The following is a 115,343-nucleotide window of genomic DNA, read 5'->3' as shown; positions in this document are numbered from 1 at the left end:
CGGCATTGTGGGACGAAGTAAAAGACCGTCTACACGACAGTGCATTTGGTCTCTCTGGAGGTCAGCAGCAGCGTTTAGTGATTGCTCGCTCTATCGCCATCGAACCCGAAGTGTTATTGCTGGATGAACCAACTTCGGCGCTGGATCCCATTTCAACGCTGGTTATTGAAGAGTTGATCAGTGAGCTCAAAAACAAGTTCACCGTGGTGATTGTAACGCACAACATGCAACAGGCGGCGCGGGTATCTGATCAAACGGCATTTATGTATATGGGTGAGCTTATTGAGTATGCCGATACTAATACTCTGTTCACCACCCCTAGTAAGAAGAAAACCGAAGACTACATTACCGGTCGTTACGGTTAATCTCGCGGCATGTTGCAACGCTTGTTGCTATGATTACTAGAGTAGAATTTTGAGAAGGCGATTATGGAACACAATATAAACAAACACATTTCCGGCAAGTTTAATGAAGAGCTAGAGAGTGTACGTAACCATGTTCTGAGCATGGGTGGGTTAGTTGAGCAGCAACTAAACAGTGCCCTTGATGCAGTCAGTAAAAACGATGCTGAGTTGGCAAAAAAGGTCAAAGCTAATGACTACCGCGTCAATGCCATGGAAGTGAACATTGACGAGGAGTGCACGCGCATCATCGCTAAACGCCAACCAGCGGCCAGTGATTTACGTTTAGTTGTTGCCATTGCCAAAACTATTGCTGATTTAGAGCGTATTGGTGATGAGGCTGAGCGCATTGCCAAAGTTGCATTAGACTCTTTCACTAAAGATCAGCAAGGGTTGCTCAATAACATTGAAAATATGGGTCGCTTAGTGTCAATCATGTTACATGACGTATTGGATGCGTTTGCCCGAATGGACGCGCAGAAGGCCTTTGAAGTGCACAAAGCGGATGAAAAAGTGGACCGTGAGTATGAAGCACTCACCCGCCAAATCATGACTTATATGATGGAGGATCCGCGTTCAATTCCCAAAGTAATGGACTTAATTTGGTCGGTACGTTCTTTGGAGCGCATTGGCGACCGTTGTCAGAATATTTCCGAATATGTGATTTATTTCGTCAACGGCAAGGATATTCGCCATATCTCCCAAGAAGATATCGCTAAGACACTGTAATTATTTTAGAAAATAAAGATGGGCAAATACGGACATTTGCCCTTTTTTTATGATGTTAAATAATCATTGCCAGTTGAGTGTAAAAGCTTACTGAATAAGGGATGAAATTCGATGCGTTTGAGCTGCACATAGGGTAAAATTGCGCTCGAAAGCATAGTTAAACTAAGTCGTGGAAAATAGCAAAGAAACGAGCCTACAAAACCAATGTAGTCTATGTTTATGACCTATTTATGACGGTTTTATTGCAAACTTAGATTCAAAGGGTCAGTTATGCCTAGTAATGCGTTTTTAGGGGTTTTTGCAAAATCACCTATTAAACCAATTGAAGATCATATTAAAAAAGTGCACAAAGCAAGTGCGCTACTCATTCCCTTTTTTGAGCATGTATTTGAGTCTCAATGGCAAGAAGCGGAAGAGTTACGTCTTAAAATACGCTCCATAGAGCGTGAGGCCGATGATCTTAAACGTGAGATTAGACTTAATCTTCCACGTGGACTGTTCCTTCCAGTTGAGCGCACCGATTTGCTCGAACTGATCACCCACCAAGACAAGATAGCCAATAAAGCTAAAGACATCGCTGGACGCGTTATTGGCCGTGAGATGGCAATCCCAAAAACCATCCAAAGCGACTTCTTACAGTATCTATCACGCTGTGTGGACGCCACCAAGCAAGCATCAAAAGCTATTAATGAGCTAGATGAATTACTTGAAACAGGCTTCCGTGGTCGTGAAGTAACCCTGGTTGAGAAAATGCTCGCCGAACTTGATGCGATTGAGCAAGACACAGACGATATGCAAATTAAGCTACGTCAAGAATTGCGTCGCATTGAAGATACACTAAACCCTGTTGATGTCATGTTCTTGTACAAGATCATCGAGTGGGTGGGCGATTTAGCCGATATTGCTGAGCGCGTTGGTTCGCGTTTAGAAGTATTGCTAGCTCGTTAACATTGCCAAGATCCAGCAAAGACAATATGAACACACTGCTGGCTCAAACAAAGTTAAGACAATAAGGTTATTCTGATGGATATTATTTCGTCCTACGGTACCGTGCTGGTGTTGGTTGCCGCTGCGGTAGGTTTCTTCATGGCTTATGGCATCGGTGCCAATGACGTAGCCAATGCAATGGGTACGTCAGTGGGCTCTAAAGCACTGACCATTAAACAAGCGATTATCATTGCGATGATCTTCGAATTCGCTGGCGCATACTTAGCCGGTGGTGAGGTTACATCGACCATACGTAAAGGCATTATTGACGCCGCTCCGTTTGCTGATATCCCCGAACTGATGGTGTTGGGTATGATTTCAGCGTTATTCGCGGCCGGTAGCTGGTTATTAATTGCGTCCTTTTTAGGTTGGCCAGTTTCCACAACACACTCTATTATCGGCGCTATTATTGGTTTTGCTCTCGTTGCTGTAGGTAGCGAAGCGATTCAATGGACCAAGGTTGCGGGGATTGTGGGTAGCTGGGTGGTGACGCCTGCGCTATCAGGCTTCATTGCTTACCTTATCTTTATGAGCGCGCAAAAGCTTATTTTCGATACCAATAACCCACTGGATAATGCTAAACGCTACGTACCTATCTATATGGGTTTGGCTGGTTTTGTCATGTCCTTGGTGACTATCAAAAAAGGCCTAAAGCACATAGGTATCAACCTAGGAACGGTTGAAGGTTATGCCTTGTCGGTAGCTATTGCTGTGCTTATCGGCATTATTGGTATGCTTGCCATTAAACGCTTAAAAATGGACCCTAAAGCCGATAAGGCGATGCAGTTTAACAACGTTGAGAAAGTGTTTGCCGTACTGATGGTACTGACCGCTTGTTGTATGGCTTTTGCACACGGTTCGAACGATGTTGCCAACGCCATAGGCCCACTTGCTGCCGTTGTAAATATCGTTGAAAATAACGGTGAGCTTGCGAAAAAAGCTGCACTTGCATGGTGGATTCTTCCTTTAGGTGGCCTAGGTATCGTAATGGGTCTTGCTATCTTAGGTAAGAAAGTGATTAAAACCATTGGTGAAGGAATTACGCACTTAACGCCAAGCCGAGGCTTTGCAGCCGAGCTTGCAGCCGCATCAACTGTAGTTATTGCCTCTGGTACTGGCTTGCCAATTTCGACCACTCAAACACTAGTCGGTGCCGTTTTGGGTGTGGGTATGGCACGCGGCATTGCCGCACTGAATATGAGTGTGATTAGAAACATTGTGGTTTCTTGGGTAATAACATTGCCTGTTGGTGCTGCTCTTGCTATTGTAATCTTCTACATATTAAGAACAGTATTCGGCGTATAACGTCGTTGTGGGAGTTATCTCCCACAACACATGACAGAACCGTCTTTTAGCTTGAAAAGATCTCAGCGCCCTCGGTGTTGGGGTCTTTTTATTTGTGAGCAATAAACATGACCAACCTGCCTAGTATCAAGCAACTACAATATTTAATCGCAGTTCATCAGCATCAACATTTTGGTCGCGCAGCTAGCGCCTGTTATATCGGCCAGTCGACTTTGAGTAGCGCGATTCAAAACCTTGAAGAAAATCTCGGCGTGCAACTTATTGAGCGTGAAAACCGCAGTTTAATGTTCACCAGCATTGGCGAAGAAGTGGTGGCGAAGGCCAAGCAAATTATTAACGACACCATGAGTGTGAAAGAGCTGACCCGCAGCCATCTGCACCCGCTTAGCGGTACGCTAACGCTTGGCGTTATTCCGACTATTGCTAGCTTTGTCGCTGCGCCACTTTATTGCTACTGCAAAGAAACGTTTAAAGACTTAGATTTAGTGCTGGTAGAAGACACCAGTGATAACCTACTCGATAAGTTAGAGCATGGCCATATCGATATCGCGCTGCTAGCACTGCCTTATGAAACTGGGCGCTTTCACACGCAGATATTGGCAAAAGACAAGTTCTACCTCGTGAAACATAAAGACTACCCCATTGATGAGTCGGTGGATTACAACGCGCTTCCAGAGCATAGCGTATTCCTCCTTGAACGTGAGCACTGTATGACTGGGCATGCGCTCAGTGCGTGTAATTTGGAGCGAGCGAGTTGCATCAACCCATTCGAAGCCGCGAATTTACACACCTTGCTGTCGATGGTGGAATATAAGTTGGGCGTTACATTTTTACCACAAATGGCGATTAACGCGGGCATACTTGATGCCAAGCCGCTGGTTGCTACCAGTTCCGGCGCTGATGCACATCGCGATGTTGGTTTAATTTGGCGCAAGACCACAGGAAGAATCGGTGACTTCCGGCTGTTCAGCGATAAAGTCGGCGAGTTCCTGCGTACTTGTAGCACCGTGGGCAGTGAAGAGCCTTAATGAACCTAACTATCTAAGGTGTTGATTTTGGTTTAAACAGGGGCTTTTCTAGTGCCGGTAAAAACAACAAATAGACCCAGACCACAAGATTAAAATACGGAATAACACCCAGTGCTAAAAACAGCCGTACCGGATACCCCTTGCGCTTGGCGTGAAGGTAGCACTGGCTGGCGATGAGCATGTTTATAATCAGCAGTAATGTTACTAAAGCAGTCATGTTGATTTTCCTTAATGAGCCTTGTTGATGTCATTGATAGACAATGTCTTCTAAGCCGATATAACCTCTCCGGCTATGCCACATTCCATTGTTGGGCTTTATGATTTATTTAGTATTTTCAGCAGGTTAATAATTAACTGTACGTGCTTAACCTGCTTCTCTCACAGCGCACTGAATAATTTGAGTATAGCTAAATGAGCGCTCAGAAAAAGCGCTAAATTGTTAAATTTCGTTCGTTATTACTTAGCTAGATGTTTTTGCAGAGATTATTTTTTGATTGTTTTGCAGTGACGCTATCGGGGCGGGTTTGGCGATAAAGTAGCCTTGAGCGTAATCGACACCAATTTCTTTAAGTAGGTTATAAATTTCTTTATTTTCAACGTATTCCGCTACTGAATGCTTTTTCAGCGAGCGTGAAATATCGTTGATGGCCTTAACCAACGCATAGTCTATAGGGTCATGTTGCATATCGCGCACGAATGAGCCGTCAATTTTGACATGCTGCGCTGGCAAGCGCTTGAGATAGTCAAAGGTACTAAATCCAGTACCAAAATCATCAATGGAAAAGTCACAGCCAAGCTCGTTAAGCGCGCAGATCATGTCTCGGGTTGCACTCAGGTTATCAATGCTGGCACTTTCCGTAATTTCAAAAATAACGCGCTTGGGATCGACGTGATAGTCATTGAGCATGGCGCGGATATGTGGCAATAAACGCTCATCTAAAAACGATTGCGCCGAGAGGTTGATGGCAACACGCTGTAACTGCGGGTTTTCACTGAGATCGCTAATCGCTCGGCGAACTACACATTGGTCCATCAAGTAGCTGTCATTGAGCATTTCAAGGGCTGGGATAAATTGGTTCGGGTAGATAAGCTCGTCATCAACAACCAGCCTTAATAGGGCCTCATAATAAGCAATACGCGAGCGCTTAATGTCCCACACGGCCTGATAGTGTAACTCGATGTTGTTTTGCTGCAGTGCCGAGCGCACATTGTGACCCCATTCCAAGCCACTTTGCATCGCATTACTTTGCGAGTCACGAGCATCATAGCAATGCACTAAATTACGGCCCTGACTTTTGGCAATATACAGTGCGATATCAGCCTGCTTAAGGCATTCGCTAGCATCGTTGTTCTGTGCCGATATTTGTGTGATGCCGATTGAGCAACTAATAGAGTAGAGCTGCTCTTGGCAATGGAACTGGTAGCTATCAATGGCCATACATACCCCTTCAGCCACCATATGAGCGTCTAAAAATGGGGTGTCTTTAAGTAAAATGGCGAACTCATCGCCGCCGATGCGAAAGACTAAATGGCTATCGCCGATATGCTCTTGGAATAAGTTGGCGACCTCTTTAAGAACAACGTCACCTTCTTGGTGTCCCTTGCTGTCGTTAATAATTTTGAAGTGGTCAAGGTCGATATAAATCAGTGCGTGCTCATCATTAGCACGGGTTTGGCGACACAACTGAGAGAGTTGTTGGTCAAAATAATAGCGGTTGTGAAGCCCTGTAAGGGTATCGTGTAATGCTAAGTGTTGTAACTGTAACTCCGCCTGCTTGCGCTCTTCAATATTGTCGATGGAAGCGGTGATCACCGCGCCAGCATTGGCTTCATTAACATGCTGGAAACGGCATTCAAACCAAGCGCTATTGCCCTGTTGTGTAACCAGTTGCACTTCTATCTTACGCCGTTGTTGCTCACCCTGAGCAACAGCGCTCAATACTTGCTGAAGCCTTGCTTGGTCATGCGCTAACGCGTAGTTGGTAAGCGGCTTGCCAATACTTTGCTTTAAACCATACCCGGTATTTGCTTCCCAGGCTGGGTTAATAAAGCGGATGCAGCCTTGCTCGTCGAGCTCCATAACGATGGTATTAAGATGCATAAGAATGCGTTGGTGCGCTGAATAGAGCTCTTTATAGCGTGATTGACTTTGGCTTAGCTGCGCCACTTTCTTCTCAAACTCGCTGTAGCTGGCTATAAAGTCTTCACGACGCGCGGCGTGGTCACACACTTTCATTAGTAGTGCGTCATTGTAAGGGCGACGAATAAAGTCGGTGACGCCGCTCAACAATAAACGCTCGGCATAGTCAGCGTCGTGGCTATCTATAATAGTGACAATCGCTTGGCTGGCATTATGAGAGAGAATACTTTGAACCAACTCGTTAGCAGTCTCGGCATTGGCAATACTGGCATCTAGCAATACGATGGCGTAACGCCCTTGCAAATACGTGCTTAAGGCTTGGCGCACAGAGCTGCATACTTCAACGGCAAAGTTTAACGCTAAAGCCTCACTCATCGCTTTTGCTTTGGTGCTATCGGCTTCGAGTAACAGCAGACCTAAACGACTGCTTTTATCGAGTTGCGTGGACAGAACATTGGCCAGTGTTTGCGGTAGTAAATCTTGGCGCTCAATGGGCACAACCGCATCAATACCATAGCTGCGAGCTGTGGTTTCGGCGATACGTTCACAATAAAAAGGGGGAGTCAGTACAATCGGGGTGTGTTTAGGGGTTTTCAGCAATCCGGAGCGAATCATTCGTGAAAAGCGCCAGCCATCGATGGTGCCTACATCCAGTCCGGTAATTACTAAGCTTACCGCGCGTTCTTTCAGCACCTGCAATGCTTCTTGGGAGTCTGCGAACTCAAGCACAGAGAAAATATCGAGACGCCCCAAAGTACGTTTAATGATGCTGCGCTCAACTGCACTGGCATTGACTATCATGAGGCTCAACGGCGTAGCCATGGTATCGCAACCCAACTGTTTAAGACCTAAATTGAATCCGCTAGATTATAGGTAATTGTCACCCGAGACAAGCGCTATGCGCTTGATTTCAGTCAAGGGGGGAACTAGAATTGGCGCGATTTTCAGCACCCCGGAGAAAACCCATGCGCGTGGCCGATTTTAGTTTTGAGCTACCTGAAGAATTGATTGCTCGATTTCCGCAAAAGGAACGTAGCCAAAGTCGCCTGTTAAAAGTAGAGGGTAACAGCGGTAATACCACCCACCATATTTTCAAGGACATCATTGACTTCATCGAACCTGGTGATCTGTTGGTGTTTAATAACACCAAAGTGATCCCTGCCCGTATGCATGGACAAAAGCGCTCTGGTGGCAAGGTGGAAGTGCTTGTAGAAAGAGTGCTTGATGACAAGCGTGTGCTTGCTCACGTGAGAGCCAATAAGTCACCTAAACCGGGAACGGTGATGGTTCTTGAAGAACAAGCGCAGATGGAAATGATTGGCCGTCAAGGCGAGCTGTTCGAGCTTGAGCTCAAAGGTGATACGTCAGTGTTAGACACCCTTGAGCAGATTGGCCATATGCCTTTGCCTCCATATATTGACCGCCCTGATACTGATGAAGATAAGCAGCGCTATCAAACAGTGTATGGTGAAAAACCCGGTGCAGTTGCCGCACCAACAGCCGGATTACATTTTGATGAGCCGCTAATGGCAGCGTTAAAGGACAAAGGCGTGGCCATGGCGTTTGTGACCCTACACGTTGGTGCAGGGACGTTTCAGCCGGTGCGGGTAGACAGCGTTCAAGAGCATCATATGCACTCAGAATACATTGATGTACCACAAGATGTTGTTGATGCCATTGCGAAAACTAAAGCCCAAGGCGGGCGCGTTATTGCTGTGGGCACAACCTCGGTGCGTTCTTTGGAATCGGCAGCGAAAATCGGTGGCGGTGAGCTCATTAGTTATGTCGGCGATACCGATATCTTTATCTACCCTGGGTATCAGTTCAATGTCGTCGATGCCATGATCACAAACTTTCACTTACCGGAGTCCACATTAATTATGCTGGTCAGCGCATTCTCTGGGCAGGAGCATATTATGTCGGCCTATCAAGAGGCTATCAAAGAGCGTTATCGTTTCTTTAGTTATGGCGATGCGATGTTTTTAACCCGCCAAGATAAAGACTAAGAAAAAGCCGCAAGAAGCGGCTTTTTTTATTTGTTGCTTTTATTTCTTCGATTCGCCCCAATTCATAGTATTGCTGCGACAAAACAGGTAAAATCGGGCGGTTAATCTGCGCATTTTGCGCTCGAGTTGGACTGTTTTTCCGACCTATTGAGGACCACATGAAATTTGAACTAGATACAACCGACGGCAAAGCACGCCGTGGGCGCTTAATTTTCGAACGCGGTGTCGTTGAAACCCCCGCATTTATGCCGGTAGGTACCTATGGCACAGTAAAGGGGATGACCCCAGACGAGCTTAAAGATACGGGGGCGCACATTTGCTTGGGAAATACTTTCCACCTCATGCTACGTCCGGGCACCGAGATTATTAAACAACACGGTGACCTCCATGACTTCATGGCATGGGACAAGCCGATTTTGACAGACTCCGGTGGTTTTCAGGTCTTCAGTCTCGGCGCTATGCGTAAAATAACGGAAGAAGGCGTCATGTTCCGCTCTCCCGTTAACGGTGAGAAAATAATGCTGAGCCCTGAAAAAGCGATGCAAGTGCAGTGTGATCTAGGCTCTGACATTGTCATGATTTTTGACGAATGTACGCCTTACCCAGCAACAGAGAAGCAAGCTAAAGACTCTATGGAATTATCACTGCGCTGGGCAAAACGTTCAAAACAAGCGCACGGTGATAACCCGTCAGCGCTGTTTGGTATTATTCAAGGTGGTATGTACCCAGAGCTGCGAGCACAATCGCAAGCAGGGCTGGAGGAAATTGATTTTGATGGCTATGCCCTCGGTGGACTCTCCGTAGGGGAGCCTAAAGAAGACATGATCAATATTCTCGACCATTGCGCTTACAAAATGCCAGAGCAAAAACCGCGTTATCTAATGGGCGTCGGCAAGCCCGAAGATATCGTTGAAGCGGTACGTCGTGGTATTGATATGTTTGACTGCGTGATGCCGACACGAAACGCACGTAATGGTCATTTATTTGTTACCGGTGGGGTGGTTAAAATCCGTAACGCCGTGCACAAGACCGACACCGCGCCGCTGGATAGTGAATGTGATTGCCACACCTGTAAGAACTATTCACGCGCTTATTTGCATCACTTGGATAAGTGTAATGAGATTCTCGGTGCGCGTTTGAACACCATTCATAACTTGCGCTACTACCAACGTTTAATGGAAGGGTTGCGTGAGGCAATTGCCAGCGGCAAGCTTGACGCTTTCGTAGCAGACTTTTATGCTCGCCGTAATACTGCGGTTCCAGAGCTCGCAGAAACAGAATAATTGCGGCCCGCCTTGTGCGGGCTTGCCTGTAATTTACAACACTAAAATTAATAGTTAAGTACTTAAGGGGACTACCTGATGAGTTTATTTATTGCAAACGCACATGCAAGCACAGCGGGCGCCGCACCAGCTGGTGGTGGCTATGAAATGCTAATTATGCTGGCCATTTTCGGTTTGGTTTTTTACTTTCTTATCTACCGCCCGCAAGCTAAGCGAGTAAAAGAGCACAAAAACCTAATGAGCGCTTTAGCCAAAGGTGATGAAGTGCTTACTCAAGGCGGCATGGTTGGTAAGATCACTAAGGTGTCTGAAGATAAAGACTTTGTGCTTATCTCGCTGAACGACCAAACCGAAGTAACAGTGCAGAAGTCTGCGATTAGCGCAGTACTACCCAAAGGCACAATGAAGTCGCTATAAACCAAAAAGGAAAGATACGTGTTAAATAAGTTTCCCTTATGGAAATATTTACTCGTACTTGTTGTATTGGCAGTCGGGGTGCTTTATGCCACCCCGAATATCTATGGCCGCGATCCGGCCATTCAGGTTACCGGAACAAAGGGAACCGACGCCGATCTCAGTGCGCTAGATACAGTAAATAAAATCCTGACTGATAATAAAATTGAAACCAAGTCGAGCAAACTCGCCGATGGCCAGATCCTGGTCCGCTTCAAAAATGTCGAACAACAACTTAAAGCTCAGGACATTTTGCGCGACAACTTAAGTGAAGATTACATCTCAGCCATCAACATGGCGCCAGCTCAACCACAATGGTTAAAATCCATTGGTGGTAACCCAATGAAGCTCGGTCTTGACTTAAGTGGTGGTGTGCATTTCACCATGGAAGTTGACATGGTGACGGCGATGGATAACGCCCTGAACCAGATGGAGCAGGATTTCCGCTCAGACTTACGCGAAGAAAAACTGCGTTATCGCACTATCCGCCGCGTAGCGGGGAGCGATGGCGTGCAAGTGGTGATGCGCAGTGAGCAAGACAAAGACGCTGCAGAGCGCTTCTTACAAGACCGCTACCCGGGTTACTTGTTTGTTGATGACAGCAACAACGACAACGGCTTTATTGCCTCTATGAGCGAGCAGCGTATTAAAGAGCTGCGCGATTATGCGATCAAGCAAAATGAAACCATTATTCGTAACCGGATTAACCAAATCGGTGTTGCTGAACCTAATGTTCAACGTCAAGGCGCAGAGCGCATTATCGTGCAATTACCCGGTGTACAAGACACCGCGCGTGCAAAAGAAATCTTAGGTGCTACGGCAACCCTAGAGTTTCGTGAGGTTGACCAAGATGCTGACCCAGGGTTGGCGATGCAAGGGCGCACACCGCCTGGTACTGAAATGATCATGAGCCGCGAAGGCCGTCCTGTGGTACTGAAGAAGCGGGTCATTCTGGAAGGTAGCCATATTACCGGTGCACAATCTGGCATGGATGAATATCAGCGTCCGCAGGTTAATATTAAGCTGGATTCTAAAGGCGGTGCCAAGATGGATGCCTTTACCAAGCGCGCCATAGGTAAACCGATGGCGACCGTGTTTATTGAATACAAGCCTTCCGGCGAAGTAGACGAAAACGGAAAGCCGCTTCCGCCTATCAAAGTGGAAGAAGTAATTAACGTGGCGACGATTCAAGCACGATTAGGGCGTAGTTTCCGCATTACCGGTTTAGATAACCCAGCTGAAGCACATAACTTGAGCTTACTGCTGCGTGCAGGTGCCCTTGTTGCACCGATCCAAATCGTGGAAGAGCGCACCGTGGGTCCAAGCTTAGGCCAAGAAAATATTGAAGCGGGTATGACCGCCGTGGTGCTTGGCTTCGCGTTTGTTTTAGCCTTTATGCTGCTTTATTACAAAGGTTTCGGCTTGGTTGCTAACCTAGCCTTGGGTGCTAACTTGGTGATGATTGTCGGAGTGATGTCGATGATCCCAGGTGCTGCGCTGACCTTACCTGGTATTGCTGGTATCGTCTTAACAGTTGGTATGGCAGTGGATGCAAACGTACTTATTTTCGAGCGTATCCGCGAAGAATTGGCTGATGGACGCAGTCCACAGCAGGCTATCCATTTCGGTTACGACAGTGCTTTCAGTACGATTTTTGATGCCAATATTACCACCTTAATCGCAGCGATTATTCTGTTTGCAGTGGGAACCGGACCAATAGCTGGCTTCGCGGTAACCCTGGCAATAGGTATCTTAACTTCAATGTTTACCGCCATTGTTGGTACCCGTGCGGTTATCAACTTAGTTGTTGGTGGTAAGCGCATTGAAAAGCTATCGATATAGGAGCGAAGCATGCAATTATTAAAAGTGAAAGGTACTTTACCATTCATGAAAGCACGCAAAGTAGCGATGGGCTTTTCAATTTTATTGATTATTGCCGCGCTGGCGTCTTTCGTGGTTAAAGGCCTTAATTTTGGGTTAGATTTTACCGGTGGTACAGCTGTAGAAGTGGGCTTTTCACAGCCTGCTGAGCTCTCCCAAGTACGAAAAGTACTCGCAGAGAATGGCTTCGCTGATGCCTCTGTACAACTGTTTGGCTCCAGTAAAGACGTACTTGTGCGTCTTCCTCCACAAGGAGAGGGAGTGAAAGCTGAGGTCATTGGTAACCAAGTTATGGCAGCCTTAAAACAGGCCGATGCACAGGCGCAGATGCGCCGTATCGAGTTTGTTGGTCCCAGCGTAGGTGAAGATTTGAAAGAGCAGGGTGGCTTAGCGATGCTGACTGCTTTGATCTGTATTTTGCTCTATGTTGCCTTACGTTTTGAGTGGCGTTTTGCCCTAGGTGCGGTATTTGCCTTGTTCCACGATGTTATTTTGACTATGGGCCTGTTTTCACTATTGGGCTTGGAGTTTGATTTAACTATTTTGGCGGCGATTCTTGCGGTCATCGGTTATTCACTTAACGATACTATCGTTGTTTCAGACCGTATCCGTGAGAACTTCCGTAAAGTGCGTATTGACGACACCTTGGAAATTATCGATCTTTCCCTTACACAGACATTGAATCGAACCTTGGTTACTTCAATTACCACTATTTTGGTATTGATAGCCTTGTTCGTGTGGGGTGGCCAAACTATCCATGGCTTCGCTACGGCATTACTCTTTGGTGTATTCATCGGTACTTACTCGTCGGTCTATGTCGCCAGCTCTGTGGCGGTATTCCTTGGGGTTAGTAAAGAGGACTTGATCCCCGTAGAAGTAGAGAAAGAGGGCGCAGATCTCGATCCTATGCCTTAGAGAATAAAGGTAAAAACGTTGAAAATGCCGCTTTAATGCGGCATTTTTTATATATCCAGTTCCCCGGTTGTGACAATGAATGTAGCTCGCTGTCTCAGCTGTTATACAGGCCCAGTCTTATGAAGTTGTTTTTACTGGTCTTAGCTTTGCTAACAATAAGTGCTTGCGGTGATAGCGTTGGCGAGCCACAGCCAACTGCTGATTCGAACTCAGCAGCCCAAGTGTACCTAGGCATGAGTGAGCGACTCCTCAGTGAGTTACGCTTGCAAGGACGAGCACCAGAGCTCGAGCATATAAGTACAGCCCTAGCCGTTGCTATGTATGCGCAAATCCCAGATCTAAGACTGCGCTTTCCCGAGTGTGACGCATACCTACAGAGCTTATATCAAGGCTTTGATAGCTCCGTGCAATTAACGCATGCAGAGCTGAGTGAGCAATACCGCAATGGCGATGCTTTACCCAACTTTGAGGCACCGATTTGCTATCATATTAAGGAGGCGACAGTTCTTCCGCTGCTAATTAGAGCTAGAGTGAGAGAGTCGCAAACTGGCGCAGTTAATACTGTGTCGGCGCGTCGACATGCACTCAAAGCGCAAGCCCATTTCAATATCATTCAGCAGCAATTGCAGATAAAGTAGTCAATTCATGACGCTGTCATAATCCCTTGCTAGGCTTTGCCACCATTTTAATATTGGGTGTACAAAGCTGTGAGTGCCGAATTAATAGCAGAATTAGCCGAAATTATTGAAAAGCGCCAAGTTACCTGCGTTTTTCAACCTATTTTTGACTTCTATCAGGAAGCGATAATTGGCTATGAAGCACTCAGCAGGGTGCCTGAAGATAGCTTTTTGCACAGACCCGACGCACTATTTAGCTGTGCTGTAGCGCACCATCGTCTTTCCGAATTAGAGTTACTGTGTCGAGAAACGGCAATAGCCTCATTCGCCGAGCAGCAATTAGCTGGCAAGTTGTTTCTCAATGTCAGCCCCAACACGTTATCGGATCCGGCTCACCCTAAAGGGCTAACCCTGCAGCTACTGCGCGATTACGGCCTCGGTGCGCAGCAAGTAGTCATCGAGCTCACCGAGCAAGATAAAGTGGATAATACCGAGCAGTTACGCAAAGCGGTTGCACATTACCGCCAGCTTGGTTTTCTCATCGCCATTGATGATTTAGGGGCGGGGTATTCAGGGCTTAAACAGTGGTCAGAAATACAACCCGATATTGTCAAAATAGACCGCTACTTTATTGATCATTGCGATCAAAGTCCGGTGAAAAAAGAGTTTTTAAAGTCTATAACGGAGCTAGCAAAAGCCACACATACTCGGGTAGTCGCCGAGGGAATAGAGCGAGAAGAAGAGTTTCAATTGTTACGAACACTCGAGCTACATACGGTACAGGGGTATTTATTCGAACGCCCGAGTGCAGAGCCTAGCCAGCAATTTGAGACACAACGCTTTCAAAGTTTAGGGCACACTCACCATCAGCACTTTGTCGAGCCATCGCTGGCGGTGGGATGGTTAGCGATAGAGCAACAAGCTATCTGCCAACACACTTTGTGTCGAGAGGCGCAGCGTATTTTTGATAACGATAAGGCGCTGTTTTCACTGGTTGTTATTGATCAGTATCACCAGCCCGTTGGCTTGCTATACAAAGAGCAGTTAACAGAAGTGTTTGCTTCACCTTATGGTCATGCTTTATATGACAAAAAGCCGATAGCGTCGCTGATGGACGCCGAGCCACTCGTGGTTGATGAAAATGAACAGCTTGATAGAGTGAGCCGGCAAATTACCGACAATGATTTTGATATCCGTCGCTATATCATCGTAACTCGAGGCGGTAAGTATTTAGGTGTTGTGCATCTGCGGCAAATTCTCAAGCACATGACCGAAGAAAAAGTGCGTCATGCCCAGCATGCTAACCCACTGACCATGTTACCCGGCAATATCGCCATTAATGATGCGATTGAACACCGTTTGCGCAGCAACCGTGCCTTTTCCATTGCTTATTTTGATTTGAATCATTTCAAACAATTCAATGATTTATACGGCTATGCCAGCGGCGATAGCGTGATTAAATTATTGGCCGATATCATCCGCAGTCATTGCCAAGCCGTTCCCTGCTTTATTGGCCATATTGGCGGTGATGACTTTATGGTTGTATTTGATGGTGAGGATGCCAGTGCTACCTGCCAGGCTGTGATTGCTGATTTTGATACTCAGGTTCGGCGATTTTTTAGCCCTGAGCATATCGCAGCGCAAGGTTATTGGAGCTGTAATCGTGAAGGGCAGCGTCAGTTCGTGCCATTATTGGCTTTGGCCGTGGGGTTAGTCACACCAGATACACGTAGCTGCGATAATAGTCACCAAGTTGCGACATTAGCGACCGATGCAAAAAAAGAGGCTAAGCGTCACAAGGGGAGCCACCTCTTTTGCTGCCAGCGACGCGGGCCCGCCGCACCGTTATTTCGTTTACACCCTGAGCCACTGGACTCGCTTTCACCGTTGTCATTACATGAATAAAATCACATTAGTTCTGTGTTGCACTGTGTCAGTATGGACGGTGGTTTGAGCGCAGAGCTGAAGAGGTGAATGATGGTTGAGGGATTATTAACAAGGGCACTGTTGTTTTCACTTATGCTGTGTGTCCCTGCTTACGCTCAGCAAACAGTTCGTGTTGCCCAAGAGATGCGGCCTCTGTATCCCCGTGATTATTACTTACAAGAGCTATTGCAAAGCGCATTAGCAATCAGTGATAAGCCATATACTATCAGTTATGTTGATGTGCATCCGCATCAACAGCGTATTTTGTATATGCTTGATGGTGAGCGCGTCGATGTGCACTGGAGTATGACTAGCCCAGCACGAGAAAAGTTAGCTATTGCGGTTAAGGTACCGCTATTTAAAGGGCTCATTGGTCAGCGAGTACTGCTTGCGCACCCGAAACTGGCAAGGGAACTCAGCACCGTAGAGTCAGTATCGCAGCTACGCCATTTCAGCGCTGTGCAAGGTCATGATTGGCCAGATACCAACATACTCGCCGCTAACAATTTACCGGTGAAACCGGTAGCAAATTATCAAACGATGTTTCGCTTAACAGCGCAGCAGCGGGTCGATTATTTTCCTCGTTCCGTGATTGAAGTGGTTGATGAACTACAAGCCCATCAGCAGATGCAGCTACAAATTGTTGATCACGTTGTGCTTAATTACCCGAGTGCATTTTACTTCTTTGTCTCTAAGAACCGGCCTGAGTTAGCGGCACACCTTCGACAGGGGTTGGATGTGCTTATCCAGCGCGGTGAGTTTGATGCGCTATTTACACGCTACTTCTCAGCCAACCTAGAGACGCTGTCGCTAGCGTCACGCCGACACATTATGCTGGCCAACCCTTTTTACATTGAGTCACCTTAACATGTTGAACAAGCGGTAGTTCCTCGCTGTTTTACTTATGAAGCGCAGGGCTAACAAAAAATTTGCCTATTTGCTTCATGGTCACTCTTTGATAATCTTAGCGCAGCTTATTTGGGAGTTGCTATGTCACTGCGTTGGTTGGGTCTGTCTGTCATGTTATCCATAGTGGGTGTACACAACGTACATGCCCAGACTCATTGTGACGTGGAACTAACCCACGGGCTTATCATCACTGATGACATTATTCGCATCGTTGATAACAACCAAACCCGTGTGCAAATAAACCAAGACCAGCAGTTGGTTGTTCGCGGGCAGTGGATTGAACTGAACGAGCAAGAGACAGCGGTGCTGCATCAATATAGCATGATGATCCGCGATACTGTTCCAGAGTTAGTAGACCTCGCCACCGATGGCGTTAACATTGGGCTGAGTGCCATTGAGGATGTGGTCACGGGCCTATCTGACAAAGAGCCGGAAATTCTTAAAACACAGTTACAGTATGTAGAACGGGCGTTACGCGACAAATTTAAGCGTGGAGACGACTTTTTCTTTATTGCGCCGCAATCGTTATCCAAACTAGATGACTTTTTTGCCCAAGAAGTATCGAAGAAAATTCACACCGCAATCCAAGGCTCTTTAGGAGCTATACTGGTGTCACTGGGCGACGCATTCCAATCTCGAGAAGGAAATATCGAAGAGCGCATTAACGATATGGGTCAGCGCATGGAGATCATCACAGCGGAAATCGATAAGTCGTTACAGAAAAAAGCGCAGCAGCTTGAACAAAAATCTGTTGAATATTGCAGATGTCTGAATGCGCTTGATAAAACAGAATCAAAACTCCAGCAGATTGTACCTGAATTGGCTGATTTTGACTTGGTGAATATTAAAACCTCGAGCTAACCCAGCCGTTAGTCTTTAAAAAACGAATCATCATTTTGCGCTAGCATAGCTTCAATTTCTTCTATGAATTCAGCCTTATCGACGCCTTCGCTGTCATCATTCATTGCAGTAGAGATTTTGTTGTTTTCACTAGACCACTCGCCCAGATCAATCAGCTGACAACGTTTACTACAAAACGGGCGATAGGGGCTTTGTGCGGACCAGGTCACCTGCTTTTCGCAAGTTGGGCATTTTACAATGGTAGGCATAGTATTTTGGGCTGTGAAACTTTCATGGCGGCAGTGTAACTGAGAGTAGGGCGCTTTAAAAGGCCTATAAGTACAACCTATAGCCGCGTAACACGATTAACCTCAGATAGTGAGGTAATGCCCTCTGCAGCTTTACGTAGCCCCGATTGACGCAATGTCGCACAGCCTGCTTCTTTTGATGCTTTGGCAATATCAAGTGAGTTTCCACCATCCATAATCGTTTGTGCTATGTGGGGAGTTACTTCCATCACCTCGTATATTCCCACCCGACCTTTGTAACCATCGGTACATTGATCACACCCTGTCGCTTTGAATAGACTTATGTGAGTTAAGTCAGATTCGGTGTAGCCTTGTTTGAGCAACTCATCACGAGGGAGTTGCTCAGGTTCTTTACAGTGTTTGCACAGTCGCCGAGCTAAACGTTGGGCGATGACTAGTGAAACAGAGCTAGCCACGTTGTACGCCGGTACGCCCATATTTAAAAGTCGCGTGATAGTCTCAGGTGCGGAGTTGGTATGCAGGGTGGAAAGCACCAAGTGCCCGGTTTGCGCAGCTTTAATGGCGATTTCGGCGGTTTCTAAATCGCGTATCTCGCCCACCATTACTACATCTGGGTCTTGGCGTAGAAAAGCTCTAAGAGCGCTAGAAAAAGTGAGCTCTGCCCTGGGGTTAATCTGTACTTGATTTATGCCCTTAACGTTTATTTCGACCGGATCTTCGGCTGTAGAAATATTGCGCTCAGGGGTGTTAAGAATACTGAGTCCAGTGTATAGAGAGACGGTCTTTCCGGAACCTGTGGGGCCGGTGACAAGAATCATGCCTTGAGGTTGTTGCAATGCATCTAGATAAAGCTGCTTTTGCTCCTCCTCGTAGCCAAGCGCATCAATGCCTAGGGTCGTGTTGGAGGAATCAAGCACCCGCATAACAATTTTTTCCCCCCACATAGTTGGCAACGTACTGACCCGAAAATCAATGCTATTACGCGGCGAAATCGTAAGCTTAATGCGGCCATCTTGGGGTTTGCGCTTTTCCGAAATATCTAGTTTAGACATTACTTTGATGCGGGCTGCAAGGCGAGTGGACAGCGCATAAGGTGGATTGGCCATCTCATGTAACACACCATCAATTCGAAAGCGTATGCGGTAGTCGCCATCATAGGGCTCAAAGTGTAAATCAGAAGCACCTCGGCGTATGGCATCACGGAGAATCTTATTGATATAGACAATGATTGGGGCGTCGTCATCCTCATTGCCCTGTTCCGGATGATGATTATCATAGTCTTGTTTGGCGAGGTGGCTGAGTTCGTCGCTATCCTCTTGCGATAGCTTCAGTGTGTGGGTGGCATCGAACAGCTGCTCGATGAGGTTATCTATTTGCCGATAATCAGCCAGCACTACTTCACATTGAAGCCCGGTACTAAACTCGTAATTTTCAAAAGCACCGTAGTCAGTAGGATCTGAGGCGGCGAGAAATAGCTTGTTACCCTTGGCAGAAATGGGCAGCATATGATGACGACGAATCAACTGCTCATTTAGCAAGTGCTTGTCTATGCTTCTGGGGTCAAAGGAGCTTAAATCAATATACGGAGTGCGAAAGAGTTCAACACATTGTGCCAACAGTTCTTGATTACTCATGTTGCTGCTGCGGATTATGGTCTCTGCTGCGCAGCGGCTTTGCTCTTGGTGCGTCTTTACCGTGTCGCTATCGATACGTCCTAAGGTAATAAATTTACGAATCAAAGGTGAGTTAATATTCATAGGTCCCGCAACCAAGTTAATAACAATAATGTATAGCAAGCTCAATGATTTAAGCTATTACAAGCTGTAACATTAAGTGTTATCGATCTTAGCGGGAATGCAAATTGGCGAGGTGCAAATAGTTTTGGTGGTACAGAGATACCTTGGCGCTGAGGTCAGCGATTACCCCAGCATTAGAGATAATATCGTTGGCCTTTGCGACTTTATCTCGGCGTGACATTTGTGCCTTTAAGATAGCGTTTGCCTGCTGCTCAGTGATATTGTCTCGAGCGCAAGTACGACTTATTTGCACAGTTTCAGGCACATCGATCAATAAGGTGCGCTGACAATACTTATCAAGGCTGTTTTCAAAAAGTAGTGGCGCCTCAAGGATTGCATAGGCACTTTGTGCCTGTTCCAGTTGGGTGAGCATCTCAGTGCGGATAAGTGGATGCAAAAGCGCATTTAACCACTGCTTTTCGCTTTCGTCTGCAAAAATGATGTCACGTAGCTTAGCGCGATTAAGGCTACCATCATCCAACAACAGCGAACGGCCATGACGGCTAACGATGGCGGCTAATCCGTTAGTGCCTGGCTGTACGACCTGGCGAGCGACAACATCGGCATCGACAACCGTGATGCCGAGCTGCTGAAACAAGGCGCTAACGGTTGATTTACCAGAGCCTATCCCCCCGGTTAGACCAAGCGTCCACATCGTTGTTTTAACCCAAAATAGCGCCGAAATAAGCGCCTTGGATTTGTTCTCCCCAAAGCATGGCTATCCAGCCAGCAATGGCAATATAAGGGCCAAACGGAATCGGGGTTGCCTTATCTTTGCCTTGAATAGAGAGTAAGGTAATCCCAATTACGGCACCCACAATGCTGGACAGTAGTATGATCATCAGTAATGCTTGCCAACCTAATAAGGCACCAAATACCGCCAATAGTTTAAAGTCACCATAGCCCATCCCTTCTTTACCGGTCAGCAATTTGAACAGCCAATAAACGCTCCATAAGCTAAGGTAGCCTGCGGCAGCGCCAATTAGTGCTGCACTCGGTTCTATGGTGATCCCTGCAACACTTGCTAATAAAGCCAGCCATAACAGCGGTAACGTCAGCTGATCTGGCAACAGCATATGGTCTATGTCTATGAATGTCAGTGCCACCAATACCCAGGTGATAATGATGTAAAGCACGGTTAGTTGAGTGGGGCCAAAGGTAAGCGCGACAACTAAACTTAAAACCGCAGTGATGAGCTCTATAGCTGGATAGCGAATAGAGATAGGCGCCTGGCAGTATGCGCATTGGCCTTTTAAAAATAGCCAACTGAGCAGGGGGATATTGTGCCAAGGCTTGATTTTGTTATTACATTTCGGGCAAGTCGAAGCTGGCGTTAGAAGGTTAAAAGGAGCGGATGCTGATTGGCTTTGTTCACTTTTTGATGCCAATTCATCGGCAAGTAGTAAGCGACACTCTGACTGCCATTGATTTTGCATCATCTTTGGAATGCGGTAAATAACCACATTGAGGAAGCTACCTACAGCTAAGGATACAAAAAGAACCGTGGTTATAAAAAACCACGGCTCGCTTTTCATTAATTCGAGTACTTCTGAAAACATCTAAATAACAGAACCGAGTTGGAAAATAGGTAAATACATAGCAACAATTAGGCCACCGATTAGCACCCCTAGCACTGCCATAATGAGTGGCTCTAATAGACTTGAGAGGCCGTCCACGGCATCATCTACTTCTTGTTCATAAATAGTTGCCACCTTAGCAAGCATATCATCCAGTGAACCAGACTCTTCGCCGATAGCGACCATTTGAATCACCATATCAGGGAATATATTTGAGTTACGCATTGCCCAGTTCATCGGGTTACCAGAGCTGACCTCAGCTTTGATATCTAAAATTGCATCGCGATAAACCGCATTACCAGAGGCTCCTGCTGCTGAATCTAGTGCATCCACTAAAGGGACACCTGCGGCAAAAGTGGTCGATAATGTTCGGGCATAACGTGCTACTGCAGCCTTATTTAAGATCATACCTACGATTGGGGTTTTTAGGATGAGCTTATCAACATTGTCTCGCAAATCTTTATTCTTTCGGTGTGCCTGCTTAAACAAATAACCACCAACAACCATGGTTAGCACTGCAACCCACCAATACTCCTGCATAAACTCAGAAATTCCGATTACGAATAAGGTAAATGCAGGTAGTTCTGCGCCAAAGCCATTAAAAATATCTTGGAATTGAGGTACTACGAAGATAAGCAAAATGGATGTAACTATTATGGCAACGGCTATAACTGCCACCGGATAAAACATCGCCTTTTTAATTTTTGATTTGAGGGCTTCTGCTTTTTCTTTGTATAAAGCGACACGGTCAAATATTCTATCTAACGCGCCTGACTGCTCACCTGATGCAACCAAGTCACAGTAGAGGTCATCAAAGTACTTGGGGTGTTTTTTCAGTGCAGCACTCAGAGGTTGACCCGCTTTTACTTCTTCACCAATTGTTCTTAATAGGTTCTTTAGGCTTTTGTTTTCAGAGCCTTCGGCAATCATGTCTATAGCTTGAACCAAGGAAACACCAGCAAGCAGCATGGTTGCTATCTGGCGGGTCAGCATGGCTATGTCTTTCGCTGTTATACGCTTCTCACCAGAAAAGCCCAGTAAAGGTTTGGCTTTTCTTTTCACCTTTGATGGCGTAATACCTTGTTTGCGCAGTTGAGCCTTTACGAGTGCAATACTGGTACCAGTAAGCTCACCTTCAAGTTTTTTGCCTCGAGTACTCACACCCACCCATTGGAACGTGTCCAATTGGTTTGCTTGTTTTTGTTTTGCCATTATTTTCTCACAAGCTCTGTTGATTACTTAATATTAACACAGGGTTTCAGCAAAGGTTACTGCTGTTTGCCTAGGTGTTTTACATGTTGGTTACGCGATTGACTTCTACCAGGCTAGTCACGCCCTGAGCAACCTTTTGTAGCCCTGACTTTCTTAGGTTATTGACACCTTCTTGAGCCGCGACTTCTGCTATTTCTAACGAGTTACCGCCGCGCATTATAATTTCGGCTATTTTAGGGGTGATGGGCATTACCTCATAAATACCAACTCGGCCTTTATAGCCTTCGGTGCAATCATCACAGCCTACTGGTTTGTAGACAGTTAAATCACTTAGCTGCTCGTGCGTAAACCCTTGCTTTAGTAGCTCTTCTTGAGGTAGCTGTTCAGGCTCTTTGCAATGCTTACATAACCGACGGGCTAGCCGCTGGGCGATAATCAAACTCACTGAACTGGCAATGTTGTATGAAGGCACACCCATATTCATTAAACGAGTCAGAGTTTCCGGCGCTGAGTTGGTGTGTAGCGTCGATAGTACTAAGTGGCCTGTTTGCGCTGCTTTTATCGATATTTCCGCTGTTTCTAAGTCTCGAATCTCACCCACCATGACAATATCAGGGTCTTGACGTAAAAACGCGCGTAAAGCATTGGCGAAGGTCATATCAGATTTAGCGCTGATTTGAACCTGGTTAATCCCCTCTAGGTTTATTTCAACGGGGTCCTCGGCAGTACTAATATTACGCTCAGTGGTATTAAGAATATTGAGACCGGTATAAAGTGATACGGTTTTACCTGAACCTGTAGGACCGGTAACCAGAATCATCCCCTGGGGTTGTGCAAGTGCGTCCAAATAAAGCTGTTTTTGCTCAGGCTCATAGCCAAGCACATCAATGCCGAGCATCGCACTGGAACTATCAAGAATACGCATTACGATTTTCTCACCCCAAAGGGTGGGAAGGGTACTCACACGGAAGTCGATACTTTTTTTGGCGTTTATTTTTAGTTTTATACGGCCATCTTGGGGTTTGCGCTTCTCCGCCAAGTCCATATGCGACATAACTTTGATACGTGCAGCGATACGGCTCTCTAGGTTAACAGGAGGAGAGGCAATTTCATGGAGCACGCCATCAACACGAAAACGAATGCGGTAGCGTTTTTCATAAGGTTCAAAGTGTAAATCGGAAGCTCCGCGCTTAATCGCATCCATTAAAATTTTATTGATATAAACAATAATGGGGGCGTCGTCTTCTTTAGAGTTTACATCTGTTGCTAAATCTTTCTTATTACCATCACCAGAGTCAACACCTTCGAGCTCTTCCATATCATTGTCGGTGAGACCGAGCCCCGACGTACTATCGAATAAGCCATCGATCGCTTTTTCTAGATGGTCATAACGAACAATCACCGCCTCTGTTTGCATTCCCGTGTTGAATTCGTAATCTTCGAAAGCGCTAAAATCGGTAGGGTCAGCCGTTGCAATGAATAATGTTTTTCCTTTCGCACCTATTGGCAGCAACTTGTGCTTTTTAATCAGCTTTTCATTTAGCATTCCCTGTTCGGGCAGCATGCTCAAATCAAAGGTGGAAATGTCGTATTGGGAAACATGAAAGATATGGCTGGCTTTTTGCTGCAATTGCTCCGGGGAAATTTTTGCAACGTTGCATATCATCTCTGCGATAGAACCATATTGGTTTTTGGCTTGTGAGGATATTTGGTCTGGTGATAATAAACCGAGGGCAGATAGCCTTCTAACAAGAGGAGAATTTATATTCATACAATCACTGCAGTAAAAAACACTCCCACAAGGGGAGTGTTTACAAATCTAGTTATAGAGACTTAGCTTCGGCATTCTAAAGGAAGTAGCTCTTTTTCTGTAGCGTCTGAACTACAAGTCCATTCACCAGAAGTGTCGTTGCGAGTCAGAGTTAACTTCTTGCCATCAATGTCAGGAGAACCCTTCATTGTTCCAACAATAGTTGTCCCTGTAACTTCATGCAGTGAACACGCCTTCGCTGTACCTAACTGAAGCTGTTCTAGGGTCGGCGCTGCTGAGGTACCTTTTTCAAGCTTCATAATTTCGAATTGCGTTTTACCAGGAACAATTTCTTGATAACACGCTGTTGCTTGACCTTTAGCTGTATAGCCTTGATAAGCTGGAAGCGCTACTGCTGCCAAAATACCGATGATCGCAACAACGATCATTAATTCAATCAGGGTGAAACCCTGTTGTTTGTTTTGAGTCATTTTTTCCATGTTCCTCTCCTAAAGGATTGTTGGGCAAAGTTAAGGTAACCAGTGTTGCTAAATCGTTGATTCGGCAATTGGTCGACTAGTTGCTTGTACTACGTGGGGCAACAAGCGCCTAGCAATGTCAAAACCTACAGGTTCAGATATCTTAGGAAGTATAGTCCAATTGTTGAATTCAACTAACTGAGACACCGTTCCTTGAGTGTAGATTTCTTTTATTACAGTTTCGTTGATTTATAACAAAGTATTACTACCTAAGTATAAATCTCATTCTTTAAAACTAGATGCTATCACGGCATTTTGGCTTTGTGTAGCACTTTTTTTAACAACTGCTAACATCTATACCGAATTCAGCTATTCTACTTGAATATTTTGCAAAGTCACTATAGTTGTTGAAAACGCATTGATAAATCAACAGCTTCAATGTGTTTAGTCAAGGCGCCACTGGATACGTAGTCTACGCCAACGTTAGCGTACTGTTGCAAAGTTGCCAAAGTGATATTGCCCGACACTTCTAGCTTGGCTGATTTGTTAGTTAGTTTAACGGCTGTATTTACATCCGCTAAAGAAAAGTTATCAAGCATGATAATGTCCGCGCCAGCACTGAGCGCTTGTTGCAACTCATCGAGACTCTCAACTTCAACTTCTACAGGCTTATCCGCGTGATTGTGCTTGGCTTGGGAAACCGCCGCAGCAATACTGCCACAGGCCGCGATATGGTTCTCTTTAATTAAGAATGCATCAAATAAACCGATACGGTGGTTCACTCCGCCGCCACATTTGACTGCGTATTTTTGCAGTGCACGTAAACCTGGAATAGTTTTACGAGTATCTAGTAATTTAGTATTGGAATTGGCCAAGACTTGGCTATAAGTATAAGCTGCTGTGGCCGTTGCACTTAACGTTTGTACGAAGTTAAGTGCCGTGCGCTCGGCGGTCAAAATAGCCCGGGCGCTGCCTTTGGCGTTAAATAGGCGCTGCTCGGGTAGCACTTTATCCCCATCGGCAACAAAAAAAGTAAGTTCGACACTGGGGTCTACTTGAGCAAAAACTTCTTTTACCAACTCTTGGCCACAAAAAATGGCTTCCTCTCGGGTGATAACATCGGCATTAGCCTGCTGCTGCTCAGGGATCAGCTGTGCGGTAATATCTCCTTCACTTGGGCTGAGACCATTTAAGTCTTCATCAAGGGCTTGTTGAACGAGTTGGCGAATCAGTGCTTGGCTTGGTGTCATAATATCTAGTTCTTATATAGCTGGTTAGAGAATGTAGCATCGGTGCGTTTAGCAGGCGCCCTCAAAGTCGAGTTGGCGCCAGGATTCATAAACAAATACCGCGACAGCATTCGATAGGTTCATACTACGGCTGTTTGCTTGCATGGGAATACGTACCCGTTGCTCTGCTGGTAAAGAGGCGATAACTTCGCTAGGCAGCCCGCGTGTTTCGGGGCCAAACAACAGCGCGTCACCTGGTTGATAGGCGACTTCATGATGAAAGCGCGTACCTTTGGTGGTACATGCGTAAATACGTTTTGGGGCAAAGGCGTCGATATAAGCTTCTAAGCTCGGATGGCGCTGAACATTAGAGAACTCGTGATAATCCAAGCCTGCTCGTTTAATGCGTTTGTCATCCCACTCAAACCCTAATGGTTCTATTAAGTGTAAGCGGTAGCCGGTGTTGGCACACAAGCGGATAATATTACCAGTATTAGGGGGGATTTCGGGTTGAAATAAAACAATGTCTAACATAAGTCTTCTGAGCTGAGCGCGATACAGTGGCGTGAGTATACCAAAGATGGTTAAAATGACGCATAGATTCGATAACTCTAGGTGCATTTTATGAACAACCAAGGCGCGTCAACCCCAGCAAGAGGTTACAACTTTTGGGTGCGCTTCGCTAACTTGATTACGTTGGCTATGGTTAGTTTGATGATTGCAACTAAGGCGTGGGCGTGGTTAGCATCAGGCTCTGCCGCTATGCTAGGGTCATTGACCGACTCACTGCTTGATATAAGCGCCACCTTAATGAACTTCTTTGTTCTGAGTTATGCCTTAAAACCGGCTGACGACGACCATCGTTTTGGTCATGGTAAAGCGGAAGCCTTGGCTGGTCTCGGTCAAGCCGCTTTTATCAGTGGCAGTGGCTGCTTATTGGCCTTTCATGCCATCGAGCGCTTTATTAACCCTGTCACTGTCAATCATACATTGTTGGGTGTGTGGGTGAGTATTTTTGCTATTTTTTGCACCTTAATCGTTGTCTATGTGCAATACCAATCTATTAAGCGTACTGAGTCGGTGGCGATAAAAGCCGATTCACTGCACTATAAGGGTGATCTATTACTGAACTTAGCAGTATTGCTTGCTCTGATGTTGGCCTACTACGGTATTGTCGGTGCCGATCCATTTTTTGCCATCTTAGTTGCTGCCTACTTGCTTTACAATGCTTGGCAAATAGGCACCGAGAGTGCGGCGCATTTAATGGACAAAGAACTGCCTGATGAAGAAAAAACGCAGATAGTGGCAGTTGCCAAAAGCCACGAGCAAGTTTTAGGTGTGCACGATTTGCGTACTCGCCAAGGCGGCAAAGTACGCTTTGTGCAACTTCATTTAGAACTGGATGACAACATGCCTTTGATCAGGGCACACCAAGTCGCGGACGAGGTAGCGCTACTTATTCAAGAGGCGTTTAGCGAACAAAAGCACCCTGAGTTCGGTGGTGAAGTTGATGTGCTGATTCACCAAGATCCAATTTCAGTGGTCAATAAATCAAGTTGTTAGTGTTGTTTCAGGTTATTCATCAACCAGTTGCTCGCAACGATAAAACCCGTCTTGCTCGCTGAGCACCTTCACTAACTCCGGTAGTACCTGTTGCATCGTTGCTTTTAGCGTGTAAGGCGGGTTGATGGCAATGATCCCTGAGGCGGTCATGCCACGTTCTTCACTATCGCCTTGAGTGGCAAGCTCGAACAATTGAATGTTTCGAATACCAGAGTCAATAAAACGTTGTTCAAGGCGGTCTATGCGGGAGCGCTCAACCACGGGGTACCACAACAAATAAGTGCCGGTACTAAAGCGTTGATGTGCTTTTATAAAGGTATCGACCGCTTTGTCGTAGTCACTCTTTACTTCATACGGCGGGTCCATTAACACGCATGCCCGGCGCGAAAGAGGCGGCACCAGTGCCAGCAAGCCTTTAAAGCCGTTTTCATCTTTTACTCGTAACGAGCGCTTACCTGCCATATTTTTTTGCAGTAATTTTAAGTCTTGAGGGTGCAGCTCAAAAAACCAGCCTTTGTCTTGCTTACGTAAGTAGTGTTCAGCCACCTTAGGTGAACCCGGGTAATGACGTAACTGAGCGGACTCGTTCATACCCTTAATCAGGGCTACATAATCCGCAAGCGCATCTACATCACCTTGATACTGCCACAGCTTAGCAATGCCATCATTAAACTCTTGGGTTTTCTGCATATCGGCATTGTCGATGGCGAAAAAACCGGCTCCCGAGTGGGTATCAATATAATCAAAGGGCTTCTCTTTTTTGACCATGTGTTGCAGTGTTTGTGCTAACACTAGGTGCTTCACCACATCGGCGGGGTTGCCAGCATGAAAAGAATGGCGATAACTGAGCATAACGGCTCCTAAAACTGAACTTATAGCCATTTTACTGTATTTGCACCAGATAAACAGAGCTAGATGGGTACTTTGGATGATTGATTAATAAGCAGCTACTATAAACCGTTGCTGAATATTGGGTGATTTAAATGAACCCGCTGTTAATACTGGCAAAATTTACAGGAAATACGCTACACCCCCTAGCATCGCTGGGCAGATTGCTTTACATTTGCAGATTCTAATCAACAGTTTAAAGAGCGCCTTTATGAACCAAGAAACCCTTTCCCAACTCGAACAACTGGTCGATAAATTGATTCAGCGTAATAGTGAATTACAGCAAGAAGTGACCACCTTACGTGAAAACAATACTAAGCTAATGGACGAAAACGAAACCTTGCAGCTAGAAGTGTTAGAAAGCGAAGAAAAGCAGAAAGAAACCAGTAGTACATTAACGAGCCTACTGGAAAAACTGCAGTCGGCTAGCGCGGCGGGTTAATGAGTAACGACGGACACAGCGTCAAGGTCAATTTGCTCGGTAGGGAGCATCAGTTTGCTTGTCCCCCTGGGCAAGAGCAGGCGTTACTTGATGCGGCACAGCACCTCAATGAGAGCGTTGAACATATGCGTCAGCGCTCAGCGGTGCGCAATGATGACAAAGCGTTACTTATGGCAGCACTCAACCTGTGCCATGAGTTATTAGAAGCGAAGTCGCAGCTCACTGAGCAGCAACAAATGCAGAGCCAACTGTGCTCCAAACTGACATCAGCCTTAGAAACAACATCATAAGGCGCATAGTCGCGCCCAAGGGAAGCCTATGCGCCAATTTCTGTTTTTATTATTAGCCCTCACCAGCACCGTAAGCCATGCCCAGCAATGGCACAGTATCAGTGCTCATGTCGACTTTATCCAACAACATGAAAAGCTAAAATATTATGATTCAAATCAGGTGCTTATCCAAGGCGATGAATGCGCCTTATTAATCGATGCGCCAGGGGAGTTTTCGCAAACTGAGCGCTTCATTAGCAAGTTAGACAAGCAGCTAAAAGTGCCACTGTGCTACTTGTTAGTTTCTCACCCGCATGATGACCATTTATTGGGGATGGCACTGTTACAAAGCCATTACCCGGACGCTAAACTTATCGTCCACCAACATCTCAATGATCAGTTTCATCTCGCTCATGCCCAGCTCAACGAGCGCTTAGATGGTTTTGCCAAGAGTATTGCTCTAAGCGAGCACCGCATGAATAACTTGCCCGAGCAAGAACAGCTTCCTTGGCAGCAAAAAATAGCAGCAGCCAAAGCGCGTTTAGATAAATGGCAGCATTTAGAGCTGCAATCACCCCAGCTGGCAATAAACAAAAAGACCACATTGGACTTAGGTAATTACGAGCTCAACATATTGCCCTACGCGGCGCATACTGATGCCGACCTGATGGTATATATTGAGCAAGAGGGGCTTCTCGCCGGTGCGGATATGGTCGACATAAAGCCCTACCCTGGGGACGCAAATTTCTCGCAGTGGTTGCGCGCTTTCGATGATTTGGCGGCTCTGGATATCACTCAAGTCCTACCAGGACATGGTGATGCATATAGCAAAGCGAGCTTGAGTATCCCAAAAGCGTGGTTAATAGCCATTGTTGAGCACGTAAATAAACACCCTGAGCAAAATGTAGAAGAGCTAGTCGCAAGCTTTCCAACACACTTTTCACCTAGCGAGCCTGGGTTAGAGCAGCGCGCTTACCGCGTCTTTTTAACCGCAGGGTTGCAGCGCGTCAAAGCCACACAAGGGCAATAGCACACATAAAAAAAGCCAACCCGCTTGGGTTGGCTTATAACGCAAATGTATTGCTGTGTTATAGCGTTAATTATTCCTCAATAAAAGGGACACCTTGCGTCATCCACTGTGGCGCTGGTTCACCTTTTAGGTGATGATTAAAGTACTGCATCATGCGAATAGAAAAGTCCACTTGGTTGGGGAACTGTTTCAGGTGATGTGGCTCGCCATCATATTCAAGGAAAATCACCTCTTTCCCGGCGCGGCGCAATGCTAAATAGTACTGAATCCCTTCTTGCCAAGGCACGGCGCCATCCTCATTGCCAAACATAATCATAATTGGAGTGTTTATTTTATCGGCAAAAAACACCGGTGAGTTGTCAATGTAGGCATCGACATCTTCATACAGTGCCTTACCAATACGGCTTTGACCCGTTTCATATTGGAATTGACGCGCTAATCCTGATTTTAGGCGGATACCGCTGTATGCCGAGGTCATATTCGATACCGGCGCTCCTGAGACAACTGCTTTAAACATATCGGTTTGCGTTACCATAAAGGCACTTTGGTAGCCGGCCCATGAGTGTCCTTGCAAGCCTATGGCATCTTTTTTGGCAACGCCCATATCAATCAGCTTTTGCGCGGCATTGATCATGGTTTGAGTGGACGAGGGGCCAGGTTTACCAATCTCAAAGCGAATATCAGGCAAGAACACCGCGTAACCGTTCGATGTAAACATCGGGAAGTTAGGGCGATGGTTAAGCTCCATTTTTGGGAAGTCGTAACGTCGCTGGCTCATATAGCGGTAAAAGTAGATAACCACAGGCACTTGCTCACCTTCTACGTAGTCCGCAGGTTTTATCAGCACGCCTTGTAAGTCCTCGCCATCGTAGCCTTTGTAACTAACTAGTTCTGGCTTTTGCCCCCATTTAAACTGACTGATTTGTGGGTTTAAGTCAGTCACCTTACGAGTATTACTGAGCTGGGCATCAGCCTGCCAAAAGTCAGGAAACTGGTGATAACTCTGCTTGGTAAAAATGTATTTATCAGCGTGTTTGGCCTTCATTTTTACATCAAAGCGCGCTTCACCAGCCAAAAGTGTACGCACAGTGTTATTTGCTAAATCCAGTGCACCTATGTGGGTCTGCTTATTATTCACATTAAATGCGCGTAGCAGCAGCTGCTCTTGGTCATCAAAACCAAGCTTATCATCGTCAAGGTTAACCACCCGATACTGAACCTGCTTAGCTTGCCCTTGCGTTAAAACTTGGGCTTCGCCACTTTCAACATCAAAGGCCCAAATATCGTATTTAGAATTAATGAGTACCTTCGAGCCGTCTTTATACCAGCCAGCAACACCATAGCCGTCTACCTCGGAGGGGTAATCATGCTTATCATCGGCAAATACTGCATTCACTGCTCTGCTAAGGGGAGTCACTTTATTAGTGGCTAAATCTTTTAGCTGCCACCCTTGGTCACTAAAGTACACCGCATGTTGCCCTGTTGGTGACAAACTCGGGCGATGTGGATGGGCTTTGACGATGACTTGTTTACTGCCGTTGAGAACATCAATGGCATAATAGTCATTATAAAAGCCTTTGTAGGTCATCTCGTGCAAATAGGGCAGGTTAGAGTAACCGATAAGGTGATCTGCTTTTTTGTTTAACCGCACCTGTGGCACTTGCTCATCGGCCAGTTGTACCACCTTCTTGCCATTAAGGTGATATACCGCCTGGTAATGGCGATATTTGTTTTCTTTCTGCCATTGCTGTTTTTCGCGCGGTTTAATTTCTGGGTCTTGGTGGTGCCATACCTCAATATTCGCCTGAGCCACTATGGTGTCGAAGTCGCGCAACGACTGCGCGTCTTGGTACTTTTTCTTGGTCACTTTGGCGTCAAGCTCTGGTCGTGTTGTAAAGTATAGGCGAGCGCCATCTTCCGACCAACTCAGTGTGCCTTTCTTGCCCGCTTGCCATTGACTTGGCAGCGTTTCTAAGGTGTTTTGCTGACCATGCCACAACATCGTACGGTAGTCGCGGCGGCGCGTATCATCATCGACATAATTGCCGACATTAAAGGCCACAAGGTTTTGTACTGGGTGCCATTCGATGGTGCTAACGGTTACCCCTGGCTCATCTATCAGTGAGTCCGTGCGTTGTGAGGCAAAGTCAAAAAAGCTGACTTGGTTATTACTGCCATCACTGCTGTGTTGATTGAAGACGATACCTGCACTGGTATGGCTGATGGCATAAGTGAACACTGAGTCAAGGCGTGTCTGCTCGTTGCTGGTTAGATCAACAATGACTAAGTCATAGGTTTTATCTTTTTTATCAGCGCTAATATGCAGCTCATCGCCAGTATCGGCTTTTTCTTTTTCGTTATCAGCATCATGATCGCCGCTGCTGTGGAGGCGATAGGCGAGCCAGCGACCATCATCAGAGAGTTGATAGTCTTTCACCTGCTCAAAACTTTGCTGGGCACCCGTTTGGGTATTAACCAAGACGAGGTTGTTTTTTAATTTCTTGCGCGCTTTTTTGTCAGCGGTTTCTTTATTCAAGAGAGTGGGGACTTGGGTGAATGCCACCCATTGGCTGTTTTTATTAATCTGTGCCGCTGTACCGCGTGCTACCGTGGCAATAAGTTCATTGTTATCTAGGTTATACACCTGACCTTGAGCGTCGCCGCGATAAGGTTCGGCACTAAAGGCTAGGTACTGACCTTGCTCGCCCAAAACGGTGTGTTGCGGATACTTGAAATCGAAGACATCGTTAAATTGCAACGCCTGCTTAGCGGCCACTGGCGTCGCCAATGCACCTGCCAGCATAGCAGTTAGAAAAGTAAGTTGAGGTTTCATGACCACGTCCTGTTTGCTTTTTTAGCTATTGTAACGGTAACAGGCGAAGATTCGAGCAAACGCGATAAAGTGGATAGTTTTTGAGATAGGCGCTGCACTAAGCAGCGCCATAGTGTTTTATCTTGGGTCGATAGTAAGTGGTTCCAGGGTGACCCTTGCGTTGTTGCTGGCGCCCGCATAGTTACGGTACGTTTGCCCCTCACGTAGGGTGTAATACACGTCAACATAGTCGTCATCATTAGTGAACCATGCATCAGGCATAGCTTGTAAAATCTCATTTGTTAGCTGAGGAATAATGGCATAGCCCTGAGCGTCAGGATTCGGAATTGCGCGCAGTACCGCTGTGGCGACTTCCAATAGCTTACTCGCCAGAGTTTTATAATTGGTATTGTCGTCTTGCTCCATCAATAAGATATCCGCAGCTTGCCAACGGTAGCGATTCCAGTGAATTAACACTTGGTTTGGGTAGTAGTTTTCGCCGTCGTGATCTAAGTAGGGCATATCAACAATGTCTAGCACTGGCTCATCGCGGGACGGGCTCACACCCGTGACAATGGCGTACACTTCAGCGGCACCTGAAATCCAAGGCTCTTCATCATCATTAAGACGGATTTGTTTAAGCACTGTGGTGGATAACGGTTGTTCGTCTTGGATGCTGTATTTACTTTGCAGCGTCGGTTGTTGGGTTGATGTCAGCACCGAGCGCATTATCGCAAGCCCCTCAGTGAGGGTCTTTTTGGCGTCAAGCTCGACGATGAAAACCGGTGTATCAGGAAGTGTGTAGGCATCGAGTAAATGCAGCTGTCCTTGTTGGTCATACGCCTCTACCACATCCCAGTGTTTGTCATCGCCCTTGGGGGCAAAAGCAACCAGCGCCGGTTCGCCTTGCTGCCAGTCATTAAGCATGTTGCGATGCGCTAGGCGCAGTTGTAATAGGTTGTCGCCCTGTTCAGGTAGGCCCTTTAGCGAACGAATTTGGGCATTATGCTGTTGCAGATCAAACTCGCTTTGAGCGTCTTTAGGCACTAACTTATCGGCACTCACTGCCAACGAGTAGGCACTTAGTTGTTGTTGTAAGGTCGGTTGTAGCTGTTTTAAATTCTTGGCAATGTTTTTGGCAAGGGCTTTTTTGCTTTGGAATACACTGTGGGCCGCCTGTGCCTGTTGGGCGGCAGCGGTTGTTTGTGAGGCAACACTTAGGTGACTGGTGAGGCTCAGCGTAGAGGCGAGTGCCAAGCTCAGTAGTGATAGTTTTTTCATTTTATGCTCCATGTGTGATCAAGTTTCAAAAAGTACACCTGAGGTAGGGTGTTAACCTTTTTTTAACCTTTTACCTTTTGCAGGGTCAACACATCGGAGCAGTGAAATGCATCCTGCGTGTAAACGGACGTAAATAGTGCGGGGAAAACGCTTCCTTTTTCATCCTTTATACTTATTCTTGCATCACTTCATACCTCCACTGACAAACTTGATATACTGCACACCTACTTAATTAGGAAGAAACGCCATGACTATTTGGGTTGACGCCGATGCGTGTCCCGTCGCTATCCGCGAAATTATCTGCCGCGCTGCGGTACGCACGAAAACCACAGCGGTCTTTGTTGCCAACCAATACCTGCGTTTGCCAGCATCAGATTTCTTGCGTATGCAGCAAGTCATGCCGGGTTTTGATGTGGCGGATAATGAAATCGTACAGCAAGTTCAGGCTGGCGAGTTGGTGATCACCAGCGACATCCCATTAGCGTCGGAAGTAATTGATAAAGGCGCACTAGCATTGAATACACGGGGTGAGCTGTACACCAAAGAGAATATCAAGTCGCGCCTTAATATGCGTGATTTTATGGATACCCTAAGAAGCAGCGGCATCCAAACCGGTGGCCAAGCCCCTTTGAGTGCCCAAGACAAACAACAATTTGCCAATCATCTTGACCGCTGGCTTGCGCAACAATGAGTTTGTAAGCTAGACTGCTGGCGAATACTTGTCGGAGTGCCCTAACTGAAGGGCTGAGATCGCAAATGCGGGATCCGTTAACCTGATCAGGCTCACACCTGCGTAGGGAACAAGCTTGCCTCGGCACGCTTGTGCCGTAATGGCACAAACCATGCCCAGCCAAAGCAGCGCTTATGCGCGCGGACCACAGGCTCTATCGCCTCCAGACAAGACCAATACTCAGTAAAATAGTGAGGTGCGTCATGTCACAAAAAACCAAACCAAGCCGTCGTCAAAGCCGTGAAGCGGCGTCTGAATATATCCACAACCTTACGGGGCAGCCTTTCCCCAACTCCAAAAAAGTCTATGTTGAGGGCTCGCAGCCTGGAGTGCGAGTAGGTATGCGGGAAATCGCATTAAGCGATACCTTTGTTGGCGGCAGTGAAGAAGATCCCATCTACGAAAAAAACGACCCTATTCGTGTTTATGACACCTCAGGGCCATACACCGATCCAGATTTTGAGCTCAATGTGCGCAAAGGCCTGCCTAAATTCCGCCAGGCTTGGATTACAGGGCGCGGTGACACCGAGCTATTAGATCATAAAAGCTCGCAGTTTGCTCAGCAGCGTATGGCTGACGAAGGGCTTGACCATATTCGCTTTGAGCATCTACCGCAGGTGCGCCGCGCTAAGGCGGGTAAAAATGTCACGCAAATGCATTACGCTCGCCAAGGGATCGTTACCCCAGAAATGGAGTACATTGCCATTCGCGAGAATATGGGCCGTGCAGAGGTGCGCAAAGAGTTATTAGCTCAGCAGCACCCTGGGCAATCTTTTGGTGCCAGTATCCCCGAATTTATTACCCCTGAGTTTGTCCGAGATGAGGTTGCACGAGGGCGAGCAGTGATCCCTAATAATATCAATCATCCCGAATCTGAGCCGATGATCATCGGGCGTAACTTCTTGGTGAAAGTGAATGCTAACATCGGTAACTCGTCGGTTAGCTCATCCATCGAAGAAGAAGTAGAAAAAACCGTGTGGTCCACCCGCTGGGGGGCCGACACCATTATGGATTTATCAACCGGGCGCTATATTCACGAAACCAGAGAATGGGTGATCCGTAATTCGCCGGTGCCAGTGGGCACAGTGCCGATTTATCAGGCGCTTGAGAAAGTCAATGGCGTAGCCGAAGATCTTACCTGGGAAATCTTCCGTGATACGCTGATTGAACAAGCCGAGCAAGGCATCGATTATTTTACCATCCATGCTGGGGTACTATTACGTTATGTGCCTATGACCGCAAAGCGGGTCACGGGTATTGTCTCCCGAGGGGGGTCTATTATGGCGAAATGGTGCTTAGCGCATCACCAAGAGAATTTCCTGTACACCCACTTTGAAGACATTTGCGAAATTTTAAAGCAGTACGATATTTGTTTCTCGTTGGGCGATGGGCTGCGTCCAGGGTCGATTGCCGATGCCAATGACGAAGCACAATTCAGTGAACTACGCACCTTAGGCGAGCTTACCAAAATAGCATGGCAGCATGATGTGCAAGTGTTTATCGAAGGGCCGGGTCACGTGCCGATGCATTTAATCAAAGACAATATGGACGAGCAGTTAGCCCATTGCGGCGAGGCGCCGTTTTATACTTTAGGCCCGTTAACCACGGATATTGCCCCAGGCTATGACCACTTCACTTCAGGCATTGGCGCGGCGCAAATCGCTTGGTATGGCTGCGCGATGTTGTGCTATGTCACGCCGAAAGAGCACTTAGGGCTGCCTAACAAAGAAGATGTTAAAGAAGGCTTAATCACCTATAAGATTGCCGCCCACGCAGCCGATTTGGCCAAAGGGCACCCAGGGGCGCAGGAACGCGACAACGCCTTATCAAAAGCGCGTTTCGAGTTTCGTTGGCTCGATCAATTCAACTTGGGTCTCGACCCAGATCGAGCGCGCGAGTATCACGATGAAACCTTGCCGCAAGAGTCAGGAAAAGTCGCGCATTTTTGCTCGATGTGTGGGCCCAAATTCTGCTCTATGAAAATCACTCAGGAAGTACGTGATTACGCCAAAGATCTGGAGTCTAAAGGCATCGACCCCAATAATCTTGGCGAGGAAATCAGTATTCGCATGGTTGATGTTGAGTCGCAAATGCAGGCGAAATCAGAAGAGTTTAAAGCCTCAGGCAGCGAGCTCTACCATAAGGTATATTAATGGCCCAAAAAATAGCCATTGTTGGCTTTGGTGTGTGCGGCCGGGTGGCCGCACTGCTGCTTGCCCAGCACTATGATATTGAAGTGTTTGAACGCGGTGATGAGCACGGCCACAGTAGTGCTGGGCACGTGGCAGCTGCGATGCTTGCACCAATGGCCGAATCGGTACTGTGTGAACAAGACCTCGCTGAGGATGGCCTTGCTGCTTTGGCATTATGGCCAAAACTCTTGGCCTTGCTCGATGAACCGGTTCAGTTTCAGCAAGCTGGCAGTATTATTGTTGCCTACCCCCAGGATCAGGGCGCCATGGCGCATTTCCGCAAACAGTTAAAGCCATTGGCGGGCTTTGTCGGGCAAGATATTGACGGTGCCCAGTTGCAGACGCTGGAGCCTGAGCTGGCAGGGCGCTTTGGCAAAGGGCTATACCTGCCATGCGAGGGACAGCTCGACAATCAAGGCTTTTATCAGCACAGCTACCTCAGCCTAAAACGTCGTGGCGTGCGCTTTACCTTTAACGCCGATGTGGACGTTGACGCGCTCGCAGCGCAAGACTATCAAGCCGTCATCGATTGTCGCGGCATCGGAGCGAAAACTGCGCACACCCCGTTGCGGGGTGTGCGTGGCGAGGTCGCTAGAGTGCATGCACCGGAAGTATGCTTGAGCCGGCCGGTGCGGCTCATGCATCCGCGTTATCCGATTTATATCGCTCCGAAGCCAGAGCATCGCTATGTCATCGGCGCCACCGAAATTGAATCACAAGATACCCGAGCTATCACGGTGCGCTCTACCTTAGAGCTGTTATCCGCAGCTTACAGTGTCCATAGTGGCTTTGCTGAAGCCACCGTTGAGTCCTTGCGTGCTGGGCTGCGCCCTGCCTATAACGATAACCGTCCACATATTGAGCAAAGGGGCAAGGTGATTAGCATTAATGGCTTATATCGCCATGGCTATATGCTTGCGCCCATTGTCGTTAAGCGGGCATTGGCGCAGTTTAATACCGCCGTATAAAACCAAGGTGAAGATATGCAGATTTATATAAACGAAACGCCTGTTACCGTGCCAGAGCAGGCTGCATTGAGTGAGGCAATCACTGCGTTTGCGGCTAAACCGCCGTTCGCCGCCGCTGTTAATGGCCACTTTGTCGCGCAGCAAGACTATGGGCACACCGCCCTGAAAGAAGGCGATAAAGTGGATATCCTTGCACCCATTCAAGGAGGTTAGATGAGCGACGCTTTTACTATCTATGGTCAGTCTTTCAGCAGCCGGCTGCTGATTGGCTCTGCCTTATACCCATCGCCGCAATGCATGGAACAAGCGATTGCCGCCAGTGGCAGTGAAATCGTCACGGTGTCTCTGCGTCGGCAGAACTCTCACGCTGGAGGAGATGACTTTTGGCAGCTGATCAAAGATACCGGGTTAACGGTGCTGCCCAACACCGCAGGTTGCCACAGTGTGCAAGAGGTGATGACCTTGGCACAAATGTGTCGTGAGGTTTTCGCCACCGACTGGATAAAGCTCGAACTCATTGGCGATGACTACAATTTGCAGCCAGACCCTATCGCCCTAGTTACTGCTGCTGAGCAATTATTGGCACAGGGTTTTAAGGTGCTTCCTTATTGCACCGATGATCTGGTAGTGTGCCAGCGTTTAGTGAGCGCTGGCTGTGAGGTGATTATGCCTTGGGCTGCGCCCATCGGTACTGGCAAAGGCATATTAAACCCCTATGCATTGCATACTATTCGCGAGCGCTTACCCGATGTTACGCTGATTGTCGATGCCGGGTTAGGGTTGCCTTCTCACGCCTGCCAAGCCATGGAAATGGGCGTGGATGCCGTACTACTAAACTCGGCCATAGCAGGAGCCAACGACCCTGTGTTGATGGCACAAGCCTTTGCCAATGCCACCGTGGCTGGCAGACAAAGTTATTTAGCAGGGCCCATGGTGGAAAAGTCGACCGCCGTGCCGTCCACGCCGACGTTGGGCATGCCCGCATGGCACACAATGAGTGAGGATATATGAGTGAAGTAGTATGGACTATTGCCGGCTCTGATAGCGGCGGTGGCGCAGGCATTCAAGCCGACTTAAAAGCGATGCACAGCTTTTGTGTGCATGGATGTAGCGCCATTACCGCACTGACAGCACAAAACAGCCTGGGCGTGGAGGCACTAAATCCAGTGACACAGGCGGTGCTGGAGTCACAATTGCAAGCCTTAGCCAATGACCTTCGTCCTCAAGCGATCAAGATAGGGATGCTCGCGAATGTGCAGCAAATCCAACTGGTAGCCGAACATTTACGTTATTATCGCGACAACTGGTCATGCCCTCCTTATGTGGTTTATGACCCGGTGGCCATTGCCACAAGTGGTGATAGTCTGATTGAGGAAGACGCTCAAGACGATATTGCCGATGCCATTAAAACCCATTTATTGCCCTTGGTTGATGTAATCACTCCCAACGTCCACGAAACACAAATGCTCACCGGCGTATACCTTATTGGCCCCGATGCGTTGCGTGAAGCGGCGAAACGATTGCAGCAGTGGGGGGCAAAAAGTGTGGTGATTAAAGGCGGACATTGGGACTACCCACAAGGGTATTGTGTTGATTATTGCCGTGAAGGTGAACAAGAATATTGGCTTGGCAACGCCACCATCACCACTCCCCACAGCCATGGCACGGGGTGTACGTTGTCGTCCGTTATTGCTAGTTGCTTGGCTAAGGGGTATCCGCTTAAAGATGCCTTTATTCTTGGCAAAGCCTATATTAATGCCGGGTTGAAAAGCGCGCAGCGCTACGGCGAAGGCATTGGCCCGGTAGCGCAAACGAATTGGCCTAGTGAACTTGCTGATTTTCCGCAAGTGATCGAGCCCGGTAGTTGGCTTGGCGACGAGCTTGATTTTCCATGTGCTGCCGATTTTAACTATGCCGCCGGATTCGCGCCTTGCCCACAGCAACTTGGGCTTTACGCTGTGGTCGACAGTGTTGATTGGTTGCAGCTGTGCTTGGAGCACGGCGTCAAAACCGTGCAACTGCGCATGAAAGACTGCCATGGCGAGCAGTTAGAAGAAGCTATCAAGCAAGCCATTGCCTTGGGGCGTGCCCACGATGCTCAGGTGTTTATCAATGATCACTGGCAGTTAGCGTTAAAGCATGGCGCTTACGGTGTGCATCTGGGGCAACAGGACTTACATAATGCCAATCTGCGCGCGATTCAAGACGCTGGCCTGCGCTTAGGGCTCTCTACTCATGGCTTTTATGAAATGCTGCTAGCGCACAATTACCGGCCCAGCTATATCGCCTTGGGCGCGATTTACCCAACCACCACCAAGGATATGACCGGGCAAATTCAGGGCCTGCAGAAGCTGCGCCACTTTGTACCATTGATGCACGCTCATTACCCCACGGTGGCCATTGGTGGCATAGATTTGACGCGTATCGCTGAGGTGGTCAATACCGGTGTTGGCAGTGTCGCCGTGGTTCGGGCGATAACCGAAGCAGCGCATCCTGCACAGGCGATTGCGCAGTTACAGCAAGCAATCAAGGACGGGCGCAGTGAACAGTGACGCGCTCAGTAACAAAGAGCGTATCCGTTACGCCCGGCAGATATTGCTTGATGATGTGGGTGAGGCGGGGCAGTTGCGCCTAAAGCAAGCCACCGTGCTGGTGGTCGGTTGCGGTGGCTTAGGAAGCCCTGCGCTGCTTTACCTTGCCGCCAGCGGCGTGGGTAAAGTGCGGTTTATGGACGATGATGAGGTCGAGCTATCTAACCTCCAGCGGCAAATTTTGTTCAAGCTTAATCATCTTGGGCAAGCTAAAACGAAGGCGGCGAATAAAGTGTTAGCCAGCTTAAATAGCGACATAACCCTCGAGCCGCTGTGCCAACGGGCGAGCGCACATACTTTAAGCACGGCGTTGTCGGGGTGTGATTTAGTGCTTGATTGCAGTGATAACTTTGAAACCCGTTATCTGCTCAATAAAACCTGCAAAGAGGCGCAGGTGCCGCTGCTCAGCGGCGCTGCGGTGGGACACCAAGGACACCTTGCGTTGTTCGACTTTGGTAATAGCACTTCTCCCTGTTATGCCTGTCTGTTTCCGCCGCACAGCGATAACCCCACCGCTAATTGTGCCACACTCGGGGTGATTTCGCCCTTACTGGGCATTGTTGGTGCACAACAGGCCATGCTCGCCATAAACTATTTGCTTAAGGGCAATGGAGCGGCAGTGTTGCACTGTGTTGATGGCGAGACTTTGCGCCATAGGACGATACAATTACAGAAAAACCCGCAGTGCCCCTGTTGCGGGCAATAAAAAAGCCAGCGAGGTTGCTGGCTTAACATACTAAAAGCGGGGATTAACCTGCAAATGCGTCTTGCAGCGGTGGCACTACCTGCTTTTTGCGACTAAGTACGCCGTCTAACCATACCTGAGAGTCAGCGACTTGTTCGCCGTAAGCTCTTTCGATGATGCCTTCGTCAGCGGAAGCGATGAGCATTTGCGAGCCTTCGTTCATGATGTCGGTGAGCAACAACAGCACACTGTGGCGACTGCCCTCTTCTTTAAGCTTAGCAAGATCAGCATGTAGTTCGGCTTTTATGTTGTCAAATACCGCCAGGTCGATAACCTCTAACTGACCGATGCCCACTAGGTTGCCATTCATATTGAAGTCTTTAAAGTCACGCATGACCAAATCACGCACTGGCGTGCCTTCAACGGCTGATTTAACCTTAAACATTTCCATGCCGAGCTCTTTGGCATCGTCAACACCAGCGATCTCTGCAAGGGCCTCAACACACTTGATATCGGCGGTGGTGCAAGTCGGCGACTTGAAAATCACCGTGTCACTTAAAATAGCGCACATCATCAAACCAGCGATATCTTTTGGAATATCGACGCCGTAGAAGTCATACATCATTTTAATGATGGTGTTTGAGCAGCCGACCGGGCGAATCCAACATTCAAGCGGTGTGGATGTGGTTAAATCGCCTAGTTTGTGGTGATCGACCACGCCGACTACAGTCGCCTGGTCAATATCATCAGGGGCTTGAGTTTTCTCGGTGTGGTCAACAATATACACCTCTTCCCCAGCGTAGCTCATTTTCAGTTCTGGCGCTTCGAAGCCAAAACGGTCAAGGATGAACTGGGTTTCCGGTGATACCTCGCCTAAACGCGTAGGGATAGCTTCTTCACCAATTTGATTTTTTAAGTACGCCAGTGCAATTGCACCGCAGATCGAATCAGAATCAGGGATCTTGTGTCCCACTACATACATTGCCATATCGACTCTCCTAAATATTTTGCCGTTATTGTAGCAATAATTTTTAGCTCTGCGGTAGCGGCAAATGGGCTGCTTGGGCACGACTTTTTGGTTACACTGGGAGGATTAATTTCTATAGGGCATAAACCATGGCTGCAATTAAACTTTCGCGCAAAGGGTGGAATAACTTAATTATTTTCGCCATGTTGATTATGATCTTTGTGTTCAATGGCTTACATCATAGGCTTGGTGGCGATGATGAACCGAAAGGGCCGCAACCTTTGTTACCAGCGCAGAGTTATATTCTTACTTTAGAATATCCCGGCATAAAAATTGAACGTATCGGCACCAGCTGGCGTATGCAACAGGACAGCGATGCGGCGCAACCAAGCGCTGACATTCAAACGCTAGAAGCCAATGTTCGCGCTTGGCAACAACAAAGAGCGCCGTTAGCTGAGCCGCTTGGCGGAGCGCCTCTTTTAGCCGCAACCTTAACGCTTGCAGGAGAGCCAACCCCCTATGTTTATGTGCTCTATAAAGACCAGCAGCACTATCGATTATTTAACAAGCAACAGCAGCGCTGGTATAGCTTAACGACACATCAAGCGCAGCAGCTGTTTATACAATTAGCGAGTAACTAACTTATGCCTGAGCTTCCCGAAGTCGAAGTAAGCCGTTTAGGCATTGCCCCTCACATTGAGGGGCAAACCATTACCCAAGTAAATGTTCATCAACCGCAACTGCGTTGGCCGGTGAGCGAACAGGTCTATGCCCTAGCAGGTAACGTCATTACTCAGGTAAGCCGTCGTGCAAAATATTTGCTACTGCACTGCGATGAGGGAGCGGTGATTTTACACCTAGGTATGTCCGGGCATTTGCGGGTAGTTGATAGCAACACGGCGTTGAAAAAGCACGACCATATTGAGCTTCAGTTTGCGAACGGCCTGAGTTTGCGCCTTAATGACTCGCGCCGCTTTGGCGCATGTCTGTGGCAGCCTCTGGACAGTGTGCACTCGGTATTCCAAAAATTAGGGCCAGAGCCACTAACCGCTGATTTTGATGCGCAGTGGCTGTTTGCGCGCTCTCGTAACAAAAAGCAGCCCATTAAGCAGTTTATTATGGATAACCAGGTGGTGGTTGGGGTCGGTAATATCTATGCCAATGAATCTTTATTCAAAGCCGGGATTCACCCTAAACGCGAAGCTGGGAAAGTCAGCCTTGCACGCTATCAAAAACTCACACCGTTAATAAAGGCGACCCTCGCGGCGGCGATTGAGCAGGGGGGCACGACATTAAAAGATTTCTCCCAAAGCGATGGTAAACCCGGTTACTTTGCGCAGCAATTATTGGTCTATGGCCGTAAAGGGGAGCCTTGTACAAGTTGTGCGACTACGCTGACGGAAATACGTTTAGGCGGGCGCTCAACGGTTTACTGTAAAAAGTGTCAGCGCTGAGGTGGGCGGCCAAGGGATGTCCTTGGCCAACTGATTTTACTATAGCTCGAACGGGGCAACACCGACGCCAGCTATTTTGTAGCCGGTTTTTGCGATTTCACCGCTCCAGCTATCAGCCTGCATGACCCCGGTCACCACTATCGCGTCATAGAGGCTATCGATCGGCACACCATTTTTCATGGTCACATGCACAATCTGGTTCGGTGGTGGTGGCGGCACATGGATACACGCGCCAAAATAGGGCACTAAGAGAAACTCAGTTATGGACTCGTTGTCTCCCTCCAAAGGCACCACAAAGCCGGGAAGACTTACGGTTTTGCCATTGTATTTTTGTACCACTGGGGCATCTAAATTTGGCTGCACCCAGTTTTGCTCACTGCCTTCGTGGCTTGATGAATTATTGCGTGTATCGACCGCAACATGACCTTCTGGCACCAGGTCTTCCCAAAAAATCTCCAGGGGCTCATTGGCCATTGCCGAGCCTGTCAACGCGGTGCTCAAAAGCACCAAACTTGCGTAAATAAACTTCATAAATATCCTAGGTTTTAATGCTCATACCATCGTTTAGCGAGTAGAAATAAGCGCGTGCTGCCGGCAGTATACCGACAATCCAGCCAGCGATAATGATACCTGCGACTAAGCTCAGTTCATAGCCTGACAAAGGAGTGATACTCACGCTAATGCCCCCATGAGCTTGCAGTAAAGACTGACTGGCCCACATGGCCGCGTAAAATAAGCCACACCCCAAGGCGGTACCAATAACGCTGATCAGCACGGCTTCTATACTCATTAAGGAAAAAATATGCCACGGCTTGGCGCCCACAGAACGTAAAATAGCGAGCTCCCGGCGCCGTTGCGACAGGTTTGCCAGCAAGGTGGTGAGCATCCCTAGCAGGCTGACACTGACCACCACCAAGGAAAACAACAGCAAGATTTTTTCCACTATGGCAAGCATTTCCCAGAGTTGACTCAGGGTTACGGTAGGCATAATCGCCATCAATGGCTCAGCCTGATATTGGTTGATATTGTGACGTACTTGTAAGCTGTATAGTGGGCTGTCGAAGCCAAGTAAAAAGGCACTAATCTGTTTTGGTGTACCGACTAAATCTTGGTGCGGTGCGTGTTTTTGCGCATGGTGCTGGTCATGTTCATGACGTTCGCTTGGGTGAGTTGTATGCTCATCGTGCTCGTGCTCGTGCTCGTGCTCGTGCGAGTCGGCTTGAGCGCTGCCATGCATCAGCTCAATTGCTTTTAACGGCACATGCACCGACTTATCGACTGGGGTGCCGGTCGGCGCCAGTATACCAACGATGGTCAGGGGGTTATCATCATGTTGGTGGAAGCTGGTGTTGCCCATGCCATGAGCAACAACAATGTTGTCGCCAAGTTGATAGTCCAATGAGCGAGCAACGTCAGCGCCAAGGACAACATCGTTTACGCCGGCAAAAGCGTGGCCTTGGGCAAAGCGCAAGGGCTGCTTCTTAGCATAGCGAAAGTGCTCAAAATAACTTAAGTCGGTGCCGATTACTGCAAAGCCCTTGTGGGCATCACCGAGCGACAGTGGAATACTCCAAGCAACGCCGCGCTTACTACTAATGGCTTGATAGCTTTGCCAGCTAACGCCATTGTTCATATGGCCAATGCGAAACACTGAAGCTAGCAATAGTTGGATATCGCCGGTACGCGCGCCAACAATCAAGTCGGTGCCCGAGATGGTATTGGCGAAGCTTGATTTGGCATCCATACGCACTCGTTCAATACTTAACAGCATCATAACGCTAATGGCAATGGTCAAGACACTGAGTAACACGCTGGCCTTACGGTTAAATAGGCTTTTGCTGGCGAGTTTTAGCAAAATCATGACGCCACTCCTGCAAGCTGATTAACTTCACTTAGGCTCACCACCTTGGAGAACAGCGGCGCGAGGGACTTTTCATGGCTCACAAACACCACCGTGGCGCCGGTCTTGTCGGTTTGCTGAAACAGCAACTCGATAAACGCCTTGCGGTTGTCCTCATCAAGGGCGGAGGTGGGTTCATCGGCGATGATCACTTCGGGCTCACCAATGACCGCTCGCGCTGCGCCTACGCGTTGCTGCTGACCGATACTCAAGGTATTAACCGCTTGATGATGGTGGCTAGCATCTAAACCGAGCTGAGTAAGCAAGGTGGCTGCCAGTTCGTTCATTGCCATACCGGCGCGTTGCGCTCGTTGGCGGCGAACAGCGGAAAAAGCCAGGGCTAAGGTGACATTGTCGATAGGGCTAAGGTAGGGCAGCAAATTAAAGTTTTGAAAAATATAGCCAAGGTGATCGGCACGAAACTGATCGCGTTTGGCGCTGCTCAGGGCGCTGAGATTGGTATCGGCAATGCGAATGTGCCCGCGTTGCGGGGTTTGGATCCCCGCCAGTAACGACAGTAGTGTTGATTTACCGGTGCCGCTGGGGCCGTGTAAAAAAACATGCTCACCTTTTTTTATGTGCAATGAGTCTATTGCTAGAGTGGGCGTGTGCTTTTCACCGTGCCAAGAAAACCATAGCTTTTCTATTTCAATCATCACGTTCAATACCGCTGACTTGCAATTGTTGTTACTGTATCACAGTCATGTTTTAGGGCCAGCGCAATGCGATCAATGGCCCGTTACCAACGCCAATATGCCAATTTTTTACGCATCTTAAACTGGCGCAGCAAGTTAAGGGGCTTGGCCTTTAGCTCAGCGCCGTCACTGATAATTAAATCATTGGTTGCCGCCAATACGCGCTCACTTGAGCGACCATCTTGATAGGGATGCAGTTGCTGGCAGAAAGACTCGATATTAGCCATTAACTCAGGCGGTCGGGTCAGCGCTTGGTCTATTGCCGCTTCAACCTGCGTCGCATCGGTTACATTGAGAAGGTGCGCTGCAGGGGCTTGATTATTAAAAGTAACCACCGGACGACGCAGTAATAAAAACATCAGTAGAATCGAAGAAGTATCACAGAGCATCACATCCGCTGCTTGCAACAGGGGAATGACATTGTCGGTTTCAACAAAGCTGAGACTGTCATTTTGCATGGCTTTATATTGCGCCACGATATCGGCACTCATCTTCGGGTGGAACTGCACTAAAATACGGTATTTACCGCTATCGCGAAGCTCCTTAATGTGCTCAACCAACACCGGGGCCAGTGACAAGCGCTTGGAAAAGGTTGAACAAATCAACAAAGTTGGGCGCGAGTCAGTGCTGCTATAGGGGTTATTTGGTGTGGGACTAAACAGTGGGTCGAGCATTGACCAACCCGTTTCACGCACACGAAAGAAACCATGTTGCTGGGCTAACTGTTGAAAGCGTATTGTGGTGCTAGGCCCTTGTGTACAATAAAGATCAAAGCAGCCTCGAATATTAAAGTGATCCAAATGTCCTCTACGATTCCGTTTGCCTGAATCGAAACCGTGAAACACAGCTACTTTTCTTCCAGGCACAAAACTGGGAATGACATTGCCAGGGACAAAACTTGCGTGGGGTTGCCAGGCAATGACATCTTTAATATCAAATACCTGCTGTTCATCCCCAGCAAGGAAGTCTGGGTTGACCTCATCGCCTTCTAAAAACCACTTTACTTCGCCGCCATGAGCGCGAATAACTTGTTGTAAAGGGCGTAAAATCGCATAGGAGTAATTTTGCGAAATATACATAAGGTATCGCTTGCCCTGAGTGCTGCCCGCTAAGTCCACCGTCGTGCCCCTATAGCAAAAAGATGTTGTTTAGTTTACCGCAATATTAACTTTAAATGACAGGTACAAGGGCTAACCAGTGTCGAGAATAAAAAAGATAGGACAAAAGTCCGCTTTGTTGCGGCGATTATCTTTATCTTCGCTGCCAGCTGAACTATCATAGCGCGCTCACAGCCTCGGTCGGTGTATCGAAATTAGCCCTTGTTTGGAGTAACCATGAGCAACTACAAAGTCTTAGATGTAAACGATGATCTACCTATTCGCACTCAAGGTCCGGTGCACAGCGGCAAAGTGCGTTCCGTTTACTGGTTAACCGAGCAAGACAGTGCTCGCTTAATTGCAGAGAAAGGGTATGCGGTGCCACAGGGGACCGAGTTGGCAATTATGGTTATCTCCGATCGGATCTCGGCGTTTGATTGTATTTGGCAAGGTGAGCAGGGCTTAAACGGCATTCCAGGCAAGGGCATTGCACTGAATGCAGTGGCTGCGCACTGGTTTAAACAATTTGATGCCGCCGGACTTGCTGGCAACCATATTGTGGATATTCCACACCCATACGTATGGATTGTGCGTAAAGCCAAAACAGTAAAAGTGGAAGCCATTGCTCGTCAATATATCACCGGCAGTATGTGGCGTGATTACGCCAAAGGTATCCGCTCTTTCTGCGGCATCGACCTACCTGAGGGGCTAACCGCGAATCAAAAGTTAGATGAAGTGCTGATCACACCATCGACCAAGGGCATTATTGAAGGGTTAGATGACGTGCCAGCCGTGGATGATGTAAACATCACGCGCAAAAACATCACCGATAACCTAGATGCATTCAACTTTAGCTCAGCAGCTGATGTGGCAAAATATGAGCACTTATTGGTGCAAGGATTTAATGTTATCAGCGCTGAGCTGGCGAAGTTAGATCAAATCTTTGTCGATACCAAATTCGAATTCGGTTACGTCGAAGACATGCAGGGCAATGAGCAGTTAATCTACATTGATGAGGTGGGTACGCCAGACTCTTCACGTATTTGGGATGGTCCCGCATACCGCGATGGTAAAATCATTGAAAACTCCAAAGAGGGGTTTCGCCAGCTGCTTATCAATAATGTACCCGACAGCGATGTGCTGCTAAATAAAGAGCGCATGGCTGAGCGTGAGCAACTCGCCCAAGACTATAAGTTGCCGGTTGAAGTAATGATGCACGTGTCTGACACTTACGTTGGCATTGCTAGTAAAATCATTGGCGAGCCACTGCAAATTCCTACCGACCCGCGCAGTGAAATTATAGCGGTGCTCAAGGAGCAATATCAGCTTATTGATTAGTCCTATTCGGGTCACGAAGTATGCCGCCACAATGATATTGGCGGCATTTTTATAGGTAGTCAGGGTACAATTAGGCAAACAATTCGGTTTTTTAGTATGATGGGCGAATGTTTTTTCCGCTTTGCACCGTTGTATGAAGGTTTTTTTCGACGTTTTACACCTGTACTACTTGCCTCAATACTTACCTGTTATCGATGAGCTTAATCAACGTGGTGCACAGACCGTGGTGGTGCTTTATAAGCAAGAAGATGCGGTGCTCAATGCGGCTGCAGAATATGCAATAAAGGCTCATAACTTAAATGCGCATTGGCTGCAAAGTGAATCACAAGCGGTCGCGTTCTATCGTCAATGCGGCGCTGATTGGGTTATATTTGGTAAGGCTTTCGCGGCTATTGCAGAGTTAAATAGCATAGTAAAAACGGCGTTGATGCAGCACGGTATTGGCCCTAAGGCGTGTTACTATGATGCCTCGAATAATGCAACTTCAGTGCGCTTTGTTGAAGGTCAGCACCGTTTGACCCGCTTACACACACTTTATCCAGACTCGACGTTTGTTGACACTGGATACGCCAAGTTAGACCCATTATTGAGTCAACCGCAGTATCCGTTACCAAGCCATGAAGACTTTGGCCTTGATGCCAGCAAGCCGACGGTGCTTTACGCTCCGACTTTTTATCCAAGCTCGCTGGAGCGACTGCCTAAAAACTGGCTGGCAAACCTGACACACTGCAATGTAATTATTAAGCCGCATTATTTTTCGCAAACAAAAGACAAATATCAAAAGCACCAACGCTTATTACAGCGATGGCAGCAGTATGAGCATGTGTATGTGAGTCAACTTGAAGAGTTTAATTTAGTCCCTTTTATGGCGCTCGCTGATGTCTTGGTGTCGGATGCGTCGTCGGCTATTTTTGAATTCTTTGCGTTGGGTAAGCCGGTAGTGTGGTGCAACTTCTACAAGCTCAGATGGTCTTACCGAGGGCCTTTTGCGTACCGCTTTAAAGCGCGTTTAGACGATGATATCTCCTACTTTGAGCCGCTGTGCTTTAAAGCAGATAGCCCTTCTGATGTGATTAGTGCCATTGAAGAGGCATTACATCAGCCACAAAAATTTCATAACCAACAAAACCAAACCACGATAGAACGCCTAGCAGGGAGGCTTGACGGCAACAGTGCGAAGAGAATAGTAAGCTACCTATATGACAACTAAAATAATAACGTTCGGTACTTTTGATGTATTCCATGTCGGCCATGTCAATATCCTAGAACGTGCCGCAGCGCTTGGCGATGAGCTGATAGTGGGGGTATCTTCCGATGCCCTCAATGTACGGAAAAAAGGCCGCGCTCCGGTCTATGCGCAAGCAGATCGTATGAATATCATTGCCGCGTTAAAGTGTGTATCCGATGTGTTCTTAGAGCAGTCTTTAGAACTCAAGCGCCATTATATTGAAACCTACAATGCGGACATGCTAGTGATGGGCGATGATTGGCAAGGTAAGTTCGATGACCTCAAAGAGGTATGTGAGGTCGTCTACTTACCCCGTACTCCCTCAATTTCTACCACAGAGATAATTGAGGTGGTGCGCCAGCCAGAGTTCTGCTAACGTCAAAGTCCACTTGCAAGCGCAAAAGGTGCTATCGACATGGAACAACAGATATCAGTGGCTGAATTGGCATCAAAGCTAGATGAGCCCAAGTTGATAATTTTCGATGCCGGCATGCTGTTACCGGGCAAGTCGGGTGGTTACTCGCCAGCGGCGGTGATCCGAGGTGCTCGACGATTTGATATAAAATCGGCGTTGGCGGATCACAACAGCCCTTGGCCAAATATGCTATGCAGCGCCGAGCAATTCGAGCATGAAATGCGCATTGCTGGCGTCAATATCGACTCCGAAGTTGTTGTTTATGACGATCAAGGGTTGTTTAGCGCCGCACGCGCGTGGTGGATGTTCAAAGCCTTTGGCGTTGATAATGTTAAAGTATTACGCGCAGGCCTACCTGCTTGGCGCAGTGCCGAGTTACCGGTGCAACAAGGTTGGAGTGAGCCGCCAGCCCAAGGTAACTTTGTGGCGCAGCCACGAGCAGGCTATTTTATTGATGCTGAGCAAGTGCTCACGAGTATAGACCAGCGCCACACTTTATTATTGGATGCACGCCCGGCGCCACGCTTTGATGGCACTGCAGAAGAGCCCCGTGAGGGCATGCGCAGCGGACACATTCCGCACTCCGCTAATTTGCCGTATGCGCGGTTAATTAAAGACGGCGCCTTATTAGACGTTGCGGCATTGCAGCAGTGCTTTAATGACTTGGTTGCCCCAGGTGTGCAGCAGTTACAATTTAGCTGTGGTTCCGGGATCACCGCTTGCATCTTGGCGCTAGCTGCTTACGAATGTGGTTATCGGAATCTACAAGTGTATGACGGCTCCTGGAGTGAATGGGGCGCCCGCCATGATTTACCAATAGAAAAGTAAAAAAGGCACCCAAGGGTGCCTTTATGTTATTGGTGATAGCTTAAACAGGTTTCTACTTCCTCTTTCGAGCCGAGAATCACCGCGACACGCTGGTGAATTTGCTGCGGCTCTACTTCCATAATCCGCTGCTCGCCCGTACTTGCCAAACCTCCAGCTTGTTCAATTAGCATAGCCATCGGGTTAGCTTCATAAAGGAGGCGCAGTTTATAAGGCTTGTCGGGGTTTTTAGTATCGGCCGGGTAGGTAAACAGGCCGCCACGACAGAGCACGCGATGGACATCGCCGACCATGGCGGCTATCCAGCGCATATTAAAGTTTTTGCCACGAGGGCCGCTCTTACCGGCAAGTAAATCGGCGATGTATTGCTGCATCGGCGCTTGCCAATGCCGTTGGTTAGAGGCATTAATTGCGAATTCTTGGGTCTGTGCTGGCACTGAAGCAAAATCTTGCGTTAGCAAGAAGCTGCCGTGGGTTCTATCTAAGGTGAAAAGGCGAGTGCCTTTACCTGTGGTGAGCGCCAGCATCGTTGACGGGCCATATAAAACATAACCCGCCGCGACCTGCTGCTCACCTTTTTGTAGGAAAATGGCTGGATCGCTGGCATTGGCTTCTTTAGGTACGCGCATCACCGAGAAAATAGTGCCCACTAGGGAATTAATATCGGTATTAGAAGAACCATCAAGCGGGTCAAAGGCAACAATGTAGTCGGCCTCAGGGTTACCAGCTACGGTCCCCTCTTCCTCTTCAGAGGCGATGGCTTTAACGTAACCTGACTCCAACAAGATATCTTTGAGGAGTTGGTTCGATAACACGTCTAACTTCTTTTGTGTTTCACCTTGAATATTCTCATCTAAGGTGGAGCCAAGTACGCCAGAAAGAGCACCTTGACTGACTCGGAAAGAGATCTCCTTACACGCGGCCAAAATGGTGCGAATAAGGGAGATAAGATCGCGTGGGCAACCGTCTTCTAGCAATACCGGAGGGAGTCTGCGCATGCTGTTTTGTTCCTTAGTCTGTTGGGCCTAAGCGGCTGAAAATGTGAGAGAGTACCGCTCAGAATACGCTGTTTATTTATCGTGTTGCGGTTGTAGATTGGCGCCGAGTGGATATACTCAATGGCGATAATTTCTACACTCTACAAACGATACCAATAACAAAGTGAGAACCATGGTGAAACCGCAGATACTACGAATCGCACTGTTCCTCTTGTTGCTGCCTATGATAACCCAAGCGCACGCAGCAATTAAGTCTATCAGCCAGTTTACGCAAAATATGAGCAAGTATCCTGGTTATTTCACGTTTTACTATGCCAATGATGAAGGCAAACTGTACTTGGAAGTAGATAAACTTAAACAGCCGTTTTTGCTGCAACAAAGCTTACCTTATGGTGTCGGTTCGAACGATATTGGTTTAGATCGCGGTCAGTTGGGCAATACCTACTTGGCGCAGTTTGAGCGCATGGGTAACAAGGTGATGTTACGAGCCCTTAATAGCTATTATCGAGCCTCTAGCAGTAATCAGGCGGAACAGCAAAGCGTGCGTGAAGCGTTCGCCTCAAGCATTCTCCATGGGTTTGAAATTAAAGCGCTCACCGATACTCGGGTGGTGATTGATTATACTCCCTACCTGCTGAGTGATGTACATGGCGTGAGCCGCACTTTAGCGGCGCGTAAGCAAGGCCACTTTAACTTAGACACCTCACGTAGCGCCGTGCACATGCCGCGCAGTAAGTCTTTTGTGAACAATACCGAGTTGGAAGCGGTGCTAACGTTCAGCGGCACTAAGCCTGGTGAATACGTAAAGCAGGTCAGTGCCGACCCTTATGCGCTGACGGTGCATATGCATCATTCATTGATTGCATTGCCAGACGACAATTATCAACCGCGCGAGTTTCACCCGCAGTCGGGTTATTGGAGTATCGAGCATAAAGACTATTCGGCGCCACTGGGGGAGAGCATGTATGTGCGCTATATCCCGCGCCATCGACTGGAGAAAAAACACCCGAATAAAGCATTAAGTGAAGCTGTTAAGCCGATCGTTTACTACCTTGACCCCGGGGTGCCTGAGCCGGTGCGCACAGCATTACTCGATGGTGCCAAGTGGTGGAACAGTGCCTTTGAAAAGGCGGGCTACAAAAATGCCTTCCAAGTGAAAATGTTACCCGAGCATGCCGACCCCATGGATGTGCGCTATAACGTGATTCAGTGGGTCCACCGCGCCACGAGGGGCTGGTCTTATGGTGGCTCAGTGATTGACCCGCGTACCGGAGAGATTATCAAAGGTCATGTAACCTTGGGATCGCTACGTGTACGCCAAGACATTTTAATAGCCGAAGCCTTGGCTGCCCCCTATAAAAAGGGTGATGAGGTTACCGATAAGCTACAAGCCATGGCGCTCGATCGCATCCGTCAACTCAGTGCGCATGAAATAGGCCACACCCTAGGGATCGCTCATAACTTTGCCGCCTCAAGCCGTGCCCGAGCCTCGGTCATGGATTATCCGCACCCGTTAGTGGCGCTCAATCAGCAAGGTCAGTTAGATACCACCAAGGGCTATGCCAAAGGCATGGGGCTGTGGGATGAACAGGTGATTAAATATGGCTACAGTGATTTTCGTGGCCAGGACGAAGGCGAGCAGTTGCATGCTATTTTGGCGCAAAATCGTGAATTGGGATTAGAGTTTATCTCTGATCGCGATGCCCGAGCTCAAGGCGGCGCCCACCCGAGCGGTCACCTATGGGATAATGGTGAAGACCCTGCTGCTGAGCTACAACGTGTGATGCAAGTGCGCAAACAGGCACTGGCGCGATTTGGTATCGAGAATGTCAAAGCGGGCACCTCCTTATCGCAGCTGGAGGAAGTGCTAGTGCCCTTGTATCTATTTCACCGCTATCAAGTTGAGGCGGCGGTGAAGTTAGTCGGGGGCGTTGATTACAGTTATGAAGTGCGCAGTGCGCAACCGGTGCAAGGAACCCAAGTCGTTGCTCGAGAGCGCCAACAAAGTGCGTTTCAAGCGCTATTGGCAACTCTCGATGCGCAGCAGTTAGTGTTACCCGAGAGTGTGGTGGCGTTGATCCCGCCGAAAGCCTATGGCGAATACCCAACCCGTGAAAGTATAAAAGGGCGTACCGGGATCACCCTTGATGCCATGGCGCTTCCTGAGGTGGCGGCAAATCATACGTTGGCACTGTTGTTTCACCCTGAACGTCTAAATCGCCTTGCCCAACAAGGGGCCCGTAGCGAGCAATCGTTTGGGCTCGATAACTTACTTGAGCAGTTTGTTGCCCGCATTTTTGATAATGAGCATCCCAGCGCGATGGCGGCGAAAGTGCAACATCGCATTCAGTGGTTGAGTGCTCAGCATTTTGTTAATTTAGTCAGTAGCGACAAAGTGGCGCCTGAAGTACAAGCTCAATTCAAGTACTACTTGCGCCAAATTGCCGATGACTATCAACAAGATAAGCTGCTAGGCAGCGTGAGTAGCGGCGAAAGTGCCTTTAAACAACATTTAGCTGATGCCATTAACCAATTCCTAGAGCGCGGTCAGTGGCCGCAAAGCTTTAAACCTTTACCTATGCCGCCGGGTTCACCTATCTAAGTTATTTTGGCATCATATAGAGCCGCTCAGTATGACTAAGGTGCTGAGCGGCTTTCTTTTCGCCAATGGAAAATTCTATGCACATACATATTCTCGGCATTTGCGGCACCTTTATGGGCGGTATCGCCGCTATTGCCAAGGCTTTAGGGCATCAGGTAACCGGCTCTGATGAAAATGTTTACCCGCCCATGAGCACCCAACTGGAGCAGCTGGGGATTGAACTCGTACAGGGCTATGATCCGAGCCAACTTAATCCAGCTCCCGATGTGGTTATAATTGGCAATGCCATGAGTCGCGGCAATCCTTGTGTCGAGTATGTATTAGATAAAGGCTTGCGCTATACCTCTGGCCCTGAGTGGTTAAAGGAGCACCTACTACGCGACAGTTGGGTGCTTGCTGTGGCCGGCACTCATGGTAAAACCACCACGGCGAGTATGTTAGCGTGGATACTGGAGTACGCAGGGCTCAAGCCGGGCTTTCTCATTGGCGGAGTGGTGCAAAACTTTGGCGTGTCGGCACGCCTTGGTGAGACGCCTTTTTTTGTTATTGAGGCGGATGAGTACGATACCGCATTTTTTGATAAGCGCAGCAAGTTTGTCCACTATCTGCCACGGACCTTAGTATTAAATAACTTAGAGTTTGATCACGCCGATATATTTCCAGACTTAGCGGCAATACAAACCCAGTTTCATCACCTGATGCGCACCTTACCAGGCAGCGGCAAGGTGATTTATCCGCAACAGGATCACGCCTTGGCAGAAGTGATCGACCGAGGCTGTTGGAGCGAATATGAAGTACTGGCCCCACAGCAGTGGCATTATCGTCTGCGTAGCGCCGATGGCAGTGCCTTCGACGTACTTTATCAGGGTGAAGTGCAAGGCTGCGTAAACTGGCAGGCAATTGGCGAGCACAACGTGAATAACGCTTTGATGGCGATCGCTGCCGCGCGTCACGCTGGAGTGGCGGTGGCAACCAGTATTGCTGCACTAGGGCAGTTTCAATCGCCAAAACGGCGGATGGAATTAAAGGGCCAAGTAGCGGGGGTCACCGTTTATGACGATTTTGCCCATCACCCTACCGCAATAGCCACTACCTTGGCCGGGCTTCGTGCTAAGGTAGGCGATGAGCGTATTATTGCAGTGCTGGAGCCGCGCTCGAACACCATGAAAATGGGCGTACATAAAGACACCCTGATGGCGTCATTGCAGGCAGCTGATAACTGCTTTTTATACCAGCCCCCTGGTCTGGGGTGGTCATTGACAGAGCAAGCTGACAAAGCGGGTGCGCACTGTGAACACGATATTGATGCGCTAGTAGAGAACATCATTGCCGAAGCCGCGCCGAACAGCCATATATTGGTTATGAGTAACGGCGGCTTTGGCGGCATTCACCAACGTTTACTTGATGCCTTAGCGAATAAGGAAAAGGTATGAGCCAATTCAAAGAACCAATCACCTTAGCCTTTAGTGGCGCCTCGGGCGCTCCCTATGGTTTGCGTTTGCTCGAAGTGTTACTTCAGCAAGGGCACCAGGTGTTTGTGTTAATTTCCAGTGCGGCGCGGGTGGTGCTGGACACCGAATCGAACATCAAACTCTCTGCGAATGAGCAAAAAGCCACGGCACAGTTGAGCGAGCGCTTTGGCGCCGAACCTGGACAACTGCAGGTGTTTGGCAAAGACAACTGGTTTAGTCCTGTGGCTTCGGGCTCAGCGGCACCGAAAAAAATGGTGGTGTGCCCATGCAGCGCTGGTGCAGTATCCGCCATTGCCGTTGGTGCCTCGGATAATCTCCTTGAGCGCGCTGCGGATGTGGTCATCAAAGAACGCGGACAGTTAATTTTAGTGCCCCGAGAAACGCCTTTTAATGAAATTCATCTTGAGAATATGCTCAAGCTATCGCGCTTAGGAGTCACTATTATGCCGGCGGCGCCGGGCTTTTATCATCAACCGCAGAGTATTGCTGAGTTGGTGGACTTTATGGTGGCGCGGATCCTCGACCACCTCGGAATCGAACAACAATTGACCTCACGTTGGGGTTATGGAGAGCAAAAGTAAATGACAGTGGCATTGAATATTGAAGGACTCACCAAAACCTATAAAAATGGCGTACAAGCAGTGAAAGGGATCGACCTGCAAGTACAGCAAGGCGACTTTTTTGCTTTGTTAGGCCCTAATGGTGCCGGTAAGTCGACCACCATCGGCGTGATTTCATCGTTAGTGAACAAAACCTCAGGTAAAGTCGAAGTATTTGGCCACAACATTGATACTGACTTAGAGGCGGCGAAGTCAGAGTTGGGCTTAGTACCACAAGAGTTCAACTTCAGTCAGTTTGAAACTCTACAACAAATCCTGGTGAACCAGGCGGGCTATTATGGTGTGCCGCGCGGCGAAGCCCATAAACGTGCAGATAAGTACCTAAAGCAATTAGGTTTACTGGATAAAAAAGACAAACAAGCACGTAGCCTCTCCGGCGGGATGAAACGCCGATTAATGATTGCACGGGCGTTAATGCACGAGCCCAAGTTGCTTATCTTGGATGAGCCAACGGCCGGGGTTGATATCGAATTACGGCGCTCGATGTGGGACTTTTTGCGCGAAATTAACCGCCAAGGGGTGACTATTATCCTAACCACTCATTACCTTGAAGAGGCGGAGTTGCTGTGTAAAAACATCGCTATTATCGACCAAGGTATTATTGTTGAGCACACCACGATTAAAGCGTTGCTAGCTAAGTTGGACAAAGAAACCTTTATTCTCGATTTGCAACAACCGGCTAAGCCGGTGAGCTTGCCTGGCTACGAATTCACCCTGAGCGATGAGCATACCGTTGAGGTGGAAGTAGCGAAATCACAAGGTTTGAATGAGGTCTTTAATGCCTTAACGGCGCAAGGCAACACGGTATTGAGTATGCGCAATAAGGCTAACCGCCTGGAAGAATTGTTTGTGGGTTTGTTGAATCAAGAGCGAGGACAGTCTTAATGTTGAAGTATGGCGTAGCGCTAAAAAGTATTTGGATTAAAGAGTGTATTCGCTTTTTGCGTATCTGGGTGCAAACCCTTGTGCCTCCCGCGATTACCATGACCCTGTACTTCGTTATCTTTGGCAGTTTAATTGGCTCGCGTATTGGCGAAATGGGCGGCTTTACCTACATGGAGTTTATTGTCCCCGGACTTATTATGATGTCGGTGATCACCAACTCCTACTCGAATGTGGCCTCTAGTTTTTACTCTACTAAGTTTCAAAAAAGCATTGAAGAGCTGCTGGTGGCGCCCGTGCCCAATTACATTATTGTATTAGGGTACATGGGTGGGGGCATGGCTCGTGGCATGCTCGTAGGTTTAATGGTGACCTTAGTGTCGCTGTTTTTTGTCGATATCCAAATTCATAATATATTTGTGATTATCGCCACGGTTATTCTGACCTCAGCAGTATTTGCTCTAGGTGGATTGATTAACGCGGTTTATGCCAATAGTTTCGATGACATCAGCATCATCCCGACCTTTGTGCTCACACCATTGACCTACCTTGGTGGGGTGTTTTATTCCATTACTCTGCTACCTGAGTTTTGGCAGGGAGTGTCGCAAATCAACCCGATCATTTACATGGTTAATGCCTTTAGATTTGGCTTTTTAGGGGTGTCGGATGTCAATATTTGGGTATCATTTGCGGTGCTGCTACTGTTTATCACCGCCTTATTTACTTTGGCACTGACTTTAATTCGCAAAGGTGTGGGGTTACGTCACTGATGGTTGATGCAAGTTCTCGTGCGATTGTTTCGAACCAACCGAGCCTCCATGACAAGCTCGATGATATCGTCACTAAGCACCTTAATGCTGAGTTTAAAAAGCCGATAGCCGCGCACACTCAGCGCGCTTTTGATGAAGTAAACGATAAAGTACAACAAGCCAACGGACCTATCATTTTGGACTCCTGTTGTGGTGTTGGTGAAAGTACCGCTAATTTAGCTAAAGTGCACCCTGATGCCTTGATTATTGGTGTTGATAAGTCAGCGCATCGTTTGCACAAACACGACGTGCAGTACCGCCAAGATGAGGGAGGAGAGTACCTGCTAGTGCAAGCAGACTTGAATGACTTTTGGCGCTTGGCAAAGCAAGCTCAGTGGCAACCGAGTCATCACTACTTGCTCTATCCGAATCCTTGGCCGAAGGCTAAGCATATCCAACGTCGCTGGCACGGCGCTGCTATTTTTCCGACTATTGTTGCCTTAGGCGGGCGTCTAGAGCTGCGCAGCAATTGGCATATTTATGTTCGTGAGTTTGCCAGAGCATTGCAATTGGCAGGGCACCCAACGGCTGTTGAGCCTTATCATAGCGACACCGCGATCACGCCGTTTGAGCGCAAGTATTGGGCCAGTGGCCAAAGCAGTTATCGCTTGGTTGTCGACTTATAAATACTAGCCGAGTGTTACTCGGCTTTTTTCTTCTCGCCAACCTTTGGCTCTTCACCTTTGAATAAACGCACCATATTTGCGCGGTGGCGAAAAATAATGACGACGGTTAAAAACGTGACAGGCAGAGTGTATAAGGGTTTTATCAACCACGTGTACAGTGGCGCTAACGACACGGTTACCAATGCAGCCAACGACGAATAGCGAGTCAGCGCAACGACACTGGCCCAAGTAAGAATAAGCAATCCCCCGAGCGATAAACCTATCGGTAGTAAGGCACCAAAGGCGGTGGCCACGGCTTTGCCGCCCTTAAAGCCAAAAAAGAGTGGGTAGATGTGCCCTAAACATGCGGCCACGGCAACCAAGCCTAAATAGATAGGATTTATGCCCATAAAGTAGGCTCCCCATACGGGTATGGTGCCTTTTAAAATATCAAAGCACAGCACCATCACCGCAGGCAGTCTGCCGCCTAAACGATAAACATTCGTGGCACCGGGATTTTTTGAGCCCGCTTTTCTTGGGTCTGGCAACGCAAACAGATGACAAATCAGTACTGCCGATGAGACCGAGCCTAAGAGGTAGGCAAAAATGCACATTAACGCCGCTAACACTGTCATCCTTATTTTTTAATTGTACGTTTTGGGCTATTATCGCCGCTCATTGTTTATTTGAGCAGTTTGTCTGGCTCAGGGTACTGAGTTTAACGCCGCGTAGGTATCCGACCAGCTGGCATTGGAGCCGAAGAGATGGATAAAGTCTATATATCGCAACTAAAGGTCGACACCATAATAGGAGTGTACGACTTTGAGAAAGAATGTAAACAGAGCCTGTATTTTGACATCGAAATGGATTGTGATATTGCCGCTGCGGCAGCCAGCGATGACCTATCTCAGACAATAGATTATGCCGAAGTGAGCCGCCGTGTGACCGAGCACTGTATTGCGAAACCGGTCGAGCTGTTGGAAACCCTTTTAGAGCAGTTAGCGGCACTCATCCTAGCAGAGTTTGCCACCAATAAGGTGAGCATCAAGGTCAGCAAACCTGCAGCCGTACCACAAGCACAAACGGTGGGGGTGATGATCACCCGTAGTAAGCACTAGTTATGGCGCGTATTTACATTAGCTTGGGCTCTAATATCAACAAGCACGAAAACTTAAGCAAAGGTTTATCTGCGCTGCGCTATTATTTCGGCGCCTTAGAGCACTCGAGTGTGTTTGAAAGTGAAGCGGTCGGCTTTAATGGCAGTAACTTTTATAACTCGGTTGCTGGCGTCGATACCGATATGACGCTGCATCAAGTATGCGCTTTATTAAAGCAAATTGAACGAGATCATGGCCGTACTCCGGCAGATAAAAAGTTTAGTCCACGCACGTTGGACCTCGACTTACTCTTTTACGACGATGTGATTTGCGATACGCCAGCGCAACTGCCGCGAGATGAAATTACTAAAAATGCTTTTGTGCTTTGGCCTTTATTTGAAATAGCCCCTGATTTTTACCACCCCATTGCGCAAGCGACCATCGCTGAGCTTTGGCAGGGTTATGATAAATCTCAACAAAAACTATGGAAGGTAGCTTTCGAATGACCATTCTTGCGATCATCGTTTTAGCCATTATACAGGGCCTCACTGAATTCTTACCTATTTCCAGCTCGGCACACCTTATTTTGCCATCACAGCTTTTAGGCTGGCAGGATCAAGGTTTAGCTTTTGATGTTGCCGTGCATGTCGGCTCGTTGCTGGCGGTGATGATTTATTTTCGTAAAGAGATTGGCGATATTGTTGTTGCTTGGTTTAAATCGTTTGGCTCTCAGGGCGCAAGCGATGACAGTCGTCTTGGCTGGTACATTTTGCTGGCCACCATTCCTGCTGGGTTAGCGGCGCAAGTATTTGAAGACTTGATAGAACAGCACTTACGTGCCGCTATTGTCATTGCCATTACCACCATTTTCTTCGGTCTGGTTTTGTGGTGGGCAGATTTTAAAGCCAAAGAAACTAAGAATATTTATCAGCTGAACTGGAAATCGGCTCTGTTGATTGGTGTGGCGCAAGCTGTTGCGCTGATCCCGGGCACCTCGCGCTCAGGTATTACCATGACCGCCGGCCTGTTTTTGGGCTTAAATAAGCAAAGCGCGGCACGCTTTTCGTTTTTACTCTCAGTGCCGGTTATTGGCGGTATGGGATTGATTAAAACGGTGCAGTTGGCGACAGGCGATACCGCAGTTGATTGGCAGGCACTGACCCTAGGTGCAGGGCTTTCATTTGTCGCCGCCTATGCCTGTATCTTCCTATTTTTAAAATACATTGAGCGCATGGGAATGCTGCCATTTGTTATTTATCGCTTAATCTTAGGGGTTGGGCTACTGGCCTTTTTGCTTTATAGCTAGTGCTACTAGCCCTTTTTATTTAGCCCTCAAGAGCTTCGCGGATAGCTGCTAATCGCCCCTGCTGCAAAGCCGTTTTAATTGCAGCGCCACTGATCCCTTGTTGGATATAGGTTTGGGCACTGACTTGTTGCGCATGGTGCGCGGCTTGGCGTATTTGATGCTGAGTATCAAACTGGCCCAAGGTGTAGGCATCGTAACTTATCAGTAATTGATTGAGGTGCTCTGGGCGGCGCCATAAATCAATGGCATTAAATAGCTCCAGCAGTATCTCAGCATCATAATGGGCCAGTGTCTGATGATGTTGGGCCAACAATTGAGCGCTGTGAATAAATTGATTAGGGACGCGAAAATGTTGGAAAAAAGCTGCGCGTTCATCGTGACTGAGCTTACACATGAGTAGTGCGAAATGGACAGTAGCCGCTAAGCTTTGCTGGCGTGCATAGTCAATACGCGGGGTTAGCCAAACGTGCTGTTCAGGCCAGTGAGTGGCGAGTGCAGGGCATAATTCAGTTAAAGCTTGTGCCTGATACAACGCATCAACGAAGCAGTCGATATAGCCGTCTTCCAGAGCTTTATGCCATTCTAACCAAACGCGCTCTGGTGTTAAGCTTGCAAGTTCGCCACTGGCGGCTATCTGTCGCATTAGCGCTAGTGTTTCATCAGCAATCGTGAAGCCCAATTCATGGTAACGAGCGCGAAAGCGTGCGACTCGAAGCACCCGCAGCGGGTCTTCACTAAAGGCAGGGCTGACATGACGTAATATGCGTTGCTCAAGGTCCTTCTGGCCATGATAAGGGTCAATCAGTTGACCTTGAGCATCTTCAGCAATGGCATTGACCGTTAAATCGCGTCGCGCTAAGTCCTGCTCTAGTGTGATGTCTGGCGTAAAGTCGCAAATAAACCCGGTATACCCTTGTCCCTGCTTACGCTCTGTGCGTGCCAGAGCATGCTCATCCTTGGTTTTGGGGTGCAAAAAAACGGGAAAGTCCTTACCTACTTGAGTAAAGCCCAGCGTCTTCATTTGCTCTACCGTCGCACCGACCACAACGTAATCGTACTCTTTGACTTTGCGGCCTAATAATTTATCTCGTACTGCGCCGCCGACAAGGTAGGTTTGCATGCCCATTCCGTTATTGTGCTGTTATTAATGGTGATGATTGTATCAGAGTTTTCTCGCTGGCGTTTTTTTGTCATTATAGGCGCGATAATAAAAAACGACTGTGCGCAGCGATTGCTCGGCGCAGTTAACCTGGGCGACAAACTCAAAGGACCTTGTTTGTGTATCAAGACTATTTTGGCTTAAGCGAAAAGCCGTTCTCTATTGCGCCGAATCCAGAATACTTGTATTTGAGTGAACGTCACAAAGAGGCGCTTGCCCATTTAACGCACGGGCTTGGGGAGTCAGGCGGGTTTGTATTGCTGACTGGTGAAGTGGGCACGGGGAAAACCACCGTCACTCGTTGTATGTTAGAGCAAGTGCCAGACTCTACACAGGTTGCGTTTATTCTTAACCCAACCTTATCTGAGCTGGAATTACTGGCGAGTATTTGTGATGAGTTGGCTATTTCGTATGACCCAGAAAAAGCCACCCTGAAGGTGCTGACGGACTTAATTAAAGCGCGCTTACTGGATAATCACCAGCAAGGGCGTCATACCATGTTGATCATTGATGAAGCGCAACATCTCGCTCCACAAGTGTTAGAGCAATTGCGATTACTGACTAACTTGGAAACAAACCACAAAAAATTGCTGCAAATTATCCTTGTGGGTCAACCCGAGCTACAAACTCTATTGCGTCGCAATGAATTGCGCCAACTTGCGCAGCGCATTACCGCGCGCTATCACTTATTGCCGTTAGCTTTGACTCAGGTGGATGCTTATATAAAACACCGTTTAAAGGTAGCAGGGGGCCGACAAACCTTGTTCGACAAAGGTGCAGTAAAGTACGTGCATCAACTTACAGGGGGGATCCCTAGGCTGATTAACTTGTTGTGTGAACGAGCTTTATTAGGAGCATATTCGGCGCAGGTGAATCACATTAATAAGCGTATTATTGTGCAAGCAGCGCGTGAAGCCTTGCCTGAAACAGAGCAATCTCTGCCTCGCCAACAAGGTCGGCATTGGCGATTTATTTTCACCCTCGGTGGCATTATGATGCTATTTGCCCTGGGCATTGGCTTATCTTACATCATTTAAGGCAACTATTTATGTCACTGTTATTAGATGCACTCAAACAATCACAAAACCCCGGTGCACAGCTTCCCGGCGAAGGCCTTGAGCAGCAACAGGCGCTGCGTTTTTATCGACGTTTAACTTGGTCTTTGCTGTTAGTTGTTATTGTATTGATTACCTTAGCCATCGGGTATTTTGTCGGTAAGCAATGGCAGTTACACACGCAGCCTCAGGAGCACCCAAGTAAGCAAGCGAAAGCGGCGATTGCATCGCCTGTAAAACGCTCAGACGCGACTGAGCAAGCGCCTACTACAGCCACGGATAGTGAGGCAAATGTGGCAACGTCCCCGGGACAAGTCAATATGCAAGCATTGCAAATGCCAGGGCAAGTGAACCCTTATCAGCAAATGGTTCCTGTGTATGTTATGCCGCAAATGACCCAACCTTATTCAGCACCTGGGGCTTACATGCAATGGGTGCCAACACAGGCTAATACCGCTATGCAAATACAGCCTCACTATCAGGCTAACATGAATACGCAAGCAGCAAACCAAGGGCAATATAGGGTGGTTGGGCAGCCCATGGCACAGACCCATGCTTATCCACAGTCTAAGCAAATGAATAACGCCTACAACAATGGCTTGAGCAATCAAAATGACAGCGGTGCTGAGCGCACCTATGAGCAACAAAATGATGCTCAATTAGCTGGGGTATCTGATGATTTAAAACGCGCATTTGCCGATGCCGTGGCAGCCACTGAAAATATGGAAACCGATGACTCAGTCACCACCGCAAGTCGCGCCAGCTCAATGGCAGATCCAATAGAGCTATTGCCTGAGACCATACAGAACCGTATTCCTAAACTTGTTTATCAAGCTCATATTTATGCCACAGAGCAAAGCAAACGGTGGATAAAAATCAATGGTTACGAACTGTATGAGGGCGATTCTGTGGGTCGTCTACGGGTCGTAGAAATTACCCCAGAGCAGAGCATTTTGAGCATTGATAACTATGAATTTAGCCTCGAAGCGATGCAAGATTGGCCGTAGCGCTAAGCGATTAAGGGGAAGTGTGTAACACTTCCCCTAGTGGATTTTAGCGCTGCCAAAAACGTAACTGACGTAGCTGCTCGACAAATTGAGTGATATCAGTCGAGCCGAAGTCTATCCAACCCTCGTCTTTGCTTTGTCCAAGGCCAGCAGCAGAGATTAAAGTCGAGATATGCTCGGTATAACCGATAAACTTCATGTGCGCGTGAGCATCACTAATAAAGTCCTTGGCCTCAGCAATATCAGCTAACTTTTCAGCACCTTCTTCGGTAGTTAACACGGCTATTGCGTCATACAGTACAGAAGGCCCGCCGTTGATAACTTGATCAGCCTGTTGATGATGGCCGCAGCTTGATTTTGCGCCTCCGACCTGCGCCGCTATCACTTCATAGCGTGCGCCCTCGTTGTCTAATGCAGTGGTCAGCGCTTTAAAAAGTGTTAAATCGAAACCATCACTGATTAGAATCCCCAGTTTTCGGCCAGCAAAAGTGTGCGCAGTATTTTTCAAAATACTCAATGCATCTGATGTAGGTAAATCATCTCGAGTGGGCATAGCTGCTTGTGCGGGCTCCGGCATAGTTTGCAGGCGTAGACCATCGGCGACCTCACTAGCTAAGGTGGTATCAATATTAAGTAAGTGTGAGACCACGCGTTCACGAATGGCAAGGTGCTCTACTTTAGATAGCTCGAATACCAGAGCATAGTGAATATGAGCTTGCTCTATCGGCGTTTGACTGAGGTAAAACTGCCTTGCTTGACTATAGTGATCGGCAAAGGTCTCTGAACGATAACGAAGTTTATCGCCGTCTGTATGCTCTGAAGCGCTTTTATATCCTGTTGTTGGACACTCTCGAGGATTATGCTCATGTTCTTGCCAAGAGTTCGGCTCATAGTTTATGCGGCCTTTGGGGTTGTGCATGGCCATATGACCATCTTGGTGAAAGTGAGCCATTGGGCATTTTGGGGCGTTCACTGGGATATGAGTAAAATTAGGACCCCCTAAGCGCTTAGTTTGCGTATCTAGATACGAAAAATTGCGCCCCTGTAACAATGGGTCCGGAGTAAAATCTAATCCCGGGACAATATTTTGTGTACAAAAAGCAACTTGTTCTGTTTCTGCAAAAAAGTTATCAACGGCGCGGTTGAGTACCATGCGGCCAACTATTTGCACCGGCACTTGCTCCTCGGGAATAAGCTTGGTGGCATCGAGCACATCAAACTCGAACTGATCAGCAAACTCTTGGCTGAACACCTGAACCCCTAGCTCCCACTCGGGGTAGTCGCCTTTGGCAATCGATTCCCACATATCACGACGATGATAGTCGGGATCTGCGCCGTTCAGCTTCAGTGCTTCGTTCCAAACCACCGATTGCATCCCCTGTTTTGGTTTCCAATGAAATTTAACGTAGTTTTCCTCTCCCTCGGCATTGATAAACTTAAAGGTATGCACGCCAAAACCTTCCATAAAGCGCAGTGAACGGGGAATAGCGCGGTCCGACATGGCCCACATAACCATGTGCATGGACTCCGGCGTAAGACTGATAAAATCCCAAAAGTTGTCATGAGCCGTTTGTGCCTGCGGAAACCCTCTGTCCGGCTCTGCCTTGGCGCTATGAATGAGGTCTGGGAATTTCATTGCGTCTTGAATGAAAAATACCGGAATGTTATTTCCCACTAAATCCCAATTACCTTCTTGGGTATAGAATTTTACTGCAAAGCCACGAACATCACGCGCTAAATCAGGTGAGCCTTTATTGCCAGCCACGGTTGAAAAGCGAGCAAAAACTGGGGTCTTCTCACCTTTACGTTGAAATAAGTCAGCGCAAGTTAATTGCGAGAGTGATTCATAAGTCTCGAAGTAACCGTGCGCACCGTAACCGCGAGCATGCACCACTCGTTCAGGGATACGCTCATGATCAAAGTGAAATAGTTTCTCACGTAGCACATGATCTTCTAGTAGCCCTGGGCCACGCTTAGCGGCGGTCAGTGAGTTTTGATTATCACTTACCGGGCAGCCTTGAGCTGTGGTCATCGTTGGGTGCTTATCTGCTGCTTTTTGGTGAAGCTCGCCACCACTGCCTTTATTGCCTTGGTATTTAAATGATTCAGCCATTTGCCATCCTTATTGCTCATTTCAAAAGTAGAGTGAATAATGAGTTGGTAGCAAAATAGGGACCATCACAAAGTCAGCGGGTATTGCTTGGCTTTCAGCGTTGTTTTCCTTTTTAGAGGGGGAAGAAAATGGGAACAAGTTGCACAGGGCGCTGTAACTTTTTCAACAATACCGCTCAGCACCCTGTATAGTTCTTTTTAAGGCATCAGCGAGTGCTTGAAAAAACGCATCAGGTCGATGTTGAAAAGCTCAGGTTTAACAGCTGCTTCGAGCTCCTCGTTGGCCCGAGCTCGGGTTAAATCTATATCCTCAACCTGAGTGTAGTGGGCATGTTTAGCGTTGTAGAAGGTTTTGACCTGAGGTTTGAGAGGGTCATTAGGGTTGCTGCGCGACACCACTCCCACCTTATGATTGGTGAGCTTCACCAAGGTGCCTACGGGGTGCACGCCAATGCATTGGATAAAGCGGTTTAATAACTCACCATCAAAGCTATTGGGGACGCCATCTTTGAGAATTTTAAATGCCTGAATTGGGGTCATGCCTTCTTTATAAACGCGCTCGGCGGTTAGCGCATCGTAAACGTCGACTATTGATGCCATACGCACATACTGGCTGATCTCCTCAGCTTTTTTGCCGAAAGGGTAACCAGTGCCGTCAATGCGCTCATGGTGAAACCCGGCAATATCGACGGCAATACCGGTTAGGCCTGACTGTTCTAAGATTTCTTTACTGAAGCGTGCGTGGTCTTTTATGACCGCGAACTCTTGCTCAGTTAAGCGCCCCGGTTTATGTAAAATCTCATCGGGGATTTTTATTTTGCCAATGTCGTGCAGTAAAGCACCAGTGGCTAACTCATGAATGGTGTCAGTATCGAGGCGTAAGTGTTTGGCGAAAATAGTCATCAAGATGGAGACATTAATAGAGTGCTCCATCAAGTAGGCATCTTTTTCCCGTAAACGAGTGAGACAGGCCAGCGCATCTTGATTGCGAAACACCGAATCCATAAAGCCTTTGGCTACATCTTTAAAGGGTCCCACATCAATCTTGCGGCCCGCTTTTATATCTTTAAAAGCTTTGCTTTGTAACTGTTTAGCTTCGCTGTATAGGCGTTGTGCTTTGTTAAGTTCGCTTTCAACGCTTACACTGCTCGCCCAAGGATCGCTGCTCTGCGGCTTTGCAGACTCCGTTGAAGTGGGTTTTGGTTGTGCTTCTTTGCTTGGTTTCTTGCGCTGTAGCGTCTTGTCAGGATCGATAATGACTTCCTGCACGCCCACTTTTTTTAACTTTTCAATCGCGGTTTGCGTCTTTACCCAGCCCTGATTTTTTATTTTCACAGAGCCTGATTGCTTGCTGACCTGAACAACAAACATACCGGGCTTAAGCTGATTGATGGAGATGGTATCGTGCATTGATTTACCGCTTTATGAACTCTTCCTTAAAACATAGCAAAGTTTCCCCTTGCTAGGTAGCAACAATTACTGCTGCAGGCAATAAAAAAGGCGCCGACGGCGCCTTTTTAATCAATAGCTTAGTTATAACTATTCGTCGTCTTCCACGAGCGTCATCAGTGACGTGTTGCCCCCTGATGCGGTGGTATCAATACTGATCGTTTTTTCGGTCAGCAGACGATTAATCAGTGTGTCGTAGTACTCGGCACTGATCACCGGCAGGATAGCGCCTTTACGGCCCGCAAGTTGCTGTGCGAAGTAACCTAAGCGCGATGAGCGTGCGGCTACTACGGCACCGGCTAGGTGACGGTGAGCCAAAATTGCCTGTAGCTGATTGGGTTTTGCTACCTGCAACACGCCTTCGGCAACGCCTGTGGCAACGAACTTATCTCTGAATGCTTGCGCTTCTTCATAGAATAGTTCTGAGGCCACAGTGATCACTGTGTTACCGGCCGCTAATGCGGTGATGATAGAGATAGCCCAGAAATTAAAGGACGTACTCTTATCGGCATAACACACGACACAGCCACGAGGTTCGAGGTGCAGGGTGTTTGATTCCCCTGTTGGTCCTGGTAGCTCTTTATGGCGTTTCATCCGCTTTTCGATACGGTTGATTTGTGCTCTGGCATCGCTCAAGGTCATTGCCAAGTCATCGGCTAGCTCATCGAGGATCTCTACCGTCGCCAACTTCGCCAGTAACTGACGCAATGCCGAAACACGATCATTCAACGCGGTAGCGCGCCAAATCTTCTCATCGCGCAATGAATTACTCATCAGCTCTTCAACTTTCTCGCTGGCGCCGGAGTAATGGTGAAGGTCACGCTCATCAGGTGGCAAATCAGTCATTTGCACGTTATCAGGCGAGGCCTTCTCTTTGACCAAGCGCAATAAGTAGTTAGGGCCACCTGCTTTTGGTCCGGTGCCAGACAGGCCTCGGCCACCGAATGGTTGCACACCAACGATAGCGCCAATCATATTGCGGTTAACGTATACGTTACCGGCACGAGATTGACGAGCGACATACTGGCAGCGCTCTTCAATACGAGAGTGCACACCCATGGTCAGGCCATAGCCGGTACCATTGATTTGATCGATCACATCGTCCAACTCACTGGCTTTGTAGCGAACGATATGCACGATAGGGCCAAACACTTCGCGCTTGAGCACCGATAAATCTTTGATTTCATACAGTCGCGGGGCAAAGAAGTACGCGCCGTTCTCGCTGTTATTAGGAATCGCACATTCATAATGCAAGGTCGCATTGCCTTTGAGGTACTCAACATGATCGTTGAGGGTTTTCAGTGCTTTTTCATCAATCACCGGCCCGATGTCGGTAGACAGGTAGGCAGGGTCGCCCACATGCAACTCGGCCAATGCGCCTTTGAGCATTTCAATCATGCCATCGGCAACATCTTCTTGAATAAATAACACGCGCAATGCTGAACAGCGTTGACCCGCGCTTTGAAAGCCAGACTTGATGACATCATCAACAACCTGTTCCGGCAGCGCTGTCGAATCGACAATCATACAGTTTTGACCGCCCGTTTCGGCAATCAAGGGCACTTGAATGTCGTTACGAGCCGCTAAAGTGCGGGAAATCAGCGTACCTGTTTCTGTGGAACCTGTGAACATCACTGCTTGGATGCGCTCATCAGGAACAATATGCTCACCCACTTCGCTACCGCGAGCAATCACTGGCTGCACCACATGTTGTGGCAAGCCGACGGAATGCATCAGTTCAATGGCGCGCAAAGCGATAAGACTGGTTTGCTCCGCTGGCTTGGCAATCACGGTATTACCAGTAACGATAGCCGCTGCAACTTGGCCAAGGAAAATAGCCAGTGGGAAGTTCCATGGGCTAATACAGAGGATCACGCCACGTGCCTCGAAACGCTCGTCCTCGGCGAGTTCTTCGGCGCGTGCGGCATAGTAGCGGCAGAAGTCTACGGCTTCACGGACTTCATCGATGCCATCTTGGGTCACTTTCCCGGCTTCTTTTATACACAAGGCAACCAGCTCATCATGGTGGCGCTCAAGGATATCGCCGACACGGCGCAATAAGTCTGCGCGCTCTTTTACTGGCGTTGCTGACCAAGAGATAAACTCTTTTTCGGCATTTTCCAATAAGGTCTTCATCTCTTCGCCACTTTGCAAATGCAATTGGCCAATGATTTCCTTGTGATTAGCAGGGTTACGCACTGCTAAATTACCCTCAGCAACCTGATCGTCGCTAATACGATGTTCTTCGAACCAGGTATCAAGGTTTTCTTTTAGCGGCGTGATGGCATTGATATCAGTCAGGTCTAAGCCTTTTGAGTTGGCGCGTTCACTACCATAAAGCTCGATAGGTAATTTGATCTGCTTGTTGTATTTATTACGCAGACCCTGCAGGGTTTCTACCGGATCTGGCAGCAGTGCTTCTACCGGTTGCTTAGTATCAACAATGGCATTTACAAATGACGAGTTGGCGCCGTTTTCAAGCAGGCGACGTACCAAGTAAGCAAGCAAATCTTCATGCTGGCCCACTGGCGCATACACACGACATTGAATCTTTTCTTTGAGTACAATTTGGTCGTAAAGAGATTCACCCATACCGTGTAAGCGCTGGAATTCAAAGCCGTGATGGTCACCTTTAGCGACTTCTAAAATGGTCGCTGCAGTGTAGGCATTGTGAGTGGCAAACTGTGGGAATAGCGCATCACGTGCTTCCATTAGTTTGATGGCACAGGCTTTGTACGACACATCGGTAGTGGCTTTACGGGTGAAGACCGGGAAGTGGTCTAAACCGTCTTGCTGTGTGGTTTTAATCTCGGTGTCCCAGTACGCGCCTTTAACCAAACGCACCATCAGTTTACGACCTACACGACGAGCAAGTTCTGTAAGCCACTCACAAACAAAAATAGCGCGCTTTTGATAGGCTTGTACGGCCAGACCAAAACCTTGCCAGTCACCTAAATCAGGATCGCTGTATACCGCTTCAATGACATCAAGAGAAATATCTAGGCGATCGGCTTCTTCGGCGTCAACGGTGAGGCCGATATCGTATTTTTTCGCCAACAGTGCAAGCTCTTTTAGCTTGGGCACAATCTCTGACATGACGCGTTCACGGTGGGTGAACTCGTAGCGTGGATGAATTGCTGATAATTTAACGGAAATGCCGGGGCTTTTTACTGGGCCGCGACCATTGGCCGCTTTACCAATGGCATTAATTGCATTGACGTAGCTGTCGTAGTAGCGATCAGCATCCGCCATAGTGCGGGCGCCTTCGCCTAGCATGTCGTATGAGTAAACATAGCCTTTGCGCTCGGTCTCTTCGGCGCGCTCAATGGCTTCATCAATGGTTTGCCCCATAACGAACTGCTTGCCCATGATCTTCATGGCATAGTTCACTGCTTTACGGATCACCGGTTCGCCAAGGCGGCCCATGGTGCGTTTTAGCAGGCCAAACTGTTCTTCTTTGTTTTTGTCGGTGTAGTTCACCATTTTTCCGGTGACCAACAAGCCCCACGATGAGGCATTAACAAATAGCGACTCACTGCTACCTAAGTGCGAACTCCAGTCGCCATTAGCGAGTTTATCGCGAATTAAATTATCCTGTGTTTCTTTGTCTGGCACTCGCAATAGCGCTTCGGCCAAACACATTAACACCACCCCTTCCTCAGTCGACAGGGAGAACTCATTTAACAGGGCATCAATACCGTTTTGACCGTCTTGGTCCTTGCGGATATTCAATACCATTTGTCGTGCGCGCTCCCAAGCGCGACTGCGTGCCGTAACGCCTACTTCAGCCAGTGGTAAAATATGATCAATCACTTCATTTTCATCAATGCGATAGAAGTCACGGATCTTCTGGCGGATAGGGCATTCAGTAATCAAATTGCCTTCAAATAACATAAGCAACCCTCAAAATCATGGAGTCTAAAAATAGCAACTGTACCCACACCACAAGGTGAGATGGTGGGGCCTCGGTTACGACAATTACTACAGTGTAGGTCACCCCGCTGCTAAAACGCGAAGGTGAGATTGCACTCAATATGAATACATATTCGCGGGCATTCTAATGAAAATGCCGCAGAATATGCTGGTTTAATTTTTCGAAATACGATAATTTACAGGGCATATTTCTTCGTTGTCCGTATAAAATGCTGCTATGTCTTTAACAGCTAAACCTCGCACCTTAGACCGAATCGATCTCGCTATTCTCGACGTTTTACAACGCAATGGTCGGATCTCTAACGTCAATTTAGCTAAGCAAGTTAACCTCAGTCCTAGCCCTTGCCTCGACCGTGTAAAACGGCTCGAATCAGAAGGCTTTATTGAAGGCTATCATGCTAAGCTCAGTGAGCAAAAATTAAACCAAAGTTTATTGGCCCATGTGCAGGTGTCGTTAGTGACATCTAATACTTCGGTATTTAAAACTTTTAAAGAGCATATCCTCAATACACCACAAGTAGTGGAGTGCGATATGGTTGCTGGAGGCTACGACTACTTACTCAAGGTGCGTGTCAGTGATATGAACGAATACCGCCAAGTACTGGGAGATTTAGTGGATATTCCTGGGGTCGGTACGCATCATACGTACATGGTGATTGAAAAAGTAAAAGAAGATACTGGGCTCAGTATCGAGCTGTGAATGCCCTGAGCATGCAAACACAAGCTGTAATATAGAGTTTACGAATAGCGCTATTAGCGGCTGGCAAAAAAAAGAGCACCTAGGTGCTCTTTTTGGCTCAATGCAAATTGAAAATAGTGATTATGCCCATCCGTCATAGCGCTTGCGGCGCGACAAGATAACGGTGAGGATTATTCCTAAGAATAGACCAATAAATGCAATTGCCCCACCGTAGGTGAGTAACTGTCGCTTTTCTTTGGCCTTTAAACCTTGTTGTTTAGCATTAAGCGCGTCGCGCTCGGCAATCGCTTGATCTAGTTGAGCTTGCAACTGCTGGGCTTGCTCCTGCAAGTCGCGATTCAGCGTTTGTAGCTCGGGAAGCTGTGCTTGGGCATTGCGCAATGCCTGTTGAGTTTGTGCCAGCTGCTCACCAAGTTCCTGATATTGAATCTTTAAGCTTTTATCTTGGTTGATGAACTTAGTTTCAACCCAGCCTTGGCGCTGTTTATCATCGATTATCTCGAGAAAGCCGTTATTTTCTTCACCGCTCACCAGTGTCACTGGCGTGCCCGCATCAACTGAACCTAAAATGCGGTAGTTTTTACCTGCTCCAGAGTGCATAAAGATATACAGTTCATCACTGATATAGGCGGTGCCTTGTTCTGCGTGTGCTGCGGTGGTGAACAATGCGCTGAGCATAAAAGCAAGCGCGACACAGGCGTGTTTGACCATCCAACTTAACCTTGTTTTACGTAAATAATTTCTCCAATCCCAGCATAGTATGGGTTGGCGCAGTGATTGGCAAGGGGGATTTTGTAACTCACCGACGCTAGTAAAGGGGCAAAATAGCACGGTCAAATGGCAAAATGTTTGCATTCGTAGGCGGCTTTGTTTATGTTGTGCTTTTGACGATTTCATTGGTCTTCCTATAGCGCATGGACACTGAGATAGAGCTTAAGTTTTTAGTTTCCGAGGCGGTGATACCGTCCATACCCGCACTCATTACCCAGTTTGCAAAAACCGTAAAAAATAAACCCGCACGCAACCTGCAAAATGCTTATTTCGACACCCCGAGCCGAGAGCTTAGAGCATTAGATATTGGTCTTCGCACTCGCTGTTGTGACGGCATTTGTGAGCAAACCATTAAGCTTGCAGGGGAGAACGTGGGTGGGCTGCACCAGCGTCCAGAGTACAATTTGCCTATTGACGGAAATCGTCCAGAGCTGCACGACTTTGATGCCAGTATTTGGCCTCATGGGGTGCAAGTGGACGCGTTAGCCGACAACCTCTATCCGCTATTTAGTACTAACTTTATTCGTCGTACTTGGTTAGTTGAAACCCAAGCCGGGACTGAAATTGAAGTGGTTCTGGATAAGGGGGAGGTATCGGCCAACGCCAATGTAGAGCCGATTTGCGAACTTGAGATTGAATTAGTAAAGGGGGAGCGCAGTGAGCTGTTTTCCCTAGCTGAAAAATTAATCGATAACCTGCCTCTACGCATGGGTTATTACTCAAAGGCAGCTCGAGGTTATCGGCTGGCGGACGATCAGCCGCTCAAAGCCAGTAAAGAGATTGGCCTTGTGCCGCTGAGCAACGATGACAGCCAAGAGCGGGCACTGGAGAAGTGCTTGAGTTATGGCATTGCTTTTGTACAAAAACACGAACAATGTTATTTCCAAAAGCCGACCCTTAAAACACTGAAACGGGTAACCGATGGTGTCAGTCTTATTCGCCATAGTTTGTGGTTATTCAGCGATATCGTTGAAAAACAAGCGACCGAGCGTCTGCGCGGTGAACTTAAGTGGTTACTGAGCGAATTAAGTTGGGTCGAGACGGCGATTCAACTGAAAACCTTTACCTCGAAAAAGCATGCTTATTATAAGAAAATCAATGCAGCACCAGAGCTGACTCAGGTGATAGGCGATCTAAAATCCATCCAACCAAGCATTGACGATGTCCAGGCTATATTCACTAGCACACGCTATAACCTGCTGTTGTTAGATTTAACAATCTGGTTGACCGAGCGAGGGTGGCGACAATCATGGGGGCAAGCGCAACTTCAGGCTGGTGAACAGCCAATTCATGATCTGGCGGCACGGCTACTCGACTATGATTGGCAGGAAATGAAAGAGCTCGTTGAGCCTCAACAGCCGCTAGCCAGCGAGCAGTACTTACAGCTTAAGCAGCGCTTGGAACGCAATCTTTTAAGTGGCTGTTGTTTGGGCGCATTGTTTGATGAGTCTTTGCGCATGAGCTTTCGGGCGCCATGGCTAGATATTGTGCACGGCACTTTTGAATTATTCACCCTCGATTACCTCGGTCAGCTGTGCCAAGGTAATGAGAGCGAGCAATTCATCAAAATTCAGGCTTGGTTGACGCAAAAAACCGATAGTCTGTTGAGTGCCATGGAGCAAAGCCGAAAAGCGACTCGTGATGTTCAACCTTATTGGCGCGATTAGCCTACTTAGCCTCAGCTTTGCAGCTGGGGCTGAAATCCAACCTTGGCGGAATTATAAAAATCTCCCTGATTTGAAAGTGGTCTATACCGTCAGTAAAGATGGTATCTACCATATTTATGCTGAGCTTTTCGTTGCCGACGCCCGCACAGCTCAGTTACTGACGCTACTGTATAACACCCAACAAGCATCGCAGTGGTTGCATGCAGTACAAGAAGTTCGTCTTTTGCACTCGCAAGGTAATCGCAACCGCGTATACACGGTGATTAATTCGCCTTGGCCCGTTGCTGATAGGGAGCTCTATACACAAAGTTGCTATCAGCGTGTCAATGACTATACCACTGAGTTACGGGTGCATGCCTATAACCCAAATATCGCTCGTAAAAGTGATAGGGTACGCATCACAACCTTGACTGCTAACTGGCGAATGACGCAGCAAGACGACGGCTTACTTATCCGCTATCAGGTTTTTGCCGACCCAGGTGGTAAGCTTCCACGCTGGCTCAGTAATAAAGTATCGTTGAAAAGTGTATCTAAAACTATGATGAGCTTGAAAAGTCAGTTAGCAGCAGTACAGGCTCTGCAAGTCGCGCCAATCAGTGCCGGCGATTGCGGCGAGGATTAACTGCCGAGAGTAGGGTTATAGCTATAAAAAAAGCGCCATGCAGGCGCTTTTCAATTAACTTATAGGTAATTCACTTATAATCCAGCGTCGGCTTTAAGTGCCTGTGCTTTATCGGTCGCTTCCCATGGGAATTCATTGCGACCAAAGTGGCCGTAAGCCGCTGTAGGCTGATAAATCGGACGTTCTAAATCAAGCATTTGAATTAGACCATAAGGACGTAAATCGAAATGCTTGCGGATCAGTTCGATTAAACGCGTTTCGTCTAATTTGCCGGTGCCAAAGGTTTCAACACTGATGGACGTTGGCTCGGCAACGCCAATGGCATAAGACACTTGGATTTCGCATTTATCGGCCAGGCCGGCCGCGACTATATTTTTGGCAACGTAACGTGCTGCGTAAGCGGCAGAGCGGTCCACTTTCGATGGATCTTTACCTGAGAATGCGCCACCACCGTGACGTGCCATACCGCCATAAGTATCAACGATGATTTTACGACCAGTTAAGCCGCAATCACCCATCGGGCCACCGATCACGAAGCGTCCTGTGGGGTTAATGAAGAATTTAGTCGCATCGGTAATAAGCTCTGCCGGTAGCGTTGGTTTGATAATGGTCTCCATGACCGCTTCAACCAAGTCATCTTGCGCAATAGAATCGCAGTGTTGCGTTGACAGCACGACGGCATCGATACCAACGGCCTTGCCATTCTCATAAGCAAAGGTCACCTGTGACTTGGCGTCTGGGCGTAACCACGGTAATTCACCATTTTTGCGCACTTCGGCTTGGCGTTGTACCAAGCGGTGTGAATAGGTAATGGGCGCTGGCATGAGCACGTCGGTTTCATTACAGGCATAACCAAACATCAAGCCTTGGTCGCCTGCACCTTGCTCTTCTGGACGAGCGCGGTCAACACCTTGATTAATATCAGGAGACTGCTTACCAATGGTGTTTAGAATTGCACATGAGTCGGCATCAAAGCCCATATCGGAATGGGTGTAGCCAATTTCGCGCACGGTTTTGCGCGTTAACTCTTCGATGTCGACCCAAGCACTGGTTGTGACTTCACCACCCACCATCACCATACCGGTCTTCACATAGGTTTCGCAGGCTACACGGGCATGGGGATCTTGCGCCAAAATAGCATCGAGTACCGCATCAGAAATTTGGTCAGCGATTTTATCCGGGTGTCCTTCAGACACAGACTCAGAAGTAAATAAATGTTTTGCCATAAGTTTCTGCTCACAAGTATCGCGCTTCCCAAGATCATACCAGCCACTGGGTTGAGCGCAGCATAAATTAAGGCGCGTATTCTAGCTAAATCACAGGTGATTTCCTAGCTTTTTACGCCTAGACGTCTAAATAAAATTGATTGTATAGCGGTCTTTTGACCTTTATTGCTTGGTGTTTTTGTACTCTTTTAGTTATCAGTATTTTTATTCGTTATGAGTAATTCTAAAGTTACTCGCTCGATGCCCAATTTTTAATTGCAGGGGGCAGATGAATAAGTAAGAATGGGCTTTCGTCTTATTCTTTACCCGCGCCAGCATGAGCGCGAGTGAAGCCCCAGCGCAAATACATTTAAAGGTAGGAGAATTCATGCCATCACGCAAAGAACTTGCAAACGCCATTCGCGTGCTTTCCATGGACGCGGTTCAACAAGCTAAATCAGGTCATCCGGGTGCCCCGATGGGCATGGCCGATATCGCCGAAGTACTGTGGCGCGATTATCTTAAGCATAACCCGAGCAACCCTAACTGGGCTGACCGTGACCGATTTATTCTCTCAAATGGCCACGGTTCAATGCTGATTTATTCGCTTTTACACTTAAGCGGCTATGATCTTCCTATTGAGGAAATTAAAAACTTCCGTCAGCTTCATTCAAAAACTCCGGGCCACCCTGAATACGGTTACGCTCCGGGTATTGAGACTACTACGGGCCCGCTTGGACAGGGGATCACCAATGCGGTAGGCATGGCAATTGCGGAGAAAGCCCTTGCTGCTCAATTTAATCGCGCTGACCATGAAATTGTTGATCACTATACTTACGCTTTTATGGGCGACGGCTGCTTAATGGAAGGGATTTCTCACGAGGCGTGTTCGCTTGCAGGAACTCTAGGCCTTGGTAAGTTGATTGCGTTTTGGGACGACAATGGTATTTCTATTGATGGTGAGGTAGAAGGCTGGTTTAGTGACGACACTCCCGCGCGTTTTGAGTCTTATGGCTGGCACGTGGTGCGTAATGTTGATGGTCACGATAGCGAGGCTATTCGCGCTGCTATTGATGAAGGTCGCGCCCAAGGTGACAAGCCAACGCTTATCTGTTGTAAAACAGTGATTGGTTACGGCTCTCCGAATAAATCAGGAAGCCATGATTGCCACGGTGCGCCGTTGGGCGATGATGAAATTAAAGCTGCGCGCGAGTTCTTGGGTTGGTCTCATGACGCCTTTGCGATTCCTGATGATATCTATCAACAGTGGGATGCTAAAGAGAAGGGCACACAAGCAGAGCAGAGTTGGCAGGATAAGTTTGCGGCATACAAGGCGGCATACCCTGAGCTTGCTGCTGAGTTTGAACGTCGCCAAAATGGCGAATTGCCTGCTGAGTGGGCTGAGAAGTCGCAAGCCTATATTGAGCAGTTACAAGCAAACCCTGATAGCCCAGCAACACGTAAGGCATCGCAAAATGCCTTGAATACCTTTGGCCCCATGCTACCCGAGTTTATGGGCGGCTCAGCCGATTTGGCCGGATCGAACTTAACTATTTGGAGTGGTTCAAAAGGCCTTAGTAAAGACGACGCGTCAGGTAACTACATTTTCTATGGTGTGCGTGAATTTGGTATGTCCGCCATTATGAATGGCATTGCCCTGCACAAAGGTTTCATTCCTTACGGTGCAACCTTTTTGATGTTTATGGAGTATGCACGCAATGCGGTGCGCATGGCTGCACTAATGAAGACGCCTAGCATCTTTGTTTACACCCACGATTCCATCGGCCTGGGTGAAGATGGACCGACTCACCAACCGGTTGAGCAAATGGCGAGCCTACGTTATACACCGAATCTAGTGAATTGGCGTCCATGTGACCAAGTTGAGTCAGCCATTGCGTGGCAGCAAGCGATAGAGCGCAAAGATGGGCCAACGTCGCTGGTCTTTACGCGTCAAGGTCTTGCTCAGCAAGCACGCGATGCGCAGCAGCTTGCTGATGTGAAAAAAGGTGGGTATGTATTAACCTGTGATGGCGAGCCAGAAGTTATCCTGATTGCCACAGGCTCGGAAGTACAACTTGCTATGGATGCAGCTTCTGAGCTTCGCGCTCAAGGTCGTCAGGTACGCGTGGTGTCTATGCCATCAACGGACTTGTTCGATCAACAAGACGCACAGTACAAAGAAAGTGTTCTACCCAGCAGTGTGACTCGCCGTGTCGCCGTAGAGGCAGGCATTGCCGACTTCTGGTACAAATATGTTGGTTTGAATGGCAAAGTTATCGGCATGACTAGCTTTGGTGAATCAGCGCCAGCGGGCGAATTGTTTAAGCACTTTGGCTTCACCGTAGACAATGTGGTTGCGGCGGCCAACAGTCAGTTTTAAATAATTAGAGACGTAAAAAAACCCGCGAACTTCGCGGGTTTTTTGTTTGAAGATAAGCCTGTATTAGCAGTTTGTTTCTTCTGCACCGGCGTTTTCTTTAACATTCTCACACGCGTCTTCGACCGCGTTTTGAGTGTCTGTGATCGCCTCATCAATCTTTTCACCTGCCTCTTCGGCACCGCCACTGTCTTCACAGCCCATAGCGAATACTGCGGCAAATAATGTAGCGATAAATGCTTTTGTTGCTGAATGATTAAACATAGAACTCTCCTTGAATATTAACTCTTTAAATCTGGATTCAAATAACGTGTTTTGGTTGCGGTCGCGGGTTTCATCTCACCTGTGACCGCTTGTACTGTAAAACTAATAACTACCTTGGCGCTTTACCACGAATGGCGCCAGCAACAAGGGAGATAACCAGCAGTACCAAGAATACAAAGAAAATAATTTTAGCGATGCCAGCGGCTGCGCCAGCAATGCCACCGAAACCTAAAAGTGCTGCGACCAAAGCGATAACTAAAAATGCAATTGACCAACCTAACATAATGTACCCTCCATAGATTTGCGTTTCGGAATATACGTTGCTAAGTCCATGCCAACTTTTAAGTTGTTGATTTTAATAGGTTTGTTGTTTTTTGTGGACTAGGAGGAAAGAAAAGCTTTCACTGTTTGTGTAAAAGATACAGATTAATTTTATGTTCATAGAACAAGCACTTGGGCAGGTGCTGAATACGGAGGAGGTGGTTTATCGGCACCAGAACCCAGTCATCAGCAGCCATGCCACCTATGATTGTTTTAGAGGCCTCTACTCTTCCTCGGTTACACTTTTTTTATCGGCCTGAGCAAGTCGAATTGTGCGCTGCTGCACTAGCTGAGATAAAGGCACAAGTTGGAAACCTTCACCCTCGAGTTCTTGCAATGCCTGTTGTAAGAACGCAAACGTTTCGGGGTAGGGGTGAGCAATTGCAACTGCGTAGTCATACTTATCAGCGAGAGTCTTTAACTGCTCAAAGCGATAACGTAGTTGCTGCTCGGTGGTAATATTGTCGAGAAAAACATGGCGAGCAATATTGCTGACACCGTATAGCCCGGCAATTGTTTGCGCTTTTGAATTGGGAGTTGTTTTACTGTCGAGAAAAAACAAACCCTGCTCTTTTAGCACTTCCATAGTCCAGCTCATCGGCGCATTTTGCTGTGTTAGCAGCGAGCCCATGTGATTATTGACGCCGCGCGCATTGGGTAGGCTGGCTAATGCCTTGCGTAACTCGTGTTGGAAAGCTTCTTTTGACATATCCATTGTCAGCCCCCCAGGCCCTAATGCTTTACCGTTTATAGCTTGCATAGGGGCATGCAAAAGCACCTCCTTATCTAAGGCCCCTGCCTGTTGAGCAAAGTGAGCGGCGTAAGGAGTAAAAGGGAGCACCGAATAGGTCACAGCGCCAGGCAAGTGCAAGGCAGCCATGTCGTTACGATGATAGCCGATGTCATCAATGACAATAGCGATTTGCTTCGCATGTACTGGTGATAAGAGCACCAGCACACACAACGTAGTCCATATTAAAAAGCGCACAATGTGTTTTTATCTTTGTTGATGATTAGTGTGCAGGCCCGTGCTTAAAGCCGAGCCTGCGTTTTTATTGTTCTAATAGTTGCTGAGCTTTTAGTAATTGTTTATCAAGCAGTGCGGTTAAGTTTTTATGCGCACTTTGCCCCTCAGCTAAGCTGATTATAACTTCTTTATTTGATTGCGAAAGGGCAGGTTGCAATATCGGCACATCAGGTACGATGCCAGTTCCCTCGATGGACACGCCAGAGGGGGTATAGTACTTCGCTGTGGTCAGCTTCAAAGCACTGCGGCCATCGCCTAAGGGGATCAATGACTGCACCGACCCTTTACCATAGGAGCGAGTCCCTACCACGGTTGCCCGGTCATTATCCTTGAGCGCACCGGCAACAATTTCTGCAGCGGAAGCAGAGCCCTCATTGATCAGCACGACCATGGGGGCGCCTTGAATTATGTCCCCTGCTTTCGCTTCAAAGCGTTGATTAGCCTCCACAAAGCGACCTCGAGTAGAGACGATAACACCTTGAGACAAAAATAAATCGGCAATGGCAATGGCACTGTCGAGGGTACCGCCTGGGTTGTCACGCAGGTCAATAAGCAACCCGTTGAGTATGGCGCCGTTGGCGTTTTGCATCATGGTGATGTGACGCGCGACATCATGAAAACTATGATTGTTGAAGCTATTAATACGTAAGTAGCCCATGCCATTGGCCTTGAGCTCACTGGCGACGCTTTCAATGTGGATAGGCTGACGGGTAAGCTGAAAGTCGAGGCGTTGTGAGTGGCCTGCGCGAGCAACGGCTAAATGCACTTGCCCATCTTCACGACTGCTGATCAGAGCAGAGACTTCTTCCAAGGTAGTGTTATTCACCTTAGTGCCATTGATAGAGACGATAACATCACCACGCTGTAAGCCAGCGGCCCGAGCGGGTGAGTTGGGTAGAGCGGAGATCACCACTACATGCTTATCACGCTGTTCTACCTCGATACCCAAGCCCTTGTATTGGCCATTGGTGACATCGAATAATCGTTTTAACTCTTGCTCATCAAGGAACTCGCTATATGGGTCAAGCTCTTGTAATAAACTGCTGAGTACATGTTGGTCTAACTTGTCGCGGTCCACTTCCTCAACGTAGTAGTTGTTGATGTGAAAAAGCACTTCATCGAGTTGGCTGTCCTTTGCCAATGAAGCAGGCGCTAGCACCACTAAGGCTAAAAAACTGAGCCCCAGTAACAAGCGCTTGTATAGGTAAGTTGTGAATACAAACATCGGCTGCCCCCTTGAGGTGCAGCCTCTATTCAATTAGGAGGATTTGCACCATGTCGTTGGGTTAACGGCACGTCCTTTGTGGCGTATTTCAAAGTATAGACCAGGATCAATTTGACCGCCGCTCTGGCCTACTAAAGCGATTGTTTCGCCTTTATAAACCGGATCGCCCACTTCTTTAAGTAGTGCTTGAGCGTGGCCGTATAGGCTCATATAACCCTTGCCGTGATCGACCACCATGACCCAACCAAAACCTCTTAGCCAGTCAGCAAAGACCACTTGGCCATCCTCTATACTGGTTATACTGCTCCCTTCACTGGCTGCGATCACCACTCCTTTCCAATTGAACCCTTGGCGTTTACGGGTGCCAAAGCGGTGGGTAAGCTTACCCCGTGTCGGCCAAGTTAATTTTCCTTTACTGCTACCCAGACCTAACATAGCTACTTGGCGGTCTTTACTGCGCTCTAGCTCTGCTAAGGTATTCAGTAAGGTCTGCTCATTATCTTTTAAATACGCTATTGAGCTTTGCAGTTGATTTAATCTACCTTGTAGCTCTTGGACCTGAGATTGTCGTTGTGCTTTAGCTGCAACTAATTGCTGTTGCTGCTGTTGTTCTTGCTCGCGTAGCTTCGCCAGTTGTTGTCTGTTTTGTTGCAGCGCTGCTTGGTTTTGCGCTATTTCACGCATTGTTTGTTGTAACGCTTCAAGCTGTTGCAAACGAGCTTTGTTGAAATAGTCGTAATAGCTAATGGTGCGCTCTAACTTGGCTGTGTCTTGTTGGTTTAACAGCATCTTTGAATAATCGTGCCCACCCACCATGTAGGCGCTCTTTACTTGGGCTGCAAGAACTTTATCAAGCTTTTTACGACGCGACTCCAGCTGTTCAGCCTGTTGTTGTAACTTTTGGTGTTGCCGTTCGTTGTCTGCGAGTTTGTTATCGAGCGCACGTAACTCCTTCGCATTTGCAGCGATAGCTTGCTCTGAGTTCTTGAGTTGGCTCTGTAACTTATCCAGCGAGCGTTGCTGCTGCTGATAATTTTGTTGGCTCTTTTTTAATTCTTGTTGGACTTCGGTTAAGTCTTGCTTGGTACGGTTCTCGTTAGCAAAACTATTGAAGCTTAGGAACGCCAAAAGTGCCGCGCACAGCAGCGACACCTTTTGACGTTTGTGACTCAATAAAACCATCGGCATCGAGATTACTTAAGACGCATGATGGGTGAACCAGTCATTTCTTCTGGCTGCTCCATGCCTAATAGATGCAACATAGTGGGAGCTACGTCACTGAGCGTTTTGCCATCAATAGCTTGAGCATCACGGCCAACGTAAATGAATGGCACAGGCTCGCTGGTGTGGGCGGTATGCGCTTGACCAGTCTGTGGGTTTACCATTTGCTCGGCATTACCATGGTCGGCGGTAATTAAGGCCTCGCCACCGACTTGCTCTAACGCTTCTACCACGCGGCCAATACAGCTGTCGACAGCTTCACAAGCTTTTACGGCTGCTGCAAATACGCCTGAGTGGCCAACCATATCACCATTAGGATAATTACACACAATGACGTCATACTTGTTGCTTTGAATAGCCGCCACTAGTTTGTCGGTTAGCAGTTGAGAGTTCATTTCTGGTTGTAAGTCATAGGTAGCAACATCCGGCGAGGGGATAAGCTCACGGCTTTCACCATCAAACTCTTGCTCCCGACCGCCGCTGAAAAAGAAGGTCACATGAGCGTACTTTTCTGTTTCTGAAATGCGTAGTTGCGTTTTGTTATGTTTGGCAAGCCACTCACCCAGCACATTATTGAGTGGCTCTGGTGGAAATGCCACAGGCGCCTTGATGTCTGCAGCATATTCAGTCAGCATAACGAAACCGCTTAATTGCGGCGCTTTCTTTTTACTGAAGCCGTTAAAGTCGGCATCAACAAAAGCGCGACTCATCTGCCGCGCTCGATCCGCTCGGAAGTTCATAAATAACACCGCATCACCATCATTGATGGTTGCGGGGCTATCGCCAATGGTTGTTGCTTTTACAAATTCGTCATTTTCATCACGCTCATAGGCTGCTTGTAACGCTGACACTGCATCTACAGCTTGATAGTCAGCTTCGCCGAGGACCATCAAGTTATATGCACTTTCGATGCGACCCCAGCGATTATCACGATCCATAGCGAAGTAACGCCCAACAACACTGGCGATACGACCTTTACCGAGGCGAGCGAATGTTTCATCGATGCGTTTAAGTGATGCTTCAGCGCTGCGTGGAGGCGTATCACGACCATCTAAAAAGGCATGCACATAAATATGCTCAGCGCCGCGCTCGGCAGCCAGCTCAATAGCGGCAATAATATGTTCTTCGTGGCTATGGACGCCACCTGGGCTTAACAGCCCCATCAGATGCACTGCTTTATTCGCTGTTACGGCATTATCTATCGCAGTGGTAAGCGCTTTATTATCAGCAAATGTTCCATCGTCGATGGCTTTGGTAATGCGGGTAAAATCTTGATATACCACACGCCCAGCACCGAGGTTAACATGACCTACTTCAGAGTTGCCCATTTGCCCATCAGGCAAACCAACATCCATGCCAGAACCGGAAATCAGAGTGTGCGGGCGCTGCTCCCAAAGCTTATCTAAAACGGGGGTGTTGGCGGCTAAAATCGCATTACTTTCGCTGTTTTCACGGTAACCCCAACCGTCCAGAATCATCAGTACGAGAGGTTTCTTTGGCTGTGTCATTGGATCTCCTGCTAGTGTCGGCACGACAAATGAATTGCTTGATAATAATTATTAAGAATACAGCTCTATGGATGTTCACTGTGACCACAGAACTGCGCTCTTATAATGTATCCTACCGTTTTTTATCCGCCTTAGCAGTAGAAAATATTTCATCAATTGGTAAGTCGAAGGCAAGTGTGTATACTTGTGCCGCCCGCAAGGTTTGAACAATACAGTAAGACGTATGGAACAATACATAGAATTTATCGGAAACCATCCTATTTTAAGCATCATTTGGCTAGCGATTGTCGCGATGTTGATATCGGGGTGGTTTAAAAGTAAGTTTTCTGCCATCAAGCAGATTAATCCACAGCAATTAACCCTTTTAGTGAATCGTGAAGATGCCGTAGTAACGGATATTCGCGCGCAAAAGGACTACAACGCTGGGCATATCTCTAATGCCGTGCACCTGAGCGCTGAAAAAGCAAAGCAGGGTGACTTTAGTGCGCTTGAAAAGTACAAAAGCAAACCCATTATATTGGTATGTGCGACAGGCATGACGGCTTCAGGTATTGCCAATGGCTTGAATAAAGCAGGCTTTGAAAGCGTATTTATTTTGTCAGGTGGAATGCAATCTTGGCAAAGCGCAGGTCTGCCTGTGGTATCAGGCCGATAACTTTATTAGGAAGCATTTATGAGTAACGTTGTATTATACACTAAAGCCTATTGCCCATTTTGTCAGCGCGCGAAAGCCTTGCTGGACAAAAAAGAGGTAACTTACACTGAGTTTGACATCGGTGTACAACCAGAGCTACGCGATGAAATGCTCACCCGCGCAAATGGCGCGCACACGGTGCCGCAGATTTTCATTGGTGAGCATCATGTGGGTGGCTGTGATGATATGATGGCGTTAGAAGCCAGTGGCGAATTAAACACCCTGCTAAACGCGTAATTGCTTTCGAACATATATGCTGCCGCGTCCTCACGCGGCTAATTTATTGCAAAAAGAATTGATAGGAACAACAATGGAAGAACAAAATCAAGGCGCAGCACAAGAACAACAGGCGCAATTCTCTATTCAACGCATCTACACCAAAGATATCTCTTTCGAGACACCTAACTCTCCAGCTATTTTTCAGAAGAAATGGGATCCAGAAGTCAAATTAGATCTAGATACCAGCTCAAATAAGCTTGATGAAGGCATTTATGAAGTAGTTCTTGCCGTTACAGTCACTGCGACTCTGGGTGAAGAGACGGCTTTCCTATGTGAAATCCAGCAAGCGGGTATTTTCACTATTGGTGAAATGGAAGATGTACAAAAAGCTCATATGTTGGGCGCTTTTTGTCCTAATATGTTGTTCCCTTATGCGCGTGAAGCTGTATCAAACTTGGTGAATCGTGGTACTTTCCCACAGCTGAACCTAGCACCAGTGAACTTCGATGCGCTATTTGCCCAGTATATGCAGCAACGAGCTGCTGAGCAAGCTGACGCATAAGTCATGACCACTTCAGCATCCAGCGCTGTTACGGTTTTAGGGGCGGGGTCTTATGGCACCGCCCTTGCTATTTGTTTTGCTCGAAACGGTCACAAAGTGACTCTTTGGGGGCGCAATAGCGACCATATACAGCGTTTAGCCGATGAGCGAAAGAATCAGCAGTACCTCGGTGATATCGCTTTTCCTGATAGCCTAGAGATGCAAAGTGATTTGCAAACAGCTGTTGCCAGTAGCGACATCGTTTTGGTGGTCGTACCTAGCCATGCTTTTGCGGATCTATTGCAGACCATCGCACCCATGCTACGCAGCGGTGCCAAGGTTGCTTGGGCAACTAAAGGTTTGGAACCGAACACTGGTCGTCTCCTTCAAGATGTTGCTAAGCAGCATCTTGGCGAAGATATGGATTTAGCGGTGTTATCGGGGCCAACCTTTGCCAAAGAAATGGCCGCCGGTTTACCTACCGCTATTTCGGTATCAGCCACCAGTGATGAGTTTTGTGAACGCTTATCGGGTTTGTTGCACTGTGGACGCTCGTTCCGGGTTTATAGAAACAATGATTTCATCGGCATCCAGTTAGGTGGGGCGGTGAAAAATGTCATTGCGATAGGGGCCGGGATTTCTGACGGCTTTGGTTTTGGTGCCAATGCTCGAACCGCGTTGATCACGCGCGGCTTAGCGGAGTTATGCCGATTGGGTTGTGCACTGGGTGCCAAATCGGAAACCTTCATGGGCATGGCAGGTTTAGGTGATTTGATTCTTACCTGTACTGACAACCAGTCGCGCAACCGTCGCTTTGGCCTAGCTTTAGGGCAGGGGCTCGATGTCGACTCTGCGCAGCAACAAATAGGCCAGGTCGTAGAAGGGTACCGTAACACCAAAGAAGTGTATATGCTGGCGAAACGCAGCGGTATCGAGATGCCAATTACTGAGCAAATTTACCAAGTCTTATATGAAAATAAGAATGTAAAAGAAGCTGCCATGGCTCTTTTAGGGCGCGAGCAGCGTGCAGAGTAAGCATTAAAATGAAGTAAAAAGCGCCATTGCAATCGCATGGCGCTTTTTTTATGAGCAAATTCGACTATATTGGAAAGGGATTCCCAACGGATTAATACCATGGCACAGGCGAAAAAAGCAGATAGCGAACGCCGCAGTGGTCAAAGGACGTTTCGCGAACATTATGCGAACTTGACCGGCGAACAGGTAGATAAGGTATATGCGCTCACCAAAATGGGCTTTGAGCTCGAGTTTGTTCGTACCATCAGTAAACACCGGCGGTTGGCGGTGCTGCGCCGCGATGATGAATTGGTCAGTGTCAATCACACTGGCGAGTGTAACTTTTCTCCCCAGATCAACTTGCGCAGTGATTCTTAGCCTCTTACCATGCAGGCACAATCAAGTTTTTATAAACGAAAAACATGGATATAGATGATTTGGGCGTATGCAAACAGGCGCAGCAGTTGCCGTGTTCGCATTATGATGAGCGTCCGCAAAGTGAAGTGTCCTTACTGGTGATTCATTGCATTTCACTGCCTGAGGGCCAGTACGGTACACCCTATATTGATGATTTATTCGCAGGGCAGATCGATTGCCAAGCACATCCGAGTTTTTCCTCACTCGCAGGTGTGAGTGTGTCAGCGCACTGCTTGATCGATCGAGATGGGACGTTACGCCAATATGTGCCATTTACGCAACGTGCTTGGCATGCTGGAGTATCACAATTCGAAGGGCGCCAGCGGTGTAATGACTTTAGCATCGGCATTGAACTAGAAGGCACCGACAAGTCCACCTACACCCAAGCGCAGTATCTCACCTTGGCGCAATTAACAAAAAGCTTATTACGCACCTATCCGCATTTGAATAGACAGCGCATTGTGGGTCACAGCGATATTGCTCCCGGGCGAAAAACAGACCCCGGTGAAGGCTTTGATTGGGAACATTTTTTTGACCTTACTTTTGCCCAAGATTGCGATAAACTAAAGTCAACTTAAGCGAGCAAAGTAGTCGCCATGACTTTGATATCAATCTTATTTGCATTAATAGCTGAACGCTTAGGCGCTCGCTCAGCGCGTTGGCAAATAGCGACCTATGCGCACTGGTATGAACGCAAAAGTGCGCCCCTGTTGTCGCGCTTGCAACAGCTGCATAACGGCATTGGGCTATTGCTGTGGTTACTAGTGCCAACCTTAGTTATTGCTGTTTTTGTGCACGCGAGTGATTTTATTCTGTGGCAATTAGCGGTCAATACGCTGGTCATACTCATCTGCTTTGGTTGCGCGCACATGCGCGCGAATTATAAAGGCTACCTCAATGCTTTGACCCGAGACGACGGTGAAGCGGCCACTTTGTATGCGTTGCAAATGGGACAAAAACGCACTGAAAATGAAAGCGGTGGTGAAACCTTTGCGCAAACTTTAGCGTGGGTCAATTTTCGTTTTTATTGTGCGGTGATCTTTTGGTTTGTTGTACTGGGCGCACCTGGGGCCGTTTTTTATGCCTTGGTACGGACTTGCGTAGATGACAGTGAGCAGACATCCCATCCTCTATCAAAACAGCATACATTGTTAGTTCGTGTCGGTCATTGGCTTGAATGGCCTGCTGCACGAATTGCCAGTCTGGGCTACTTGGTGATTGGTAACTTTAGCAAAGGCACGCAATGTTGGTTGCGCCATGTGCTCGATTTTAGAGTCAGCAATCGTCAGGTTATTACCGAAACAGCCTTGGCTGCTGAACAGATAGAACTGGCTCACTATGGCTGCACCATCGAAGCGCAGTGCATGATCCGCTTAGTAAAACGCAATGTGTTATTTTTCTTGGCACTGATAGCCTTACTTACTTTGTTTGGCGGCCTGTCGTAACACCCTCTATCAGCGTTTTATTTTTGCGCACCCCTTACACTCAGAGCGCGAGTCGATTACAATAGCCGCCATTCTTCTTAGACCTGTGTCTGCTTTGATGGCGGTAGTCTGTAATTATGGCAATAAAGCTTGCGATTAACGGCTTTGGGCGAATAGGGCGTAACATTTTACGCGCTTTGTATGAGAGTGAACGTCGCCACGAGTTCGAGATTGTGGCAATCAATGAATTGGCCAAACCTGAGGGCATAGCCCATCTACTAAAATATGATACTGCCCATGGGCGGTTTTCCTTTCCTGTTGAGCTTCGTGAGCAAGCTTTAGTTGTTGATGGTGATGAAATCGCCTTGTACTGCGAGCAAGACCCGAGCGCTTTGCCTTGGCACCAACATGACGTTGATATCGTTTTGGAGTGTTCTGGGGTTTTCCATTCCCGTGAGGATGCGCAAAAACACCTTCAGGCAGGCGCTAAAAAAGTATTATTTTCTCAACCCGCAGATGCTGATGTTGATGCAACGATTATTTATGGCATCAACGATGATGTGCTTCACAGTGAGCATCACATTGTTTCCAATGGCTCGTGCACAACAAACTGTATTGTTCCGGTGATTCAAGTATTGGATGATGCTTTTGGTATTGAATCAGGCGCTATCACCACTATTCACGCGTCTATGCACGACCAACAAGTGATCGATGCGTATCACGATGATTTACGACGTACCCGGGCGGCTAGCCAGTCTATTATTCCAGTGGATACTAAACTAGCGCGCGGCATTGAACGTATTTTGCCCAAGTTTCATGGCCGTTTTGAGGCGATAGCCGTACGTGTTCCAACCATCAATGTGACGGCGATGGATTTGAGCGTCACCGTAAATACTGATGTTTCTCTAGATGATGTTAACCAAGCGATTGCTAAGGCTGTACATGGGCGCTTGGCAGGTATTTTGGATTATACCGAGGAGCCATTGGTATCTGTTGATTTTAACCATGATCCCCATTCTTGTATCATAGACGGTACACAGACACGGGTTAGTCATAAACGGTTGATAAAGTTATTGGTATGGTGTGACAACGAGTGGGGGTTTGCCCATCGTATGTTAGATACCAGTGCAGCCTGGATGCGCCAATAAACGCAAATGAATAAAACGTATAACTAAGGAGAAGAGAATGTCGGTCATTAAGATGGCGGATTTAGATTTAGCCGGGAAGCGGGTGCTGATCCGTGAAGACCTCAATGTGCCAATCAAAGACGGTAAAGTAAGCTCAGATGCTCGTTTGCGTGCGGCGCTACCAAGCATCAAGCTCGCCCTTGAAAAAGGCGCTAAAGTGATGATTATGTCTCACCTTGGCCGTCCTACCGAGGGAGAATATGACCAGGCTTACTCACTGGCTCCTGTAGTTGACTATCTTAACGATGCCTTGTCACAAAATGTCCGTCTTGCCAAAGATTATCTTGATGGCGTAGAGATTGGCGACAACGAAGTGGTTGTATTTGAAAATGTGCGCTTCAATCAAGGCGAAAAAGCCAATGATGAGACCCTCGCAAAACAACTTGCGGCGCTGTGTGACGTATATGTGATGGATGCCTTTGGTACTGCACACCGAGCACAAGCTTCAACCCACGGTGTAGGTCTTCACGCCCCAATCGCCTGTGCTGGCCCCTTGCTTGCGGCTGAACTGGAGGCACTCGGTAAAGCACTAGATAACCCGAAGCGTCCGCTAGTTGCGATTGTGGGTGGCTCGAAGGTATCGACCAAGTTAACCGTGTTAGACTCACTGTCAAACGTCGTTGACCAATTAGTGACAGGGGGCGGTATTGCCAATACCTTTATTGCTGCAGCTGGTCACCCGGTAGGTAAGTCTTTGTACGAGCAAGACCTTATTAGCGAGGCTCAGAAACTAACAGAGACCGCTCGCAGTAATGGCGGTGATATTCCGGTGCCAGTGGATGTGGTTGTCGGCAATGAATTTTCAGAGTCTGCGGTCGCGCAACTCAAAGAGGTTGCCGATGTCACCGAAGAAGACATGATTTTTGACATTGGCCCTGATACCGCTAAACAGCTTGGCGATATTATTGCGCAAGCGGGCACGATTGTATGGAATGGTCCAGTGGGCGTGTTTGAATTTGATCAGTTTGGTAATGGCACTCAAAGCATAGCCAAAGCCATAGCCGAATCATCAGCATTTTCTATTGCCGGCGGCGGTGACACCTTGGCGGCCATCGATAAATACAATGTCGCGGATAAAATTTCTTATATATCCACAGGTGGTGGAGCCTTCTTGGAGTTCCTTGAAGGGAAAAAACTACCCGCAGTTGCTATGCTTGAAGAGCGAGCAAAATAACGAATAATCACCAGGCCGGCCTCTCTCACTTTGCCGGCCTTGTGTTTTGGGCATTAAGCCCTTGCTTGGGGAAACCAAGCTTCATCCCGTTCAAAAACCAGATAGTCTCGGTGCTATCAAAAATTGGAGATAAGCGAAATGGCTTTGATCAGTATGCGTCAACTACTCGACCATGCAGCAGAAAATGGTTATGGCGTGCCAGCCTTTAACGTTAATAACCAAGAGCAAATGCGTGCCATCATGGAAGCGGCTGATAAAACAAACAGCCCAGTGATTGTGCAAGGCTCCGCTGGTGCACGTAAATATGCAGGTGCCCCATTCATTCGCCATATGATCCTTGCTGCGGTAGAGGAGTGGCCTCATATCCCAGTGGTTATGCACCAAGATCATGGTACGTCTCCTGGCGTGTGCCAGCGCTCTATCCAGCTTGGCTTTTCATCGGTCATGATGGACGGCTCATTACTTGAAGATGGTAAAACGCCTTCATCTTATGAGTACAATGTTGATGTAACCCGTCGTACCGTAGAAATGGCTCATGCTGGTGGTGTATCGGTAGAAGGTGAGCTGGGCGTACTTGGCTCTCTAGAGACCGGTGAAGCAGGTGAGGAAGACGGTATTGGCGCCGAAGGCAAGCTGACACAAGATCAACTGCTTACTGACCCAGAAGAAGCAGCGGATTTCGTTGCTAAAACCAATGTCGATGCGTTGGCTATTGCTTGTGGCACGTCACATGGTGCTTATAAGTTCACCCGTCCACCAACAGGGGACATTCTTGCTATCGACCGTATCAAGGAAATTCACGCCCGTATCCCTAACACTCACTTGGTTATGCACGGCTCATCATCCGTCCCACAAGAGTGGTTAGCAATTATCAATGAGTACGGTGGTGAGATCCCAGAGACCTATGGTGTGCCTGTTGATCAGATTGTTGAAGGCATCAAGCATGGTGTACGTAAGGTGAATATCGATACCGACCTACGTTTAGCTGCAACAGGGGCTATTCGTCGCCACCTCGCGCACAACACCGCGAATTTTGATCCGCGTAAATACCTAGCGGAGGCAACGAAAGCGATGACGGAAATTTGTGTTGATCGCTATCAAGCTTTTGGCACAGCAGGCCAGGCCGACAAGATTAAGCCTATCTCGTTAGATGATATGCACCTTCGTTACTTAAACGGCGAACTGGATGCAAAAATAAAATAGTCGCGTTCACGACTTTAATGAGCCTCGCATAAGCGGGGCTTTTTTATGGATCACTATTTTACTGAGTGGATCATAGTGGGATCAGATTTTTATCAACTGCACTGATTATGGGATCACGTTCTTACGCGCTGCTCAGCCGATGAAACTATATGTGGTTGATATTTAAACAAGGTTTGAGCGAGATTTATACACATAAAGAACCTCACTTGGTAAGAGTGTGATCTCAGGGCAGATCAATGGGTAAAACTCTGATCCACTGATAGCCAACTTGGTATAAATCTGATCTTGTAACGGCTCAGTTGGTAAGACTATGATCCTTGCTTTTACGGCCCCTAACGTCTTGATCCCAAGTTTAATTTTGCAGCATTTCCATTGAAGGTGTACGCTTTCATAAAATTGTCACAAAAAGTCATAATAATGACATCAGTAAATTCAGTTCAATAAAGCGAAAGAGATAAACGGAATGTCACGTAAAGTTCTTGTGGTCGATGATGAAGCGCCCATCCGCGAAATGCTGGTGTTTGTTTTAGAACAGAATGGTTTTCAAGCCATTGAAGCTGAGGATTACGACTCTGCCATAGCAGCCATGGTAGAGCCCTACCCAGATATGGTATTACTGGATTGGATGTTGCCCGGAGGCAGCGGTATTCAGATTGCGAAGAAATTTAAACAAAATGATCACACCCGCGCAATTCCCATTATTATGCTCACCGCGCGAGGTGAAGAAGAAGACAAGGTGAAAGGTCTCGAAGTGGGGGCTGACGATTATGTGACTAAGCCATTCTCTCCGAAAGAATTAATGGCACGGATTAAAGCTGTTATTCGCCGTGTGGCGCCGACATCACTCGAAGAGGCTATCGAAGTACACGGCTTGCGTTTAGATCCTATTTCTCATCGTGTGACATCCGATGGCAGCGAGTTGGATATGGGACCGACCGAATTTCGTTTGCTACACTTTTTTATGACCCACCCTGAGCGAGTATATAGTCGTGAGCAGCTACTGGATCATGTATGGGGGACCAATGTTTACGTTGAGGATCGCACCGTTGATGTGCATATTCGTCGCCTGCGTAAAGCAATTGCTCCCATGGGACATGACCGCTTAGTACAAACTGTGCGTGGTGCTGGTTATCGTTTTTCTAGCAAGGTATAACTATCTTTATTGCTCATTGCATCGGCATCAAGCCGATGACACATTGTTTTAAGTAGAGCGAGTCTATGTACCGAGTGGTTAATAAACGCACACTTACCAAGCGTTTAGTTATCTTTTTCCTGCCTTTATTGTTGATAGGCGTGCTAGTAGGCGCGCCTTTTTTGCTTCTATTTTTGGGCGCTATCACATTGTTACTGTGGCATTATCGCCAGCTTTACCGCCTTAGTGATTGGCTTATTAACCAACGTAGCTTTAATCCACCGGAGGGAGAAGGGGCTTGGGAGCAGGTTTTCGAGGGAATTTACCAGCTCCAACAACGCAACCGTAAAAAGCGCAATGAGCTGGCTGACTTGATCCGTCGTTTCCGCGAGGGGGCCGAAGCCGTACCTGATGCTGTGATTGTGCTGCAACAGGACTTCAGCATTGTCTGGTGTAACCAATTAGCGCTGCGGTTATTGGGCTTGCAGTGGCCCACTGATCATGGACAGCGTATAGATAACCTCATTCGACACCCCAAATTTAGCCGCTATATGCAGCAGCATCAATTCAACGATGCCCTTGAGCTTGATTTAACCCACACCGGTGAACAAGTGTTGGAATTTCGGGTGATGCCCTATGCACAATCACAGATCATGATGGTGGTCCGTGATATTACTCGCCTCAAGCAATTGGAGCAGATGCGTAAAGACTTTGTTGCCAACGTATCACATGAGCTGCGTACACCTTTAACTGTGGTTACCGGCTACTTAGAGATGCTTGATGGCGACAACTTACCACCGCCAGCAATGTGGGATAAAGCCCATGGCACTATGATTGAGCAATGCCAGCGAATGGACAGCTTGGTCAATCAGTTGTTGTCGCTGTCGCGAATTGAAGGAGCACGCAAACACGACAATGATAAACCAGTCAATGTGCCGAAAATGTTGGAAGTTATCGAAACAGAAGCGACATCGCTGAATCAAGATAAAGGCCACCGCCTGTATTTTGATGTCGATAGCAGCTTAGATATCGTTGGCGCTGCCGATGAGTTACGCAGCGCGTTTTCAAACCTGGTATTTAATGCTGTGCACTACACCCCGGATGAGGGAGAAATTACGGTGCGTTGGTATCGCCAAGACGGTCAAGCGGTCTTTAGCGTGACCGATAATGGTGAGGGCATCGCGCCTGAACATATCAACCGTTTAACCGAGCGCTTTTATCGAGTGGATAAAGCGCGAAGTCGGAAAACGGGGGGCTCGGGCCTCGGCCTAGCTATTACTAAACACGTGTTGTCGCGTCACGACTCACACCTGCATATCGACAGTGTCGTCGGTAAAGGCTCGTGTTTTTGGTTCGCCTTTGAACCAAGTTGGTTAGTACCAGCACAAGAACACGTACAAAATTAGCAAAGTCATAAAACTGTAATACTCAAGTAATTTAACTGTCATCTTGTCACTGCACAATGACAGCAGTTGAAACACGGGAAGAACAAATTGGAGAACCCAATGAAATTTAAAAACTTAGTTGCTGCAATGGGGGTTGCTGTAAGTGCCCTGACAGCAGGTCAGGCAGTTGCTCTAGATAAAGCAATTCCAGAGTACGAAAAAACGAGCGGCATCTCTGGTAACTTTTCATCGGTTGGTTCCGATACGCTAGCAAACATGATGACCTTCTGGGCTGAAGAATATAAGCGTATTTATCCTAACGTCAATATTCAAATCCAAGCTGCAGGTTCATCAACGGCACCACCGGCGCTCACTGAAGGAACGGCAAACTTCGGCCCTATGAGCCGTAAGATGAAGTCAAAGGAAATCGAAGCGTTTGAAAAGCGCCATGGTTATAAGCCGACAGAAATTCGCGTAGCGATTGATGCCTTGGCGGTATTCGTGCATAAAGACAACCCCATTGAAGGCTTGCGCATTGACCAAGTTGACGCCATTTTCTCTTCAACGCGTAAATGTGGCGCCAGCGAACAGATTAACCGTTGGGGCGATGTTGGCCTAACGGGTGATTGGGCGGCAAAAGATATTCAATTATATGGTCGTAACTCAGTATCTGGTACTTATGGTTACTTCAAGAAGAAAGCCCTATGTAAAGGTGACTTCCGTAATAACGTAAACGAGCAGCCTGGCTCTGCATCGGTAGTACAGTCAATCTCTTCTTCTGTGAATGCGATTGGTTACTCAGGCATCGGTTACAAGACCTCAGGTGTACGTACGGTGCCACTGGCGAAAAAAGGCGATAAGTTTGTTGATGCAACACTTGATAACGTTGCAACGGGCAAATATCCACTATCACGTTTCCTTTACGTTTACGTGAATAAGCACCCTAACAAGCCACTATCTCCTATCGATGCTGAGTTTGTAAAAATGGTGCTATCACAAACAGGTCAAAAAATTGTTGAGAAAGATGGTTATGTGCCACTTTCAAGCAAGATGGTTGAGCGTGAACTTAAGCGTTTAGGCTTACAGTAACATTGTATCTTTGAATCTTGTTGATTAGTTTAAAGCCCCTCTATGAGGGGCTTTTTTGTGCTCGCTATCCGGGCGTCATGAAGTCAGTATTACCAACAACTTTGCTGAATAAGCTCTTTGATAATACGTTGTGATGGAGCAATACGGTCCATGGCCAAGAATTCATCGGGCTGATGTGCTTGGTTGATGGAGCCTGGGCCCATGACTATGGTTTCACAGCCCAATTGCTGAATAAAGGGGGCTTCAGTGCAGTAGTTCACCGCTATTGCTGGCTGTTGCGAAATCTTTTGCGCCAGCTGCACTAGCGCGCTATCAGTGGTCCCTGCAAAGGCAGGGATCGGGTCATGCATATCAATGACTTCAACGCAGCCAGGGTAGCGAGCAGTGATGTCCTGAGTTGCCGCTAATAACATGGCTTGCAGTTCGACGATACTCAATCCAGGTAACGGGCGCATATCTAACTGTAACTCACAGCATCCACAAATGCGGTTAGCGTTATCACCGCCATGTATGTGACCAAGGTTCAATGTCGGGTAGGGAATGGCAAAATGTTCAATTGAATATTTATTCTTAAGATCCTCTTTTAGAACCAATAATTTTTGAATCACCAAGTGCATCACTTCAATGGCATTGATGCCGCGCTCAGGATCAGAGCTGTGCCCGCTTTTGCCAATGATACGAACCGCCGATGTCATATGCCCTTTGTGAGTAAATACAGGGGTCATATCGGTGGGTTCGCCAATAACGCAGCGAGCCGGTCTTAAGTCTGGATACTTTGCCACTTCTTGGGCGCCAGCCATGGTGGTTTCTTCATCGGCGGTGGCGAGAATAATCAGCGGTTGTTGTTGCTTACTCGCGTCCAACTCAGCGATGGCATTGAGCACAAAAGCAAAGAACCCTTTCATATCGATGCTGCCAAGGCCAAAGAGCTTATTATCTCGCTCGCTCAAAGTGAAGGGGTCCATACTCCAACGGCCTTGATCAAAAGGAACGGTATCGGTATGCCCTGCTAACATCAATCCGCCACTGCCATGGCCACGCTTCGCTATCAAATTAAACTTATCGGCATCAGTACTAAGTGGTTTTATTTCACACGCAAAGCCCAGCTCCTCGCACCAAGATGCCAAGTGTTCAATAACGGCGCGGTTGCTTTGGCTTAATTTCGGATCCAGTGAACTGATCGATGGGGTAGCGATCAACTCCCGGTAAAGGTGCAAAAAGTCGGGAAGAGCCATACATTTCCAAATAATTATTCGCGATTGTTGCATATTAATATAAATGTCTTTATAGTGAATATCAATTCACTTTTTAAGCATAAGTATTGGTTTGGTTATGATGGTTCATCACCCCCTTTGTACAGCGCGACGACGATAAGCCGCTCACCTAGAAAATCCTAGTGTGAGAGAGAGTCGCGTTGGGCATCTCGCCCTTGATTAAACCAAAAAAGAGCATCTTCATGAACATCGTAATAATTGGCGCAAGTGGTTATAGCGGCGCTGAGTTGGCGCAATTAGTTGCCAAGCATCCTCATTTTGTCTTGCAGGGCTGCTATGTCTCTGCCGGGAGTCATGATCGCGACAAAAAACTCAGCGATCTTTATCCTCAGCACCGTGGGTTATTAGACATGCCACTGCAAGGCCTAACAGCCGATGCTATTGCTGATATTGGTCAGCATGCGCACGCCGTGTGCCTGTGTACCGAGCACAAAGTAAGTGTTGAATTGGCGCCGCAATTTCTCGAGCAGGGTATTAAAGTTTTTGACCTTTCTGGCGGGTTTCGTCTTGCCGATGCCGAACTCTATACCCAGTACTATGGCTTTGATCATCCCCACCCTGAACTATTGCGCCAAGCAGTGTATGGGCTAGCTGAGTGGCACAACAGCGCCATTATGGATGCACAACTGGTTGCTGTGGCGGGCTGTTACCCAACAGCCAGCCTCAACGCGCTTAAACCGGTTCAACAAGCAGGGTTATTAGCGCCGCAGCAAAAAGTGATCATTAATGCTGTATCCGGGGTGACTGGGGCAGGGCGCAAAGCCAATATGAACACGCACTTTTGCGAAGTATCACTGGCTCCTTATGGCGTGTTTAATCACCGCCATACTCCGGAGATTGAACAAGCATTGGGGCACCCAGTGCTATTTACCCCACACTTGGGAAATTTTAATCGCGGTATCTTGGCAACCATTTATGCGCAAGTAAATGCAGGGACCACGCTTAACGACATCACCGATGCTTATCAATGCCTTGCCGATGAACCTTTGATTCGGCTGTTCGGTGCCGGTGGTTTGGCATCAATTAAAGGCGTCGCGCAAACCCCTTATGTTGATATTGGTTGGCATTTGCAACAGCAGCAACTGATTATCAGTGTTGCCATCGATAACTTACTAAAAGGCGCATCAGGTCAAGCGCTGCAATGTATGAACATTAATGCTGGATTAGACCCAACGATTGGTTTGGTATAAAGAGGAAAATGATGACGAGTAGCAACACCACTTGGGTAATTAAATTGGGCGGCGCCCTGTTAAACAGCCCACAGTCAGTGCAAGCATTGTTCGCAACCTTGGCGACCATGACCGACACCCGTTTTGTGGTGGTTCACGGCGGTGGCTCACTGGTTGACCGCTGGCTGCACGATGCGGGATTCGCCACCGCGAAGCACCAAGGTTTGCGCATCAGTCCTGCCGAGCAAATGCCCTATATCGTTGGTGCCCTAGCTGGGTGTGCCAATAAACAATTGATGGGAGCAGCCATAGCCAATGGCCTCGAGCCTGCAGGGCTGAGTTTATACGAAGCCGGGGTCAATGCGCAGCAAAAACTCAAGGCACTGGGTCGGGTGGGTGAGTGTAGTCAAGGTGCTCGCTCGGCTATTCCAGCCTTGCTAGAGGTAGGAAAGCTGCCTGTTGTGAGCTCAGTTGGTTTTGATGAGCAAGGACAATGGTTCAACGTTAACGCTGATGAGGCCGCAGCGGCAATTGCCAAACAACTCGATGGTGAATTGATTTTTATGACCGACGTTGAGGCCGTACTGGATAAATCCGCTCAGCCGTTACACCAATTAAGTGCTGAGCAAATAGATGAATTGATAGCCCAAGGAGTTATCTCGGGTGGGATGGAGGTCAAAGTAAAGACCAGCCTTCTTGCTGCCCAGCATTTACGACGGGGTGTTTACATTTCGAGCTGGCAAAAGCCAGAGAACTTAGTTGCATTGCTCAATGGTGAGCATGTTGGCACGCAAATTACAATGTAAGCATAGACCATGAAACATGATTTTATTACCGGCCTCGAGCTGGACGACAAAGCCGTACTCGCGCTACTCGCCCTAGCGCAAAAAATGAAAGCACAACCCAATGATTATGCCCAAGCTTTAGCGGGCAAATCGGTGGTTACTTTATTTGAAAAGCAAAGCCTCAGAACTCGCCTAAGCTTCGATATAGGTATCAATAAACTCGGTGGCCATGCGGTCTACTTAGATCAGCAAAATGGCGCCATGGGCAACCGCGAGTCGGTAAAGGACTTTGCTTTGAATATCAGCACTTGGGCCGATGCCATCGTGGCGCGGGTTAATCACCATAACACAGTGCAAGAGCTGGCACAGTTTTCATCTAAACCGGTGGTGAACTCTTTGTGCGACCTGTACCACCCCTGCCAAGCATTGGCGGATTTTTTAACCTTGCAAGAGGTGCACGGTGAGGTTAGCGAGCTCAAGCTGGCTTATCTCGGCGAGGGTAATAACGTCACCCACTCATTAATGTTGTTGGCCGCCACCTTAGGGACTGACTTCGTGGCTGTATGCCCTAAAGGCAGCGGTCCAGATGCACAAATTGTTAAGCAAGCAGAGCAAATTGCCGCGAGCAAAGGCGCGTCGGTATTAGTGAGTGATAGAGTCGAGGCCGCTGTGGGGGCGAATGCGCTTTATGCCGATACCTGGGTGTCGATGGGGGATGACACCCCGCTCCAGCAGGTTAAAGATAAATATCTGCCTTATCAGCTCAATAAACAGCTGGTGGATATGACCGGCGCGCAAACTATTTTGCACTGTCAGCCAGCGCACCGTGAGTTTGAAATCACCTCTGAAGTGATGGACTCGCCGCAAGCCAAAATTATTCAGCAGGCACAAAATCGCATGTATGCGCAAAACGCCTTGCTGTTAACCCTTTTGAACCCAAATTTTTGCTAAGGATCCGAAATGAGCGCAATTAAAAAAGTCGTACTGGCCTATTCCGGCGGACTAGATACATCAGCCATCGTGCCATGGCTAAAAGAAAACTATGACTGTGAAGTGGTTGCCTTTGTCGCCGATGTGGGCCAAGGCGCCGAAGAGCTCGAAGGGGTTGAGGAAAAAGCCATCGCCTCGGGGGCATCCGAATGTTACGTGGTGGATTTAAAAGAGCAGATGGTGGCTGAATATATTTACCCGACGCTCAAAACCGGTTGTGTATATGAGGGCACCTATCTGCTAGGGACGTCAATGGCACGTCCTATTATTGCCAAAGCACAGGTTGAGATAGCCCGCAAAGTGGGTGCCGATGCCCTTTCTCATGGTTGTACTGGCAAAGGTAATGACCAAGTACGCTTCGAGTCCTGTTTTGCGGCGTTGGCACCGGATTTAAAAGTGATTGCACCGTGGCGAGAGTGGCATCTATCAAGCCGGGAGTCGTTACTGGATTACCTAGCGCAGCGAGATATTCCCTGCGCTGCATCGGCAACGAAAATTTATAGTCGTGATGCTAATGCATGGCACATCTCCCATGAGGGTGGGGAGCTTGAAGATCCTTGGTGTCAGCCCAGCGAGCAAGTATGGACCATGACGCAATCGCCTGAGCAAGCGCCAAATGAAGCCGAGTTAGTGACGCTAACCATTCAACGCGGTGAGGTAGTTGCCGTAAATGGAGAAACGCTGAGCCCCTATCAATGCTTAGTGAAGCTCAATGATATTGCTGCTGTGCACGGGGTTGGCCGTGTCGATATTGTTGAGAACCGCTTGGTGGGTATGAAATCTCGCGGCTGTTATGAAACACCTGGCGGCACGGTGATGATGGCCGCTTTGCAGGCTATTGACGAACTTGTGCTGGATAAAGCGAGCCGTAAATGGAAAGACACGTTTGCCCTAGAGTTTGCGCACTTGGTCTATGACGGCCGTTGGTTTACGCCTTTAAAAGATTCGATTCTGGGGGCGGCCAATGCGTTTGCCGAGCATGCCAATGGTGAAGTGGTGGTGAAACTATACAAAGGTCAGGCAATCGCCGTGCAAAAGCAGTCAGAAAACAGTTTATACAGCGAAGACTTCGCCACTTTCGGCGAGGACGATGTGTATGACCAGTCTCATGCCGAGGGCTTTATACGGCTATTTTCACTTTCAAGCAGAATTGCAGCACTGAAGAAGTAACGAGGAGAGCAACAATGGCATTATGGGGCGGGCGCTTTTCATCTGGACCGGATGAAGCATTTAAACAGTTTAATGATTCATTGCCATTTGACTATGTCATGGCGGAGCAAGACATTATTGGTTCAGTGGCGTGGGCCGGCGCGCTAAATCGTGTGGCGGTACTCAACGATGATGAACACCGACGTTTAGTTGCGGCGCTGTATGAGTTGTTGGAGCAGGTGCAAGCGCAGCCCGAAAGTGTGGCTATCAGCGGTGAAGAGGATATTCACTCTTTTGTTGAAGCTGCGTTGATTGATAAAGTGGGTGACCTCGCGAAGAAGCTACACACTGGCCGTAGCCGTAATGACCAAGTCGCTACCGACTTTCGTTTGTGGTGCAAAAAAACGGCGGCGACAGTCAGTGAAGCCATCAGTGAGACCAAGAATGCACTGATTGCCTTAGCCGAGCGAGAGCTGGGCACCGTACTGCCTGGCTATACTCATTTACAGCGCGCTCAGCCGGTACTTTTTAGTCACTGGTGCATGGCCTATGTGGAAATGCTAGAGCGCGATAGTAGTCGCCTTAATGATGCGGTTCAGCGTATGGACCAATGTCCACTTGGAAGTGGTGCGCTGGCGGGCACTGCATATGCCATTGACCGCGAGCATTTGGCGCAAGATCTTGGTTTTACAGCGCCGACTCGTAATAGCTTGGATGCGGTCTCTGATAGAGACTTTGTGGTCGAGCTACTGAGCGCGGCATCCATTTCGATGTTGCACTTGTCACGTTTTGCTGAAGATTTAATTTTCTACAATTCTGGTGAAGCCGGTTTTATTGAGTTGGCCGATAACGTTACCTCCGGCTCATCGTTGATGCCGCAGAAGAAAAACCCCGATGCTTTAGAGTTGATTCGCGGCAAAACAGGGCGTGTTTTTGGTGCTATGAGTGCGATGATGATGACGTTAAAGTCACTGCCTTTAGCCTACAACAAAGACATGCAAGAAGATAAAGAAGGACTTTTCGATGCGCTACCGACTTGGCTGGCATGTCTACATATGGCGCAAGCATGCGTAAACGGCATTAAGGTCAATAGTGATAAGACCAAAGCCGCCGCCCAAGGTGGGCATGCGAATGCCACCGAGCTTGCTGATTATTTGGTGGCAAAAGGGATCCCATTTCGTGAAGGGCATCATATTGTTGGGCAACTGGTGCAGCTGGCAATTTCAGAAGGAAAAAGCCTTGAGCAGTTGAGTTTGTCCGAATTTCAATCGGTGTGCGATGTTATTGCTGAAGATGTTTATCCTATGTTGGCACTCGATGCCTGTTTGGCGGCACGTAAGGCCCTAGGTGGAACATCGCCAAAGCAAGTGGAATTTGCCATTAAGCAAGCTAAACAGCAAAGTACAATTAAAGTACGTGATGCCAATCTGCATGATGTTGAAGCTATCAGTGAGCTGGTTCAATATTGGGCCAAGGTAGGGGAAAATTTACCCCGTGCTAAAAGCGATATGGTGCATTCCATTAATGAGTTTGCCGTGACCGAAGTGAATGGCCAAGTAACAGGTTGTGCGTCGTTGTATATTTATGATACCGGCTTAGCGGAGATACGCTCATTAGGGGTTAACCCCGATACCGGAGTAAAAGGGCAGGGGCGTTTATTGGTTCATCACCTGTTAGTGAAAGCCAAAAAATTGGCGCTTAAAAGAGTGATTGTACTTACGCGTGTACCGGATTTCTTTGCTAAACTTGGGTTTGCGGACAGCAGCAAAGAAAGCCTTCCTGAAAAGGTGATGAAAGACTGTGAGCTTTGTCTGCGTAAAGATAACTGTGACGAAGTTGCTATGGATTTCTACCTATACCAGCGACACTCTGTGGGTGATATACCATGTAAAAACTTTGCTTAGTTGGGGCTTCTGAGCGTGTCAAAAAATATTGGCACACGTGGTGCATAAGCTAAAAGTGAGTTGCTAAGAAATTGCCTTTGAAGTGTGACGTGTGTACCCAAAGCATGTTAAGTTAGGTTTGCTTAGCAAATAATTAACAAAATTTTAAAGGAGTTAACATCATGCAAGTTAATGCTAATGCTCAACTACAAACACAGGCTTACACTAAGTTACAACAACAAACACAACAGCCTACCGCACAAACTACTAGCACCCAGACGTTACAATCTGATACAGTAAGTTTATCAAGTGATGCTGTCGCTGCTAGCCAAGCTGAAATCCAGCGCGGCGGTGGAACCGTAATCACAGATCGTAAAAAGGAAAACTAGGACTTTAACGAGATGGCGGATGTATTTTGAAAAAAGTCTAGGCATATTTATGGGAGCCTTTGTGGTTTGGGGCTTCCTAATGGCTTTATTCTTTAATTTGATGCTCAAAGCATACAAGGCAAAAAATGACCCCAAACTTTTGTGGTGCAGCTTTGTCATGGCCATTTCTTATGTAACTAGCGACCACTTTTTCGATTTTTTCTCCACAATTGAAACCTACTTTACTTGGTTCGTTTACGACATAGTTACTCTTTTAGCCATTCTGCCAGTGTTTTTGATCAAGAGGACTACAAGCGTCTCACCAGGTGTAATATATGTCACTATTGGGTTAGTTATAAATTCGATTCTGTTTCTGGGGATGCACATAGACCTTGTCTACTTAAATGTAGATAGCCAGCCTTGGTGGTTTTGGAGTTTTTACTCGATAACAGTAAACCTATGTGATTTGGCTATGATAGTTGCTCTTATTGTAGATAAAGATATCTTGGGAATTCTACTGATTAAAAGGACTTTAAAGAAGCAATTGTTAAATTTTCAGCCTTCAAGCTGGTTTGGCAATAAATGCTGTCATATCGAGGCTTCTTAATATCAAACCTAATTAGTACTTTTATAGAGTGGGGCTTGATGATGGCTTTGCTCTACAACTTAGTGGCTTTCTCAGACAAAGCAATTCGTAAAAACTCACCTATAGCCATTTGCTTAATAGTTAATATTTCATACCTTAGCACTACATTTATGCCAAATGTTAGTAAGGTATATATGTATTACATTCTTGCAGAGCTTATTACTATAGGCTGCATATGGCTAGCTTACAGACTCTTCTTTACAAGCAAGCCCTATGCTTATTACTACGTATTAACAGCCTTATCTATCAATGCTTGCCTGCACCTAACAGTCCATATAGATATTTGGGAGCTTGGTAATGTAGAGCCTTGGTGGTTATGGGATTTGTACACTTATGGCGTAAATACCGTTGATATTATAGTCATACTGTCTTTCATCATTTGGCGAGATTTTCTCGGTCTATGTCGAATAGGGCGGTTTTTAAAGGCCTCTCTGGCACCAAAGAAAGTAGGTGATAACGGGTAGCGTTACCACCGGTATATTTACCCGAGCTTTTCTTTCAGAGCGGCGGCGACTTGCGGCACAACAAACTCAGAAACATCACCACCATGTAAGGCAACCTCTTTTACTAAGGTCGATGAGATAAACGAGTTCTCCTCTGCGGGAGTCAAAAATACGCTTTCTAAGTCGGGGTTCAAGCGGCGATTCATATTGGCCAGTTGGAATTCATACTCAAAGTCGGAGACCGCGCGAATACCTCGCACTAATACATTCGCTTTATGATTTTTAGCCAAGTCAGCAAGTAGGCCGCTGAAGCCAATGACTGTGACATTGCCAAGGTCGGCGACAATTTGCTTTGCTAACTCCACTCTTTCTTCAAGGCTAAAGCAAGGCTTTTTATTCGGGTTATGAGCCACCGCAACTATGACTTGATCGAACATTTTAGCGGCGCGCTCAATAAGGTCTAAGTGACCATTCGTAAGGGGGTCAAAGGTCCCTGGATAGATAGCCGTTACCTGCATATGATTCTCTGTTTTTATGTAATGCAATGGCCGCATTTTAGCAGTCTTTATGTGAGTTGCCAGTGCAAACTCAACTCTCAGCCATGTGATAAATTGTTAACTGTGACTAAGATGTTTATACTGCTCACCTGCAATCAGGGTGGGGAAGTAATAATGAGTACCAAGGACCGCATAATTCAAGCCAGCATTGAGCTTTTCAATAGCCACGGTGAGCGCGCTATCACAACAAATCATATCGCAGCCCATTTGCAAATCAGCCCTGGAAATTTGTATTACCACTTTAAAAATAAAGAAGACATCATTCGCCATATCTTTAAGTTGTACCGCCAGCACTTAGATACTCAGTTTAAGCCGATTAATCACGATGAGCCGGTGATGGCGCAGCTTAGCCATTATTTCGATGCCTTGTTTGAGCTTATGTGGAAATTTCACTTTTTCTACGACAATATGACCGACATTTTGTCTCGCGATGCTGAGCTTAAAGCTGATTATATCGCTTTCCAACAACGCTTGTTTGACCAAGTAACCGATATTGTCTTGGCGTTGGGTGACAACGGTATTCTCAACGTCGATGAAGAGCAAGCGGCAGAGCTAACTCATATGTTAAAGCTGACAGTCAGCTTCTGGACTCCTTATATCAAAGCGCGTCGCCAAAGCGGCGAGCTGAATCGCGGCGATATCTATCAAGGCTTGTTGAAAATAATCACCTTGTTTATGGCTTTTACTACCGCAGCTGGGCGTGAGCCTTTGGGGTTGTTAAAGCAACACTATCAGCAGCGCCAAGCGCAACTACAAACGTCACCCTCCACGCATAGTTAAGCTATTATTTCCGAAGGCGAGTGGTTTTTGCTATAATCGCGCGCTTTGGTGAATCTTCCGTCACTTTCTCATTCAGAAGAGTGGCTTTATCTGTGTGCTGTGAGTTAAGTCATGATCAAGTTTATTGTTAAATTGCATCCCGAAATTGCGATAAAAAGTAAGTCCGTTCGTAAACGCTTTACCAAAGTGTTAGAGAACAACATTAAGATCATGATGCGACGCATTGATGAGCAGGTAAAGGTGCGCAACAACTGGGATAACCTTACGGTTGAATCGGCATTAACCGATGACTCAGTGCGCCGTGCAATGGCTGACAGCCTCGGGCGTATTCCTGGTATCGTGCAATTTAATGAAGTAAAAGAAATTGAATTCACCACCATTGATGAAATTTACCAGCAGGCACAGCAACTCCTTGGCGATGAAATTACCGGTAAAACCTTTTGTGTGCGCTGTAAGCGTCAAGGTAAGCATGACTTTTCCTCGAGCGATGTCGAACGCTATGTTGGCGGCGGACTAAACCAGCATGTACCCGGTGCTCGGGTTAAGCTTACGCGGCCTGAGGTAACAGTAAAGATCGAAATTAAAGACCAGCGCGCTTACATTGTTACCCAAGCGCACCGAGGCATGGGTGGATTTCCGTTGCCAACTCAAGAAGATGTGTTATCGCTGATGTCTGGTGGCTTTGATTCCGGGGTGGCCAGCTACCAAATGATCCGCAAAGGGGCGCGTACGCACTTCTTGTTTTTCAATCTTGGCGGCGCGGCCCATGAAATTGGCGTGAAGCAAGCAAGCCATTATCTTTGGTCACAATATAGCTCGACCCACAAGGTTAAGTTTATCACCGTCGACTTTGAGCCGGTGGTTGCTGAGATTCTAGAAAATGTCGAAGACTCGCAAATGGGTGTGGTGCTCAAGCGCATGATGATGCGTGCTGGTAGCATTATCGCTGAAAAGTTGGGGATTCCAGCCCTGGTTACTGGTGAAAGTATTGGCCAAGTATCAAGCCAAACTCTGGCAAACTTAAGTGTCATTGATCGAGTGACCGATACGCTGATCATTCGCCCACTTATCCAGCATGATAAGCAAGACATCATTGATATTGCTCGCGCCATTGGCACCTCCGAGATGGCTGAGGCCATGCCCGAGTACTGTGGCGTGATTTCGCGCAAACCAACGGTGAAAGCCAAGTTAGAGGTGATTGAGCAGCAAGAGCAGCAGTTTGATTTCGAGGTTCTCGAAACCGTGGTTGATAATGCCCGAGTGATGGATATTCGCGATATCGATACTCAAGCTAAAGAAGAGGTCAAGGAAGCGGAATCGGTATCACAGTTGCCAACGGATGCGGTGGTGCTGGATATTCGCTCACCCGAAGAGGAAGATGCTCAGCCGTTAGAGATTGACGGGGTGAAGGTCAAACACTTGCCGTTTTACCGTTTAGCGACTCAGTTTGGCGACTTAGATCAGAGCAAAGAATACTACCTGTATTGTGCTAAAGGGGTGATGAGTCAACTACAGGCATTGATCCTGCACGAAAACGGCTTTAACAATGTGAAGGTGTATCGCCCGTAATTCGCCGATAATACAGCTCATTGATAGGCGCGCTGAGGCTAAGCTGGCGCGCCGAGCTGGCAATAAAGCCACACATGGCTTCTATTTCTGTCTCCCTTCCCAATAACTTATCCTGCAACATCGAGCAGCGGTTGCCCGCTGTGAGGCGCATTACTTGATAGGCGCTGTCGAGACTTTGCGGCAGCGACAATTCAATCCCCTGCGCTTTAGCTACGGCAATGGCCTCCTGCAGCAGTGCAAAGACATCACTGGCATAACAGGGGGCGGCCACCTCACCATTGCGCAGCTGATACCAGGTTGCTATGGGGTTTATTGCCAAATTAACCAGTAATTTTTGCCATCGCGCATGGGTAATATCATCACTCCCAGTCAGAGCGGGGATTAATCTCTGCCACTGCTTTAACTGCGCCTTAAAGCTTTGCTGCGCGCAAGCATTGACGGCTCCTATCACGGAGTCGCCCTGACTGACATGGACGACATGCTTATCGTCGGTTTTGTAAGCTGCCTGCTGGGTGAGCATAAAGAATAACCCCTGCTGAGGAGTCAGTTGCTGTTTAAGTGTTGCTAGGTCGCTCATGCCATTATGGCTAATAATAATATCTGCATCGAGGGCCAGATAAGGGCGCCACTGTGCCAGTGCTGCTTGCAGCTGATGCGCTTTAACGAATAGCCACAATTCTGTAATTGGCTCGCACGGTTTTAAACAAGCTGTGGCTGCCACGGGGCTTTTCTGCTGCCCATGGCAATAATAAAAAGTGCTGGGATGAGAAGGTTTCACCAACAGCTTTACCGGTCGGTGTTGCCCCATTAAGTGGGCAAAAGTGAGGCCGAGTGCCCCCGGCCCGATAAGGTAAGTAGGCGCTAAGCCTTGGCCCGTTTTTTCTGCCATAGGTAGTGAATCACAAAGTAGCTGGCCGCGCCTGCCGCGTCGGCGAGAAAGTCATAAAAAGATGCCTGCCTGTAGGGCAGCATATCCTGCATCCACTCAATTGCTCCGCCGTATAATAACAACAATATCACCTGCACAAAAAAGGGAATCCTAAAGGCTTTATCCATAATAAAGGCAAGTACGAAGAAAATACCAAAGTGAGCGACCTTGTCGACATGAGGGAAAAGCTGCGTAACAGAGCCTTTTACTTCTTGAACAAATAGCAGGGTGCAGACCACCAATGTGATTAGAAACAACCCCTGATAAACTCTGCGCGTCACTTTACTTTACCTTTATTACTGGTGAAATCGCAGGCAGTATAACAAACTGTAAACTGAATTCACTGTGTATCAGTGCACAAAAATACCGATCTCGGGGTATAATCCCCGAAACGACAAGCCAGTTACGGAGAATTTCATGCCTTCATTTGATATCGTTTCTGAAATCGAAATGAGCGAAGCAAAAAATGCGGTTGAAAACGCTAAACGCGAACTCGAAACCCGCTACGATTTTCGCGGCGTAGATGCCAAGATAGAACTAAAAGATGAACTTATCGAACTTACCGCAGAAGCTGAACAACAGGTGATGCAGTTATTTGATATGTTTGCCAGTAAGGCGTCAAAACGCGGCTTAGATGTAAACAGTTTTGAGATTCAAAAAGCTGATTTGCACGGTAAATACGTCACCCGCCAAGTTACAATGAAACAAGGCATTGCTAAAGATATCGCGAAAAAGTTGGTTAAGCTGATTAAAGACAGCAAAATCAAAGTTCAGGCCGCCATCCAAGGTGAAGAGGTACGAGTCACCGGGAAAAAACGCGACGACTTACAACAAGTAATGCAATTAGTACGCGAAGCCGAGTTAGGTCAGCCCTTCCAATTTAAGAACTTCCGCGACTAAATACCTCTCAAGCCAAGTCATTCGCACTTGGCTTTTTTATTGGTGAAGTAAATGCCATAGTCCATCTTTTTATAGATGTTTAGACGTCCATTGACTTTATTGTCATCAGTCCGCAAAATAGCGCCACCTTGTTATGGTGCCCGCAAGCGCAAAACGCAGTTAAGCCACTGGGATAATCGGGAAACAGGTGAAAAGCCTGCACTGCCCCCGCAACGGTGATATGAGTCTTGCTCATTCAGTCCGGAGACCGGCCATAACATCCATTTCATTACATTTTCCTGTGCGGTGGGCGCAGGTATAGGGAATAACATGTATAACAAAACCAAAGTCGCTGTAGGCATAGCGGCACTTTTCTCCGGCGCGGTATGTGCGCAACAGCAACAGTCTATCGAGCGATTGACTGTCACCGCTAATAAGTTCGAACAACCTATCGAAAATGTGCTCGCCAGTATCGATGTGATCACTCGTGCAGACATCGAGCGCCTTGGCGTACGTGATTTGCCGGCGTTAATATCTCATTATGCCGGGGTCGATATTGTCCGCAGTGGCGGCCAAGGTCAAAGTACCAGCCTCTTTATTCGTGGGGCGGCTAGCAGCCACTCTTTGGTTATTGTAGATGGCGTTCGTGTTGGTTCAGCCACAACAGGGTATAAGGCGCTCTCTAGTGTGCCACTCAATAGTATTGAACGAGTTGAAGTGATCCGTGGTGCTCGCGCCGCATGGTATGGCTCAGACGCCTTAGCCGGGGTCATCAATATTGTCACCCGAGACGGCGATAGCCAAAGCGTGAGTGTACAAAGTGGCAGTGACAACTACGTGAATGCGCAAGGTGCTTTTGCTTTTCGCCAAGGAGCGTTCAATGCGGCATTCAACCTTGGCTATGAGCACACCGACGGCTTTGACGTCACCACTGGGCAAGACCCAGATGAAGATGGCTATGAAAATCAAAACCTCGGTGCGCGTTTCGGCTATGATCTCGGTGATTATGGCGTGCTAGAGTTGTTAGGGCAGTACAGTGAAGGCTATGTCGAATACGACACTAGCTTTGGTGATGATTACACCGACTTTGAAAAATACCATGTGCAACTGGGTTGGCGTAAAAACCATGGTGCCTTTGCTCACAAGCTACAAACCAGTCTCGCTCAAGATGATGAGATTAATACTCAGCAACATGGCGCGCCAGGTTATCGTGGCAATGAGTACAGCACTGCACGAGATGAGCTAAGCTATCAGCTTAATTATGTCTTTAGTCCAGCTATCACTGTCAGTGGTGGCGCCGATTACTACTATGAAGACATTAGCGATTCCTACAGCAGCTCGGCGACACCAGAGCAGCCGACGTCCGGTTTTACCGTGCAAACGCGTAATAATAAAGGTGTGTATGTGGGAGGCTATTATGATGGCCAGGCATTTAACACCAATGCCGTTGTGCGTCATGATGATCATTCACAATTTGGTGGTCATTTCACCTACAACCTTGCGGCGGGTGTGCCGCTAAGTGACATTGCGACGTTTCGCGCCAGCTACGGCACGGCGTTTAAGGCTCCCTCGTTTAATGACGCCAGTTCCATCTGGGGCAGCAACGATGCTTTGCAACCTGAAGAGTCAAACAATGCCGAGCTCGGTCTGCGCCTTGATTTGCAATCTGGGCAATACGATATCGCCTTGTATCAAAACCAATTCGATAACCTCATCGCATGGGGCAACAACGGCCCGGAAAATATTGCCAAAGCGAGTTTTGAAGGAGTTGAGTTGAGTGCACAAGTGCAAGATATGTTTGGTATCGATCACCAGCTTAACTTTAGCTATGTTGACGCCGAAGACGACAATACCGGGCAAGCATTGGTGCTTAGAGCCGAAAAAACCTTCAATTGGTCCGTGGGTAAGCAGCTCGACAAATGGTATGTCGGTGCACAACTGCAGTACCGCTCCGATAGGTTAAGTTACTATCGTACTGACTTGCCAAGCTATACTTTGGTGAACCTCAATGCTCGCTATCAATTGTTACGCGACCTCACGTTCACCTTCGGTGTCGATAATCTCACTGACAAAGAGTATATCACCAACGTGGCGGCCACGGATTGGAGCACGGGTGAAGTCACCTCTGCGTATCGCGGCGCTGAGCGCAAGGTATACGCTGGATTGCAATTCGATTTATAGCTGTGCAAAAAAGCCTCCTAAGTGGAGGCTTTTCATTGTTTTACAGCCATCATGATATGAGCAAGTCACTAAAGGTGTGCTCGAACTTCTCTATTTTTGGGGCAATTAAGATACTGCAATAACCTTGGTTCGGATTTTCGCTGTAATAGTCTTGATGATAATCCTCAGCGGGATAGAACCTTGATGCGGGGCTGACTTCGGTTACAATTTTTGCGGCGCTATGAGTTTGTAGCTGCGCGATCATTGCTTCGGTCTGCTGTTTTTGAGTGCTATCGTGGTAATACACCACACTGCGATATTGACTACCAATATCATTTCCTTGACGGTTAAGCTGCGTAGGGTCGTGAAGCGTGAAAAACATCGCCAACAGGGTGGTGTAATCTATCACAGCGGGGTCAAAGTGCACTTGCACAACTTCTGCGTGACCGCTTTCGCCGCTGCATACCTCACGGTATGTTGGTGAATTGCTGTGCCCACCGGTATAACCCGATTCAACCTTATGCACGCCACGAACGCGGCGAAAGGCCGCATCGATGCACCAAAAACAACCGCCGCCAAAGGTGGCTGTGTGTAAATTTGTCATACTAACACCTCGATGTATTTACCTTTTAACAGTAGAACGGCCGCCTGATGTTTATCGCTCACCTGCGAGGGTAATACCCTCGCAGGTGAGCATTTCTCGTGCACTATTGCTGTTTGAGCGGGTTATCTTGTTGCTGTTTTGCCAAGCGTTGCTGTAAATACTCTGGTGACTGAGTATGACGAGCAAGGGCATAGTAAGCACTGGGCACGACGAACAAGGTGAGTATGGTCGCGATGCTTACCCCGGTAAAGATCACCACACCAATAACCATGCGGCTTTCAGCTCCAGGGCCGCTTGCTAGCACCAAGGGCACCGAGCTCATCACTGTGGTTAGCGACGTCATAATAATAGGACGCAAACGTTGTGTGGCAGCTTGGATTAGCGCTGTTTGAAATTCCAGACCCTTATCACGCAACTGGTTGGCAAATTCAACAATAAGAATACCGTTTTTGGCGCTTAAGCCAATAAGCATAACGATACCAATTTGGCTGTAAATATTGAGGGTCAAACCGGTTATATGCAAACCAAATAACGACCCAGCAATCCCCAGTGGTACGGTGAGCATGATCACCAAGGGGTGAACGAAGCTCTCAAACTGTGCTGCCAACACCAAGAAGGTCACCGTTAATGCCAGAATAAAGACATACACCATGGCGGAGGCGCCTTCATAGAACAACTGTGACTCCCCTTTATAGTCAATGGCGCCATCAATATCATTTTCCTCTGCAGCCACTTGGTTTAAGAAACTTAAGGCTTCCTCTAAAGTGTAGCCGCTAGCGAGGTTGGCACTTAAGGTAATAGCGCGCATACGGTTGTAACGATTCAACCTCGACGCTGTGGCTTCTTCAGAGATACTAATTAAGCTATCAAGGGGCACCAGTTGCCCGGAGCGTGAGTTTACATAGATATTAGAGACATCTTGTGGGCTGGCAAAGTCTTGTTTCTCGCCCTTTAAAATCACATCATATTCTTCACCACGGTCAATAAAGGTGGTGACACGGCGTTGCCCGAGCATCGTCTCCAAAGTGCGGCCTATATCAGAGACAGAGACCCCTAAGTCGGCGGCTTTGTTCTTATCGATACTGACCAAAAATTGTGGGAAGGTCTCTTTATAATCATGGTCGATACGCACTAACCCGGGGTTTTTCTCTGCCCGAGCAATAATGCGGTCACGCCAATCGGCGAGCTCGTCATAATCATTGCCTTGCAAAACAAACTCAACAGGGCGCGAAGAACCGCCGCCGCCAATGCCACTGCGCATGATGGCAAAGGCGCGAATATCCGTTACTTCACGCATTTTGCCACTGATCTCATTCATTACCGTCCAGGTATCGCGTTTGCGCTCGCCCCAATCAGCCATGCCGATAATCGCAACGCCACCTTGACCACCCCAACCTGGCACTCGGACCAGAACTCGATTGAGTTCACCCGAGTCAACATACGGCAACAAGCGTTGCTCAATTTTATCCATATTGGCGGCGTTGTTTTCATAGCTTGCGCCTTCTGGGCCGTTCATCATCACAAAGAAGGTGCCTCGGTCTTCCTTAGGTGTCAGTTCAGATGGAATCTGCTGAAACAGCAGATAACTGGCTAGACCCGCTAGCATCAGCACCACGGCCAACATTTTTGAGCGTCGAACATTGCCCTCAAGAGTGCGAGCATAGGCGCCTTCAAGTTTTGCAAATTGACGGTCCATCCACTGACTAAACCGACCCTCGCTTTCACTTTGCTTCAGCACTTTCGAACACAGAGCTGGAGAAAGTGTGAGTGCGGTGATACTGGAGAAGAACACAGCCGCGCTCACCGCCATGGCGAACTCAGTGAATAAAGCGCCGATACGGCCATCCATAAAGACTAAGGGCACAAACACGGAGATCAGTACCAACGTGGTTGCAACAATGGCAAAACCCACTTCGCGGGCGCCGCGATACGCGGCGAGTAAACGAGGCTCACCGAGCTCAATACGGCGGTGAATATTCTCCAACATCACAATGGCGTCATCGACCACTAAACCGATAGCAAGCACCAGTGCCAACAGGGTTAGCAAGTTGATAGAGTAGCCCATGGCAAGTAAAAACATAAAGCTGCCAACTAAGGCTACAGGGACGGTGATTGCTGGAATTAACGTGGCGCGCACGTTGCCTAAGAACAGGTAGATAACCAAAACCACTAAGGCCATTGATATGGCCAGCGTACGATACACCTCATCAATAGACTCTTTAATGAAAATCGAGGAGTCATAGCTGTCTTCGATGGTGGTACCTGGAGGCAAGTTGCGTTTGATTTTTTCTAATTCTTTGCGAGCGTTTTCCACCACGGTGAGGGTGTTAGCCTTTGCTTGTTTAACCACACCCAGGCCAATCATATTGCGGCCATTACCACGGAATAAACTTTCTTCGTCGGCGGCTTCAAGCTGTACATCAGCGACTTCGTTTAAACGCACGAGGTAGCCATCATCACCACGAGCAATAACCAAGTTTTGAAAGTCAGTAGGACTTATATAGCTACGCGCGGTACGAACCGAAAAATCACGATCAACGGACTCTATTTCCCCTGCTGGCAGC

Annotated in this window: 109 protein-coding genes and 2 riboswitches (2 of these 111 only partly in view); of the genes, 70 read left to right on the top strand and 39 right to left on the bottom strand. The window is 47.7% G+C overall.

Annotated features, from left to right (window positions below; all coding sequences use genetic code 11):
• The 5 genes from pstB to FIU82_RS12810 all read left to right on the top strand — a co-directional run.
• Positions 1-365, top strand: the 3' end of a protein-coding gene (gene pstB / locus FIU82_RS12830; protein ID WP_022945409.1) for a phosphate ABC transporter ATP-binding protein PstB. 460 nt of this gene lie to the left of the window's left edge; the window shows 365 of its 825 coding nt (coding positions 461-825); its start codon lies beyond the left edge, outside the window; its stop codon occupies positions 363-365.
• Positions 366-428: 63 nt separating this feature from the next.
• Positions 429-1,130, top strand: a complete 702-nt coding sequence (gene phoU / locus FIU82_RS12825; protein ID WP_022945410.1) for a phosphate signaling complex protein PhoU — start codon at positions 429-431, stop codon at positions 1,128-1,130.
• Positions 1,131-1,400: 270 nt separating this feature from the next.
• A complete protein-coding gene (locus FIU82_RS12820; protein ID WP_022945411.1) occupies positions 1,401-2,078 on the top strand; it encodes a TIGR00153 family protein in 678 nt (225 codons plus the stop codon).
• A 75-nt stretch (positions 2,079-2,153) separates the two neighbouring features.
• Positions 2,154-3,422 (top strand): inorganic phosphate transporter, encoded by a 1,269-nt coding sequence (locus tag FIU82_RS12815; protein WP_022945412.1) that lies wholly within the window; start codon positions 2,154-2,156, stop codon positions 3,420-3,422.
• 107 nt (positions 3,423-3,529) lie between these two features.
• A complete protein-coding gene (locus FIU82_RS12810; protein WP_022945413.1) occupies positions 3,530-4,450 on the top strand; it encodes a hydrogen peroxide-inducible genes activator in 921 nt (306 codons plus the stop codon).
• Between the two features lie 13 nt (positions 4,451-4,463).
• Here FIU82_RS12810 and FIU82_RS12805 read toward each other — a convergent pair whose 3' ends face one another.
• Together FIU82_RS12805 and FIU82_RS12800 are read right to left on the bottom strand one after the other, a co-directional pair.
• Complete coding sequence (locus tag FIU82_RS12805) at positions 4,464-4,667, bottom strand: hypothetical protein (protein ID WP_045979225.1); 204 nt, start codon at positions 4,665-4,667, stop codon at positions 4,464-4,466.
• Positions 4,668-4,910: 243 nt separating this feature from the next.
• Positions 4,911-7,412 (bottom strand): EAL domain-containing protein, encoded by a 2,502-nt coding sequence (locus FIU82_RS12800; protein WP_152441229.1) that lies wholly within the window; start codon positions 7,410-7,412, stop codon positions 4,911-4,913.
• 143 nt (positions 7,413-7,555) lie between these two features.
• On the opposite strand from FIU82_RS12800, the gene queA reads away from it, so the two are divergent.
• The 9 genes from queA to FIU82_RS12755 all read left to right on the top strand — a co-directional run bounded on the left by queA (position 7,556) and on the right by FIU82_RS12755 (position 17,441).
• Positions 7,556-8,596, top strand: coding sequence for a tRNA preQ1(34) S-adenosylmethionine ribosyltransferase-isomerase QueA (gene queA, locus FIU82_RS12795; protein WP_152441228.1), 1,041 nt, complete (start codon positions 7,556-7,558; stop codon positions 8,594-8,596).
• Between the two features lie 158 nt (positions 8,597-8,754).
• Positions 8,755-9,879, top strand: coding sequence for a tRNA guanosine(34) transglycosylase Tgt (gene tgt / locus FIU82_RS12790; RefSeq protein ID WP_022945417.1), 1,125 nt, complete (start codon positions 8,755-8,757; stop codon positions 9,877-9,879).
• A gap of 78 nt (positions 9,880-9,957) precedes the next feature.
• Positions 9,958-10,296 carry a preprotein translocase subunit YajC gene (gene yajC, locus FIU82_RS12785; protein WP_045979227.1) on the top strand — a complete coding sequence of 113 codons (339 nt, stop codon included), beginning with the start codon at positions 9,958-9,960 and terminating at the stop codon, positions 10,294-10,296.
• Between the two features lie 18 nt (positions 10,297-10,314).
• Positions 10,315-12,174 carry a protein translocase subunit SecD gene (gene secD / locus FIU82_RS12780; protein ID WP_022945419.1) on the top strand — a complete coding sequence of 620 codons (1,860 nt, stop codon included), beginning with the start codon at positions 10,315-10,317 and terminating at the stop codon, positions 12,172-12,174.
• 9 nt (positions 12,175-12,183) lie between these two features.
• Complete coding sequence (secF, locus tag FIU82_RS12775) at positions 12,184-13,128, top strand: protein translocase subunit SecF (RefSeq protein ID WP_022945420.1); 945 nt, start codon at positions 12,184-12,186, stop codon at positions 13,126-13,128.
• 119 nt (positions 13,129-13,247) lie between these two features.
• Positions 13,248-13,766 (top strand): hypothetical protein, encoded by a 519-nt coding sequence (locus tag FIU82_RS12770; protein ID WP_152441227.1) that lies wholly within the window; start codon positions 13,248-13,250, stop codon positions 13,764-13,766.
• Between the two features lie 69 nt (positions 13,767-13,835).
• Entirely contained in the window at positions 13,836-15,650 is a 1,815-nt protein-coding gene (locus FIU82_RS12765; protein ID WP_253946320.1) for a bifunctional diguanylate cyclase/phosphodiesterase, read from the top strand.
• Positions 15,651-15,719: 69 nt separating this feature from the next.
• Entirely contained in the window at positions 15,720-16,538 is an 819-nt protein-coding gene (locus FIU82_RS12760; RefSeq protein WP_253946319.1) for an ABC transporter substrate-binding protein, read from the top strand.
• A gap of 129 nt (positions 16,539-16,667) precedes the next feature.
• A complete protein-coding gene (locus tag FIU82_RS12755; protein WP_045979345.1) occupies positions 16,668-17,441 on the top strand; it encodes a YggN family protein in 774 nt (257 codons plus the stop codon).
• 8 nt (positions 17,442-17,449) lie between these two features.
• Here the strand turns inward: FIU82_RS12755 and yacG are convergent, their stop codons facing one another.
• The 9 genes from yacG to trmL form a co-directional block, all read right to left on the bottom strand.
• Complete coding sequence (gene yacG / locus FIU82_RS12750) at positions 17,450-17,689, bottom strand: DNA gyrase inhibitor YacG (protein ID WP_152441226.1); 240 nt, start codon at positions 17,687-17,689, stop codon at positions 17,450-17,452.
• Between the two features lie 77 nt (positions 17,690-17,766).
• Entirely contained in the window at positions 17,767-19,446 is a 1,680-nt protein-coding gene (gene pilB, locus FIU82_RS12745; RefSeq protein WP_152441225.1) for a type IV-A pilus assembly ATPase PilB, read from the bottom strand.
• Positions 19,447-19,534: 88 nt separating this feature from the next.
• On the bottom strand, positions 19,535-20,140 hold the full coding sequence (gene coaE, locus FIU82_RS12740; protein ID WP_152441224.1) for a dephospho-CoA kinase: 606 nt from the start codon (positions 20,138-20,140) through the stop codon (positions 19,535-19,537).
• A 7-nt stretch (positions 20,141-20,147) separates the two neighbouring features.
• Positions 20,148-21,044: an A24 family peptidase gene (locus FIU82_RS12735; RefSeq protein WP_172972730.1), complete on the bottom strand. Its 897-nt coding sequence runs from the start codon at positions 21,042-21,044 to the stop codon at positions 20,148-20,150.
• Positions 21,045-22,274: a type II secretion system F family protein gene (locus tag FIU82_RS12730; protein WP_152441222.1), complete on the bottom strand. Its 1,230-nt coding sequence runs from the start codon at positions 22,272-22,274 to the stop codon at positions 21,045-21,047.
• A 79-nt stretch (positions 22,275-22,353) separates the two neighbouring features.
• Positions 22,354-24,045, bottom strand: a complete 1,692-nt coding sequence (gene pilB / locus FIU82_RS12725; RefSeq protein ID WP_152441221.1) for a type IV-A pilus assembly ATPase PilB — start codon at positions 24,043-24,045, stop codon at positions 22,354-22,356.
• 62 nt (positions 24,046-24,107) lie between these two features.
• Positions 24,108-24,524 carry a pilin gene (locus FIU82_RS12720; protein WP_152441220.1) on the bottom strand — a complete coding sequence of 139 codons (417 nt, stop codon included), beginning with the start codon at positions 24,522-24,524 and terminating at the stop codon, positions 24,108-24,110.
• 377 nt (positions 24,525-24,901) lie between these two features.
• Positions 24,902-25,753 carry a carboxylating nicotinate-nucleotide diphosphorylase gene (gene nadC, locus FIU82_RS12715; protein ID WP_152441219.1) on the bottom strand — a complete coding sequence of 284 codons (852 nt, stop codon included), beginning with the start codon at positions 25,751-25,753 and terminating at the stop codon, positions 24,902-24,904.
• 48 nt (positions 25,754-25,801) lie between these two features.
• On the bottom strand, positions 25,802-26,266 hold the full coding sequence (gene trmL / locus FIU82_RS12710; protein WP_152441218.1) for a tRNA (uridine(34)/cytosine(34)/5-carboxymethylaminomethyluridine(34)-2'-O)-methyltransferase TrmL: 465 nt from the start codon (positions 26,264-26,266) through the stop codon (positions 25,802-25,804).
• A 180-nt stretch (positions 26,267-26,446) separates the two neighbouring features.
• On the opposite strand from trmL, the gene FIU82_RS12705 reads away from it, so the two are divergent.
• Positions 26,447-27,295, top strand: a complete 849-nt coding sequence (locus FIU82_RS12705) for a cation diffusion facilitator family transporter (RefSeq protein ID WP_253946366.1) — start codon at positions 26,447-26,449, stop codon at positions 27,293-27,295.
• Between the two features lie 12 nt (positions 27,296-27,307).
• Here FIU82_RS12705 and FIU82_RS12700 read toward each other — a convergent pair whose 3' ends face one another.
• Positions 27,308-28,147, bottom strand: coding sequence for a 23S rRNA (adenine(2030)-N(6))-methyltransferase RlmJ (locus tag FIU82_RS12700; RefSeq protein ID WP_151173421.1), 840 nt, complete (start codon positions 28,145-28,147; stop codon positions 27,308-27,310).
• Between the two features lie 247 nt (positions 28,148-28,394).
• On the opposite strand from FIU82_RS12700, the gene zapB reads away from it, so the two are divergent.
• The 3 genes from zapB to FIU82_RS12685 are packed head-to-tail and all read left to right on the top strand — an operon-like array spanning position 28,395 to position 29,924.
• Positions 28,395-28,625: a cell division protein ZapB gene (gene zapB, locus FIU82_RS12695; protein WP_045979239.1), complete on the top strand. Its 231-nt coding sequence runs from the start codon at positions 28,395-28,397 to the stop codon at positions 28,623-28,625.
• Positions 28,625-28,915, top strand: a complete 291-nt coding sequence (locus FIU82_RS12690) for a cell division protein ZapA (protein ID WP_022945437.1) — start codon at positions 28,625-28,627, stop codon at positions 28,913-28,915. The genes zapB and FIU82_RS12690 overlap by 1 nt, the downstream gene beginning before the upstream one ends.
• A gap of 28 nt (positions 28,916-28,943) precedes the next feature.
• Positions 28,944-29,924: an MBL fold metallo-hydrolase gene (locus FIU82_RS12685; RefSeq protein WP_152441217.1), complete on the top strand. Its 981-nt coding sequence runs from the start codon at positions 28,944-28,946 to the stop codon at positions 29,922-29,924.
• A 70-nt stretch (positions 29,925-29,994) separates the two neighbouring features.
• On the opposite strand, the gene FIU82_RS12680 is transcribed toward FIU82_RS12685, so the two are convergent.
• Positions 29,995-32,757: a prolyl oligopeptidase family serine peptidase gene (locus FIU82_RS12680; RefSeq protein ID WP_152441216.1), complete on the bottom strand. Its 2,763-nt coding sequence runs from the start codon at positions 32,755-32,757 to the stop codon at positions 29,995-29,997.
• A 117-nt stretch (positions 32,758-32,874) separates the two neighbouring features.
• Positions 32,875-34,017, bottom strand: a complete 1,143-nt coding sequence (locus tag FIU82_RS12675; RefSeq protein WP_152441215.1) for a DUF3103 family protein — start codon at positions 34,015-34,017, stop codon at positions 32,875-32,877.
• Positions 34,018-34,264: 247 nt separating this feature from the next.
• On the opposite strand from FIU82_RS12675, the gene FIU82_RS12670 reads away from it, so the two are divergent.
• The 7 genes from FIU82_RS12670 (at position 34,265) to FIU82_RS12640 (ending at position 41,204) form a co-directional block, all read left to right on the top strand.
• Positions 34,265-34,708, top strand: coding sequence for a YaiI/YqxD family protein (locus FIU82_RS12670; protein ID WP_045979243.1), 444 nt, complete (start codon positions 34,265-34,267; stop codon positions 34,706-34,708).
• A gap of 22 nt (positions 34,709-34,730) precedes the next feature.
• A riboswitch (TPP riboswitch) is annotated at positions 34,731-34,834 on the top strand.
• 116 nt (positions 34,835-34,950) lie between these two features.
• Positions 34,951-36,900: a phosphomethylpyrimidine synthase ThiC gene (gene thiC / locus FIU82_RS12665; protein ID WP_152441214.1), complete on the top strand. Its 1,950-nt coding sequence runs from the start codon at positions 34,951-34,953 to the stop codon at positions 36,898-36,900.
• Positions 36,900-37,907 carry an FAD-dependent oxidoreductase gene (locus FIU82_RS12660; protein ID WP_152441213.1) on the top strand — a complete coding sequence of 336 codons (1,008 nt, stop codon included), beginning with the start codon at positions 36,900-36,902 and terminating at the stop codon, positions 37,905-37,907. Before thiC ends, FIU82_RS12660 begins: the two co-directional genes overlap by 1 nt.
• Before the next feature lie 15 nt (positions 37,908-37,922).
• Positions 37,923-38,120: a sulfur carrier protein ThiS gene (gene thiS, locus FIU82_RS12655; protein WP_022943337.1), complete on the top strand. Its 198-nt coding sequence runs from the start codon at positions 37,923-37,925 to the stop codon at positions 38,118-38,120.
• Positions 38,121-38,918: a thiazole synthase gene (locus FIU82_RS12650; RefSeq protein WP_152441212.1), complete on the top strand. Its 798-nt coding sequence runs from the start codon at positions 38,121-38,123 to the stop codon at positions 38,916-38,918.
• The gene (gene thiE, locus FIU82_RS12645) at positions 38,915-40,459 is read left to right on the top strand and encodes a thiamine phosphate synthase (protein WP_152441211.1); all 1,545 of its coding nucleotides are present in this window, start codon (positions 38,915-38,917) and stop codon (positions 40,457-40,459) included. Before FIU82_RS12650 ends, thiE begins: the two co-directional genes overlap by 4 nt.
• Positions 40,449-41,204 (top strand): HesA/MoeB/ThiF family protein, encoded by a 756-nt coding sequence (locus FIU82_RS12640; protein ID WP_152441210.1) that lies wholly within the window; start codon positions 40,449-40,451, stop codon positions 41,202-41,204. Before thiE ends, FIU82_RS12640 begins: the two co-directional genes overlap by 11 nt.
• Positions 41,205-41,247: 43 nt before the next feature.
• On the opposite strand, the gene FIU82_RS12635 is transcribed toward FIU82_RS12640, so the two are convergent.
• Positions 41,248-42,171, bottom strand: coding sequence for a manganese-dependent inorganic pyrophosphatase (locus FIU82_RS12635; protein ID WP_045979250.1), 924 nt, complete (start codon positions 42,169-42,171; stop codon positions 41,248-41,250).
• A gap of 128 nt (positions 42,172-42,299) precedes the next feature.
• Here FIU82_RS12635 and FIU82_RS12630 point away from each other — a divergent pair, with 128 nt between their 5' ends.
• The gene (locus FIU82_RS12630) at positions 42,300-42,791 is read left to right on the top strand and encodes a hypothetical protein (RefSeq protein ID WP_022943342.1); all 492 of its coding nucleotides are present in this window, start codon (positions 42,300-42,302) and stop codon (positions 42,789-42,791) included.
• Positions 42,792-42,794: 3 nt separating this feature from the next.
• Positions 42,795-43,604 carry a bifunctional DNA-formamidopyrimidine glycosylase/DNA-(apurinic or apyrimidinic site) lyase gene (gene mutM / locus FIU82_RS12625; RefSeq protein ID WP_152441209.1) on the top strand — a complete coding sequence of 270 codons (810 nt, stop codon included), beginning with the start codon at positions 42,795-42,797 and terminating at the stop codon, positions 43,602-43,604.
• A 39-nt stretch (positions 43,605-43,643) separates the two neighbouring features.
• Here the strand turns inward: mutM and FIU82_RS12620 are convergent, their stop codons facing one another.
• The 4 genes from FIU82_RS12620 to FIU82_RS12605 all read right to left on the bottom strand — a co-directional run bounded on the left by FIU82_RS12620 (position 43,644) and on the right by FIU82_RS12605 (position 47,278).
• Positions 43,644-44,135, bottom strand: a complete 492-nt coding sequence (locus FIU82_RS12620; protein ID WP_022943344.1) for a DUF3299 domain-containing protein — start codon at positions 44,133-44,135, stop codon at positions 43,644-43,646.
• A 7-nt stretch (positions 44,136-44,142) separates the two neighbouring features.
• Positions 44,143-45,465, bottom strand: coding sequence for an FtsX-like permease family protein (locus FIU82_RS12615; RefSeq protein ID WP_152441208.1), 1,323 nt, complete (start codon positions 45,463-45,465; stop codon positions 44,143-44,145).
• Positions 45,462-46,160: an ABC transporter ATP-binding protein gene (locus FIU82_RS12610; RefSeq protein WP_152441500.1), complete on the bottom strand. Its 699-nt coding sequence runs from the start codon at positions 46,158-46,160 to the stop codon at positions 45,462-45,464. Before FIU82_RS12610 ends, FIU82_RS12615 begins: the two co-directional genes overlap by 4 nt.
• Positions 46,161-46,243: 83 nt before the next feature.
• The gene (locus FIU82_RS12605) at positions 46,244-47,278 is read right to left on the bottom strand and encodes a CDP-glycerol glycerophosphotransferase family protein (RefSeq protein WP_152441207.1); all 1,035 of its coding nucleotides are present in this window, start codon (positions 47,276-47,278) and stop codon (positions 46,244-46,246) included.
• A 255-nt stretch (positions 47,279-47,533) separates the two neighbouring features.
• On the opposite strand from FIU82_RS12605, the gene FIU82_RS12600 reads away from it, so the two are divergent.
• The 4 genes from FIU82_RS12600 (at position 47,534) to FIU82_RS12585 (ending at position 51,105) form a co-directional block, all read left to right on the top strand.
• Positions 47,534-48,634, top strand: a complete 1,101-nt coding sequence (locus FIU82_RS12600) for a phosphoribosylaminoimidazolesuccinocarboxamide synthase (protein ID WP_152441206.1) — start codon at positions 47,534-47,536, stop codon at positions 48,632-48,634.
• A 133-nt stretch (positions 48,635-48,767) separates the two neighbouring features.
• A complete protein-coding gene (locus tag FIU82_RS12595; protein ID WP_152441205.1) occupies positions 48,768-49,844 on the top strand; it encodes a CDP-glycerol glycerophosphotransferase family protein in 1,077 nt (358 codons plus the stop codon).
• The gene (locus FIU82_RS12590) at positions 49,834-50,238 is read left to right on the top strand and encodes an adenylyltransferase/cytidyltransferase family protein (RefSeq protein ID WP_045979256.1); all 405 of its coding nucleotides are present in this window, start codon (positions 49,834-49,836) and stop codon (positions 50,236-50,238) included. The genes FIU82_RS12595 and FIU82_RS12590 overlap by 11 nt, the downstream gene beginning before the upstream one ends.
• Positions 50,239-50,277: 39 nt before the next feature.
• On the top strand, positions 50,278-51,105 hold the full coding sequence (locus FIU82_RS12585) for a sulfurtransferase (RefSeq protein WP_152441204.1): 828 nt from the start codon (positions 50,278-50,280) through the stop codon (positions 51,103-51,105).
• Positions 51,106-51,131: 26 nt separating this feature from the next.
• Here the strand turns inward: FIU82_RS12585 and FIU82_RS12580 are convergent, their stop codons facing one another.
• The gene (locus tag FIU82_RS12580) at positions 51,132-52,100 is read right to left on the bottom strand and encodes a class 1 fructose-bisphosphatase (protein WP_152441203.1); all 969 of its coding nucleotides are present in this window, start codon (positions 52,098-52,100) and stop codon (positions 51,132-51,134) included.
• Between the two features lie 172 nt (positions 52,101-52,272).
• Between FIU82_RS12580 and FIU82_RS12575 the strand changes: the two genes are divergently transcribed.
• The 6 genes from FIU82_RS12575 (at position 52,273) to FIU82_RS12550 (ending at position 59,111) form a co-directional block, all read left to right on the top strand.
• Positions 52,273-54,702 carry a zinc-dependent metalloprotease gene (locus FIU82_RS12575; protein WP_152441202.1) on the top strand — a complete coding sequence of 810 codons (2,430 nt, stop codon included), beginning with the start codon at positions 52,273-52,275 and terminating at the stop codon, positions 54,700-54,702.
• Between the two features lie 77 nt (positions 54,703-54,779).
• Positions 54,780-56,135, top strand: coding sequence for a UDP-N-acetylmuramate:L-alanyl-gamma-D-glutamyl-meso-diaminopimelate ligase (gene mpl, locus FIU82_RS12570; RefSeq protein ID WP_152441201.1), 1,356 nt, complete (start codon positions 54,780-54,782; stop codon positions 56,133-56,135).
• On the top strand, positions 56,132-56,755 hold the full coding sequence (locus FIU82_RS12565; RefSeq protein ID WP_152441200.1) for a flavin prenyltransferase UbiX: 624 nt from the start codon (positions 56,132-56,134) through the stop codon (positions 56,753-56,755). The genes mpl and FIU82_RS12565 overlap by 4 nt, the downstream gene beginning before the upstream one ends.
• A complete protein-coding gene (locus FIU82_RS12560) occupies positions 56,756-57,679 on the top strand; it encodes an ABC transporter ATP-binding protein (protein ID WP_022943356.1) in 924 nt (307 codons plus the stop codon).
• A complete protein-coding gene (locus FIU82_RS12555; protein WP_022943357.1) occupies positions 57,679-58,446 on the top strand; it encodes an ABC transporter permease in 768 nt (255 codons plus the stop codon). The genes FIU82_RS12560 and FIU82_RS12555 overlap by 1 nt, the downstream gene beginning before the upstream one ends.
• A complete protein-coding gene (locus FIU82_RS12550) occupies positions 58,446-59,111 on the top strand; it encodes a tRNA (guanosine(46)-N(7))-methyltransferase TrmB (RefSeq protein ID WP_053909777.1) in 666 nt (221 codons plus the stop codon). Before FIU82_RS12555 ends, FIU82_RS12550 begins: the two co-directional genes overlap by 1 nt.
• 14 nt (positions 59,112-59,125) lie before the next feature.
• On the opposite strand, the gene plsY is transcribed toward FIU82_RS12550, so the two are convergent.
• Entirely contained in the window at positions 59,126-59,719 is a 594-nt protein-coding gene (plsY, locus tag FIU82_RS12545; protein WP_152441199.1) for a glycerol-3-phosphate 1-O-acyltransferase PlsY, read from the bottom strand.
• A gap of 135 nt (positions 59,720-59,854) precedes the next feature.
• Between plsY and folB the strand changes: the two genes are divergently transcribed.
• From folB to FIU82_RS12530, 3 genes are read left to right on the top strand one after another with little or no spacing between them, the layout of a single operon-like run.
• Positions 59,855-60,208 (top strand): dihydroneopterin aldolase, encoded by a 354-nt coding sequence (gene folB, locus FIU82_RS12540; RefSeq protein WP_022943360.1) that lies wholly within the window; start codon positions 59,855-59,857, stop codon positions 60,206-60,208.
• Between the two features lie 2 nt (positions 60,209-60,210).
• Positions 60,211-60,693, top strand: a complete 483-nt coding sequence (gene folK, locus FIU82_RS12535) for a 2-amino-4-hydroxy-6-hydroxymethyldihydropteridine diphosphokinase (RefSeq protein ID WP_045979263.1) — start codon at positions 60,211-60,213, stop codon at positions 60,691-60,693.
• Complete coding sequence (locus tag FIU82_RS12530) at positions 60,690-61,493, top strand: undecaprenyl-diphosphate phosphatase (protein ID WP_045979264.1); 804 nt, start codon at positions 60,690-60,692, stop codon at positions 61,491-61,493. Before folK ends, FIU82_RS12530 begins: the two co-directional genes overlap by 4 nt.
• A gap of 19 nt (positions 61,494-61,512) precedes the next feature.
• Here the strand turns inward: FIU82_RS12530 and FIU82_RS12525 are convergent, their stop codons facing one another.
• Positions 61,513-62,613: a tRNA nucleotidyltransferase gene (locus FIU82_RS12525; RefSeq protein WP_152441198.1), complete on the bottom strand. Its 1,101-nt coding sequence runs from the start codon at positions 62,611-62,613 to the stop codon at positions 61,513-61,515.
• Between the two features lie 158 nt (positions 62,614-62,771).
• Between FIU82_RS12525 and FIU82_RS12520 the strand changes: the two genes are divergently transcribed.
• Positions 62,772-63,689 (top strand): ExeA family protein, encoded by a 918-nt coding sequence (locus tag FIU82_RS12520; RefSeq protein ID WP_138587726.1) that lies wholly within the window; start codon positions 62,772-62,774, stop codon positions 63,687-63,689.
• 11 nt (positions 63,690-63,700) lie between these two features.
• On the top strand, positions 63,701-64,714 hold the full coding sequence (locus FIU82_RS12515) for a general secretion pathway protein GspB (RefSeq protein ID WP_152441197.1): 1,014 nt from the start codon (positions 63,701-63,703) through the stop codon (positions 64,712-64,714).
• 46 nt (positions 64,715-64,760) lie between these two features.
• Here the strand turns inward: FIU82_RS12515 and FIU82_RS12510 are convergent, their stop codons facing one another.
• From FIU82_RS12510 to putA, 3 genes are all read right to left on the bottom strand, one after another.
• Entirely contained in the window at positions 64,761-66,827 is a 2,067-nt protein-coding gene (locus tag FIU82_RS12510) for a catalase (protein WP_152441196.1), read from the bottom strand.
• Between the two features lie 197 nt (positions 66,828-67,024).
• Complete coding sequence (locus FIU82_RS12505; RefSeq protein WP_152441195.1) at positions 67,025-68,236, bottom strand: HD-GYP domain-containing protein; 1,212 nt, start codon at positions 68,234-68,236, stop codon at positions 67,025-67,027.
• Between the two features lie 129 nt (positions 68,237-68,365).
• Positions 68,366-72,169 (bottom strand): bifunctional proline dehydrogenase/L-glutamate gamma-semialdehyde dehydrogenase PutA, encoded by a 3,804-nt coding sequence (putA, locus tag FIU82_RS12500; protein ID WP_151173399.1) that lies wholly within the window; start codon positions 72,167-72,169, stop codon positions 68,366-68,368.
• 256 nt (positions 72,170-72,425) lie between these two features.
• Here putA and FIU82_RS12495 point away from each other — a divergent pair, with 256 nt between their 5' ends.
• Positions 72,426-72,908: a winged helix-turn-helix transcriptional regulator gene (locus tag FIU82_RS12495; RefSeq protein ID WP_022943369.1), complete on the top strand. Its 483-nt coding sequence runs from the start codon at positions 72,426-72,428 to the stop codon at positions 72,906-72,908.
• A gap of 120 nt (positions 72,909-73,028) precedes the next feature.
• Here the strand turns inward: FIU82_RS12495 and FIU82_RS12490 are convergent, their stop codons facing one another.
• Positions 73,029-73,805 (bottom strand): TIGR04211 family SH3 domain-containing protein, encoded by a 777-nt coding sequence (locus FIU82_RS12490; RefSeq protein ID WP_253946318.1) that lies wholly within the window; start codon positions 73,803-73,805, stop codon positions 73,029-73,031.
• 17 nt (positions 73,806-73,822) lie between these two features.
• Between FIU82_RS12490 and FIU82_RS12485 the strand changes: the two genes are divergently transcribed.
• Positions 73,823-75,346, top strand: coding sequence for a CYTH and CHAD domain-containing protein (locus FIU82_RS12485; RefSeq protein ID WP_152441194.1), 1,524 nt, complete (start codon positions 73,823-73,825; stop codon positions 75,344-75,346).
• Positions 75,321-75,968 (top strand): START domain-containing protein, encoded by a 648-nt coding sequence (locus tag FIU82_RS12480; RefSeq protein ID WP_152441193.1) that lies wholly within the window; start codon positions 75,321-75,323, stop codon positions 75,966-75,968. The genes FIU82_RS12485 and FIU82_RS12480 overlap by 26 nt, the downstream gene beginning before the upstream one ends.
• Positions 75,969-76,042: 74 nt before the next feature.
• On the opposite strand, the gene metK is transcribed toward FIU82_RS12480, so the two are convergent.
• Positions 76,043-77,194, bottom strand: coding sequence for a methionine adenosyltransferase (metK, locus tag FIU82_RS12475; RefSeq protein WP_022943373.1), 1,152 nt, complete (start codon positions 77,192-77,194; stop codon positions 76,043-76,045).
• Between the two features lie 367 nt (positions 77,195-77,561).
• Between metK and tkt the strand changes: the two genes are divergently transcribed.
• Positions 77,562-79,553: a transketolase gene (tkt, locus tag FIU82_RS12470; RefSeq protein ID WP_152441192.1), complete on the top strand. Its 1,992-nt coding sequence runs from the start codon at positions 77,562-77,564 to the stop codon at positions 79,551-79,553.
• Between the two features lie 63 nt (positions 79,554-79,616).
• Here the strand turns inward: tkt and FIU82_RS12465 are convergent, their stop codons facing one another.
• From FIU82_RS12465 to gpmM, 6 genes are all read right to left on the bottom strand, one after another.
• Positions 79,617-79,814, bottom strand: a complete 198-nt coding sequence (locus FIU82_RS12465) for a hypothetical protein (protein ID WP_022943375.1) — start codon at positions 79,812-79,814, stop codon at positions 79,617-79,619.
• A 109-nt stretch (positions 79,815-79,923) separates the two neighbouring features.
• Positions 79,924-80,097, bottom strand: a complete 174-nt coding sequence (locus tag FIU82_RS12460) for a DUF1328 domain-containing protein (protein WP_022943376.1) — start codon at positions 80,095-80,097, stop codon at positions 79,924-79,926.
• Positions 80,098-80,358: 261 nt separating this feature from the next.
• Complete coding sequence (locus FIU82_RS12455; protein ID WP_152441191.1) at positions 80,359-81,123, bottom strand: divergent polysaccharide deacetylase family protein; 765 nt, start codon at positions 81,121-81,123, stop codon at positions 80,359-80,361.
• Between the two features lie 64 nt (positions 81,124-81,187).
• On the bottom strand, positions 81,188-82,387 hold the full coding sequence (locus FIU82_RS12450; protein WP_022943378.1) for a S41 family peptidase: 1,200 nt from the start codon (positions 82,385-82,387) through the stop codon (positions 81,188-81,190).
• Between the two features lie 33 nt (positions 82,388-82,420).
• Entirely contained in the window at positions 82,421-83,575 is a 1,155-nt protein-coding gene (locus FIU82_RS12445; protein WP_367648253.1) for a murein hydrolase activator EnvC, read from the bottom strand.
• Between the two features lie 5 nt (positions 83,576-83,580).
• Positions 83,581-85,116, bottom strand: coding sequence for a 2,3-bisphosphoglycerate-independent phosphoglycerate mutase (gene gpmM, locus FIU82_RS12440; protein WP_152441190.1), 1,536 nt, complete (start codon positions 85,114-85,116; stop codon positions 83,581-83,583).
• Between the two features lie 223 nt (positions 85,117-85,339).
• On the opposite strand from gpmM, the gene FIU82_RS12435 reads away from it, so the two are divergent.
• The 13 genes from FIU82_RS12435 to FIU82_RS12375 all read left to right on the top strand — a co-directional run bounded on the left by FIU82_RS12435 (position 85,340) and on the right by FIU82_RS12375 (position 96,595).
• A complete protein-coding gene (locus tag FIU82_RS12435) occupies positions 85,340-85,771 on the top strand; it encodes a rhodanese-like domain-containing protein (protein WP_022943381.1) in 432 nt (143 codons plus the stop codon).
• 18 nt (positions 85,772-85,789) lie between these two features.
• Positions 85,790-86,047: a glutaredoxin 3 gene (gene grxC, locus FIU82_RS12430; protein WP_045979274.1), complete on the top strand. Its 258-nt coding sequence runs from the start codon at positions 85,790-85,792 to the stop codon at positions 86,045-86,047.
• A 73-nt stretch (positions 86,048-86,120) separates the two neighbouring features.
• Positions 86,121-86,591 (top strand): protein-export chaperone SecB, encoded by a 471-nt coding sequence (gene secB / locus FIU82_RS12425; RefSeq protein ID WP_138547076.1) that lies wholly within the window; start codon positions 86,121-86,123, stop codon positions 86,589-86,591.
• Positions 86,592-86,594: 3 nt separating this feature from the next.
• Positions 86,595-87,605, top strand: coding sequence for an NAD(P)H-dependent glycerol-3-phosphate dehydrogenase (gpsA, locus tag FIU82_RS12420; RefSeq protein ID WP_045979275.1), 1,011 nt, complete (start codon positions 86,595-86,597; stop codon positions 87,603-87,605).
• A gap of 99 nt (positions 87,606-87,704) precedes the next feature.
• On the top strand, positions 87,705-87,962 hold the full coding sequence (locus FIU82_RS12415; protein WP_022943385.1) for a hypothetical protein: 258 nt from the start codon (positions 87,705-87,707) through the stop codon (positions 87,960-87,962).
• A 44-nt stretch (positions 87,963-88,006) separates the two neighbouring features.
• Positions 88,007-88,579 (top strand): 1,6-anhydro-N-acetylmuramyl-L-alanine amidase AmpD, encoded by a 573-nt coding sequence (gene ampD, locus FIU82_RS12410; RefSeq protein ID WP_130144610.1) that lies wholly within the window; start codon positions 88,007-88,009, stop codon positions 88,577-88,579.
• Between the two features lie 18 nt (positions 88,580-88,597).
• Positions 88,598-89,446: a beta-lactamase regulator AmpE gene (gene ampE / locus FIU82_RS12405; protein WP_152441189.1), complete on the top strand. Its 849-nt coding sequence runs from the start codon at positions 88,598-88,600 to the stop codon at positions 89,444-89,446.
• Between the two features lie 116 nt (positions 89,447-89,562).
• Positions 89,563-90,573 carry an erythrose-4-phosphate dehydrogenase gene (epd, locus tag FIU82_RS12400; protein ID WP_152441188.1) on the top strand — a complete coding sequence of 337 codons (1,011 nt, stop codon included), beginning with the start codon at positions 89,563-89,565 and terminating at the stop codon, positions 90,571-90,573.
• Between the two features lie 37 nt (positions 90,574-90,610).
• On the top strand, positions 90,611-91,786 hold the full coding sequence (locus tag FIU82_RS12395; protein ID WP_022943389.1) for a phosphoglycerate kinase: 1,176 nt from the start codon (positions 90,611-90,613) through the stop codon (positions 91,784-91,786).
• A 138-nt stretch (positions 91,787-91,924) separates the two neighbouring features.
• Complete coding sequence (fba, locus tag FIU82_RS12390) at positions 91,925-92,989, top strand: class II fructose-bisphosphate aldolase (RefSeq protein ID WP_022943390.1); 1,065 nt, start codon at positions 91,925-91,927, stop codon at positions 92,987-92,989.
• Positions 92,990-93,452: 463 nt separating this feature from the next.
• Positions 93,453-94,142, top strand: coding sequence for a phosphate regulon transcriptional regulator PhoB (gene phoB / locus FIU82_RS12385; protein ID WP_022943391.1), 690 nt, complete (start codon positions 93,453-93,455; stop codon positions 94,140-94,142).
• A 65-nt stretch (positions 94,143-94,207) separates the two neighbouring features.
• Entirely contained in the window at positions 94,208-95,527 is a 1,320-nt protein-coding gene (gene phoR / locus FIU82_RS12380) for a phosphate regulon sensor histidine kinase PhoR (protein ID WP_053909757.1), read from the top strand.
• A gap of 99 nt (positions 95,528-95,626) precedes the next feature.
• Positions 95,627-96,595 carry a PstS family phosphate ABC transporter substrate-binding protein gene (locus FIU82_RS12375; protein ID WP_045979281.1) on the top strand — a complete coding sequence of 323 codons (969 nt, stop codon included), beginning with the start codon at positions 95,627-95,629 and terminating at the stop codon, positions 96,593-96,595.
• Positions 96,596-96,684: 89 nt separating this feature from the next.
• On the opposite strand, the gene argE is transcribed toward FIU82_RS12375, so the two are convergent.
• On the bottom strand, positions 96,685-97,830 hold the full coding sequence (argE, locus tag FIU82_RS12370; protein WP_152441187.1) for an acetylornithine deacetylase: 1,146 nt from the start codon (positions 97,828-97,830) through the stop codon (positions 96,685-96,687).
• A gap of 221 nt (positions 97,831-98,051) precedes the next feature.
• Here argE and argC point away from each other — a divergent pair, with 221 nt between their 5' ends.
• The 7 genes from argC (at position 98,052) to FIU82_RS12335 (ending at position 104,820) form a co-directional block, all read left to right on the top strand.
• Positions 98,052-99,059, top strand: a complete 1,008-nt coding sequence (argC, locus tag FIU82_RS12365; RefSeq protein ID WP_152441186.1) for an N-acetyl-gamma-glutamyl-phosphate reductase — start codon at positions 98,052-98,054, stop codon at positions 99,057-99,059.
• 11 nt (positions 99,060-99,070) lie between these two features.
• The gene (gene argB, locus FIU82_RS12360) at positions 99,071-99,844 is read left to right on the top strand and encodes an acetylglutamate kinase (protein ID WP_022943396.1); all 774 of its coding nucleotides are present in this window, start codon (positions 99,071-99,073) and stop codon (positions 99,842-99,844) included.
• A 9-nt stretch (positions 99,845-99,853) separates the two neighbouring features.
• On the top strand, positions 99,854-100,774 hold the full coding sequence (locus tag FIU82_RS12355) for an ornithine carbamoyltransferase (protein WP_022943397.1): 921 nt from the start codon (positions 99,854-99,856) through the stop codon (positions 100,772-100,774).
• Positions 100,775-100,783: 9 nt separating this feature from the next.
• Positions 100,784-101,983, top strand: coding sequence for an argininosuccinate synthase (locus FIU82_RS12350; RefSeq protein ID WP_152441185.1), 1,200 nt, complete (start codon positions 100,784-100,786; stop codon positions 101,981-101,983).
• 14 nt (positions 101,984-101,997) lie between these two features.
• Positions 101,998-103,866, top strand: coding sequence for an argininosuccinate lyase (gene argH, locus FIU82_RS12345; protein ID WP_152441184.1), 1,869 nt, complete (start codon positions 101,998-102,000; stop codon positions 103,864-103,866).
• Positions 103,867-104,027: 161 nt separating this feature from the next.
• Positions 104,028-104,234: a hypothetical protein gene (locus FIU82_RS12340; protein WP_138508700.1), complete on the top strand. Its 207-nt coding sequence runs from the start codon at positions 104,028-104,030 to the stop codon at positions 104,232-104,234.
• A gap of 19 nt (positions 104,235-104,253) precedes the next feature.
• Positions 104,254-104,820, top strand: a complete 567-nt coding sequence (locus tag FIU82_RS12335) for a hypothetical protein (protein WP_152441183.1) — start codon at positions 104,254-104,256, stop codon at positions 104,818-104,820.
• 520 nt (positions 104,821-105,340) lie between these two features.
• Here the strand turns inward: FIU82_RS12335 and coaD are convergent.
• Positions 105,341-105,820, bottom strand: a complete 480-nt coding sequence (coaD, locus tag FIU82_RS12330; protein ID WP_152441498.1) for a pantetheine-phosphate adenylyltransferase — start codon at positions 105,818-105,820, stop codon at positions 105,341-105,343.
• A 153-nt stretch (positions 105,821-105,973) separates the two neighbouring features.
• On the opposite strand from coaD, the gene FIU82_RS12325 reads away from it, so the two are divergent.
• Positions 105,974-106,639, top strand: a complete 666-nt coding sequence (locus FIU82_RS12325) for a TetR/AcrR family transcriptional regulator (protein WP_026110898.1) — start codon at positions 105,974-105,976, stop codon at positions 106,637-106,639.
• A 111-nt stretch (positions 106,640-106,750) separates the two neighbouring features.
• Positions 106,751-108,208, top strand: coding sequence for a tRNA uracil 4-sulfurtransferase ThiI (gene thiI / locus FIU82_RS12320; protein WP_152441182.1), 1,458 nt, complete (start codon positions 106,751-106,753; stop codon positions 108,206-108,208).
• Here the strand turns inward: thiI and FIU82_RS12315 are convergent.
• Positions 108,180-109,097 carry a ketopantoate reductase family protein gene (locus FIU82_RS12315; RefSeq protein ID WP_152441181.1) on the bottom strand — a complete coding sequence of 306 codons (918 nt, stop codon included), beginning with the start codon at positions 109,095-109,097 and terminating at the stop codon, positions 108,180-108,182. The two genes, thiI and FIU82_RS12315, sit on opposite strands and share 29 nt — an antisense overlap.
• Complete coding sequence (locus FIU82_RS12310) at positions 109,070-109,417, bottom strand: VanZ family protein (protein ID WP_138587706.1); 348 nt, start codon at positions 109,415-109,417, stop codon at positions 109,070-109,072. Before FIU82_RS12310 ends, FIU82_RS12315 begins: the two co-directional genes overlap by 28 nt.
• Positions 109,418-109,553: 136 nt before the next feature.
• Here FIU82_RS12310 and FIU82_RS12305 point away from each other — a divergent pair, with 136 nt between their 5' ends.
• Both FIU82_RS12305 and FIU82_RS12300 read left to right on the top strand, forming a co-directional pair.
• The gene (locus tag FIU82_RS12305; RefSeq protein ID WP_022943408.1) at positions 109,554-110,036 is read left to right on the top strand and encodes a YajQ family cyclic di-GMP-binding protein; all 483 of its coding nucleotides are present in this window, start codon (positions 109,554-109,556) and stop codon (positions 110,034-110,036) included.
• Between the two features lie 117 nt (positions 110,037-110,153).
• Positions 110,154-110,307: riboswitch (cobalamin riboswitch) on the top strand.
• Positions 110,308-110,345: 38 nt separating this feature from the next.
• Entirely contained in the window at positions 110,346-112,196 is a 1,851-nt protein-coding gene (locus FIU82_RS12300; RefSeq protein WP_152441180.1) for a TonB-dependent receptor, read from the top strand.
• A 49-nt stretch (positions 112,197-112,245) separates the two neighbouring features.
• Here FIU82_RS12300 and msrA read toward each other — a convergent pair whose 3' ends face one another.
• A complete protein-coding gene (gene msrA, locus FIU82_RS12295; RefSeq protein ID WP_138508694.1) occupies positions 112,246-112,779 on the bottom strand; it encodes a peptide-methionine (S)-S-oxide reductase MsrA in 534 nt (177 codons plus the stop codon).
• Positions 112,780-112,882: 103 nt separating this feature from the next.
• Positions 112,883-115,343 carry the 3' portion of an efflux RND transporter permease subunit gene (locus FIU82_RS12290; protein WP_152441179.1) on the bottom strand. It continues 638 nt past the right edge of the window, so the window shows 2,461 of its 3,099 coding nt (coding positions 639-3,099); its start codon lies beyond the right edge, outside the window; its stop codon occupies positions 112,883-112,885.

Origin of the sequence: Pseudoalteromonas sp. THAF3 (assembly GCF_009363775.1) — a bacterium.
Lineage (GTDB): Bacteria > Pseudomonadota > Gammaproteobacteria > Enterobacterales > Alteromonadaceae > Pseudoalteromonas > Pseudoalteromonas ruthenica.
This window is presented reverse-complemented; position numbering and strand designations above follow the sequence as displayed.

What these genes read in the sequence shown, in the direction of transcription:
- phoU (WP_022945410.1), top strand. Translation starts at nt 429, where the DNA reads ATGGAACACAATATAAACAAACACATTTCCGGCAAGTTTAATGAAGAG.
- FIU82_RS12820 (WP_022945411.1), top strand. Translation starts at nt 1,401, where the DNA reads ATGCCTAGTAATGCGTTTTTAGGGGTTTTTGCAAAATCACCTATTAAA.
- FIU82_RS12815 (WP_022945412.1), top strand. Translation starts at nt 2,154, where the DNA reads ATGGATATTATTTCGTCCTACGGTACCGTGCTGGTGTTGGTTGCCGCT.
- FIU82_RS12810 (WP_022945413.1), top strand. Translation starts at nt 3,530, where the DNA reads ATGACCAACCTGCCTAGTATCAAGCAACTACAATATTTAATCGCAGTT.
- FIU82_RS12805 (WP_045979225.1), bottom strand. Translation starts at nt 4,667, where the DNA reads ATGACTGCTTTAGTAACATTACTGCTGATTATAAACATGCTCATCGCC.
- FIU82_RS12800 (WP_152441229.1), bottom strand. Translation starts at nt 7,412, where the DNA reads ATGGCTACGCCGTTGAGCCTCATGATAGTCAATGCCAGTGCAGTTGAG.
- queA (WP_152441228.1), top strand. Translation starts at nt 7,556, where the DNA reads ATGCGCGTGGCCGATTTTAGTTTTGAGCTACCTGAAGAATTGATTGCT.
- tgt (WP_022945417.1), top strand. Translation starts at nt 8,755, where the DNA reads ATGAAATTTGAACTAGATACAACCGACGGCAAAGCACGCCGTGGGCGC.
- yajC (WP_045979227.1), top strand. Translation starts at nt 9,958, where the DNA reads ATGAGTTTATTTATTGCAAACGCACATGCAAGCACAGCGGGCGCCGCA.
- secF (WP_022945420.1), top strand. Translation starts at nt 12,184, where the DNA reads ATGCAATTATTAAAAGTGAAAGGTACTTTACCATTCATGAAAGCACGC.
- FIU82_RS12770 (WP_152441227.1), top strand. Translation starts at nt 13,248, where the DNA reads ATGAAGTTGTTTTTACTGGTCTTAGCTTTGCTAACAATAAGTGCTTGC.
- FIU82_RS12760 (WP_253946319.1), top strand. Translation starts at nt 15,720, where the DNA reads ATGATGGTTGAGGGATTATTAACAAGGGCACTGTTGTTTTCACTTATG.
- yacG (WP_152441226.1), bottom strand. Translation starts at nt 17,689, where the DNA reads ATGCCTACCATTGTAAAATGCCCAACTTGCGAAAAGCAGGTGACCTGG.
- pilB (WP_152441225.1), bottom strand. Translation starts at nt 19,446, where the DNA reads ATGAATATTAACTCACCTTTGATTCGTAAATTTATTACCTTAGGACGT.
- coaE (WP_152441224.1), bottom strand. Translation starts at nt 20,140, where the DNA reads ATGTGGACGCTTGGTCTAACCGGGGGGATAGGCTCTGGTAAATCAACC.
- FIU82_RS12735 (WP_172972730.1), bottom strand. Translation starts at nt 21,044, where the DNA reads ATGTTTTCAGAAGTACTCGAATTAATGAAAAGCGAGCCGTGGTTTTTT.
- FIU82_RS12730 (WP_152441222.1), bottom strand. Translation starts at nt 22,274, where the DNA reads ATGGCAAAACAAAAACAAGCAAACCAATTGGACACGTTCCAATGGGTG.
- pilB (WP_152441221.1), bottom strand. Translation starts at nt 24,045, where the DNA reads ATGAATATAAATTCTCCTCTTGTTAGAAGGCTATCTGCCCTCGGTTTA.
- FIU82_RS12720 (WP_152441220.1), bottom strand. Translation starts at nt 24,524, where the DNA reads ATGGAAAAAATGACTCAAAACAAACAACAGGGTTTCACCCTGATTGAA.
- nadC (WP_152441219.1), bottom strand. Translation starts at nt 25,753, where the DNA reads ATGACACCAAGCCAAGCACTGATTCGCCAACTCGTTCAACAAGCCCTT.
- trmL (WP_152441218.1), bottom strand. Translation starts at nt 26,266, where the DNA reads ATGTTAGACATTGTTTTATTTCAACCCGAAATCCCCCCTAATACTGGT.
- FIU82_RS12705 (WP_253946366.1), top strand. Translation starts at nt 26,447, where the DNA reads ATGATTGCAACTAAGGCGTGGGCGTGGTTAGCATCAGGCTCTGCCGCT.
- FIU82_RS12700 (WP_151173421.1), bottom strand. Translation starts at nt 28,147, where the DNA reads ATGCTCAGTTATCGCCATTCTTTTCATGCTGGCAACCCCGCCGATGTG.
- zapB (WP_045979239.1), top strand. Translation starts at nt 28,395, where the DNA reads ATGAACCAAGAAACCCTTTCCCAACTCGAACAACTGGTCGATAAATTG.
- FIU82_RS12690 (WP_022945437.1), top strand. Translation starts at nt 28,625, where the DNA reads ATGAGTAACGACGGACACAGCGTCAAGGTCAATTTGCTCGGTAGGGAG.
- FIU82_RS12685 (WP_152441217.1), top strand. Translation starts at nt 28,944, where the DNA reads ATGCGCCAATTTCTGTTTTTATTATTAGCCCTCACCAGCACCGTAAGC.
- FIU82_RS12680 (WP_152441216.1), bottom strand. Translation starts at nt 32,757, where the DNA reads ATGAAACCTCAACTTACTTTTCTAACTGCTATGCTGGCAGGTGCATTG.
- FIU82_RS12675 (WP_152441215.1), bottom strand. Translation starts at nt 34,017, where the DNA reads ATGAAAAAACTATCACTACTGAGCTTGGCACTCGCCTCTACGCTGAGC.
- FIU82_RS12670 (WP_045979243.1), top strand. Translation starts at nt 34,265, where the DNA reads ATGACTATTTGGGTTGACGCCGATGCGTGTCCCGTCGCTATCCGCGAA.
- thiC (WP_152441214.1), top strand. Translation starts at nt 34,951, where the DNA reads ATGTCACAAAAAACCAAACCAAGCCGTCGTCAAAGCCGTGAAGCGGCG.
- FIU82_RS12660 (WP_152441213.1), top strand. Translation starts at nt 36,900, where the DNA reads ATGGCCCAAAAAATAGCCATTGTTGGCTTTGGTGTGTGCGGCCGGGTG.
- thiS (WP_022943337.1), top strand. Translation starts at nt 37,923, where the DNA reads ATGCAGATTTATATAAACGAAACGCCTGTTACCGTGCCAGAGCAGGCT.
- FIU82_RS12650 (WP_152441212.1), top strand. Translation starts at nt 38,121, where the DNA reads ATGAGCGACGCTTTTACTATCTATGGTCAGTCTTTCAGCAGCCGGCTG.
- thiE (WP_152441211.1), top strand. Translation starts at nt 38,915, where the DNA reads ATGAGTGAAGTAGTATGGACTATTGCCGGCTCTGATAGCGGCGGTGGC.
- FIU82_RS12635 (WP_045979250.1), bottom strand. Translation starts at nt 42,171, where the DNA reads ATGGCAATGTATGTAGTGGGACACAAGATCCCTGATTCTGATTCGATC.
- FIU82_RS12630 (WP_022943342.1), top strand. Translation starts at nt 42,300, where the DNA reads ATGGCTGCAATTAAACTTTCGCGCAAAGGGTGGAATAACTTAATTATT.
- mutM (WP_152441209.1), top strand. Translation starts at nt 42,795, where the DNA reads ATGCCTGAGCTTCCCGAAGTCGAAGTAAGCCGTTTAGGCATTGCCCCT.
- FIU82_RS12620 (WP_022943344.1), bottom strand. Translation starts at nt 44,135, where the DNA reads ATGAAGTTTATTTACGCAAGTTTGGTGCTTTTGAGCACCGCGTTGACA.
- FIU82_RS12615 (WP_152441208.1), bottom strand. Translation starts at nt 45,465, where the DNA reads ATGATTTTGCTAAAACTCGCCAGCAAAAGCCTATTTAACCGTAAGGCC.
- FIU82_RS12610 (WP_152441500.1), bottom strand. Translation starts at nt 46,160, where the DNA reads ATGATTGAAATAGAAAAGCTATGGTTTTCTTGGCACGGTGAAAAGCAC.
- FIU82_RS12605 (WP_152441207.1), bottom strand. Translation starts at nt 47,278, where the DNA reads ATGTATATTTCGCAAAATTACTCCTATGCGATTTTACGCCCTTTACAA.
- FIU82_RS12600 (WP_152441206.1), top strand. Translation starts at nt 47,534, where the DNA reads ATGAGCAACTACAAAGTCTTAGATGTAAACGATGATCTACCTATTCGC.
- FIU82_RS12595 (WP_152441205.1), top strand. Translation starts at nt 48,768, where the DNA reads ATGAAGGTTTTTTTCGACGTTTTACACCTGTACTACTTGCCTCAATAC.
- FIU82_RS12590 (WP_045979256.1), top strand. Translation starts at nt 49,834, where the DNA reads ATGACAACTAAAATAATAACGTTCGGTACTTTTGATGTATTCCATGTC.
- FIU82_RS12585 (WP_152441204.1), top strand. Translation starts at nt 50,278, where the DNA reads ATGGAACAACAGATATCAGTGGCTGAATTGGCATCAAAGCTAGATGAG.
- FIU82_RS12580 (WP_152441203.1), bottom strand. Translation starts at nt 52,100, where the DNA reads ATGCGCAGACTCCCTCCGGTATTGCTAGAAGACGGTTGCCCACGCGAT.
- FIU82_RS12575 (WP_152441202.1), top strand. Translation starts at nt 52,273, where the DNA reads ATGGTGAAACCGCAGATACTACGAATCGCACTGTTCCTCTTGTTGCTG.
- mpl (WP_152441201.1), top strand. Translation starts at nt 54,780, where the DNA reads ATGCACATACATATTCTCGGCATTTGCGGCACCTTTATGGGCGGTATC.
- FIU82_RS12565 (WP_152441200.1), top strand. Translation starts at nt 56,132, where the DNA reads ATGAGCCAATTCAAAGAACCAATCACCTTAGCCTTTAGTGGCGCCTCG.
- FIU82_RS12560 (WP_022943356.1), top strand. Translation starts at nt 56,756, where the DNA reads ATGACAGTGGCATTGAATATTGAAGGACTCACCAAAACCTATAAAAAT.
- FIU82_RS12555 (WP_022943357.1), top strand. Translation starts at nt 57,679, where the DNA reads ATGTTGAAGTATGGCGTAGCGCTAAAAAGTATTTGGATTAAAGAGTGT.
- FIU82_RS12550 (WP_053909777.1), top strand. Translation starts at nt 58,446, where the DNA reads ATGGTTGATGCAAGTTCTCGTGCGATTGTTTCGAACCAACCGAGCCTC.
- folB (WP_022943360.1), top strand. Translation starts at nt 59,855, where the DNA reads ATGGATAAAGTCTATATATCGCAACTAAAGGTCGACACCATAATAGGA.
- folK (WP_045979263.1), top strand. Translation starts at nt 60,211, where the DNA reads ATGGCGCGTATTTACATTAGCTTGGGCTCTAATATCAACAAGCACGAA.
- FIU82_RS12530 (WP_045979264.1), top strand. Translation starts at nt 60,690, where the DNA reads ATGACCATTCTTGCGATCATCGTTTTAGCCATTATACAGGGCCTCACT.
- FIU82_RS12525 (WP_152441198.1), bottom strand. Translation starts at nt 62,613, where the DNA reads ATGCAAACCTACCTTGTCGGCGGCGCAGTACGAGATAAATTATTAGGC.
- FIU82_RS12515 (WP_152441197.1), top strand. Translation starts at nt 63,701, where the DNA reads ATGTCACTGTTATTAGATGCACTCAAACAATCACAAAACCCCGGTGCA.
- FIU82_RS12510 (WP_152441196.1), bottom strand. Translation starts at nt 66,827, where the DNA reads ATGGCTGAATCATTTAAATACCAAGGCAATAAAGGCAGTGGTGGCGAG.
- FIU82_RS12505 (WP_152441195.1), bottom strand. Translation starts at nt 68,236, where the DNA reads ATGCACGATACCATCTCCATCAATCAGCTTAAGCCCGGTATGTTTGTT.
- putA (WP_151173399.1), bottom strand. Translation starts at nt 72,169, where the DNA reads ATGTTATTTGAAGGCAATTTGATTACTGAATGCCCTATCCGCCAGAAG.
- FIU82_RS12495 (WP_022943369.1), top strand. Translation starts at nt 72,426, where the DNA reads ATGTCTTTAACAGCTAAACCTCGCACCTTAGACCGAATCGATCTCGCT.
- FIU82_RS12490 (WP_253946318.1), bottom strand. Translation starts at nt 73,805, where the DNA reads ATGAAATCGTCAAAAGCACAACATAAACAAAGCCGCCTACGAATGCAA.
- FIU82_RS12485 (WP_152441194.1), top strand. Translation starts at nt 73,823, where the DNA reads ATGGACACTGAGATAGAGCTTAAGTTTTTAGTTTCCGAGGCGGTGATA.
- FIU82_RS12480 (WP_152441193.1), top strand. Translation starts at nt 75,321, where the DNA reads ATGTTCAACCTTATTGGCGCGATTAGCCTACTTAGCCTCAGCTTTGCA.
- metK (WP_022943373.1), bottom strand. Translation starts at nt 77,194, where the DNA reads ATGGCAAAACATTTATTTACTTCTGAGTCTGTGTCTGAAGGACACCCG.
- tkt (WP_152441192.1), top strand. Translation starts at nt 77,562, where the DNA reads ATGCCATCACGCAAAGAACTTGCAAACGCCATTCGCGTGCTTTCCATG.
- FIU82_RS12465 (WP_022943375.1), bottom strand. Translation starts at nt 79,814, where the DNA reads ATGTTTAATCATTCAGCAACAAAAGCATTTATCGCTACATTATTTGCC.
- FIU82_RS12460 (WP_022943376.1), bottom strand. Translation starts at nt 80,097, where the DNA reads ATGTTAGGTTGGTCAATTGCATTTTTAGTTATCGCTTTGGTCGCAGCA.
- FIU82_RS12450 (WP_022943378.1), bottom strand. Translation starts at nt 82,387, where the DNA reads ATGTTTGTATTCACAACTTACCTATACAAGCGCTTGTTACTGGGGCTC.
- FIU82_RS12445 (WP_367648253.1), bottom strand. Translation starts at nt 83,575, where the DNA reads ATGCCGATGGTTTTATTGAGTCACAAACGTCAAAAGGTGTCGCTGCTG.
- gpmM (WP_152441190.1), bottom strand. Translation starts at nt 85,116, where the DNA reads ATGACACAGCCAAAGAAACCTCTCGTACTGATGATTCTGGACGGTTGG.
- FIU82_RS12435 (WP_022943381.1), top strand. Translation starts at nt 85,340, where the DNA reads ATGGAACAATACATAGAATTTATCGGAAACCATCCTATTTTAAGCATC.
- grxC (WP_045979274.1), top strand. Translation starts at nt 85,790, where the DNA reads ATGAGTAACGTTGTATTATACACTAAAGCCTATTGCCCATTTTGTCAG.
- secB (WP_138547076.1), top strand. Translation starts at nt 86,121, where the DNA reads ATGGAAGAACAAAATCAAGGCGCAGCACAAGAACAACAGGCGCAATTC.
- gpsA (WP_045979275.1), top strand. Translation starts at nt 86,595, where the DNA reads ATGACCACTTCAGCATCCAGCGCTGTTACGGTTTTAGGGGCGGGGTCT.
- FIU82_RS12415 (WP_022943385.1), top strand. Translation starts at nt 87,705, where the DNA reads ATGGCACAGGCGAAAAAAGCAGATAGCGAACGCCGCAGTGGTCAAAGG.
- ampD (WP_130144610.1), top strand. Translation starts at nt 88,007, where the DNA reads ATGGATATAGATGATTTGGGCGTATGCAAACAGGCGCAGCAGTTGCCG.
- ampE (WP_152441189.1), top strand. Translation starts at nt 88,598, where the DNA reads ATGACTTTGATATCAATCTTATTTGCATTAATAGCTGAACGCTTAGGC.
- epd (WP_152441188.1), top strand. Translation starts at nt 89,563, where the DNA reads ATGGCAATAAAGCTTGCGATTAACGGCTTTGGGCGAATAGGGCGTAAC.
- FIU82_RS12395 (WP_022943389.1), top strand. Translation starts at nt 90,611, where the DNA reads ATGTCGGTCATTAAGATGGCGGATTTAGATTTAGCCGGGAAGCGGGTG.
- fba (WP_022943390.1), top strand. Translation starts at nt 91,925, where the DNA reads ATGGCTTTGATCAGTATGCGTCAACTACTCGACCATGCAGCAGAAAAT.
- phoB (WP_022943391.1), top strand. Translation starts at nt 93,453, where the DNA reads ATGTCACGTAAAGTTCTTGTGGTCGATGATGAAGCGCCCATCCGCGAA.
- phoR (WP_053909757.1), top strand. Translation starts at nt 94,208, where the DNA reads ATGTACCGAGTGGTTAATAAACGCACACTTACCAAGCGTTTAGTTATC.
- FIU82_RS12375 (WP_045979281.1), top strand. Translation starts at nt 95,627, where the DNA reads ATGAAATTTAAAAACTTAGTTGCTGCAATGGGGGTTGCTGTAAGTGCC.
- argE (WP_152441187.1), bottom strand. Translation starts at nt 97,830, where the DNA reads ATGGCTCTTCCCGACTTTTTGCACCTTTACCGGGAGTTGATCGCTACC.
- argC (WP_152441186.1), top strand. Translation starts at nt 98,052, where the DNA reads ATGAACATCGTAATAATTGGCGCAAGTGGTTATAGCGGCGCTGAGTTG.
- argB (WP_022943396.1), top strand. Translation starts at nt 99,071, where the DNA reads ATGACGAGTAGCAACACCACTTGGGTAATTAAATTGGGCGGCGCCCTG.
- FIU82_RS12355 (WP_022943397.1), top strand. Translation starts at nt 99,854, where the DNA reads ATGAAACATGATTTTATTACCGGCCTCGAGCTGGACGACAAAGCCGTA.
- FIU82_RS12350 (WP_152441185.1), top strand. Translation starts at nt 100,784, where the DNA reads ATGAGCGCAATTAAAAAAGTCGTACTGGCCTATTCCGGCGGACTAGAT.
- argH (WP_152441184.1), top strand. Translation starts at nt 101,998, where the DNA reads ATGGCATTATGGGGCGGGCGCTTTTCATCTGGACCGGATGAAGCATTT.
- FIU82_RS12340 (WP_138508700.1), top strand. Translation starts at nt 104,028, where the DNA reads ATGCAAGTTAATGCTAATGCTCAACTACAAACACAGGCTTACACTAAG.
- FIU82_RS12335 (WP_152441183.1), top strand. Translation starts at nt 104,254, where the DNA reads ATGTATTTTGAAAAAAGTCTAGGCATATTTATGGGAGCCTTTGTGGTT.
- coaD (WP_152441498.1), bottom strand. Translation starts at nt 105,820, where the DNA reads ATGCAGGTAACGGCTATCTATCCAGGGACCTTTGACCCCCTTACGAAT.
- FIU82_RS12325 (WP_026110898.1), top strand. Translation starts at nt 105,974, where the DNA reads ATGAGTACCAAGGACCGCATAATTCAAGCCAGCATTGAGCTTTTCAAT.
- thiI (WP_152441182.1), top strand. Translation starts at nt 106,751, where the DNA reads ATGATCAAGTTTATTGTTAAATTGCATCCCGAAATTGCGATAAAAAGT.
- FIU82_RS12315 (WP_152441181.1), bottom strand. Translation starts at nt 109,097, where the DNA reads ATGGCAGAAAAAACGGGCCAAGGCTTAGCGCCTACTTACCTTATCGGG.
- FIU82_RS12305 (WP_022943408.1), top strand. Translation starts at nt 109,554, where the DNA reads ATGCCTTCATTTGATATCGTTTCTGAAATCGAAATGAGCGAAGCAAAA.
- FIU82_RS12300 (WP_152441180.1), top strand. Translation starts at nt 110,346, where the DNA reads ATGTATAACAAAACCAAAGTCGCTGTAGGCATAGCGGCACTTTTCTCC.
- msrA (WP_138508694.1), bottom strand. Translation starts at nt 112,779, where the DNA reads ATGACAAATTTACACACAGCCACCTTTGGCGGCGGTTGTTTTTGGTGC.